Origin of the sequence: Rhodonellum psychrophilum GCM71 = DSM 17998, assembly GCF_000381545.1 — a bacterium.
In the GTDB taxonomy this organism is placed as follows: domain Bacteria; phylum Bacteroidota; class Bacteroidia; order Cytophagales; family Cyclobacteriaceae; genus Rhodonellum; species Rhodonellum psychrophilum.
This window is the reverse complement of sequence record NZ_KB906684.1, coordinates 1-115,343: the sequence shown is the minus strand read 5'-3', so window position 1 is coordinate 115,343 and position 115,343 is coordinate 1. Positions and strand designations below refer to the sequence as shown.

The 115,343-nt window shown below is 37.4% G+C and carries 97 protein-coding genes (1 of these 97 running past the window's edge); 43 read left to right on the top strand and 54 right to left on the bottom strand.

All coding sequences use genetic code 11. The features are described from left to right. From F824_RS0116980 to F824_RS0116960, 5 genes are all read right to left on the bottom strand, one after another. A protein-coding gene (locus F824_RS0116980; protein WP_139189884.1) for a hypothetical protein crosses the window boundary here: on the bottom strand, positions 1-319 show its 5' portion. The gene continues 512 nt to the left of window position 1, outside the view; 319 of the gene's 831 nt are visible here — the first part of the coding sequence; it begins with the start codon at positions 317-319; the stop codon falls past the left edge of the window. 136 nt (positions 320-455) lie between these two features. Beyond that, positions 456-1,529 carry a hypothetical protein gene (locus F824_RS0116975; RefSeq protein WP_139189885.1) on the bottom strand — a complete coding sequence of 358 codons (1,074 nt, stop codon included), beginning with the start codon at positions 1,527-1,529 and terminating at the stop codon, positions 456-458. Positions 1,530-1,709: 180 nt separating this feature from the next. Further along, the gene (locus F824_RS0116970; RefSeq protein ID WP_019599124.1) at positions 1,710-2,738 is read right to left on the bottom strand and encodes an ATP-grasp domain-containing protein; all 1,029 of its coding nucleotides are present in this window, start codon (positions 2,736-2,738) and stop codon (positions 1,710-1,712) included. A gap of 135 nt (positions 2,739-2,873) precedes the next feature. Next, on the bottom strand, positions 2,874-3,479 hold the full coding sequence (locus F824_RS0116965; RefSeq protein WP_026333771.1) for a sugar transferase: 606 nt from the start codon (positions 3,477-3,479) through the stop codon (positions 2,874-2,876). A gap of 300 nt (positions 3,480-3,779) precedes the next feature. After that, positions 3,780-4,454 carry a NeuD/PglB/VioB family sugar acetyltransferase gene (locus F824_RS0116960; protein WP_019599122.1) on the bottom strand — a complete coding sequence of 225 codons (675 nt, stop codon included), beginning with the start codon at positions 4,452-4,454 and terminating at the stop codon, positions 3,780-3,782. A 96-nt stretch (positions 4,455-4,550) separates the two neighbouring features. Here F824_RS0116960 and F824_RS28255 point away from each other — a divergent pair, with 96 nt between their 5' ends. Further along, positions 4,551-4,694, top strand: coding sequence for a hypothetical protein (locus F824_RS28255; RefSeq protein WP_019599121.1), 144 nt, complete (start codon positions 4,551-4,553; stop codon positions 4,692-4,694). Positions 4,695-4,834: 140 nt separating this feature from the next. Here the strand turns inward: F824_RS28255 and F824_RS0116950 are convergent, their stop codons facing one another. The 18 genes from F824_RS0116950 to F824_RS0116865 form a co-directional block, all read right to left on the bottom strand. After that, positions 4,835-5,605, bottom strand: a complete 771-nt coding sequence (locus F824_RS0116950; RefSeq protein ID WP_262500773.1) for a sugar-transfer associated ATP-grasp domain-containing protein — start codon at positions 5,603-5,605, stop codon at positions 4,835-4,837. Between the two features lie 220 nt (positions 5,606-5,825). Beyond that, on the bottom strand, positions 5,826-6,950 hold the full coding sequence (locus tag F824_RS0116945; RefSeq protein WP_019599119.1) for a hypothetical protein: 1,125 nt from the start codon (positions 6,948-6,950) through the stop codon (positions 5,826-5,828). A 10-nt stretch (positions 6,951-6,960) separates the two neighbouring features. After that, entirely contained in the window at positions 6,961-8,034 is a 1,074-nt protein-coding gene (locus F824_RS0116940; protein ID WP_019599118.1) for a glycosyltransferase, read from the bottom strand. Further along, on the bottom strand, positions 8,024-9,157 hold the full coding sequence (locus tag F824_RS0116935) for a glycosyltransferase family 4 protein (RefSeq protein WP_019599117.1): 1,134 nt from the start codon (positions 9,155-9,157) through the stop codon (positions 8,024-8,026). The genes F824_RS0116940 and F824_RS0116935 overlap by 11 nt, the downstream gene beginning before the upstream one ends. Further along, positions 9,150-10,526 carry an acyl-CoA synthetase family protein gene (locus F824_RS0116930; RefSeq protein WP_019599116.1) on the bottom strand — a complete coding sequence of 459 codons (1,377 nt, stop codon included), beginning with the start codon at positions 10,524-10,526 and terminating at the stop codon, positions 9,150-9,152. The genes F824_RS0116935 and F824_RS0116930 overlap by 8 nt, the downstream gene beginning before the upstream one ends. A gap of 11 nt (positions 10,527-10,537) precedes the next feature. After that, entirely contained in the window at positions 10,538-11,398 is an 861-nt protein-coding gene (locus F824_RS26915; protein WP_019599115.1) for a glycosyltransferase family 2 protein, read from the bottom strand. After that, entirely contained in the window at positions 11,388-12,446 is a 1,059-nt protein-coding gene (locus tag F824_RS0116920) for a hypothetical protein (protein ID WP_139189886.1), read from the bottom strand. Before F824_RS0116920 ends, F824_RS26915 begins: the two co-directional genes overlap by 11 nt. A gap of 65 nt (positions 12,447-12,511) precedes the next feature. Then, positions 12,512-13,747, bottom strand: coding sequence for an EpsG family protein (locus F824_RS0116915; protein WP_019599113.1), 1,236 nt, complete (start codon positions 13,745-13,747; stop codon positions 12,512-12,514). A 13-nt stretch (positions 13,748-13,760) separates the two neighbouring features. Beyond that, complete coding sequence (locus F824_RS0116910) at positions 13,761-14,813, bottom strand: hypothetical protein (protein ID WP_019599112.1); 1,053 nt, start codon at positions 14,811-14,813, stop codon at positions 13,761-13,763. Between the two features lie 3 nt (positions 14,814-14,816). Continuing rightward, positions 14,817-16,256 (bottom strand): lipopolysaccharide biosynthesis protein, encoded by a 1,440-nt coding sequence (locus F824_RS0116905; RefSeq protein WP_019599111.1) that lies wholly within the window; start codon positions 16,254-16,256, stop codon positions 14,817-14,819. A 10-nt stretch (positions 16,257-16,266) separates the two neighbouring features. After that, on the bottom strand, positions 16,267-16,950 hold the full coding sequence (locus F824_RS0116900) for an acylneuraminate cytidylyltransferase family protein (protein ID WP_019599110.1): 684 nt from the start codon (positions 16,948-16,950) through the stop codon (positions 16,267-16,269). Further along, positions 16,947-17,993 carry a nucleotidyltransferase family protein gene (locus tag F824_RS0116895; RefSeq protein ID WP_019599109.1) on the bottom strand — a complete coding sequence of 349 codons (1,047 nt, stop codon included), beginning with the start codon at positions 17,991-17,993 and terminating at the stop codon, positions 16,947-16,949. The genes F824_RS0116900 and F824_RS0116895 overlap by 4 nt, the downstream gene beginning before the upstream one ends. Next, a complete protein-coding gene (neuC, locus tag F824_RS0116890) occupies positions 17,990-19,102 on the bottom strand; it encodes a UDP-N-acetylglucosamine 2-epimerase (protein WP_019599108.1) in 1,113 nt (370 codons plus the stop codon). The genes F824_RS0116895 and neuC overlap by 4 nt, the downstream gene beginning before the upstream one ends. Next, positions 19,099-20,127, bottom strand: a complete 1,029-nt coding sequence (gene neuB / locus F824_RS0116885; protein WP_019599107.1) for an N-acetylneuraminate synthase — start codon at positions 20,125-20,127, stop codon at positions 19,099-19,101. The genes neuC and neuB overlap by 4 nt, the downstream gene beginning before the upstream one ends. Further along, positions 20,124-20,750: an acetyltransferase gene (locus F824_RS0116880; RefSeq protein WP_019599106.1), complete on the bottom strand. Its 627-nt coding sequence runs from the start codon at positions 20,748-20,750 to the stop codon at positions 20,124-20,126. Before F824_RS0116880 ends, neuB begins: the two co-directional genes overlap by 4 nt. Continuing rightward, on the bottom strand, positions 20,737-21,879 hold the full coding sequence (locus F824_RS0116875) for a LegC family aminotransferase (RefSeq protein WP_033405394.1): 1,143 nt from the start codon (positions 21,877-21,879) through the stop codon (positions 20,737-20,739). The genes F824_RS0116880 and F824_RS0116875 overlap by 14 nt, the downstream gene beginning before the upstream one ends. 1 nt (position 21,880) lies before the next feature. Then, positions 21,881-23,068 (bottom strand): UDP-N-acetylglucosamine 4,6-dehydratase, encoded by a 1,188-nt coding sequence (locus F824_RS0116870; RefSeq protein ID WP_019599104.1) that lies wholly within the window; start codon positions 23,066-23,068, stop codon positions 21,881-21,883. A gap of 59 nt (positions 23,069-23,127) precedes the next feature. Then, positions 23,128-24,132: an NAD-dependent epimerase/dehydratase family protein gene (locus F824_RS0116865; protein WP_031327217.1), complete on the bottom strand. Its 1,005-nt coding sequence runs from the start codon at positions 24,130-24,132 to the stop codon at positions 23,128-23,130. 1,068 nt (positions 24,133-25,200) lie between these two features. On the opposite strand from F824_RS0116865, the gene F824_RS0116860 reads away from it, so the two are divergent. The 3 genes from F824_RS0116860 (at position 25,201) to F824_RS0116850 (ending at position 28,389) form a co-directional block, all read left to right on the top strand. Then, positions 25,201-25,971: a DegT/DnrJ/EryC1/StrS family aminotransferase gene (locus tag F824_RS0116860; RefSeq protein ID WP_019599102.1), complete on the top strand. Its 771-nt coding sequence runs from the start codon at positions 25,201-25,203 to the stop codon at positions 25,969-25,971. A gap of 11 nt (positions 25,972-25,982) precedes the next feature. Further along, a complete protein-coding gene (locus tag F824_RS0116855) occupies positions 25,983-27,362 on the top strand; it encodes a hypothetical protein (protein WP_019599101.1) in 1,380 nt (459 codons plus the stop codon). 637 nt (positions 27,363-27,999) lie between these two features. Next, positions 28,000-28,389, top strand: a complete 390-nt coding sequence (locus F824_RS0116850; RefSeq protein ID WP_026333770.1) for a response regulator — start codon at positions 28,000-28,002, stop codon at positions 28,387-28,389. A 254-nt stretch (positions 28,390-28,643) separates the two neighbouring features. Here F824_RS0116850 and F824_RS27555 read toward each other — a convergent pair whose 3' ends face one another. From F824_RS27555 to F824_RS0116835, 3 genes are all read right to left on the bottom strand, one after another. Beyond that, positions 28,644-28,799: a hypothetical protein gene (locus F824_RS27555; protein ID WP_019599099.1), complete on the bottom strand. Its 156-nt coding sequence runs from the start codon at positions 28,797-28,799 to the stop codon at positions 28,644-28,646. A gap of 257 nt (positions 28,800-29,056) precedes the next feature. Further along, a complete protein-coding gene (locus F824_RS0116840) occupies positions 29,057-30,106 on the bottom strand; it encodes an ATP-binding response regulator (RefSeq protein ID WP_081625007.1) in 1,050 nt (349 codons plus the stop codon). A 94-nt stretch (positions 30,107-30,200) separates the two neighbouring features. Beyond that, positions 30,201-32,825: a PAS domain-containing sensor histidine kinase gene (locus F824_RS0116835; RefSeq protein ID WP_019599097.1), complete on the bottom strand. Its 2,625-nt coding sequence runs from the start codon at positions 32,823-32,825 to the stop codon at positions 30,201-30,203. A gap of 1,082 nt (positions 32,826-33,907) precedes the next feature. On the opposite strand from F824_RS0116835, the gene F824_RS0116820 reads away from it, so the two are divergent. After that, positions 33,908-34,672, top strand: coding sequence for a DeoR/GlpR family DNA-binding transcription regulator (locus tag F824_RS0116820; RefSeq protein ID WP_019599094.1), 765 nt, complete (start codon positions 33,908-33,910; stop codon positions 34,670-34,672). A gap of 383 nt (positions 34,673-35,055) precedes the next feature. On the opposite strand, the gene F824_RS0116810 is transcribed toward F824_RS0116820, so the two are convergent. Then, positions 35,056-35,265, bottom strand: a complete 210-nt coding sequence (locus F824_RS0116810; RefSeq protein ID WP_139189887.1) for a hypothetical protein — start codon at positions 35,263-35,265, stop codon at positions 35,056-35,058. Positions 35,266-35,424: 159 nt separating this feature from the next. Here F824_RS0116810 and F824_RS0116805 point away from each other — a divergent pair, with 159 nt between their 5' ends. From F824_RS0116805 to F824_RS0116785, 4 genes are all read left to right on the top strand, one after another. Next, the gene (locus tag F824_RS0116805) at positions 35,425-36,060 is read left to right on the top strand and encodes an HPP family protein (protein ID WP_019599091.1); all 636 of its coding nucleotides are present in this window, start codon (positions 35,425-35,427) and stop codon (positions 36,058-36,060) included. A 135-nt stretch (positions 36,061-36,195) separates the two neighbouring features. Continuing rightward, complete coding sequence (locus F824_RS0116795) at positions 36,196-36,663, top strand: GbsR/MarR family transcriptional regulator (RefSeq protein WP_019599089.1); 468 nt, start codon at positions 36,196-36,198, stop codon at positions 36,661-36,663. Positions 36,664-36,722: 59 nt separating this feature from the next. Beyond that, the gene (locus tag F824_RS27550; RefSeq protein ID WP_019599088.1) at positions 36,723-36,869 is read left to right on the top strand and encodes a hypothetical protein; all 147 of its coding nucleotides are present in this window, start codon (positions 36,723-36,725) and stop codon (positions 36,867-36,869) included. 279 nt (positions 36,870-37,148) lie between these two features. Further along, the gene (locus F824_RS0116785) at positions 37,149-37,394 is read left to right on the top strand and encodes a hypothetical protein (RefSeq protein ID WP_026333769.1); all 246 of its coding nucleotides are present in this window, start codon (positions 37,149-37,151) and stop codon (positions 37,392-37,394) included. A 152-nt stretch (positions 37,395-37,546) separates the two neighbouring features. Here the strand turns inward: F824_RS0116785 and F824_RS0116780 are convergent, their stop codons facing one another. Continuing rightward, a complete protein-coding gene (locus F824_RS0116780; protein WP_019599086.1) occupies positions 37,547-37,759 on the bottom strand; it encodes a hypothetical protein in 213 nt (70 codons plus the stop codon). Positions 37,760-38,062: 303 nt separating this feature from the next. Here F824_RS0116780 and F824_RS0116775 point away from each other — a divergent pair, with 303 nt between their 5' ends. From F824_RS0116775 to F824_RS0116765, 3 genes are all read left to right on the top strand, one after another. Beyond that, on the top strand, positions 38,063-38,554 hold the full coding sequence (locus tag F824_RS0116775) for a hypothetical protein (protein WP_019599085.1): 492 nt from the start codon (positions 38,063-38,065) through the stop codon (positions 38,552-38,554). 88 nt (positions 38,555-38,642) lie between these two features. Continuing rightward, on the top strand, positions 38,643-39,656 hold the full coding sequence (iolG, locus tag F824_RS0116770) for an inositol 2-dehydrogenase (RefSeq protein WP_019599084.1): 1,014 nt from the start codon (positions 38,643-38,645) through the stop codon (positions 39,654-39,656). Positions 39,657-39,934: 278 nt separating this feature from the next. Continuing rightward, on the top strand, positions 39,935-40,903 hold the full coding sequence (locus F824_RS0116765; RefSeq protein WP_139189888.1) for a 3-keto-disaccharide hydrolase: 969 nt from the start codon (positions 39,935-39,937) through the stop codon (positions 40,901-40,903). Positions 40,904-40,991: 88 nt separating this feature from the next. Here the strand turns inward: F824_RS0116765 and F824_RS26100 are convergent, their stop codons facing one another. The 3 genes from F824_RS26100 to F824_RS0116740 form a co-directional block, all read right to left on the bottom strand. Next, positions 40,992-41,264: a VF530 family protein gene (locus tag F824_RS26100; RefSeq protein ID WP_019599082.1), complete on the bottom strand. Its 273-nt coding sequence runs from the start codon at positions 41,262-41,264 to the stop codon at positions 40,992-40,994. Positions 41,265-41,580: 316 nt separating this feature from the next. Then, positions 41,581-42,255, bottom strand: a complete 675-nt coding sequence (locus tag F824_RS0116750; protein WP_019599080.1) for a hypothetical protein — start codon at positions 42,253-42,255, stop codon at positions 41,581-41,583. A gap of 201 nt (positions 42,256-42,456) precedes the next feature. After that, a complete protein-coding gene (locus F824_RS0116740) occupies positions 42,457-43,572 on the bottom strand; it encodes a DUF4236 domain-containing protein (RefSeq protein ID WP_139189889.1) in 1,116 nt (371 codons plus the stop codon). A 782-nt stretch (positions 43,573-44,354) separates the two neighbouring features. Between F824_RS0116740 and F824_RS26095 the strand changes: the two genes are divergently transcribed. Together F824_RS26095 and F824_RS0116715 are read left to right on the top strand one after the other, a co-directional pair. Next, positions 44,355-45,962: a L,D-transpeptidase family protein gene (locus F824_RS26095; protein WP_019599076.1), complete on the top strand. Its 1,608-nt coding sequence runs from the start codon at positions 44,355-44,357 to the stop codon at positions 45,960-45,962. Positions 45,963-46,411: 449 nt separating this feature from the next. Then, complete coding sequence (locus tag F824_RS0116715) at positions 46,412-47,170, top strand: 3-keto-disaccharide hydrolase (protein WP_019599073.1); 759 nt, start codon at positions 46,412-46,414, stop codon at positions 47,168-47,170. 209 nt (positions 47,171-47,379) lie between these two features. On the opposite strand, the gene F824_RS27985 is transcribed toward F824_RS0116715, so the two are convergent. Next, positions 47,380-47,772, bottom strand: coding sequence for a hypothetical protein (locus F824_RS27985; protein ID WP_019599072.1), 393 nt, complete (start codon positions 47,770-47,772; stop codon positions 47,380-47,382). A gap of 442 nt (positions 47,773-48,214) precedes the next feature. Between F824_RS27985 and F824_RS0116700 the strand changes: the two genes are divergently transcribed. From F824_RS0116700 to F824_RS0116675, 6 genes are all read left to right on the top strand, one after another. Continuing rightward, positions 48,215-48,676, top strand: coding sequence for an Hsp20/alpha crystallin family protein (locus F824_RS0116700; RefSeq protein ID WP_019599070.1), 462 nt, complete (start codon positions 48,215-48,217; stop codon positions 48,674-48,676). Positions 48,677-48,834: 158 nt separating this feature from the next. Beyond that, positions 48,835-49,491: an N-acetylmuramoyl-L-alanine amidase gene (locus F824_RS0116695; protein ID WP_019599069.1), complete on the top strand. Its 657-nt coding sequence runs from the start codon at positions 48,835-48,837 to the stop codon at positions 49,489-49,491. A 6-nt stretch (positions 49,492-49,497) separates the two neighbouring features. Next, the gene (locus tag F824_RS0116690; protein ID WP_019599068.1) at positions 49,498-51,180 is read left to right on the top strand and encodes a glycoside hydrolase family 10 protein; all 1,683 of its coding nucleotides are present in this window, start codon (positions 49,498-49,500) and stop codon (positions 51,178-51,180) included. Then, the gene (locus tag F824_RS0116685; protein WP_236613206.1) at positions 51,177-51,683 is read left to right on the top strand and encodes a GNAT family N-acetyltransferase; all 507 of its coding nucleotides are present in this window, start codon (positions 51,177-51,179) and stop codon (positions 51,681-51,683) included. Before F824_RS0116690 ends, F824_RS0116685 begins: the two co-directional genes overlap by 4 nt. Then, a complete protein-coding gene (locus F824_RS0116680) occupies positions 51,680-52,960 on the top strand; it encodes an MFS transporter (RefSeq protein WP_019599066.1) in 1,281 nt (426 codons plus the stop codon). Before F824_RS0116685 ends, F824_RS0116680 begins: the two co-directional genes overlap by 4 nt. 113 nt (positions 52,961-53,073) lie before the next feature. Continuing rightward, positions 53,074-54,657, top strand: coding sequence for a glycoside hydrolase family 3 protein (locus F824_RS0116675; RefSeq protein ID WP_019599065.1), 1,584 nt, complete (start codon positions 53,074-53,076; stop codon positions 54,655-54,657). A 222-nt stretch (positions 54,658-54,879) separates the two neighbouring features. Here the strand turns inward: F824_RS0116675 and F824_RS0116670 are convergent, their stop codons facing one another. The 3 genes from F824_RS0116670 to F824_RS0116660 form a co-directional block, all read right to left on the bottom strand. Continuing rightward, positions 54,880-55,482 (bottom strand): DUF4136 domain-containing protein, encoded by a 603-nt coding sequence (locus tag F824_RS0116670; RefSeq protein ID WP_019599064.1) that lies wholly within the window; start codon positions 55,480-55,482, stop codon positions 54,880-54,882. A gap of 358 nt (positions 55,483-55,840) precedes the next feature. After that, the gene (locus F824_RS0116665) at positions 55,841-56,914 is read right to left on the bottom strand and encodes a mannose-1-phosphate guanylyltransferase (protein WP_019599063.1); all 1,074 of its coding nucleotides are present in this window, start codon (positions 56,912-56,914) and stop codon (positions 55,841-55,843) included. 9 nt (positions 56,915-56,923) lie between these two features. Then, a complete protein-coding gene (locus F824_RS0116660) occupies positions 56,924-57,892 on the bottom strand; it encodes a KpsF/GutQ family sugar-phosphate isomerase (protein WP_019599062.1) in 969 nt (322 codons plus the stop codon). A 102-nt stretch (positions 57,893-57,994) separates the two neighbouring features. On the opposite strand from F824_RS0116660, the gene recQ reads away from it, so the two are divergent. The 4 genes from recQ (at position 57,995) to F824_RS0116635 (ending at position 63,395) form a co-directional block, all read left to right on the top strand. Then, positions 57,995-60,172, top strand: coding sequence for a DNA helicase RecQ (gene recQ / locus F824_RS0116655; RefSeq protein ID WP_019599061.1), 2,178 nt, complete (start codon positions 57,995-57,997; stop codon positions 60,170-60,172). Positions 60,173-60,186: 14 nt separating this feature from the next. After that, positions 60,187-61,485, top strand: coding sequence for a phosphoribosylamine--glycine ligase (gene purD / locus F824_RS0116650; RefSeq protein ID WP_019599060.1), 1,299 nt, complete (start codon positions 60,187-60,189; stop codon positions 61,483-61,485). 145 nt (positions 61,486-61,630) lie between these two features. After that, the gene (locus F824_RS0116640; RefSeq protein ID WP_033405393.1) at positions 61,631-62,944 is read left to right on the top strand and encodes a PSP1 domain-containing protein; all 1,314 of its coding nucleotides are present in this window, start codon (positions 61,631-61,633) and stop codon (positions 62,942-62,944) included. Beyond that, positions 62,937-63,395, top strand: a complete 459-nt coding sequence (locus F824_RS0116635) for a gliding motility lipoprotein GldH (protein WP_026333767.1) — start codon at positions 62,937-62,939, stop codon at positions 63,393-63,395. Before F824_RS0116640 ends, F824_RS0116635 begins: the two co-directional genes overlap by 8 nt. A 322-nt stretch (positions 63,396-63,717) precedes the next feature. Here F824_RS0116635 and F824_RS0116625 read toward each other — a convergent pair whose 3' ends face one another. Together F824_RS0116625 and F824_RS0116620 are read right to left on the bottom strand one after the other, a co-directional pair. Beyond that, the gene (locus tag F824_RS0116625; RefSeq protein WP_019599055.1) at positions 63,718-67,677 is read right to left on the bottom strand and encodes an AAA domain-containing protein; all 3,960 of its coding nucleotides are present in this window, start codon (positions 67,675-67,677) and stop codon (positions 63,718-63,720) included. Positions 67,678-67,683: 6 nt separating this feature from the next. Beyond that, the gene (locus tag F824_RS0116620; RefSeq protein ID WP_019599054.1) at positions 67,684-68,496 is read right to left on the bottom strand and encodes an SDR family oxidoreductase; all 813 of its coding nucleotides are present in this window, start codon (positions 68,494-68,496) and stop codon (positions 67,684-67,686) included. 176 nt (positions 68,497-68,672) lie between these two features. Between F824_RS0116620 and rlmD the strand changes: the two genes are divergently transcribed. Continuing rightward, positions 68,673-70,079, top strand: a complete 1,407-nt coding sequence (rlmD, locus tag F824_RS0116615; protein WP_026333766.1) for a 23S rRNA (uracil(1939)-C(5))-methyltransferase RlmD — start codon at positions 68,673-68,675, stop codon at positions 70,077-70,079. Further along, positions 70,076-70,453 (top strand): hypothetical protein, encoded by a 378-nt coding sequence (locus F824_RS0116610; protein ID WP_019599052.1) that lies wholly within the window; start codon positions 70,076-70,078, stop codon positions 70,451-70,453. Before rlmD ends, F824_RS0116610 begins: the two co-directional genes overlap by 4 nt. A gap of 423 nt (positions 70,454-70,876) precedes the next feature. Here the strand turns inward: F824_RS0116610 and thiL are convergent, their stop codons facing one another. Genes thiL through mce form a run of 3 tightly spaced genes read right to left on the bottom strand, consistent with a single transcriptional unit; the run spans position 70,877 to position 72,916 of the window. Then, positions 70,877-71,905 carry a thiamine-phosphate kinase gene (gene thiL / locus F824_RS0116595; protein WP_019599049.1) on the bottom strand — a complete coding sequence of 343 codons (1,029 nt, stop codon included), beginning with the start codon at positions 71,903-71,905 and terminating at the stop codon, positions 70,877-70,879. 11 nt (positions 71,906-71,916) lie between these two features. Beyond that, positions 71,917-72,501: a hypothetical protein gene (locus F824_RS0116590; RefSeq protein WP_019599048.1), complete on the bottom strand. Its 585-nt coding sequence runs from the start codon at positions 72,499-72,501 to the stop codon at positions 71,917-71,919. A 10-nt stretch (positions 72,502-72,511) separates the two neighbouring features. After that, on the bottom strand, positions 72,512-72,916 hold the full coding sequence (mce, locus tag F824_RS0116585; protein WP_019599047.1) for a methylmalonyl-CoA epimerase: 405 nt from the start codon (positions 72,914-72,916) through the stop codon (positions 72,512-72,514). Between the two features lie 90 nt (positions 72,917-73,006). On the opposite strand from mce, the gene F824_RS0116580 reads away from it, so the two are divergent. The 8 genes from F824_RS0116580 (at position 73,007) to F824_RS0116530 (ending at position 85,833) form a co-directional block, all read left to right on the top strand. Next, a complete protein-coding gene (locus F824_RS0116580) occupies positions 73,007-73,333 on the top strand; it encodes a HesB/IscA family protein (RefSeq protein WP_019599046.1) in 327 nt (108 codons plus the stop codon). Positions 73,334-73,798: 465 nt separating this feature from the next. Next, positions 73,799-76,852 carry a SusC/RagA family TonB-linked outer membrane protein gene (locus F824_RS0116565; RefSeq protein WP_019599043.1) on the top strand — a complete coding sequence of 1,018 codons (3,054 nt, stop codon included), beginning with the start codon at positions 73,799-73,801 and terminating at the stop codon, positions 76,850-76,852. Positions 76,853-76,863: 11 nt separating this feature from the next. Then, entirely contained in the window at positions 76,864-78,255 is a 1,392-nt protein-coding gene (locus tag F824_RS0116560; protein WP_019599042.1) for a RagB/SusD family nutrient uptake outer membrane protein, read from the top strand. Between the two features lie 117 nt (positions 78,256-78,372). Further along, complete coding sequence (gene gcvT, locus F824_RS0116555; RefSeq protein ID WP_019599041.1) at positions 78,373-79,470, top strand: glycine cleavage system aminomethyltransferase GcvT; 1,098 nt, start codon at positions 78,373-78,375, stop codon at positions 79,468-79,470. Positions 79,471-79,565: 95 nt separating this feature from the next. Continuing rightward, the gene (locus tag F824_RS0116550; protein ID WP_019599040.1) at positions 79,566-80,273 is read left to right on the top strand and encodes a 2-phosphosulfolactate phosphatase; all 708 of its coding nucleotides are present in this window, start codon (positions 79,566-79,568) and stop codon (positions 80,271-80,273) included. Between the two features lie 134 nt (positions 80,274-80,407). After that, positions 80,408-83,350 (top strand): SusC/RagA family TonB-linked outer membrane protein, encoded by a 2,943-nt coding sequence (locus F824_RS0116545; RefSeq protein ID WP_019599039.1) that lies wholly within the window; start codon positions 80,408-80,410, stop codon positions 83,348-83,350. 63 nt (positions 83,351-83,413) lie between these two features. Further along, positions 83,414-84,862, top strand: a complete 1,449-nt coding sequence (locus F824_RS0116540) for a RagB/SusD family nutrient uptake outer membrane protein (protein ID WP_031327166.1) — start codon at positions 83,414-83,416, stop codon at positions 84,860-84,862. Between the two features lie 701 nt (positions 84,863-85,563). Continuing rightward, on the top strand, positions 85,564-85,833 hold the full coding sequence (locus F824_RS0116530; protein WP_019599036.1) for a hypothetical protein: 270 nt from the start codon (positions 85,564-85,566) through the stop codon (positions 85,831-85,833). On the opposite strand, the gene F824_RS0116525 is transcribed toward F824_RS0116530, so the two are convergent. Together F824_RS0116525 and F824_RS0116515 are read right to left on the bottom strand one after the other, a co-directional pair. Continuing rightward, positions 85,804-86,493, bottom strand: coding sequence for a sugar transferase (locus F824_RS0116525; protein WP_019599035.1), 690 nt, complete (start codon positions 86,491-86,493; stop codon positions 85,804-85,806). The two genes, F824_RS0116530 and F824_RS0116525, sit on opposite strands and share 30 nt — an antisense overlap. A gap of 509 nt (positions 86,494-87,002) precedes the next feature. After that, positions 87,003-88,205 carry a hypothetical protein gene (locus F824_RS0116515; RefSeq protein ID WP_019599033.1) on the bottom strand — a complete coding sequence of 401 codons (1,203 nt, stop codon included), beginning with the start codon at positions 88,203-88,205 and terminating at the stop codon, positions 87,003-87,005. Between the two features lie 515 nt (positions 88,206-88,720). Here F824_RS0116515 and F824_RS26085 point away from each other — a divergent pair. Together F824_RS26085 and F824_RS0116505 are read left to right on the top strand one after the other, a co-directional pair. Beyond that, positions 88,721-89,158 carry a DUF4372 domain-containing protein gene (locus F824_RS26085; protein WP_081625006.1) on the top strand — a complete coding sequence of 146 codons (438 nt, stop codon included), beginning with the start codon at positions 88,721-88,723 and terminating at the stop codon, positions 89,156-89,158. 167 nt (positions 89,159-89,325) lie between these two features. Continuing rightward, positions 89,326-89,586 (top strand): transposase, encoded by a 261-nt coding sequence (locus F824_RS0116505; RefSeq protein WP_169368224.1) that lies wholly within the window; start codon positions 89,326-89,328, stop codon positions 89,584-89,586. 193 nt (positions 89,587-89,779) lie between these two features. Here the strand turns inward: F824_RS0116505 and F824_RS0116500 are convergent, their stop codons facing one another. Further along, complete coding sequence (locus F824_RS0116500; RefSeq protein ID WP_019599032.1) at positions 89,780-90,721, bottom strand: polysaccharide deacetylase family protein; 942 nt, start codon at positions 90,719-90,721, stop codon at positions 89,780-89,782. A 406-nt stretch (positions 90,722-91,127) separates the two neighbouring features. Between F824_RS0116500 and F824_RS28190 the strand changes: the two genes are divergently transcribed. Both F824_RS28190 and F824_RS0116495 read left to right on the top strand, forming a co-directional pair. Beyond that, positions 91,128-91,202 carry a hypothetical protein gene (locus F824_RS28190; protein WP_367889038.1) on the top strand — a complete coding sequence of 25 codons (75 nt, stop codon included), beginning with the start codon at positions 91,128-91,130 and terminating at the stop codon, positions 91,200-91,202. Between the two features lie 545 nt (positions 91,203-91,747). Beyond that, positions 91,748-91,987: a hypothetical protein gene (locus F824_RS0116495; RefSeq protein ID WP_019599031.1), complete on the top strand. Its 240-nt coding sequence runs from the start codon at positions 91,748-91,750 to the stop codon at positions 91,985-91,987. A gap of 534 nt (positions 91,988-92,521) precedes the next feature. Here the strand turns inward: F824_RS0116495 and F824_RS0116485 are convergent. After that, positions 92,522-93,211 (bottom strand): sugar transferase, encoded by a 690-nt coding sequence (locus F824_RS0116485; protein ID WP_019599029.1) that lies wholly within the window; start codon positions 93,209-93,211, stop codon positions 92,522-92,524. 559 nt (positions 93,212-93,770) lie between these two features. Between F824_RS0116485 and F824_RS0116475 the strand changes: the two genes are divergently transcribed. The 5 genes from F824_RS0116475 to F824_RS0116455 all read left to right on the top strand — a co-directional run bounded on the left by F824_RS0116475 (position 93,771) and on the right by F824_RS0116455 (position 100,227). Beyond that, the gene (locus F824_RS0116475; RefSeq protein WP_026333762.1) at positions 93,771-94,784 is read left to right on the top strand and encodes a Gfo/Idh/MocA family protein; all 1,014 of its coding nucleotides are present in this window, start codon (positions 93,771-93,773) and stop codon (positions 94,782-94,784) included. Between the two features lie 2 nt (positions 94,785-94,786). Then, a complete protein-coding gene (locus F824_RS0116470) occupies positions 94,787-95,680 on the top strand; it encodes an aldo-keto reductase family protein (RefSeq protein WP_019599026.1) in 894 nt (297 codons plus the stop codon). Between the two features lie 268 nt (positions 95,681-95,948). Then, entirely contained in the window at positions 95,949-96,731 is a 783-nt protein-coding gene (locus F824_RS0116465) for a polysaccharide biosynthesis/export family protein (protein WP_019599025.1), read from the top strand. Between the two features lie 47 nt (positions 96,732-96,778). Beyond that, positions 96,779-99,139, top strand: coding sequence for a GumC family protein (locus F824_RS0116460; RefSeq protein ID WP_139189890.1), 2,361 nt, complete (start codon positions 96,779-96,781; stop codon positions 99,137-99,139). 62 nt (positions 99,140-99,201) lie between these two features. Further along, positions 99,202-100,227 carry a DUF354 domain-containing protein gene (locus F824_RS0116455; protein WP_019599023.1) on the top strand — a complete coding sequence of 342 codons (1,026 nt, stop codon included), beginning with the start codon at positions 99,202-99,204 and terminating at the stop codon, positions 100,225-100,227. A gap of 26 nt (positions 100,228-100,253) precedes the next feature. Here F824_RS0116455 and asnB read toward each other — a convergent pair whose 3' ends face one another. The 10 genes from asnB to F824_RS0116390 form a co-directional block, all read right to left on the bottom strand. Next, entirely contained in the window at positions 100,254-102,098 is a 1,845-nt protein-coding gene (gene asnB, locus F824_RS0116450; protein WP_019599022.1) for an asparagine synthase (glutamine-hydrolyzing), read from the bottom strand. A 53-nt stretch (positions 102,099-102,151) separates the two neighbouring features. Next, on the bottom strand, positions 102,152-103,105 hold the full coding sequence (locus F824_RS0116445) for a glycosyltransferase family 4 protein (protein ID WP_019599021.1): 954 nt from the start codon (positions 103,103-103,105) through the stop codon (positions 102,152-102,154). Positions 103,106-103,144: 39 nt separating this feature from the next. Beyond that, entirely contained in the window at positions 103,145-104,221 is a 1,077-nt protein-coding gene (locus F824_RS0116440) for a glycosyltransferase (RefSeq protein WP_019599020.1), read from the bottom strand. 12 nt (positions 104,222-104,233) lie between these two features. Next, on the bottom strand, positions 104,234-105,259 hold the full coding sequence (locus F824_RS0116435; protein WP_019599019.1) for a glycosyltransferase family 2 protein: 1,026 nt from the start codon (positions 105,257-105,259) through the stop codon (positions 104,234-104,236). Next, positions 105,260-106,534 carry a hypothetical protein gene (locus F824_RS0116430; protein ID WP_019599018.1) on the bottom strand — a complete coding sequence of 425 codons (1,275 nt, stop codon included), beginning with the start codon at positions 106,532-106,534 and terminating at the stop codon, positions 105,260-105,262. It lies immediately after the preceding gene. A gap of 1 nt (position 106,535) precedes the next feature. Continuing rightward, entirely contained in the window at positions 106,536-107,933 is a 1,398-nt protein-coding gene (locus F824_RS0116425; protein WP_019599017.1) for an oligosaccharide flippase family protein, read from the bottom strand. Between the two features lie 1,455 nt (positions 107,934-109,388). Then, positions 109,389-109,832: an IS66 family insertion sequence element accessory protein TnpA gene (gene tnpA / locus F824_RS0116410; RefSeq protein ID WP_019599014.1), complete on the bottom strand. Its 444-nt coding sequence runs from the start codon at positions 109,830-109,832 to the stop codon at positions 109,389-109,391. Positions 109,833-110,601: 769 nt separating this feature from the next. Then, positions 110,602-111,483: a beta-1,6-N-acetylglucosaminyltransferase gene (locus F824_RS0116405; RefSeq protein ID WP_019599013.1), complete on the bottom strand. Its 882-nt coding sequence runs from the start codon at positions 111,481-111,483 to the stop codon at positions 110,602-110,604. A gap of 408 nt (positions 111,484-111,891) precedes the next feature. Beyond that, positions 111,892-113,172: an Ig-like domain-containing protein gene (locus tag F824_RS0116395; protein ID WP_139189891.1), complete on the bottom strand. Its 1,281-nt coding sequence runs from the start codon at positions 113,170-113,172 to the stop codon at positions 111,892-111,894. A gap of 378 nt (positions 113,173-113,550) precedes the next feature. Further along, positions 113,551-115,343: Ig-like domain-containing protein (locus F824_RS0116390; RefSeq protein WP_019599010.1), on the bottom strand; the 1,793-nt coding region annotated here is incomplete at its 5' end.

The following is a 115,343-nucleotide window of genomic DNA, read 5'->3' as shown; positions in this document are numbered from 1 at the left end:
TGTGTTTATTTGGAAATTCCTTCATAGAAAAAAAATATTTTTTATGGGATCCCAAATCTTCCACATATCGGATTTCAAATCTTTCATCTACCAAAACGGCTAATGTGACGGGTATATTCCCCACATTCCACTCCTCTTTTCCCAGCCATAATATGATTTTGACAGTTGACTTATGTTGGTTTTTTAAAGAAAGTATTGTTTTGGGGGTTTCATAGACTCTCTTACCATAGGAGGTCAGTGAAATGATATAGTCTTCCTGATCCTCTCCAAAATATTCCCTGTGCACGGGCATCAAAGCCGACATAACCAAACGTGTCATTACCCATCCAAAAACCTCTCGTACTTTAAACTTAATGTAAATAGAGTTAACAGGAAAAATTTTATACAGCTTGTGAATGAAATAGTAAATTTTTAAAAGCAAGGTTCGTGAATTTATTTAATCAAAAACATCTATTTCATCCCCTTTCAGAAGAGATCATCCATCCCAATTCATCGCTACTTAGAAACTCAATATCTGGATATAGACTGATCAATTTATCCAAAAATTCCCCTAGCACCTGCAAGTTTTTTTTTCTGTTCTCAGGTTCCAAAGACCCAATATAATTCAGCCGATGAGTGGATATAACAGCTGGTTTTCCCCAACGAAAAGCTGTGGAAACCTCAGCAAGGGCCGTATGAACCCAATCCCGATGAGGTGCAGTCACAGGCTCAAAACTAACATTTCTGATCATATAACTCATTCCATTTAAAGATTTTTCTCCTATGTAATGCCGCTTGATCTGAGTTTGCTTTTGCCCAATAATAGACCTCTTCTGGGCCCGTCCACCTTGGATAAATTTAACCTCATTTGCTGCCCATACTTTCTCTACAGCAGCACCCCAGGTATAACAAGGAGCAATTATCGAATCAGACTTAAACCCCCAGATTTGTTCAAAAAGCGACATTCCCTCTGCAATGCTATCTCTTACCATTGGGATGTCTGCTTTTTCATACATCGCCATTGCGTCCAAATACCCACTCTCCAAAGCATACATCCCTTCGTCAAAGGCGTCCAGATATATAGGATCAGCAGCTCTTAGCCGAGCCAGCCATCGGTTAATGTGCACATGTTCCCTTCCATGAAACTGCATCCTGAAACATCCTGCTGCCACCCCTTCTCCATATAGCGCTACCACTTGATTCTTGTTAGAAAATCTTTCTAAGGTCTGATAAAAAGGTTCAAAATAATATTTCTTATATCCTGCATCTTTTATTCTATCAAAGTCGGGATTGCCCATGATCATGTTCATGGTAAACTTAGCCGGCTTTCCTCTACTGTCTTTATAAACTGAAAGCAGTTCCAAAAGCATGCGCAAATCCTCATTGGACTCAAGCGAATCAAAGCGATCAAAGACAGAGTGATGGACATTATAACCCTTTTTTTCCAGGCGGTTAAAAGATGCCTTTGACGCCATTCGCTGCATCCCCCAATCATCGCTCTCAAAAACCACTACTTTTTTATGAGTCCTCCAGCCAGGAACATTAATCAAATTATTTTTTATTAGGCGAAATAGGCTACTCATCAAATAGTTTTATTAAATTTAGAAAGACCTCAGTGTAATCATTTTAATGGATATTAACCTTGTTTTCCTACTCCCTTAGGAAAAAAAACACCAAAATTTATCGGTTCTAAAATATATTTCTTGAAAATATTATTGTTTAACTTTGATTTAAAAAGGCTTGTCTACACCAACTTTTTTCAATAAAATCTCGATCATCCAGTGCTCGGGGATAAACCTACCGTCATGCCAAATTAAGTTTTTATCCCAATATCCCGGACAAAGCCTGAATACTTCCGGTGAAAATCCATAGCTAACTTCAATGATTCTCGGATTTTGTTGCTGATCAATTACAAAATCAAAGGCGAAACACTGACCTTTTAGCTTTTGATTGGCTTTAAAGGCTGATTCCACACACGATAAGGGAATCATATCAGGGTCATGAGAAAAATGACCCGAACCTGAAGCCCTAAAATCGTCTTTTCTTACCCATCGGGTAATGGCAAAGGCCTTGTTGCCGATCACAATCACCCGGATATCAGAAGGATTATTGGGGACAAATTCCTGAAATAAAACATAGCCCCTTTCCTTCCCTTGAACAGTGGCGTACTCAGGATAGTGGACAAACCGCAACAGCCCTTTCACGAGACTAATCCAATGAGCCTTGCCGTTTTTAAATTGATAAACTCTTTCCTTCAGGCTGTTATAGGGTGAATAATTTGAAAAGCCTTTTCCAAAAGCTTTGAGGATAATCTTTCTGGCTTCATTATAATTCACGACCAATTGTACATGCTTGGATCCTGAGCCTGTTTTTAGTTTATGTACCATTGGAAAATTTGTCCCCTTCGCCCAAGATAAAGCGTGCTCAGTGTCATAAAAAACAAAAGTTTTGACCAAAGGAAGTTCCAATGACTCCAATAAATATTTTTGGGCTAATTTATCATCAAAATGCCAGTTTGTCCTATAATCGGGGAAAACTGGAAAACCCAGATGTGAAAGAGCCGCTAAAATCGTCTTGGCAGCAATCAAATCTTTGGGGACCATATGGGAATGATGCCATAGCAGCGCCTCAAATCCCTTCAATTGTTCGATGATATCATCGTCCAAACAATTCACCAATTTAAATGGGATACCCTGCTCCTGACAGTAAACGATCCAGGCGGGATGAAAACCGCTTTTACTGTTATGAATGGCGATCAAGTAAAAAGAATTGAATCAATGACTTTCATTTATTTTTTGATGGAACGCAGATGACGCGGATTAAACAGATTAAAAAGGATTTTTTTTGTTTTTTATATCACCGACCATCCGCCCAATCTGCGTGCTCTCTTCAACCTAATTCACCCCATTAAAAGGCTCCATTGGCCGGGCATCAGATTGATTGACCCCTTCCCTCTGTATGATTTTCAAAATCGTCAACCAGAAAATCTTGAAATCCAGACTAAAACTCAGTTTATCTACATACACAATATCCAATTCAAATTTTTTGGTCCAGGAGATACTGTTTCGCCCATTTATTTGGGCCCAACCGGTAATTCCAGGCCTGACCTGATGCCTCCTATATTGCTTTTGATTGTATAAAGGAAGGTATTTAAAAAGTAAGGGACGAGGACCAATAAGGCTCATATCCCCCTTCAGGACATTGATCAATTGTGGCAGTTCGTCCAAAGAAAATTTCCTTACATACTTCCCAAAAAGAGTCGTTCGCTCTATATCGGGAAGCAAGTTACCATCATCGCCTTTTTTGTCATTCATGGACTTGAACTTGATGATGTGAAATGGTTGCTGGTCTTTTCCCGGTCGTTCCTGAAAGAAAAAAGCCTTCCCCCTATTCTGTATCAACAATACACCCCAAGTGAGTAAAAAAAAAGGGCAGGACAATATCAATACCAGCAAAGCCAATATTATATCTAAGGGTCTTTTTAAATAATTCTTATACATTATAAATATTCTATTTCTTTAGATTCTATATACCCTGAAATTTTGATAAATACCAAAACCTAAAAAAAATGATAAACATACTGATTCTGGCAATAACATTTATCTTACAAATTAAGACAATATGAACCGATTTATAAAAAGTAAATTATTTTTTCCACCTCTTTTTAAGTATTCTAAACTTTGTATCATCAATCTAAAAAAATAAATGTACTATCATACAACTAAGTAACATTATGATGATGATTACTGATACCAAAACATGGAAACCTATTTTCAATACCTACATGTAGGGAAAAAAAATTAAAAGGTATTGTATTTTAAATTTGGATATATTTTTTTTATTTCATGCCGCAGTAATAATTTTGCAGGAACACCAGCAGATTTTGAATAGGCGGGAATATCTTCAATCACCATTGCTTGACCACCCACAATTGCAAAATCCTCAATTCTAATGGTTTGTTTGGTTGAGGTACCGATTCCCATTTCTACTCCAATACCAATATTCGTGTGCCCTCCAAGATTTACTCCAGGTGCTAAACTGGTATAATCGCCAATGATAACATCATGACCCAGAGCACAATTCATATTGATTACAACAAAAGAACCGATCTCACATCCATAGTTAACAGCGGTCCCAGGATATATGATCGTACCCTCTGCAATGTTTACACCATTGGAAATCCAAGCATTTTTTGAAATAATGGCAGGAAAAATAAAATTGCCAATATTGTTTAATCTTGTGATAATTTTAGATTTTATTTGGGAAAAAGCAATTCCTATAATCAATTTTGATCCGGGATAATTTTTTAAGAAATCTAATCCACCAAGAACTGGATATCCGCAAAATTCCTTCCCATGCTTACTGGAGTCATCGTCTAAAAAACCCCACAATTTTTGACCTTTACTGTATCCTTCCCAATTGGAGGCAATATGCCCTCCAACACTACCTGCCCCGACAATAAATAATTTATCCATGATTAAATTAAGTAATAAATTATCTAACAAATTGAATAGTGTAAATGATATGCTTTATTAAATAAATGATGTGTAAAAAATAAGGTCGGTTTTTTTATGAAAAAGGAAATTATTCAAAAAAAACCAATCGCGATAGGACCGGTAATAATTGACTCATTAAATTATTTACATTCTTTTAAAAAAAAAATAAATATTGTTTCAAAAGAAACGAAAAATTTAATGCCTATTGAAATGGTTTAAAACCATGATGACAATCTCATTCTATCTGATTACTGTTGATTTAAACCGGATATTCAAAAACTTTATACTGGATTCAAGTCCCAAGTAAAACAATATCAGGATTAGGCCAAACGGAAATAATCTTTTTATCCATACCAAGCTCAATATTTTTCTAAAATAGATTTCAAGCCTTTCTTTACCGGCAGCTGCCACAATAACTTGCACCAGTCGTGGTTCCCTTCAATCAATCCTGGTCCTTTTGCCGTAATCACCACATCCCAGCCGATAGAACGATTCTGGGGATGCTTTAATGCCGCCCGCTTCACCATTTCAATACTCTCTTTCCAGAAAGGGACCTGAAAGCCCACTATGTTCACTCCCGTGACTGGGTGAAATTCTTCGTCAATCTTGGTGATGTCACTGTATACCCCAGGTCCTGTAACTAGACCTGTAAACTCTTCCACAGGTGCCGCAAGATTCCCCGCTGCCATATTGTCAACAGAAGAATTGACAGATATCCGCAATCTGCAACCAAGAATCTCTACCTCATCACTCTCATTCAACTGAGTAAAAATTCTAATCGTATTCACGGCTGAAGGACTTAAGGCATGTAGATCAGGATGCTGGATAATATATTCTTCCACCAAATCATATTCAGTAGATTGCAATCTCTTGTATACCAATTCCGGAGTAAAGTCCTTGCAGTTGACAATGTCCACTTGAGCGCCACATTTACCATCAGCAGATTTGAAAACCAACTTCCCAGAGGAATTAATCAACAGAAGGTGTATTCCTTTTTCATTTTTCTTCATACTGGCGAGATCCTCTACACCATGCACCAAAAACTCCTTGTATTCTAGTGCAAACTGCCTTTTATCGTCCAAGATTCCACGTGTTTTAGGCGGGTTATTTTTTCGCTGATACTCATACATCAAGCCTGTTCCAGCCCAACACAGCTTTTCTTTATGGGATTTCTCAAAAAAACGAAATTGGAAATATTCCAAAAGAGATATGTTGTATCGAAAAACTGAAATTAATACATCCCATTTAACCTTGAGCATTGATTTACCTGTTTGTTTATTTACATAATTTAAAAATTTGTAAAACTTTTCTCTGTCAAGTTGTTTGAGGTAATACCCCAAATATAAAATTCTATTTACCATTATTTATGATGTCTACAAGTTCATCCATTCCTACAAATTCTACATCTGGATAAGCTTTGACAACTTTTATGAGAAGCGCTTTTAAAGCTGACAATCCTTTTTGCCTATTGGAAGGATCAATAAGCCCACAAAAATTAACGCGGTGCGAACTCACAATAGCCGGTTTACCCCAGAAAAAAGCTGCTTTAATTTGCTCAAAAGTAAAATCAACCCAATCTATGTTTCTGCTATTCGGCTCAAACATACAATTTCGAACGACCGTAACATGATTTTGGTCTTTTTGAACACCCAACTTATTTTTTTCGATTAGGTAATTTCCCTCACCAAGATGCACCCAATGAGATCTTGGTCTATCAATCGCTTTTATTCCCAAAGACTCTAGATAGCTATATAGTTCTGGGTGCAGTAACATAGCAGGTGGAGTAAAGGTTGCTGACTTATAACCGTATACAGTTTCAAAACAATCCAATCCATCTTTGATGATTGCTTTATGATTATCAATATCGCTTTTGTTCCAAAATGAAAAAGCCTCATTAAACCTAACCTTTGGAAGTGCCTCATGATTGGGAATTCCCGCTAAAGATTTAAGCGCTAAATTGTCCATTAAGTCGGGATTTTTATCTTTCAAAAGACGATTGAAAGCCATAACATTCAAATGCTCTCGACCATGGAACTGCGGCTTGATTAATCGCAAAGAAATGCCCTCTTGAAGAAGCTTAAAAGTTCCTTTCCAAATTGTTGGATTAACCTCCTCCAACCTTGAGTAAGTGAGGTCTAAATTTTCATGGACAAATTTATCTTCACTGAGAGTTTTCGAAAAGTCAACATTAGCAGGCAAAGCATAAGTGGTGAAAACTGCTGATTTCCCATCTTTATCTTTTACTGATTGTAAAACAGCAAATAGCATTTCATAATCCTCCCTTGTATCCAATGAATCAAAATTATTAAAACGACCTTTTAAAGAAACCCCTTTAGCTTTGAGTTGATCTTTAGCCTCTACACTTGAAAGGCGAATATTCCCATAATCATCTACTGCAAAAGCAAGCAACTTACGATTAGACTTCCAACCTGGAATATTTTTGAAATAATTAGTAAGTGTGTTTTTTAATCCCATTTTCAAAATTTTATCTACTAATAAAAGCCAAAAAATCCTCAGAAATACGTTCCAGAGAAAGCCTATCCATAATTTTAAGAGCTCTTTTACCTAACTCATTACGTCGGGCTGTATCTTCCATTAGCAAATTCAATTGCAATGTTAGTTCTCCTATATTTCCATCTTCAACCAATATTCCGTTAACCTCATGTTTAATAATATCAGCAGGCCCTGCATTAATATCGAAAGCAATACAAGGTAAGCCATGAGCCATGGCTTCAATTAATGCATTAGGAAATCCTTCACTTCTGGAAGTGAGTGCAAAAATTCCAGAATAAGAATAAATGGCATCAATATCTTTTCTTGCCCCTAAAAATGTCACACGTTCCGAAATATTTAAATTTTCAGCTAATTCCTTTAAATATTTTGTTTCCGGTCCCTCAGAGCCAGCAATTTCCAGTTGCCAGCTTTTCTCGTGTGTATTCGCAAATGCTTCAAATAATCTATCAATACCTTTCACTTTGTAATGCCTTGCCACACATAGCACTATTTTTCTCTTTGGTTCTTTAAGAATTGATATTCTTCTCACTGGGTTAGGAATGACTTTAATTTTATCTTCTCTCACCCCCATTTTGACTTTTTGATCCTTAGCCCTTTGTGTTTGCGCAATTACTCCCTTAGCTTTTGGATAAGCTATATTACGTAGCAGATTGACGAAAAAGGGAAAGTTCTTACCTGGGCTTGATCTGTCAGAAATATAAACTGGTAATCCAAGACTTTTAGCAGTCAAAATACTAATGGCATTTATATAATCCCCAAAAGAAATGACTACATCTGGTTTAATATCCTTTAATGTATTTTTTATGAAAAAAAAGGACTTGAGGTAATATTGAACAGTAGAAAATCCTTTTCTGTGAAAATTAGGATGAATAATTTCAACAGACTTATCTACTTTATAAAAAACAGAATTTTTATAAAAACAAATAATCGATATCCGATGGTTATTATCCTTTGTTAATTGATTTACCAAAACACTAACTGAATTTTCCAATCCCCCCTGTTGAAGAGATGGAATGATAAAAACAATATGTCTATTAACCTTCATATAATACTTTCATTTCAGACCAAATTACTTTGGAATCAAAGAGTTTCGCCCATTCTTTGCCATTCTCCCCCAATCTTCTTCTTTCCTTTTCATTCAGCATAAGGCTTAGCATCATATCTTTTAACTCTAACAAATTCTTAGGCGGTATTAAAACTCCGTTATAATTATGTTTTACAGCATCTCTACAACCTGTTACATCACAACTTATAATGGGAAGCCCCATTGCAGCAGCTTGGATAAGCGTATTTCCAAATCCCTCCCACCATGCTGGCAATACAAAAACATCCATGATAGCCATATAATCGTTAACATTGGCTATATATCCTGTTAAACTAACATTGGGATCACTTTCCATGCGTAACATCAGCGTTTTATCAGCAACTTGTTCCAAATTCGCTTTCCCAACAATTAATAAATGTGTTAAAGGATATTCTCGATTGATAATCGAAAATGCTTGATACAATTCATTAACGCCTTTTCTATCCACAATTCTTCCAGCAAATCCAAAAATAAATATATTATTTGAACATATTTGTGACTTCAATTTATTAATAAAATCAATGCTATATTGAAAGGGGTCAAAAAAATCTAAATCCAATCCATTGCTACTTCCCTTACCAAAAACAACTGACTTATCCTTAGAAAACATACCTTCACTAACACCCAAATTTTCAACAGAAAAACTAATGTTAATAACAAAATGAGATAAATTGATAGCAAGTTTATCCAGACTTTTTAATAATTTTCTTCTAATTCCCGTTTCATGTTCAAACCTGAAACCTCTACATGTATAAATCCTTTTTGGTACTCTAGCAAACCATCCTGCGATACTACCCAATAAACCCATTTTAGGAGTTCCAACATTTATCACATCTGGCTTAATTTTTTTAAAATATTGATAAATTTTAAAGAGTGCTTTCATATCAGATAAAAAATTAATTTCCCTATCAATTTCTACGGGTAATAATACAGCATTTTCAACTCGGCAAAACTCAATAGTATCACTAGTTTGAGGGGCTAATAGATATACAGTATATCCTTGAAGAGAAAAATATTTGAGTTGGCCTTTAAGTAAAACCACACTTAAAGGCGCCGTAATGCCTATAATAATCCTTTTACACATGATTTTTTAATGTATTGACAAGAAACTTAAATTTACCATTAGACCCTCTAGGAATGTAATCAACAACTACTACTTTCACATTTACTAAATTAGATAGCTTTGTTTCTAAATTAAATTTCAAATGTTCAAGGTCAGAACTATCAAATCCACTATTGACTACAATATTAGCTAACATTTCATTCTGTTTAACAAGAATAAGTTGACCCTCAATTATTGAATTAATACCATAAAAACAAGTACTAAGCCTTTGAATATATCCTATTCCCTCAACAAAAATAGTGTCTTCAATTCTACCACTTAAATCATTAATTACTTTAAATTTGTTGTTTTGATCTGAAGAATTTATTTCATTATTATTGGATAAACATAAGTCACCAGTTCTATACCTTAGAAGTGGCATACAATTATTTTCAAATAATGGAGAGCTAATAATCTCTTTTTCTAATCCATTTTGATTAAATGAATCACTAAATTCTATCAAAGAAAACTCAGGATGAATTACAAAATCACCAAAAGAATTAGTGGAAAAAAAAGCTGTTGTTTCTCTTGAACCATATTGATTATAGACTTTTGTATTAAATGCTTTTTCAATTAATATTCTTTTTGATTCTTCAAGATTTTCTCCACTAACACGAATAGCTGTAGGGCAGGGAAGCTGAATATTTTTTAATAAACAAATAGAAGCTAAAACTTGTAAACAACTAGGATAGCTGTCTATGAATTCAGGATTAAAATCACAAAGTATCTCCGCATACTGTATAGCTGTTTCTTCTGAAATAAAGTCACTACTGAGATGAAGAGTATTTTGAGTAGTATTATACCTATAAAAATTCTTTTTATCGAAAATATTTTTTCCAGTAAAATGAGCCCTTTTTGGATGATAGATTTCCTTCAATCCTGCCCAATCTCTAAGTCTTAATTCAAAAGCCCACCTCTTTGAAAAAATTTCTGTGGTATTAAAATACATCATAGGTGACCCGGTAGACCCACTTGTAAACCCAACTCTTATTTTGTTTTTGAACCTCTCATCCAAAAAATCATAAGGTGATAACTTGACTTTAGACTTCTCTAATATTGGTAAATGGCATAAATCGTCAAGATTCTTTAAACATTCAATATAAATTCCATTAATTTTCAATTTTCTATAATACGGTACATATTTATACGCATCAGTCAAAACCTTGTTTAAACTATTAAGTTGGAAACTATAAATTTGGTCTAACGACCATTTTTCTGATATTTTAAGAAAATTATAATAATTTAATGTAGTTTTCTTATTAATCCGGAACAACTCAAACTCTAGCCCCTTTAATGAAATGGCACAATTTTGTGCAAATAGGGGCATATGTTTATAAAACCGTTCAATCATCTTGTGAACATTTATTTTTTAATTAATTTAACTGTAGAATTAAAATCTCTATAGACTTTATCAGAAGGTGGCAATCCTCTTTTATATAAAAAGACTTTACTTGAAACAAATGGTATAATTAAAATTTTAAAACCAATTTTAAATAGATTTATAACCATTCGTTTAAAAACAAAAAATGGGGACCTCGAAATAAATTGAGAATAAAGTAATAACCCATAGTAATTTGTTGCAAGTATTTTGAACTTTGTAACAGATTCAAATTCAGAATAATAATATAAAGTATTACTAATATTAACATATTCATAATCATCAAGATATCTCATAAAAAAATCAGTGTCCTGCGCATATTTTAAAGAAAAATTATAACCTATTGATTTGGCTCTATTTAAAAAAACCATTGATGCTGCTCTTGCAGGCTTAAACTTTTCCTTTCCAATTTCAAATTTTAACTCCATTGTATCATAATTTGATCTAACTGATTGAATAATAAAATGTTTGTCAAATGAGCCCATGCCACATCCTACAAGGAATATAGTTGGATGTTTGATAAAGGCTTGAATTTGAAGCCTTAATTTCTCAGGATGATAAAAATCATCCGCATCTAAAAAAGCCAAATAAACCCCTTCAGCAATATCTAAAGCAGCTTGCCTCGCATAGGGTCTTCCTTTATTTTCTTCAAAATGTTTTACAACAAAACGATTATCCTGTAATGAATTTAAGTAATCTTTTGTACCATCAGTAGATCCATCATTTATAATATAACACTTCCAAAATGGATATGTTTGGTGCAGCAAGGAAGAAATGGCAAGTGGTAAAGTTTTTTCACCATTATATACAGGCATCATAATGGCTACTTGAAATTTATTTTCCATATAATAAATGATATAATTCGTTAGAGGATAAAAATTCAATATTGGGATATTTTTTCTGAACAGAATTTATCAAACCTCCTAATCTTTCAAAACAATTTTTTCTATTTTGAACTGAGAGACCACCCATGAAATTTAAACGATGCATTGATATAACAGCTGGTTTACCCCAAAAAAAGGCAGTATCTATTCGGTTCATAGCATCCAATTCCCAAGAAAAACTAGGTTTTTGTGAAGGTTCAAAAAACACATTTCGAATGAGGTATTGTAGTTGAGAGGAATTAGATTTTCCCATCCAATTAATTTTATTTTTAAGTTTATTATTTGATAATCCGATTTCCGGCTTTAACTGCACTAATTTCCCCTGTAAAGCGCGTATACCAGATTGATAGAGAGTCCTTTCCATTTCTTTGGGCCAGATAAACCGTGGTGCTATAAATGTCTCAGATCTAAAACCAAAAGACTTATAAAACAGATCAGAAGCGTCTATAACGGATTGTTTACAAAAATTTAATTCGCTTTCAGAATTTATATGAAATGCGGATGAAAAATTGATGCCATAAACTTTTTCGTAATTAGAAGGGTGTCCCCACACATCCTGGTCAAATGCATTAATAGATTCTTTATCTCCATTCATTAAAGCTTTTAACCAGTGATTAACCTGCAAATGCTCCCTACCATGCAACTGCGGAAAAAATACATTTTCACCTATAGCATACGTTATCGCTTGAAATGTTCTATTTTCTCCTTGATAGTATTCATAAGTGTCTAATAGATCCTTAAAATAATAATTTTTGAATTTAGATTCCTTAATTTTATTAAAATCAGGATTTGCCATGATAAAATTAGTAGTGATTTTCAATGGATTACCTAAACTATCACAGAAACCTCTACAAAACTTTATAATTTCTTCAATATCCTCTGTAGTTTCAAGTGTGTCAAAAGTATTATAAGCACAGCTATCAACTGCTATTCCACTCTTAATTAAGGACTCATATGCATTTTTAGACGGCATACGGATAGAACCCCAGTCATCTGATTCTATAACCAAAATTTTCCTATTTATTGATTTGCCTATGAAACTGGTTAAATGTCTGCTGAATTGAGAAGTCATCACTAAAACATAAAGTCATAAATACTGATAGGATCTTGTATTACAAACGGTATATAAATAGGGCTACCTATTAAAGTAAATAAATTTGCAACTACAATCACCTCCCTTAATGCCATTGCAGTAAAAAGCAATAGAAAAGGGAATAAAGGAATAAAAAGCATTTTTTTCAATTTTTCGGTTAAGTAAGGATATAGCAAGTATAGAAAATAAATACCTGAGAAGATAAATATCTGCATGAACCTTTCACCTACAGAAGCAAAGGCATATCCGAATTGAGCCAAAGAAAAAATAAAAAGTGAAAAAGTAAAAATATAAATCAATTTTTTATTTAAATTAATTTTGTCAAATTTAAAAAGAACAAATATAAATATTAAGGCAATAGATAAAGCATTACCCATATAGATAGAATATTTAGTGAACCAATTTCTAGTTTCGAATCTATTTGATCTTTCTAAAATATAATCTTCATTACCGACATAACCTTTTGCTAAATTATTTACGCTAGACTCACTTGCAAAATCACTGGATAAAGTCAAGATATTATCGGAATAATGGGACATAAAACTTGATGAGAAATATGCAAGAATTGCAATAGAAAACCATAATGTGAGGTTATTTCTAAAACCTATAAAAACAAAAAATAATGATGCAGGTATTAATAAAGATATATGTACTAAAATTGCAAATATAAAATATAACCAAAAATATTTTCTATTCTCTAATAAAAATAAAAAACATCCGTATAAAAAAAACATTACAGCCAAATAAAATCTAACATATTGAATTTTTGCTATTGATAGAACAAGAAATAAAGTGAGAAAAATCAAACCTGAAATCAAGTCCCATTTATAATCTACATTTTTTAAAATTAATTTAAATAAATAGATAAATACAGTACCATAGACTAATGCTTGAAATCCGAAATAAAAAGAAGGTGAAGATGAGAACCTAGAGACAAAATAGTTAGAGGAAATTATATAAATATCAGTATGATTTCTTGACTTAAGAGAAATTACTTCAATAACTTCTTTAACAAATTGTCCCCATGACATATCAATATATAATTGAAAAGTAATAAAGTGTCTGGAGGCATCTCCTGTTTCTGGTACAACAAAAAATAGGCCAAAGAAAACAAAGAAAACTAAAAGAGGAAATGAAAAATGTTGATCTTTATTTTCTTTAAAATAACTCAAAACACCATAAAATGGATATATAATAGAGATTAATAAAATTTTCATCGATTTACTCAATTTATTTTATAGATTTTCTCAATTCTACTAATTGATTGAAACTATTTATTAATATAATATCTTCTGATGGCTTATTAATTTGCAACCAACTTAATGCTTTAATTGAGGTGCCGTATAGAGGATATAACCAATAATATATGGTACCGAGTTCTTTTCTTGGTTTAAACAAGGCTATACTAGAATACCCACTAAAAACTAAAGCTGTTGATTTTAAACTATTTATTAACAATTCACCTGGAAAATTATCTTTAATGATTATCCAACCCTCTATTTTTTGTAATTCATTATATACTTTGTTGCTTACACGAGGATGAACCTTAAGTATTTTTTGGTAACAATTAAATTGATTTGCGAGTTTTGTCAAAATTTTAATCTCAATTTCTATCTGCATCACGTTGAATTTAAGCAGGGAGCTAGCAAAAAAAATAGTCTCCTTATTGAAATCAATTTTGTTGTTGAAAAGTAAATCTGAAAACTTATCTAAAATAATTGAAGACAAATTAACTTCAATTTTTGATTTATTTGACTCGAGACAGGCATGAGGGTGTGATAAATATAAATTATCAATGAAGGAATAGGAAGCATATTTTAAGTTAACGAAAAATCTAGAGTACTCAAAACCATTGGATTTGATAAAATTATAATACATTATAGATCGCTCAAATTTATACTTTAAGGCATTTCTTTTTATTGGAGCATAAGCTTTTAAACCATCTTGAGCAAGAGAAACTTTACAGTTTTTCCTATGGAAAAACTTACCCAAATAAACAGCCATCATATTGTCTTGGTTGAAAATAATCAACTCATTTATAGTTTGCTTCTTAAACAAATCCAGGGTTTCTAAATCTACATCTGACAATTTTGAAGCCGTATCATTATGTTTAATATTCATGATTTTATAGGGATATTTGATCCTTATACTATCAAATATCTTTATAAATTTATCACCGTTACTTGTAGCACAAATAATAACAACATTGGTAAGATTGTTTCTTTCGGCAATTGATAAAGCATAAAAAATATGATATAGGGAATGAACCAAAAATAATGTCATAATTTATTTTTTAATTATTAGATTTTTAATGAGGTGAAAGCTCTCCAGTTTAAGCACATAAGACAAAGCTAAAAATAGAGTATAAAATAAAATAGATATTGAAATTATTGTTTGAAAAGAGGTCATTAAATCAAACAGACCCACATGTTTTGCAAAACTAACAATACAAAAAATAAACACCCCTATACTAAATCCTTCTTTTAAATCTAAGAGTTGTCTTTTCACTGTATAGTTTATAAGTCTTCCTGCAAAAAACATGGTTACCACAAGCTTAGCTAGTGTTGCTAAAACTAAACCCCAAAGTAATCCTATGATACCATAGGGTATGATAGCAAACAAGCTTAAAATAATAAATAAATACTCTACCATTGACAATTTCAAAACTAAATCACTTCTTCCTTTTACCTTACATATATTAAGTAAATAGGGTTGAACTGGAGCTATCATAGCAGCAATTAAAAGTATCTTAAAATACGGTACAGCAGGTAGCCATTTGTCAGTGATTAAAAAAACAAATAACGGCTCTGCGATAACATATAATAATAATAAAAAAGGGACAACAATAAAGCTTACGACTTTAATAATTTGAGAATAAATTTTCTTTAATTGAATATCGTCGTCTTGAACTTTTGACAGTAACGGAAACATGACTCTATTAACAGTGTTAAATACAACACTATTAGGTAATTCTTCCATTGTTTTAGCTCTAGTGAAAAAACCCAAATCCGCGGGTGAAAAAAATTTGCTAATAATAATTTTGTTCCCATCTTTAAAAAACTGTGAAATTAAATCTGTTAGGGTCAGTTTATATCCATATCTAAAGTGAATTTTAAACAAATTCTTATCAAAAATAAATAATGGCGTCCAGTTGCTGTAATACCACAACTGAATCGACGCAAACACTGCAAACGCTATTTCTTTAATGACTAAACTCCAAACCCCATATCCTAAGTAGGCCGCACCAACTCCAAAGAGACCACTTAAAATTATACTTGGTAAGAGTATTTTAAATTGAGTTTTAAAATCAAGATCTCTATTTAATTTTACAGATTGCGTAATAGTGAAGGTACTTATCACTATAACTAATCCATATAATTTCAATAAATTTTCAACGATTTTGACTTCAAAAAATATCGCTATAAAAGGGGCTAAAAAAAATAAAATTGAATAAAGGAATATACTGATTAACATATTAAAAAAGAAAACAGTCGAAAAATCCCGATCATTCACCTCTTTTGTTCTAATGAGACTTGATGCCATTCCACCATCAGTTATTTTTTTTGATAAATTGATAAAAATGGTTAAAATTCCAATAACTCCAAAATCAGCTGGTAATAATATCCGAGCAAGTAATATTGATATAGAAAAACCAATTATTTGAGATGAAAGTTGAATTAAAAATGACCATTTAAAGCTTTTTTTTGCTTTATTTTTTATTTCCAAAGTAATTTTATTAAAATAATTTCTCTTTAAAATTCTCCGCCATCACCCAATCAAACTCGCTATCAATATCATGTGAACTCATCTCATCCATTTCATATTTACGAACCTTGGTAAATTCATGAGGGGGTCTTAACTTTAATTCCTTTATGTTCATTATGTATACAGCACCGTTAAGCTCATATACTTTAGGACAATCTTGTCTTCTTATAAATTTACTTTCTTTTGACTTTATTAACCAACCTTCTTCATTCTCTTCTCTCAATACATAGTAGGGATTAGATTTAGTTTCTTTAACAGAAACAACCATTTCGCACCCTAAATCAAATAACTTTAAAGCTTCTTTAATATGTTGTGACTTTCTAAAAGGAGAAGTAGCTTGTAATAAAATTAAAGTGTCTGCACAATATCCTTGATTTTCATAAGACTCAATAGCATGTATAAGAACATCATAGGTACCTGCCGTATCCGATGCTAAATGCTTTGGTCGTAAAAAAGGAACAGCCAATCCTAAACTTTCAACCATTGATTTTATCTCCAAATCGTCTGTTGAGATACAGATTACCTCATCTTTAAAAACATTACGTGCCGCTTCAATAGTATATTGAATCAACGGCTTGCCACCAAGCATTTTTATGTTTTTTCTTAGAATTCCTTTAGATCCAGCCCTAGCCGGTATAACAACTAATGGTTTCAAAACTTTATATATTTAATATCCTCCTGTGCTTTACTATAATCTTCATGTTTGCCGATATCAAGCCAATATCCCATTAAAGGGAAAGCAACAATTTTTTTACCTTTTTGTATCAATTGCTCCATTAAGTCTGTAGCATTAAAAAACTCATTCCTTGGGATTTCATCGATTATTTCCTTTTTCATCAAATATATACCCGCATTAGAATAGTGCGTATAGGTAGGCTTTTCTTTAAATCCAGTTATTTGCTTGTCTTTAGTTTCCATAACAGCATAGGGCACATTTACTTGATATGGAATACAGGCCACGACAATATCCGCATCTTGTTCCTCAAAAAACAAAAATAATTCTTCAAAATCAATATTTGTAAGCAAGTCAGAGTTCATCAATAAAACATGGTCATGAATAAAATTTTCCACCAAACCCAAAGCACCTGCTGTACCTAAGGGATTATCCTCCCAAACATAGTTTATGCGTAGATCTTTTTCACTACCATCTTTAAAATAATCTACCAATTGATTGCCTAAATAATTTACTGAAATCCAAATATCATCTATACCATAGTCATTTAACCGATCCAAATTGTGTTCAATGATTGGCTTACCACCTACAGGCAGTAAGGGCTTTGGCGTATGATCTGTCAATGGTTTTAAACGCTCTCCCCTTCCACCTGCCATAATCAAGGCGTCTATTGGTAAATAAGACTTTTGATGTTTGAAGTTTATCACATTGATGATCTTCATTTCAGCATTTACAACTGGGAAGACAGTGAAAAATTTATCTCTCAGTTCTTTGATTTCTTTAAAAACATATTTTCCTTGCTGAATGAATTTTGGATTGGGCTGTAAAAATTTCGACAAGTGATCTTCTAAATCTAAGCCTTTGATAAATCCTCGTCTAAAATCACCATCCGTTAAAGAGCCCAGTAGCGTATTGCAGTCATCTGTTAAAAATAAAATAGCATCTGAAGCCAAAACATCTAACTTCTTTAATGCTTCTCTTACAGAGACATCTATACAAACTATATGACTATGATAAGATATCATTGATTGTCTTTTAAAATTTTAATAATTGTTTGAGAAGGTTTACTATGATAGAAAATGTTATTGCCATTATATTCAAGATCTATAAACTCAAAAACTTTTCTGTAAATAATATCTGAATCAAAAGGAAGGTGAACAACATTATCATTGGATAATCTTCCTTTTTGTCTATCTCCCAGATTTAAGACATACTTATTAAAACTTGCTGATTCAACAATTCCACTGGACGTATTCCCAACCAATATTTTGGAATATTTCATACAGGTAAAGTAGGATTGGGTACCAAAATTTTCAATTATCTTGATAGATTCACTGAGTTTAGAAAGATGTTCAAACCTCCTCCTGTATAACATTCCTGATGTGTCTGCATTAGGCATCGTAATGACGACCTGAAACTTTTTTGATAATTTCAATAAAGCCTCCGCTATCTCAGTACAAAAATTTTGATTTTTTTGAAAGGCCACCGTTTCTGGATGTACAGTGACAAGTATTGTTGGATGCTCCAAATCAATACCCCATTTATCATTAAATTCATCAATTGATAGTAAAGGTAATGTCAATAAATTTTCTAAACTTAAGGATCCAACATTGTATACCAAACTAGTCTCCTCACCCAACAAAGCATATACTCTTTTCGCAAAGGATTCAGTTGCAACAAAATGATAAGTACTCGATAGTGAAATAAAATGTCTATAAATATTATCGATTGCGCCTAAGGTTGTCTCACCCCCGTATAAATGAGCAAGTTTAACTTGAAAAGGGATACTGGCGGCAACAGCAGCAGCCATTTCAAACCTATCCCCAAGTGCAAAAACCACATCAAAATCAAAATGGTAGTTCCCCCAAAAATCAGCAAATTTCAAAGCTGTGAGCGCATAAGTCGATGATATTGCATTAGAAGTATCCCCTACAAGGATAGATTCAATTTTTGCAAAGGGCACAAAGCCATCCTCTTCTATTTGATTTACAGTATAACCATGAAACCTGGACAGATGCGTTCCAAAAACGATTATCTTTAACTCAAAATATTCATCTGCTTGCAAAGCTTTGAGTAGTGGTAAATAAATGCCATAGTCAGCTCTAGAGCTGGTGAGTATACCCACTTTAATCATTCGAAATCAGCATTTTGGAGTTTACTGCCCTTTATCAAATTGTGTTTTATTTCTTTACCAATGACCTGATCTATGTCCATCGGGCAAATACCATCACCAGGGCGTAAAGCCATCAAATCCTCATTGGTTAAAATATGTCCGGAAAATAAGTCTCTGGTTAGGTGCAAGCTTTTCCGTGCAATGGCAATATTTTTTTGCTCGCTTTTACTTGGTTCTTTTGTGCCGCTCCCTGAAATGGCTTTTTCAATGTTTCGGATACCTCTTACCATAGCTTTCAATTCTTCAGGCTCCAGAGAAGCAGCATGATCTGGACCTACCAAGCTTCTGTCCAAAGTAAAATGCTTTTCAATTACACAAGCTCCCAAGGCTACCGCTGCAATAGCAACTTCTAAGCCCAAGGTGTGGTCTGAATAGCCAACTTTCACACCTAACTCACGAGCCATTTGGTTCATGGCTAATAAATTAACATCCTCCATTGGAGTCGGATATTCTGTATTACAATGGAGTACAGTAATTCTATCTCTGGAAATACCCTCAGTTTCAATAACTTTTAAGGCTGCTTTTACTTCGGCAAGGTTAGCCATTCCAGTTGATAGAATAATATCCTTCCCTTTTTTAGCTATATGTTGTAAAAAAGGTTTGTTGGTAATCTCTCCAGAAGGTATTTTGTAAAAAGGAATATTCAATTCGTTCAAAAAATCAATACTTTCACTATCAAATCCAGTGGATAAAAAATGTATCTGCTTTTCAAGACATCTTTTGATTAAATTAGGATACCAATCTTCTCCCATTTCAAGTTTCTTGAGCATGTCAAATTGGGTATCAGAAGTATTTTCAAAATTGTCAATTTGATAGTCTGCTTTTTTGGCGTCTCGGCTAACTATGCTCTCAGCTTTAAAGGTTTGAAATTTTACATAATCAGCTCCCGAATCAGCGGCCACATCAATTAATTTTAATGCCTTATCCAAATCACCATTGTGATTCACACCAGCCTCTGCAATTATAAGTACGCTCTTATTTTTCATCTGTATTTTGCTGGATTTCCCACCCAAATCCCTTTTTCATGAATGTTTTTAACAACAACACTACCCGCTCCTACTATTACATTGTCTGCTATTTTTGTGTTTTGCTTCACGACCGAATTAGCTCCTATAAATGTACTTCTCCCAACTGCAACGTTTCCACACAATACACCTCCGGGAGCTAGGTGAACATAATCCTTAATGGTGCATTCGTGCTCAACAACACAATTCGTATTGATTATTACCCCTTTCCCTATTTTTGATTGGGCATTAACTGAGACATGCTTTCCGATATAGGTAGAAACATTGATTGAAGCAGTTTTAGAAATCAGTGCACTTGGATCGATAGCTACGAACTGATTAAGACTATATAATTCGAAAAATCCAATTAATTTTTCTCTGATGGTATTTTCCCCTACAGAAGGAAATACCAGATGGTCTTGAACAATATTTTGAATGTCTACATTATTTTCAAATCCAAAATATTTTAAGCTATAAGGGTTCTTTTCAGCTTTTTGAAAATCAAAATATCCTGCGATTTTATATCCTGCATCCATCAGTGTTTCAATTATCACATAGGCGTGTCCAGAGTACCCAAAAATAAAGACCGATTTAGATTCTGACACTGCTGGGAATATTCACAATACGTTCTTCCAAAATTACTGCATTCGTTTGCCCATCTCGGTAACAATGTTGATACATCGGTAAGCGATACATCAATTGCCAAATAGGTCGGGTTACTGTTTTTGCATCGTTAGTGGCTTTTAAAAAAGCATTGCGCGCTGAAAGATTTTCCAACTCAACACTCATCAGCCAATAATTGGCTTGGGTATTGTCTAATTCTTTTCGGAAAATGATTTCCTGACCTTCAAAAAAATCAATATACTCATGGGCTAATTGCCGTTTATTTTTTAGATAAAAATCTAATCGTTCCAATTGTGCACAAAGCAATGCTGCATTTAAATTTGGCATCCTAAAGTTATACCCCACATGATCATGCACATACTCATAAGGATGTGCTACTTTGGCGGTCGTCGTTAAATGCTTTCCTAATTTCCCCAAATCTTCCTCTTGTGTCACAATCATTCCGCCTCCGCCACAAGTCACTATTTTATTTCCATTAAAAGAAAATACACCCAATTTTCCAAATGATCCTGTATGCTGCATTTTGTAGAAACTGCCAAGTGATTCTGCAGCATCTTCCACTATCGGTATTTTCCATTTTTCACAAACTGATACCAATTCATCAAGATGTACAGGAAATCCAAAGGTGTGCATGGGAACACAAGAGGCTATCCTTTTACCCGTCTTTTTGTTGTAAGTTCCGCCTTCCCTAAGTTCTCCATACTCCTCTAAAAAGGATTCTACTGCTTTAGGGGATAGACCCATTGTATCATAATCCACATCCAAAAACACAGGCTCAGCTCCCGTATAATGAATAGCATTGGCAGTGGCTACAAAAGTTAAGGCCTGAGTGATCACTTCATCACCAGGCTGCACTCCTGCTAACTGCAGGGCAATCTGTAATCCTGAAGTTCCATTCACTACTGCGACAGCCTTATGGATTTGACTGATCTCAGCCACCATTTTCTCTGCCAAATCAACATAAGCACCAACTGAGGAGACGAAAGTCGAATCAATGGTATCCATCAAATATTTACGCTCATTGCCCATGAAGGAAGGTGCATGTAGCGGAATAAAGCCTTTACTCTGAAATTTTTCTTGAATGAATTGAATTACTTGCTTGAAAGCCATATTACATTTTGGCATCTAAATACCTTCCCTTTTCTTTATGGTCAAAACCTGGAATCAGGCCATGAAATAAATCCACCATCTCATTTTTATCCCACGCTTTAGCCTTACGCATTGCTCTAATCTCAGTTAGGAAAGTATCGAGAATGGGTCCATTGTATTGAAGACTACTTTTGACTATTCCCAAATTATGATACCTGTCCATATCCAAGACCTCACCATCCACAAAGAATTCTTCAAAGTCCTTCTCTCCAGTGGTGTCACTTTTTGTAAAATAACAAGGCCACATTCCTTTTGCAGGTAAAGTATGCACAAGTTCACGCGCTTCGTCTTCACTACTGCATTCATAGACCTCAAAACCCAAGTTTTCTAGGTATTTCACAGCTATTTCAGCGAAAGTAATCAGGTGAAGCTCTTCGCTTAATTTTGGGAAAAATATATCCCTGTTCTCGCCCAAAAGACAGGACATTAAACAAAGCTCGCCTGACTCTTGAGGAGTTACAAAATACCTTTTGATATCATTAGGGGCTACAATGGGTTGTCTTTTTTGAATTCGTTGATTAAAACCATATAGTAGAGACCCGTCAGAAAAAGCGACATTGGCGAAACGCGCAGTGGAAATCGATAAATCCTTACTCTCGCGCATTAAAAAGAGCTCCATGATGCGTTTAGAAGCGCCCATCATGTTGACCGGATTGGCTGCCTTATCTGTAGAAACGCAGAAATATTTCTTTACTCCTTTTTCTTTAGCTTGTTGTATTGTCTTAAGCGTGTTCAAAATATTCACTTCAATCATTCGCATCAAGGTAAAAGGGTCCTTTTCGCTGCGTACATGTTTTAATGCGGAGAGATTTAATACATAATCATATTCTCCGTCCGCCTCAATAAAAGCATCATAAATTACAGATCCTATGTCTAAAGCAAATGTCTTAAAGCTTCCCTCTATATACCCTAAAGAACTCCTGATGTCTCTTACCAATTCAACAAGGTTATTCTCACTGATATCTACTACGTGAAGTTTTTTTGGATTTCTTTTAAAAATTTCTTTGGTAACCGCTTGACCAATAGACCCTGCTCCACCAATCACTAAAAATGAAGAAGAATTGACCAAATGATTGATGATAAAATCATGTTTCTGAATATCACTATTAAATAATGGGCTTGTCCTTCCGATTATATTTAAAACATCCATTACTTTTTATAAAATAAAACTAGAAATAAAATAACCAGGATTCATTAATTTATTTAGCATCAAGCATTCACCCCGAAATTCCTCTCAATACTTGCATAAGTCATCTTCAGGCCCTCACTGAACTTGATCAGGGGATCATAATCCAGGGCTGCTGTTGCCATGGCGATGGAGGCGAAGCTGTGTTTGATGTCACCGGCACGTTCCGGTTGGTACAAAGCTTCTATGTCCCTTCCTGATATTTTTTGGAGGCTCTTGATGACTTGATTGAGGCTGATTTGCGCTCCGCAGGCGACATTGAATACGGCGTGCTGGCTCAAGGCTTTGGATGGCTCCTCGGTATCGAAGAGCAGGGCGCGGATATTGGCCTGTACAGCATTTTCCACATAGGTGAAATCCCGGGAAGTTTCCCCGTCCCCATTGATCGTGGGCGCGGTCCCCTCCAGGAAATGCTTGCAAAATACAGGAATCACCGCCGCATAGGCATTGGTGGGACTCTGTCTGGGTCCGAAGACGTTGAAGTAACGCAAGCCGATAGAATGGAACTGATAGGAGCTGCTGAATACCGCTGCATACAGCTCGTTGACCGCCTTGGTGACGGCATAGGGGGAAATGGGCTTTCCCTCCTGCCCTTCCACCTTGGGCAGGAAGGGACTGTCCCCATAAGTGCTGGAGGATGCGGCATAGACGAATCGCTTTAGTTCCGGGGAATCCTTCGCTGCTACCAGCATGTTCAAAAATCCGCCAATGTTTACCTCATTGCTTCCAATGGGATCCACTATGGACCGGGGAACTGAACCCAAAGCGGCCTGATGGGAAATAAAATCAATCTTGTCAACAGCCTTCCGACAGACGCCCAAATCGCGGATATCTGCCTGTATGAATTCCACGTTGGGAAGATCCATAAAGGGTTTGATGTTGGCGAGGGATCCAGTACTCAGGTTGTCCAAAATCCTGATATGGCCTGCATCGTGCTCCACAAGGTATTCGACCAAATTGGAACCGATAAAACCGGCACCCCCGGTAACCAAAAATGAGAACTTGGATAAATTTAACTTATGAAACATGGAGTCGATCACCGCAAACAATTTTTTTGATATAGAAACTTGAACAAATGAAATTCAACTAGCCAGATAATGCAATTCCAAGGGTCTGGAAATGCTACTCAATTGCCGAAATAAAGACCAAAGAAAAAAAATACCGAAGGGTCAACAAGGGATAGCACAGTTGACATAAAGCAATGTGCAGAAAATATAAGTGAATGCTCTTCAAATCAGGGATGATAACATTTTTGTTATATTCCCAATACTACAAAACACTTAATTTCCTCAAGTATATAAGCCTTAAGAATACCCCATTATTGATGTCGGTGATCTGGGGTGTGCATTTCATTTCCCGATAAGATTTGAACCGACATCCAACCAGCCTTTCTTAGGGAAAAGGCCTTGCTTCTAACGTGTTGAAAAGCAGAGAAAACCGAGGTAAACAGTCATTTTGATACAGCTTCGCCCTTTCAGTCCCATAGACGTATACACTTGACAATATATTTTATACAGCTTCTCTATTTCTTCACTCCGCCTTTATTGACATGTTATTGATGTCACTGGAGGCTTTTCTGAAGACTTGATTTTTGGGAGGTTATAGGCCTTGTTAGAGAATGCGAAGCAAGTGAAAAAATGACAAAAAGAGATATAAATGACTTCCTAAATAAAATAAATGCATATAACTGTAAATGAAATGCCGAGACAGGAAAAGCCGATCAATAAACCGATTCTATAAAAAGAAAAAAAGATTTACACTTCATTTACTTAAACCTACAATCCGTTTTATTATATTTTTATTTACTTCAATAAAACCGATACAAGGGGATTGAATAAAGTTTATAAAAAAATTATCGTCAAATTTCAAAAGCTACTAAAAATTACATATTTGATACCCAATTGCCCTAATTCAGTACTACAATGGCAGAGGTACTTTTTTTTATAACAATGACCCGTGATTTTATTTGGTAAACAAAACAAAATAAAGTTCAAGACAAGACAGTAGGAAAAGTCATTTAATTTACAAACCCTGACACAGCGTTGTACAATCAATTGGTATTGTAAACATTGCATGTAATAAGCCAAAAATCCCACATGCAAAAGGCAAAAAAAGAATTTAGGAAACCATTCCCCCCTCCTCCCCAGCAAAGTGGTAGAGAGCAGTGGTATGAGAAAAATACTTTCCGATCAACTTTTTTGGCTATTGAAGCTGAAAGCAGCGCGGTCTTCGAACAATCCCAAAAAAAATTTACGCGTAGCAGAAAGGTCCCTTTCACCCATACAGGTGACGCAAGTCTCCACCTGGCCTTGATGGCTGCTGGAGTTGACGGGGCAGATTTCGCCATTTCCCACACCTTTGCCGCAGGCCCAAATCCAATCCGATACCGAGGCGCCCTACCCCTATTCGTGGACAGCGAAGCCAACACCAGAACGGGTGAATTGGGGAATAGGGCAAAAGAATTGGCTCCAAAGGCAAAAGAGGATTTTGTCCATGCTGAACACAGCAGCATCGGGCACGACCGCCGTGTCTCCACTTTGCTGGCAGGTACCGGCATCACCTTCCTACCAGAACCTGAAAGCCCCTTCCACAATCACCGGTCAACAACCGTATGGTTTGACCACAGCAAAAACGCAAGTAATTGTACAGGTACATCAAGGCCACAGTGCTCTTGCCTGCGCATGGGCCCAATACCCCTTTGGAAACCCATGCCCTTCCCGACTGTCCAAAAGGGCTTTTCTTTTTTCGCAAACCAACTATCCATCCAACAAGAGATTTGTTTGTCTTTGGCAAGCGGACGGGATTCTGAGGATAGCCAATGGGTTTTAGGTAAAAGCAACACATTCGCCCTAGGCAACAAAATTTAACGCTCCACCCTATGAAATCTTTTTTCCTCAACTCCGTCCTTCCCGAATTATTTTTGAATCCTAACTTAACAAAAGAATTTTATCTGCCTTTCAATGTTTCGGGTATTTTGATTGCCGTAGAAAGGCAAATGTGCCGACCTGTTTGGATCACGACATCACTTCTACATCTTACGGGAAAAGAAGTCTACCTGCAAAAAAAAAGCATCCCCAGAGTAGATTTCCTGATCAACAATCAAATCATTCCGAATTTCACATTTGGGGATTTCACAAAACAGATTGACCTCACCAAAGCAAAGGGGAAAGAAGTAAGGGCTGAGTTTTCGGAACCTAAGGATTTGGACCATGAACCCCATGTTTCGATTCAGCTCGAATATGAGCCTAGATTCCTGCCCGTATTCAAGAAAAACAAAGTCGTATCACATGTTTTGTTTTACCTAGAGGCTAAAAAAGAAGATAGGAAATTCCTTTTCAATCAACAGGGATCAATGATTGAAGAAATCGATAAATTAAAAACGATAAACCACCAGCTTTTTTCATTCAACAAACTTCCGGTGGTTGAGGTGAATGGTTATTTGAAAATCGAAAAATTCAACAAAGGTTTGGAATTGCTTTTTCCCAATTTGAAGAACCATAGAAAAAGCAATTTCCTGGACCTTTGGAGCCAAACCAACCAAACAAAAATCGCCGAAAAACTTTATTTGGTAAGAATCAGTCAGGAGGAGGAGCTATTGATCTTTGAGGAAATGAATGAGCAAATAAAAAAATTAAAGTTAAAGTTCCACAATATCCAAAGACCGAACACCACCAATTCATCCATCTTGGTTTCGATCGAAAATCTTAACCAGGACAATGATCGAAACAAAGAATTGACAAAAAAGGCATTTTTGCTTCAATGTACACAAATGCTTTCTTTCGAGTTGGAGGAAAATGAAGCGAATTTTTTGAGAAAGTCAAGCCAGTATATTGTTCACCATTTTGATTTGAATGCCATGTACTTTCTTGAATTCAACCAAATATCCACGCAGAAAACGCTGATCTCTTTTCCAAAAACAAAGGAAGAAGGGATTGCCTACAAAACATACCAATCCCATCAAACACATTTTCTACCAGTTACAAAAAGAAATATAAAACACGTATTAAGCAATAAGGTATTTTCTGAGGAAACAAATTTGGCAATGGTCTTCGAGGAATCCCAGTATTTATTGGGGGTACCGATCTATGAACAAGACAGGCAAATTGGAGTAATGGTCTATCCATGTGCTTCCAAAAAAATAGAAATAGATGCTGCCTATCAATTATATAGTTTGACTACTATATTCTACAAAATATACAGCTATCAAAGCAGACTCAATGGGAGTGCTTTAGCAATCCCATCCAACCTGATTAATTAAAAAAATAACAAGGACATGATGAGAAACAAGCACTTGTCGATCAGATTGATAAAATTATGCAGCAAGGGTTTCCGTAGAAAATGATGACAAAGACTGCTGATCAGGGAAATTCGAGCATTTGGACAATAAGGAATAGTCCAATTGGGAGGAGTCAATATCATTAAACAAGTGACTGATTATTTAGCAATTTCAGGCCAGACTTGAATTAACAGAAAATCAATTTGTTTTGACTATCTATGACTCCATCTTATTGGTGTTATAAATTATTGTCTCAAGTACCTGGTTTTCTTTCACTTTCCACCCCATTTGGAAACCTATTGCATCTTACGGGTTGAACTGAAGCTCCACCAATCGCCACAATCGCGCAATTGGAGCATGAGCATAAACCCTTGGGCACCTATCATGTCCTCAATTCAGCCTCCGGAACGCTTTGATATCATCAGTTCTATCGCTATTATTAAATTCTAAGTTCCCCAATTTCAACGGCGGGTAGCGTGGGCACAAAAATCAAATATTGATTTGGCCTAGCTTTTGCTAATTGTTCTATACCATTGAAAAAGTAAAAAAAAAATTAAAATTATTTAAAATAAAGTTTAATTACTTGCTTATTTCCCAAAAAGTCTTCAAAAACGCAAACATGCCTGAATCACTTGCAAAAAAAATACTGATCGTAGAGGACGATTTATTTTTGGGTCTGATCACACAAAAATACCTGAGTAAATTGGGATTTGAGGTCGCAACAGAAGTAAATGGACAGTTAGGTTTGGATCACCTACACGCTACGGATAAATTGCCGGATTTGATCCTGACCGATATAATGATGCCCATCATGAATGGTCTTGAGTTTCTTGAAAACATCAAAAAAGATGAAAAATATAAAAACATACCGGTGTATGCCATCACCTCAATGGCTGAGGAATTGATGGAGGACAAAAAGAATATTGGTTTTGAAAAAATCATCATAAAACCATTCTCCTTGTTGGATTTGTCCATAGAGATCAAAACCAAGTTAAAGAAAGAGCAGTGACAAACTTTCACAACATCCACAAGGATGATTACACTCCCGACCAAAAGACTAAGTTTCTCCGTTAATTTATTTGTTCAGTACTGTTTTGCTTCACTGCCATTTCAATTGCTGTCAAATACATATCTCCCAGCGATAACCTTGTGGGAGGACGCACCTTTTGGTTATAAAAATGCCATCTGGTTTTGTAGACCATTTTCCAACTCTTAGCCATCAGCGCAAGAGTTTTGGTAGAGCTATACTTATTTTATGGACCTTTAGAACCTTTCCATATAGATCTTGTCCGAGTCCCGGCCCCTTCCATCCACGGAGACCCTTATCGCATGTTTTTCAAGGTTAGCAATCCACCAAATTGAAAATGTATAAGGACTGCCTTGGTCGGAGTTGCCGGTTTCCTCCATTGCGAACTCCATTTAATATTTTAATTCACTGATAATCCACTAGGTGTTGACTATTCATGACTTCACCCAATTGGTGTCAGGAATTGGTCTCCCAATAGTCTGATTTCCTTGCAGTTTCGGTCTCAATTGGAAACCTAGTGCATATTTCGGGTTCAGGGTTCTCGATCTTTTCCCTGGTTTGTTTGTAATGCAGGCTACTTCTTGGAATACACAATATCACACACTTCCTATTTACAGAAAGTCTATTAAAACCGGGCATACGTAGGTTTTTATGCCTTTCGAAAATCCACCGTAACTTTAAATCTAAGATCTTCCTCAATTTCACATGCGAAAAAAACGCCTTGAATGTGAGCAATTCTTTTACAAATATAAAGACCTAAGCCTAACCCTTGTTGTTCAATAAATGCTCTGCTAATTTGGCTGAAGGGCGCTGGATCATAAAATCCCTTTTCACAAAATACATCTTGCTGATTGGATACACTGAAAACCTCTCCTTCATAAAGGACTTCAATGGAACTGCCGAGGCGCGCAAATTTTAAAGCATTTTCAATGAACTCGAAAATGATATAATTGAAAAACTTCAAGTCAAAAGAAATGGGATTGACGAAATCCCAGCCAATCACAGTCAACTTATCATAATGATCCTTAGCGATTTTCTGGAAAAGTTCTAAATCGAAAACAAAATTTGACGGTGCGAGGGTCAAGGTATCCAGCCGATTGTAAACAGAAAGTTTATTTAAACTTTTATTGATTCTATTTGCAGACTGCCTCCCAACCTGGATCAATTCCAAAAGCTCAGCTTTATCAAGGTCCTCCAACATGGTTTCCATTAACTCAAAGATGGAAAGAACACCTGCCAAGGGAGTGCGAAATTCATGAAAAGTAATTTTCCGATCCTCTTTCAGCGCCAGGTCAAGTCTATACTTCGCCCAAACTTCACGCTTTTTCTTTTTTTCCAAACTGGAATATACTGCATTCCACAATGTATTGGCAGAAACTGGTTTGACCAAATAATCATCAGCACCTTGTTCTATGCCAAATCTTTGCTCTTCCTTGCTGATTTTGCCAGAAATTAGAATCAGTGGCGTGTTTTCCAATCCTACCCTGAGCTTGATTGTGGATAGGAAGCTAAGTCCATCCAATTGTGGCATTGAGATATCAGAGATGATCACATCAAAATCAATATCTTCCAGGATCTCAAGCGCTTCCCTCCCATTCAAAGCAGTCCAAACATTCATTTTATTGTACTCTAAAATTTCTTTAAAATTAGAAAGTAAATCTATGTCATCTTCTATAATTAAAACCTTACTATTCATCATGCTTTTTTAGAAATTAAAGATTACAAAAATATTTATAACAATAACTCCATTTATAAATTAAATGAGAAATACAATAAACTAATTTACTCCAAATTTAATTAACATGTAGAATAAAGGTTGTTTTTTGATTCACTACTGAATCAACTTTAATTGTATAGTTTAATTTTTTACATATTTCCATAACAATGGATAAACCAAGACCTGTTCCTTTAACAGAACCGCTATTGGAGGCCCTGAAAAAAGAATTAAAAACCAATGGAATTTCTTTTTCAGGTATTCCCAGCCCAAAATCCGTAACTTTAATTATTTTTTGATTTGCACCAAAATCAACTTCAACTAAGCAGTCCTTATCACCACCCGAAAATTTAATTGCGTTGGTCAGAAGATTATTGATAAGGTATTCAAACAAAACAACATCTGTTTGGAATTTAAACCCCGATCCTGCCCTAAGTAATTGAATTTTTCTGCCCGATAAAGTGGAATTGATTTCGTCTATAATATTTTCAAGAAACTCGTCCAAAGATACTTTCTCTAAATTAAGGTTTTTATCCGTAAAGGATGTCCTTTCCATTATAAGAATATCGTCCAACAGCAATACAATTTTATTGAGTTGTTTGGAGATTTTAGAAGAATGATTGAGAACCTTGTTCCGGAGATCTAGGTTTTCAATTGAATCTGAATGTATTTCAATCATATCTATTGAACTGGATGCCACTGCAATTGGCGTTCTAAATTCATGAGAAGTCATTGAAATAAACCTAGATTTAACGAGATTTAGCTCTTTTTCTCTTTGGAGGTTTTCAAGGGTAGAGACCATCCATCTTCTTTCCGAAGTAACGTCCTGAATAATTCCTTTCATATAAAAATTGGAGTCCGAAGATTCGAAAACTCTTCCAATTATCCTTGCCCACCTGTTGGGCGATGGATGCACCTTCAGCTTAACGACCCTGTCAAAATAGTTCTCCTCTTTAGATGCTTTTACTATCAGATTATGTAATTCGGTTAAATCTCCAAATTCGAACAAATCGGATAAGCTGTGTTTGTTATACCCCTGATAATCTGCCGGAAACCCTAAAATAGTAAGAGCGATACTAGAAATCACCTCAAGATCCATATTAAAATCTTGGTTGATTTTCAAAGAGAAACTCCCAATATTGGCCAGTTTGTAACTTTGATTCAAGAGTTCAATTAAATTTTCTTGTTCTCTAATTGATTTTTTCAAAACACTTAAATCTTCAAGGAGAATGGTATATTCTCTTTCATTACACTCAAAAATAAAATAAACCCTTATATGGAGATCGCCATTTTCAAACTCCAAAAAATCATTTCCATCCAAATAACTTTTATTTTTTACTGAATACCTATTCAGAACAGAATTTATAAGATTGACCAACATGTTCTCACCATATAAACCTATAAACTGTTTGACTCTATCATTAGACAGCAAAATATTTCCGGAATTGTTTACAATTAATATTGGAAGCGGAGAATTCTCAAACAAATTCACATATCTTCTTTTTTGACCATCTAAAAGAGAAGAAAATCGATCTCTTTTTCTTTTACCGATTATATAAACTGTGAAAGTTATAAAAATAATAAAAATTATAAATAAATATATACTACTGTATAATGAACTCAGATATTGCCGATTTCTTAGTTCTATATTTTCTTTGACTCTGTTCTTGTTGACAATTACGCTAAATTTGAATTCATTATTATCATAAAAATTTAACCCCTTGTTGATTGACTTGAGTTCTAAAAATTTTTTCATTTTACCTTTTACATTCGAAACATCATTCTTAGTGATATTTAAATTAATAAGGTCGATAAAAACTGAATCAGAATAATTTTCTGCATAAGAAATATAGGGGTCGTTTTTAGCATAGTTTAAATAATATTCTGAAGAATCAAAATCATCCAAGTGATAAAATACTTTACCCAAATAAAAAAGAGTTTCAATGAAGGCCGTTTTATTTCTATTTTCTTTTAATTCTAAAGATTTTCTCTTAGCTAAATTCAAATCATCAAGAGCAAGATGATATAATCCGGATTGAATTAATATTTTGGCGCGTAAATTTAAAAAAAAGATGTATAGGGATATGTTTTCTTTAACACTCTCCTGATGGATGGCTGAATCCACAATTTCTTGAGATTTTTCCCTTTTACCATTTTCAAATAAAATATTGGCATAATTGTACGCTGTCACACTTATTCGTTCAGGAATACCCTGTTTTGCAAAAAAATCAAATGCTTTTTTAAAATGAAACTCGCCTTTATCCCGCTGATTAAAATCCCTGTAAATATGACCATAAGAAATATTTGCATCTGCCAATCCAACCGAATCATTCATTTCCTCAAACAGTTCAATTGAAAGCTCCAGATATTCAATACTGGTCAAATAATCTTTTTCCAGAAATGTGACGATGGAGTTTAACCGATAGGAATCCGCTTGCCCTTTTTTATAATTAATCTCTAAGGACTCAATCAAAGCCTGCGTAGCCAAATCTCCTGAAGTAGACCTTTCAATATATGCCAAATCCCTGGCAACCAAAATAAGAGAATCAATTCTTGCTATTTTTTCAATCTCTTGATTTGACCTAATAGAAAAAATCATGACAAAAAAAACAGAAGCCAATATTAAAAAACCTGCGATGAAAAACCCTTTATGAAATTTTATTTTTTCTTTAATTCTTAGAAAGATGCTTGATTTTTCATTCATTAGGAATGCAATATTTTTTTTCAAACTGTTATTTATAAATTGAAAGCTATAAAAAAATAGTGCTGATACCTTTTTTTTGCTTTTAAAAGTAAATGAAGTGTGCTGTATTTAAATTCAAAACCTTAATCTATTTTATGAATTAAAATTAAACAAGGTTTATATATCAATAAACAACATTTTTTAATTTTAATTCAAAATAACAAAAGGTCGTTTTATGGACATGCACCATAAAATCCAAGTAAAAAAAGTTTTCACCTTCCAAAACAACTTCTCTTAAGTGAGTTCAATGGTCTAGCTTTATTACTTCCCCAAAATGAGGCCGGAATTTGATTGGGAAAACCTTTTAGTTTGATCTGAAAGGAAAAGTCTTGATCCGAATTTCAACCCGAATTTCAAGACATCGAAAAAGTAACGTAAACATCAAACTTAAAGCAAGTTAGATGGAATATGCATTGGATTTTCTAATGGGCTTAAAGATGCAAGAAAATGCGGCTATTTGGAGAAAAAGGAATCTTACGAAATTGCGAAAATTAAAAACAATGAAAAAGCCTGATTATAGAGCAATTTCAGGCAGTTATGGAGGGTTATGCCTAATGGGGGGTTTAACCCGTTCTATTGTTGCGAATGCCTCTCAACACTTTATATATTCGATAATTAATTAGTCCTTTGTTGACTTATATTGACTTCATCATATCAGTGTCAGGAATTGGTCTCCCAATTGTATGATTTTCTTTCAATTTCAATCCCAATTGGAAACCTATTGCATATTCCATCTAACTTAATCAAGTTAGATGCCCTACGTTACTTTTCCGCTGTCTTAGAATTCGGGTTGAATCCAGCCCAATAATGGGGAATATCGGTTTGGCAAAACCTTCTGCCTTCAAGAAAAGTCTCCAACAGACCCAACTTGATTTTCAATTGCTTTTATTTTTTACAACAAAGAAGCAAAAAGAAATGAAAAGAAATTAATTTCGTTTCAAAATGGTTTAAAATTATCTTTAAGTTTGCCCATCCTTTGGTTTACACTTGAATACGTCTGAAAAGAATATCAAGAAAAACCTTTTCCCTTTGAAAAACAAAACATGAATATCGCAGAAAGACATAAATTCATTTTGGATAAACTCAAGGAAGCCGGAATCGTGAGTGTGGCCGAATTGAGTAAAGCGCTTGACGTCACCATGGTAACCATCAGAAAGGATTTAAAGCTACTTGAAGACAGAAAGCTGCTTTTCCGATCTCATGGCAGCGCCACCCCCACCTCCCCTTATGTCAACGACAAACCGGTGGACGAAAAAAAGCTGGTCATGGTGAGTGAAAAAGACAAAATTGCTCGCCTGGCAGCCGAACTTATCGAAGACGATGATGCAATCATCATTGGTTCCGGCACGTCGGTGACTGCTTTGGCTAGGGCGATTCCAAACCAAAAGAAAGTCACTGTACTGACTGCTGCCTTGAATGTGACCATCGCCCTGATGGAACATCCAAATATTGAGATCGTCCAGCTCGGGGGGATCGTCAGAAAGAGCAGTTCCTCCGTTGTGGGCCATTATGCAGAAGAAATGCTTGCCAGCTTCTCCTGCAGCAAACTGTTTCTCGGTGCAGATGGCATCAGCCCAGATTTTGGCCTGACCACCTCCAACATGATGGAGGCCCACCTCAACACCAAAATGATCAAATCCGTCCAGAAAGTAATCGTACTGGCAGATTCCAGCAAATTTGGACGAAAGGGATTTGGTAAGGTCTGCGATGTCGATGACCTGGACATGGTGATCACAGATGCGGGAATTCCGGATATCTACAGGATCAAGTTGGAGGAAAGGGGAGTCGAAGTGTTGATTGCGGAGTGAAAAACAAATTGCTTTCCCCCTTGAATTCCCTTATACATCATTTCCTGTAAAGCAAAAAGGTAAATTCTCAATCAACCTTGGCTGCAGGACTTCTAAATGAACCCATTCAGAAACACCAAAGCTTTGCCCCAATAAAAATTGTATTTCCCCCCATCATTCATCCAACTGTCTTTGACACCCAATCAAAAAGAATGAATTGCCATTAAACCCGTTTTATGCATTACGAACTCAACACAAGAGTATAATTCACAGATAATCAATTAGGTATTGACTATTTTTGACTTCATCCTATTGTTGTCAGGAATTATTCTCCGAATAGTCTGATTTTCTTTCAGTTCAATTCCAATTTGGAAACCTTTTGCTTATTTCGGGTTAAATCCGTTTTATGCATTTCCAATCCCATTCCATCCTAAAAACACATCATAACCAGTCTTTTGTTTACTGTTTTTGACTTCACCATTTTGGCACCATGCCCTACTCCCTAAATGATCTGATTTTTTTGCCGCTTCAACACCTATTGGGAAACCCATTACATATTTAGGGTTAAAGAGGCCAATATTGCATATATTTTCAAATTGACCGGAATTGTTCACGGTATTTAAACGCATATTGATGAATCAGAAACATCCGCGTGAAATATCCATAAATCCTCAAATGAATAGGGATGATACGGTACCCACTATCTAAATGCGTGGGAAATTCTTTTTTCATCTCCTGCTTTTTTTAAGTTTGGATTCCAATCATCCAAACAGATGGCCTCCAAAAAACTAGAGAAAGGATTTAGAAAAGCACGCTTCATCGTATACAAAGACACGAGTCACAACCCAATAGACAACCTTTGGGCTTTTTTTGGTTCCCTTCTTGCCCTAAGTGGAATAGGGTTGCTGCAAATCGGATCCAACATGGATGGAACCCTGGATTATTTGTTTCTGATTGGCGCTTTTGGTGCCACTTCGGTTTTGCTCTTTGGCGCCCCCAACAGTCCACTGGCACAACCCAGGAATATGATTTTCGGAAGTCTTCTTTCAGCGATTATCGGCGTTACCGTATATGCCCTATTCCATAATATCGGGTATTTTTGGTTTTCCTCAGCATTGGCAGTATCCTTGTCCATATTGGCCATGCAATTCACCAAAACATTACATCCTCCAGGTGGTGCCATTGCTTTAATCGCAAATATTGGTTCAACGGAAATCAAGGAAATGGGCTATTGGTATGTGGTCAACCCGGTTTTGACCGGTGTACTCCTACTTTTTTCGATTGCATTGGTGTTTAACAATATCTCCAAAAACCGGATATACCCTTATCGGGAGGTAAACATCCGAAAACTCAGCTACATGCAAAAGGTGCTGTTTTGGCGACCGGTTGTTGAAAAAAATGAAAAATGATCGGTTTTTTCCAACCCGTTCAGCAAAGGCCAAATCAGTTTTCAGAAATAAAATTTAAAGCTGGTTCTTTTTTTTGTGAACAAACAAAACCTCCCTACCTTTGACCCCCTGAACCCACTCATATTCACTGAGAGAATGGCACAAATCCTAAACGAAAAGCAAAAAGAACTCATCGAAAAAATCGGAGTCATCCACGAACAACATGGCATGCAGCCATTGATGGGGAGAATTCTCGGACTTATTTTGGTGATCGAAGAGGCTGAAGTAACTTTTGACGATATCGTAGCGCATCTCAATGTCAGCAAAAGTGCAGTGAGCTACGCACTAAATTTTCTGCAACTCCAAAGGTTTGTCATTTACAGGACTAAACCTGGAGAAAGGAAGCGTTATTTTTATCTCGATATCGAAGACTGGGACCAAATCCTCAAGAAAGAACTTTGCAACGTGGCGGACATCAACTCTTTTTTCAAAGAGGTCATCGAATTAAGGGGAAATGCAAAACCCGAGTTTAACAACAAACTCAAAGATCTCTGCGAATTTCTTGAATATCTGAAGGAAGAAATCCCCCTGATGTTTGAAAGATTCAAAAAAAACAAATCCTAGAAAAATTTGATTTATTAGTTCTTTTTTTACTGAACTTTAAGAATAAACTACTCAAAACAATGTCTACTAATGTGTTGAAGAAATATTTGCTAAGCTTAGGGCTGTTTTTCAGCCTACCGCTGCAAACGCTCCTGGCCACTCCCCAGCGGGAAATTTTGCTGGAAGGCACCCCGATCAATCAATTCGAATCTGAAGGGTCTGCATAAGTTTGATTTAACCCGAAATATCAAATAGATTTTACAATAAGGGTTGTACAATAAGGGCTGAAACTAACAAAAAATCAGACGATTAGGAGAATGAGATAGCGTTTCGATTTGGTGAAGTCAAAAATAAAACAACTCACTGATTCTTAACCAATATCCGGTTGAATTGAAATTGGCAATGCACAACACGGTTTTAGCAACAAGCACATGGATATTTCAGGCAATCTTGTACGGGTTGTATGCTCCTTGGCTCCTACAATCAAATATTTGACAAAAATGAAAATGAATAACTATACACAACTCCGGAAAATCATTCAAGTATTCCACCAATATGGGATCCATTTGTTTGGGAAAAGAAAATTCGATAACCTATACCATGACTTGAAAATGGAACCCATATTTGTGATGGGACTTATTTTTGAGCTGGAACTGGCCTCCACCATGCAGCTAAATGATGAAGATGCTTACAGTGCCCAAGTACCTGCCCAAATCATCCAAAAATTGATCGGCGGTAAAGAGAGGCATTAACGTTTTCTGGGAACATCAAAAAAAACCTAACTGGCTTTAAGAAAGCAGTTAGGTTTTAATTGGGTGATGACTAAAAATTGGGTGATTATAAATTTCCTGAACGACACTCCTCAAGTTTATTTGAGGTGCTGGAGGGATTCAGGAGAAAGGGTTCAAGCAACTACTTTTCTGGTTTCTAATTTTTTTGAGGTAAAATAAAAATACATAAATCCAAATTGCGGAACCAGTATCAACAAGCTCGTGGTAAGAATGGATCCTGCCGAAAATCCAATTTCCAAACCAAATAATTTCATTCCTATGGCGATAATGGCTACAGAAAAGAGTGCAAAAACATTGGCGAAAATTAATTTTGTCTGATTTTTCATGGTGATCTATTGCTTTGGATATCAATATTTAATTCAAATATGCGTTAAAAAATGTAGTTTCCAAACGCTGTTATTTTTAGAAACAATCTATTCTATCCGTCTGAAATAGAACGAATTAATAATTTTTTTTTATGCATTTCATAAATTGCATCTCAATATTTAAAAATTGCATTTTACCATTTATTTTTGCACTTCTTGTTTTTTTAATCCAAAAAAAATAATTGAAAATAATTTCATGTTTTTATAACCGCTCCTCAATTTTTCATTTTTGTGAGACCATATATTGGCTAATATTGATTTGCCATGAACAATTTGACACGCCTTTACAATTCACTTCTTCTCCTTGGTTTACCAATGATCTTTGCTTGTTCTCCTTCCGAAAAAACAGCAATGGAGGAATACTTGGTAGAGGAAACAGAAGAACAAAACCCAAAACCTTCGACAAGTCCAAAAACGAGCTTCAACGAAGAAAATTGGTCAACCGATTATTCCAATATCCAAGTATCCATCGGTGAGATCCAATTGGTAAATGAGGCGTTTGTCGTCGAGGTGAAGGTCATGACGAAACGAGAAAATTACCATATCGAAATCCTTGGCAATCTTTCGGACGGAAAAGGAAATATTACAGGATCCCGAACGGATTCCTTTTATGGACCGGATAGTTTTGAACACACCTTTCGCTATGAAAAAGTAGAGGGGTTTCTTCCGCATTTGTTATTGCTTTCGATTTACAATCCCATTGATGGCAATTGGAACGACTTGACTTTTACCTATTTTGACATTAGAGAAGAGTAAGAGTCCGCTCGGGAGGAAAACACAGAAATCTTATTGACAAGAAGAAAACTTTGGGATTGAGGTATTTTTGACACAAATCAGTACAGCAATGAGCGAATCATTAAAAATAGGAATTATCGGCTTGGGCCGCATGGGCAAAATTCACCTTGGAAATCTTTGCACCAAAATTATGGGCGTGGAAGTCATTGCCGTGATGAATCCTTCCCAAAAGGGATTGGCGATCGCCAAAAGATACAACATCCCCCTTACGACCACCAATGTGGATGTCATCTTTAACCATCCCAATATCGATGCAGTGGTCATCTGTTCTCCAACCGACACGCATTCCGATTATGTAAATAGAGCCGCAATAGCAGGAAAAGCTATCTTTTGTGAAAAACCGCTCGATCTTTCGTTGGAGAAAGCTTTGCATACGCTCCGGATCGTCAAGGAGGCCAAGGCCCCATTGATGATGGCCTTCAATCAGCGCTTGGATCCTACTTTTGAAGAGGTGAAAAACAAGATTATGGAAGGGAAGGTTGGTCAGATCCATACGATACATATCATCAGCAGAGACCCTACCCCACCTCCCATTTCGTTTATCAAGCATTCTGGCGGTTTGTTTATGGACATGACCATCCATGATTTTGACATGGCCCGCCACTTGGTCGGCAAGGAAGTGTTGGAAGTTTTTGCGAAAGGCTACAATCTATTGGACCCGGAAATCGGAGAGGCAGGCGATATCGATACAGGAATCATCCTGCTTACCTTTGAAAACAACATCACTGTAACCATCGAAAACAGCCGAAAGGCAGTGTATGGCTATGATCAACGCATCGAAGTCTTTGGATCACTGGGCATGATACAGGCGAATAACCCCTTGAAAACAAACACCGAATTTTCGGATGAATCGGGAACGCATTTACCGCGAAACCTGGACTTTTTCATGGACCGGTATCTGGTTTCCTATCAGCGGGAAATGGAGGCTTTCATAGATGCCCTGAAAAACAAGACGCCAATGCCCATCACGGGAGAAGATGCTCTGCATGCCATGAAAGTAGCCATTGCCGCCAATATCTCTGTCCGTGAAAACCGTCCCGTGAAAATCAGCGAAGTGGAGTAGAAACCTGAAAACAAATAGTTCATTTTCCTTTTCAGGTATTTGTCATTTTCAAATTTCTCTTTGGTACAGGAAATATCTAACCACAGGTTTTGAATGCCAAAATTGCGCTCTCCATTCTTTTCAGAAAAAAACTGACCTTGCCTATTCTACCTTTGTCCTAAAAATCCGTTATTTTTGATTTATTCAGCTTCATAAAAATAAACCCCTAAACCCGAAATATGTATTGGGCTTCCTGATAGGTTTGAAAATGCATAAAACGGGATAAACGAAAAACACCTATGAAAAACCTTGATTTTTATTGCTCTTTACCACGCATCGCAACACTGATGTTGATGGGTATTTTCCTGTTTTTCAATCCCCAAAACCTGACCGCACAGTCAGAAAGCAAGGATTTCATTGGCCCATGGGACCTTACCTTGGAGATGAACGGAAAATCCGCGCCTTCCTGGCTGGAGGTGAAATCATCCGGAATCAAGACATTGGTTGGTCATTTCGTAGGAAATGATGGCAGTGCACGACCGATTTCCAAGGTGAATTTTGAAGGAGGCAAGATTTCCTTCAGCATTCCTCCACAGTGGGAAAATACAGACAAGGAGCTGTTTTTCGAAGGGAAATTGGAAAATGGAAAACTGATCGGGACCATCGATCACCCGACGGGAAACAAATATCCATTTGTGGGTGAAAAAGCTCCCTTATTGGAACGAAAAGCCAAGCCAACTTGGGGGGAACCCATCAATATATTCAACGGAAAGGATCTTTCCGGTTGGCATGCCGACAAAACAGTAAACCAATGGCTGGTGAAAGAGGGCATCCTCAGCAGCCCAAAAGCAGGCGCCAACCTGATCACAGATGAAAAATTTGAGGATTTTAAGTTGGTGGCTGAATTCAGGTATCCAAAAAACAGCAATAGTGGGATTTACCTCAGGGGAAGATATGAAGTACAGATCGAGGACAATCCTGGTACACCTCCCTCCTCGGTATATTTTGGCGGGGTTTATGGATTTGTGACACCAAATGAAATGGTCGCCAAATCAGCCGGCGAATGGCAAACCTTTGAAATCACCCTAATCGGCCGCAGGGTCACGATCATCGCCAATGGCAAAACCATCGTCTGTGACCAAATCATCCCGGGAATCACCGGTGGGGCCTTGGACAGCAAGGAAGGCGAAGCCGGTCCAATCATGCTTCAAGGCGACCATGGCGTGGTCGAGTTTAGAAAATTGGAATTGACAAAAGGAGAATATTGAATAGACATTTAAAAAAATGAATTCTAGAGGAGCAACCCAAGCGGTAAGCTCCTCTTTTTTGCTTTTCACCTAAATTGGAGAATTTGTTTTACAAATCCCTTTCCCTGCGGGCCTCTTCCCTCTCAAGGGTTCTGAGGTACAGGTCCTCTACTTTTTTTCTCGCCCAATCTGTTTTTCTTAAAAATTTCAGACTGGAATTGATGGAGGGATCATGGGTAAAGCAGCGGATGGTGATCCTTTCCCCCAGTTTTTTCCAACCATATATTTCCACCAAATAATCCAACATGTCCACCAATCTCACGCCATGCAGCGGATTGAAGGGTTGGTGTTTTGGGTCTAGGTTTTCCTTGTCTTTTTCCATGCCCCCAAAGTTAGGAATAATTCAACCCGAAATATGCATTGGGATTCCAAATGGGTTTAAAAGGGCAAGAAAATCAGACCATTTGGAGAATACCGTTCAGCACCGATCTGGCAGAGTCAAAAAATAAACAACCATTTGTTTATCAAGTATTTAATGACTAGGGCAGGATTGAAAATGCATCGCACGGAATCAAAAAATTGTGGTGGGAGAAATGCAAGAGGGAATTAAGTTTGCCTGAGCATTCTCTAAAATCGGCCATGCCCGAAGCCAAAAATAATCAGTTTTGAAAATCTTCCCCTAGAAAAATGTATTGCTCTTATTGCCCATTTTCGCTTTTCATCATGTCAAGGAATCGCTCCATCATCAGGTCATCTCCCTTTTTGAAAGCCGAACGGACGGCGATATTCCCATGAACCGTACGCACCTTTTCAAGCAAGACTGGAGCATCCAAATTATTCGACAATAGAAAATCACTTACCTCCTGCCCTCTCTTTCCCGCTTGACTTCCTTCAAAAGCAAATGGAGCAGTCACTAAACATCTCAAGCTGTCCTCATTTTTGCGGTGACACAGTTTCCCCGCCAGGGAACGGCAAAGGACAGAACCGCTGAATTTCCCAAGCCCTGCGATCAAAAGCACCATGCCTTTTTTTCCCTCCAAAAAATCAACAATCTCCGGATCCAATTCCCGATCCAACTGAAGTTCCGTTTTCAAAAACCTGTTTTCCTCAAAACAATCATAAACTTCCAAGGGAGGATAAAACGGAAAAAAACGTGCATTTTCCGGCATCTGATCAGGTTGTCGGTCAGAAATCAACGTTATCGAAGCAAGATTGTATCCTTGAAGGTGATCAGCCACCCAGCGGGAACCGACCGTCCCCAAACCCACGACATGGATTTCGCGGAGATTATGCTTGGATCTGCTCTTCCCAAATGCTGACGCAGGAAAAGACAAAGTGAGGGCAAGGGCTTTGAGCAGGTTGCGTCGTTTCATGGTTTTTTGGTGATTTTGTTATTCATTGACAGTTGATCTTTCGAAATAAAAGGGCTGAACTGAAGTCCAAATTATCCAAAAGGACGGGGAAACAGAAGGAATCGAAATATATTGACACCAATTGGCAGAGAATTGATGATTTTGAAAATATACCTTCCTGACCTATGAAAAAACCTGATGGTGAATGTCAAATTCGAGAGGTCAGGATTGGAGTAATTTTTGATAAATTTTAAGGGTTTTGGCAAAATCACGGGCTTTGGAAGCATTGCTAAAGCTGTACGCTTCCTTCAGGCCTGTTTTGCTTTTGATATTGATATTGCCGTAAAGACAAACCGGGATCTGGTAATTTTCTTTGAACCTTCGGTCGGGGCTGCCATCTTTGTTGGCCTTTGCCCATGATTTCCCAGTGATCTCCGCATCTTCAGGGATTTTTTCTTCTTCTAAAAATTTTTGGGAACTGTACTCAAAGTCAATTTCACGAAGATCCAACAAACCAAAATTCTTCTCTGAATCGACGATGGCCATAAAAAGCGGATAAACATACAGATCACCCCCATTGGCATTTTCAAAATGCAAGGCTTCATATTTCGACTTAATGATTTCAAGATTTCCAAAATCAAAATTCACCTCCACCCGAGTGACGGTTTGGGTTGCCGCAGAACGGCTGCCTGGAAAATTATTGGGAGAAAACGAGGTGATGTCCCAGATTTTAGCACAGGTCAAAAGAGAAGTATATCTGGAAAGCAGTGATGTATACGCCGATTCGATTTCTATGTCCGTTTGCATGTCAATGTTGACAAAGCAGCCAGCAAGTTGCTTTTCCAGGTCGGCTAAATATTCCATCTTTTCATCCCGATTATTTCTGAACCATTTGATAAAAAACCCGATAATCAAAAAGTAAGAAATGACCAAGAGTATTTTGCTCCACTTCAAGCTTGATCCCGCAATTTTGATTTCTTGAATCAATTCGTTTTTTTCTTCGTAACAGTTGATCAAAGTCTCCTGAAGCCTTTTTAACCCTTCCGTGGTGGTGGTGGATAGATTCTCGGCTAAGGGTTGTTGCTCCCCGCGCATTCCATTCCCATCCTCCAAAAAATTGTTTGAAAGATTTCGGCTTGCGGGCGAATGTGGAGTTGTTTTCTCACCGACTCTCTTTCGGTCATAGATCCCGGTACCGGGAATCCCCGTGTTCAAAAATGTTCCCTGCTTGTTAAAATTTAAGCTAGCACCCGGCACTCCGACCGTGGTACTGATTCCTGTCTTGCTAAAATTCAAGGTAACCCCCGGAAACAAGCGTACTCTTCTTTTAAACCTCATGGTCTTCAAGTTTAATGGTTGAAACAATTCCTCCCCAAACCGCCCCTCTCCCAAAATTGCTCAGGAAAAGCCTATCGTGGTAAGACCTCCGAGATCAAGGAGTATCAAACCAGAGACCGATTCTGAAATGCCCGCTCTACACCACAAGATAGACCGGGCAGGAGTATTTACCAGAGACAAAAGGTAGATGTTTTTTCTAAAACCAACCTTAAAAATCCTGAGGAACAAGTAAACGTGTTTGGCACGAGAAGCTAAAGCCTGTAGTTTTTTTCAGATGAAACTGAATCTTTCCAGAAAAAGGGAAAGAGTAAAATCGTTGGGAATAAGTGTTTTTGGCAGGGGATAAGTTTTGTGGGGACAATGTTAAAGCCAAATAAACATGATTGATCAAAAATGATGTATGGTGACGAATAAAAAACCCCACCTAAATTCTTAATGAGGGAGGAGTGGAAAACTACTTCTCGGGAAATTCCTGATCCGGACTGGGTTCTTTCACCCTATTGTGTGCATAGTCTTATTCAGCATCTTTGTCTTAAGCTTTTGTTCTCCTTTTCAAAATCTTCCCAAGTTTAGGGGAATAAGGGGATGACGGAGGCAATTGCTGTTATTGCGGTCACTATTAATTTTGAGCTCATCATTTTTTTAATTGAAACAAATAAAAAAAATAAGATTGGATGAGACGCCTATACTCACTAAAGAATTAAAAATACACTATCCATCCCCTACCTTAAATTCTAGGCACCACTTTTGCAAGCGCAATAAAAAAATTATTCAACAGATTTATGAAGTTTAGAATTGTCTCTGTATTTGCCTTGGTCGCACTTATTTTTTCCTGCGAACAAAAACCCTCCCAAACAGAAATTGCCGAAGTCCTGGAATCCTTGATCGATGTTTCGAAAAATGATTCCAGCTTGGTTGATGCCTATCGTGAAAATGAGTTCCAACCTGTTTGGACCCAAAGCGGCGGGCTAAAGAAAGTAGCTGAAAATTACTTGGAGGCCTTGGATGAAGTGGTTTTTGATGGTTTGGAGAAAACCGACTACCTCACCGAAGAATTGGCTCAGCTTATTGAAGCTTCCAAGAAATCAAAGGATCCTATGGTTTTGGCCACTTTAGATCTTGCGATGAGCAAATCCTTCCTGACACTTGCCTCCGACCTGAACATCGGTAAAATAGATCCGGGAAAGCTCAACATCGAATGGAAAATGGATCGCAAAATCCCCACGGAAAAATACAGCGAGGTATTACTTGCCATCGCTGGTGGTGAATCGCCGGAAAAAAGCTTGGCCAATCTTAGACCCGACAATTCCGAGTACAACAAATTGCGTGAGCAATTGAGGAAATTAATCGCTGAGCCTTTGGTCGACTCCTTGCAAGTGAAAAACTTTGAAGGCAAAATCGAACAAGGCGATCAACATGAGGCCATACCTTCCATCCGGAAAAAACTGGCTTTTTGGCAGGAACTGAAATCCGAAGGGACCGGAAATGTCTATTCGGAAGATATGTTCAAAGCGGTAACCCATTTTCAGAAGCGCCACGGCTTGATCGATGATGGTGTCATCGGTGGGGATTTTATCGAAGCGATCAACTATGGCCAAGCGGATTTGATCACCAAAATCAAAGTGAATTTGGAACGTTGGAGATGGTTGCCTGATTTTACCGAAAACGACAAAGACAAGGTGATTGTCAATATCCCGGATTTTCGTCTTTTCTACATCCAAAAATCTGACACCATCTTGACCTCAAAAGTTATCGTTGGAAAAGATTACAGGCAAACCCCTGTGTTTAAATCAGACATGACCTACTTGGTACTTAGCCCAACATGGACACTTCCGGAAACCATCCTTTGGGAAGATGCAATTCCTTCCATCCAGAAGGACATCAGTTACTTGGACAAACACCAAATGAAAGTATTGGATTTTGACGGAAACGAAGTCAATGCAAAGAAAATCAATTGGAAAAGCCTGAAAAGCAAAGGAGATTTCCCTTATATGATCAGGCAGTCACCCGGAAAACTGAACCCATTGGGTCAAGTGAAGTTCATGTTCCCAAATGATTACAGCATTTATATCCACGATTCCCCTGCTCAAAGCCTGTTTTCCCAAGACGAAAGGACTTTCAGTTCTGGCTGTATCCGAATGGAAAAACCCAAGGAATTTGCAGAGCTTTTGTTGGCGGAAACCGATGATTGGGATGCGTCAACGATTTCCGATTCCATGAATTTGGAGCAAGAGAAAAATGTTAGCTTAAAGAAGAGCCAAGAAGTCTGGATCCTTTATGTTTCTGTTTGGGACATCGCTGGAAATGTAGCCGTCAGAAAAGATGTCTATGAAATGGATAAAAAACTGGCCGCTGCCATGTCACTTCCTGTATCAACGTTCTTCTTATAAAATTCACTTCTCTAGTTCTCCCTTTTGGAAACAGAGAATTACTGAATGCAAAATTTGATTGGCTTCTGGATATCACTTTTAAGTGGTATCCAGAAGCCTTTTTTTGAATCAAATGGTACTCCTAGTGCTTTTAGTATGCTTACTTTCCCCCTCCTTTTTAAGCGCTCCTTTTTTGGAAAATCCCCGGAAAGCAATTCAATTTTCAATATTTCTTATCCTCCAAATAACCCCGAACCCGACAAATAATTGTTTCCTTCATGGATGAACTTGCTTTCTCATGCAGGGCATTTGCTTTGTGAATTCTCCTTTTTGCTTCAAAATCGGGATTCATTTTTTGATTCCAGACATTTTTCAGCTTTCTTTCCAGAACAACCACGCACTTGAAAAAAGTTAATCCATTATCTCACATGCCAAACTCAAAATCAAACCACCTTTTGTTTGCACTATTAATGTCCATCACCTTACTGGCAAACCCATCGTGCTCATCCACTGCTGAAGAAAACGATTGGATTTCCCTTTTCAATGGCAAAGACTTTGACGATTGGACAGTGAAATTTCACCACCATGACGTGGGGGACAATTATGCCGAGACTTTCAGGGTTGTGGACGGTAACCTTCAAGTGAACTATGACGGTTATCAAAAATTTGAGAACAGATATGGCCATTTATTTTACAATCAACCTTATGGTTCTTATCATTTCAGCCTTGAATACCGTTTTACCGACCAATGGATGGAGGATGCACCTGATTATACTTATAGAAACAGCGGGATCATGTTTCATTCCCAAGATCCAAAAACAATCCTGAAAGAGCAGGATTGGCCTATTTCTGTAGAATTTCAACTGTTGGCGGGTTTGGGTGACGGGAAACCCCGACCGACAGGCAATATGTGTTCTCCGGGTACTGAAGTGATTTTTGAGGGAAAGATGGATCCCCGACATTGCATTGACTCCTCCTCGGACACCTTTGAATGGGACCAATGGGTCAAGGCCGACCTGATTGTTTTTGGGGATTCCCTCGTAATTCATCTGATCAATGGAGATACGGTCTTAAGATACACACATCCTCAAATCGGTGGTGGTGTGGCCAACAACTATGATACGGCAATCAAGGAGGACGGAAAAATGTTACAGGAAGGATTTATAGCAATTCAGGCGGAAGGACAAGGAATCGAATTTCGGGAAATAAAAATAAAAATATTAGAGTAATGTTTAACCCTTGTAACACTATCCCGAAAAGTTTGCAAATAGATTTTTGATTATCCAATATTTGCACTTTACCTTATTCTCCGAATAGTCTGATTTTCTTGCAGTTTCAACACCTATTCGGGAACCTAATGTGTATTTGGGTTAAATCATGAACACCCTTTCTATTTTAAGAATGCCACAGGCCAGATTTCTGTAGTTTCATTCGAGGTCTACCCAAATCTGTCCAGAGGTCTTTTTGATTTGAGATCCCTTACGACCAAGACCCAGTCCTCCTCCAACTCCAGATACCCATAATCGAAACAGTAGATGTATTTTTTGCTTTGTGAATTCGTGAATTCATGTGTCCTGAATTTAAAATCATACCCTTGTCGAAGCAATCGGTCTTTCGGAATACGAACCGTCTCGACTCCATCCTCCAAGATGTTGTCTAAAATCTTCCAGTTGATATTCAATTGTCTGAGGTAAACTCCCTTTGATGAGTTTTCATCAAATTTTTTCAGGTTGTTGAAAGTATTCCTGCAATAATCATCACAATATTTTTTATCAGACCTTCCCCGGATGATTTTATTACAATTCAGGCAATTTTTATCTTCTATATACATAAAAATGTATTTTAAATAAATAAATTTAAAATGATCAAGTAAATAATGGATTAAATTTAATTGTTACATAAGTCAAAAAAAATACCCAATAGAGGGTATTTTTTAGTGTTTTTGCTGCTATTAAAGGAGATTTTTCTGGATAACTGCCAAAACACAAAAAATTCTCCCTCTTTCAATGAGGAAAATTGAAAAAATTCAAGCGTTAAGATTTTTGATCAATCTACGGCTTTTACTGGTTGATGGATTTTCGAGACTTTCCCCTTTTCCAATGATTGGAGAATTGCACTGTTTTCAATAGTGGATCATTGACAGAATCTTTCATTTTTTAATGAAATTGAGTTGAAAAAATAAATTCATTGATATAAATCATTCTTTATATTATTATATTTTATTATTTTTATATCAATTTAAAATCAATTAATAAACCTAAAACCAATTTATTATGACCACTTTAATAAAAAGAAGAAATGGGCCGTTTTCCAGCATTCTTCCTGAAGTATTCAATACCGAAAGATTGTTTGGGCCAAGTCTTATGGATTTGGAAAGGACCTTCTGGGATACCGAGAAAAATTTTGATGTCCCTTCTGCAAATGTCAGGGAAACTCCAAAAGAATTCATGGTTGACGTCTCCGCACCAGGATTCGACAAGAAGGATTTCAAAATAGAGTTTTCCGAAGGCATGCTGACCATCCATGCCGAAAAGGAGGAAAAAACTGAAGAAACCAAAAAGGATTACATGCACAAGGAATTTTCCTATTCCTCCATTCGGCGCACCTTCAGCCTTCCCGAAAACATCAAAGAGGATAAAATAGAAGCCAAATACACGAATGGAATTCTACATCTTGTCCTTCCCAAAAAGGAAGAAGGTAGAAATAAAATAACCAAGGAAATCAAGATAGGTTAGCATCCAAAGTTTTCCCAAACGCCGACTTGGAACTGTATTCCAAGTCGGTTTTTTTTTCTTCGCCAAACAATAGCGTTCATCCTAAAAAAATGAACTCGGTAAAGTTACAATGGCCGTGATTTGCTGAGTATATTTGGTAAATATTTAAACAGCCGCAAATGAAATTTTTAAAGGGTTTTCTTTACCTATTCTTCCCATTTTTTCTACTGAGCTGCAGTGCGCAGACCTTTAGGATTCTTGAAAAACCCATTCAATTCGATGAAGAAAGGGAACGATTGTCCCTAGAATACCTCAAAAACCGACATGGTATTGACAAAACACAAGCCACCATCGCTCCCACAATGGTCGTGGTCCATTGGACCGCGGTGAATACATTGGAAGCTACTTTTGACATCTTTAATCCCGTGAATTTGGGAGGGCGGCCAGAATTGACCACGGCGAGCAACCTGAATGTGTCTGCCCATTTTTTGGTGGACAGAGATGGTGCGATTTTCAGATTGTTGCCGGACACCACCTTTGCTAGACATACAATTGGCTTGAATTATACTGCCATCGGCATTGAAAATATTGGGGGGCCGGATGCTCCACTGACCAAGGCACAGCTCGAGGCCAATGCAGCATTGATAAGATACCTGAGCAAAAAACACGCGTTGACTTATTTGATCGGACACCATGAATACCAAGGTTTTCAGGGATCTGCTATCTGGAAGGAAACCGATCCCAATTACCTTACCCAGAAAGTGGATCCCGGACCAAAGTTCATGAAAAGACTGAGAAGAAAATTGGAAGACCTCAACTTGAAAAGCAATCCCTGAAACTGAATGACGCCATTATTTTTGTCCAAATCGATCGTGAACAACAACTTACTAAAAGCCCTTATTCTGGGATTTATTTTCCTTGTATTGGGCGCCTGTGCCTCAAAGCAACCCATTGTTAAGACCGGTGGAGCAACAGCCACCAAACCGATTCCTGTTCCTGCAAAAGAGCCTGCCCCCATTCCTTTGCCTTCTCTTCCTGAAATCCCAAAGAATAAGGGGATTTTCAAGGTTTGGGAAGTCGATATGGTTCCTAGCAAACGGGAATTTCGCGGGATATGGATCGCTACGGTCGGCAACATCGATTGGCCAAGCTCCTCAAGGGATCCTTTTTCGAAACAAAAAACCGATTTTATTAACTTGTTGGATTATTACCAAAAAATGAATTTCAATGCCGTAATCGTCCAAATAAGGACTTCCGGTGATGCTTTTTACCCTTCCCGTTTGGCGCCTTGGTCAAAATACCTGACTGGAAAAGAGGGCCAAAAGCCGCTTACCGATGAGGATCCGCTGGCCTGGATGATCTTGGAAGCACACAAAAGAGGAATGGAATTTCATGCCTGGTTCAATCCCTATCGCGCAACAGTGGACTTGGACCTCAAAAAACTCAGTCCAGAACACGATTATTTCAAGCACCCCGAGTGGATGATCAAATATTCGAACAAGTATTATTACAACCCAGGACTTCCCGCCGTACAGCAGCACCTGACAGAGGTGATACGAGAAGTGGTCCAAAATTACGATGTGGATGCCGTCCATTTCGATGATTATTTTTACCCTTACAAAGTGGACAAACTTGTGTTTGACGATTTGGTCTCCTATAAAAAACATGCCACAACCGGACAGAAACTGGAAGATTGGAGAAGGGAAAATGTGAATAAACTGATCAGCGCTGTTCACCAGGCCATCAAGTATGAAAAACCATGGGTCCAGTTTGGCGTAAGTCCATTTGGCGTTTGGAGAAACAATGACAAAGATCCCAATGGCTCCAAAACCAGGGCCACGTCCAATTTTGACGACCTCTATGCTGATCCAATCACTTGGATGAAAAATGGTTGGATTGATTATTTGATCCCACAGCTTTATTGGAGCATGGATTACAATCTGGCTTCCTACCGGGAGCTTGTCCAATGGTGGTCAAAAAATAATCACGCCACCAAAATCTATATCGGCAACAGCCCCTATAAAATTCGGGACAATGCAGACCAAGCCTGGAACGATCCCTTGGAAATCCCAAAACAAATTGACTTGACCAGAACCACCTCCAACATCTCTGGAAATGCTTATTTCAGTGCCAGATCGCTCTTTGTCATCAATAAAGATGTGGCCGAACACATCCGCATAAACCATTACAACAAACCCGCTTCACCTCCCCAATTCACGCCTAGAAACCGAATGCAACTAGAGGATCCCGAAACGCCCACCATCGTCCCGCACAAGGGTGGTTTTGCCCTGCAATACAACGCACGCATCAATGTTTCCTTCAGATATGCCCTCATTCATTCCGCCGCAAACCTCAAAACACTTTCTGAGAGATCGGCACTTATGGAAACAAAAAAAGTCTACCTTGGGTCGGACAACAGGACCTTGATCCCGCTGGAATCTGGGACAAACAAAAAATTTATTGCCATTAGCCTTGTCGATCATTTTGGCAGGGAAAGCACCCCTGCAGTATTTGAAATTTATTGAGTCTTCAAAACTCCCTGCCCAATATGCAAGACATGATCGTCCGATTGGTGGACCTTCCGGAAATCAGCAAAAATGAAAGTGCATTTGCACAGAAAAACATCCTTTTCAGAAGACCGATAGCTCCGGAAAAGTCCATGGTTCAGGACTGGGTTTTTGCAAATTTTGGTCAGTATTGGTCGAATGAGGTGGAAGTTGCTTTTTCCAACATGCCACCTACCTGTTTTATTGCTCAAAAAGAGGGTGAAATCTTGGGTTTCGCTTGCTATGAAACCAGCTCCAGGAATTTTTTTGGCCCCATGGGGACATCGGAATTCTTTAGAGGCCAAGGCATTGGGGAAGTGCTTTTGGTAAAAAGCCTTCTATCCATGAAAGAAATGGGCTATGCCTACGCCATCATCGGTGGAGTCGGACCAGCTGATTTTTATAAAAAGGCAGTTGGAGCGACTATAATAAAGGGTTCGGAAATCAGTATTTACCAACACCTCCTTCCCAAAAAATCATGAGTAAACCCATCAAAAACAATCCCTGGTATTGGGTTCCTCCACTTTACCTGACCGAAGGCATCCCCTATGTCCTGATCATCACGGTTTCTGTGATTATGTTCAAAAACTTGGGCGTGGACAATTCCGATATAGGCTTGTACACCAGTTTCCTATATCTCCCCTGGGTGATCAAACCCTTTTGGAGCCCCTTGGTAGACCTTTATGGCACCAAAAGGAAATGGTTTCTGGTCATGCAATTGATCCTTTCCATTACTTTTTTGGGTATTGGTTTGTCCTTGCCCACCAATTCTTTCTTTCTGCTCAGTTTGGCCTGTTTTTGGGTTGCCGCATTTGCTTCAGCGACCAATGACATTGCCTCGGATGGTTTTTATCTTTTGGCACTCAAAGAAGACCAGCAATCCTTTTTCATCGGCGTCCGCAGCACCTTTTACCGGGTTGCAATGGTCACTGGGCAGGGTTTGTTCGTGATTGTGGCAGGTTATCTCGAACAAAGCCTTGGCGACAATACGCAAGCTTGGTCCATTACAATGGTGATGGTGGCAATTTTGATGCTGGTATTGACAGTAGTTAATCTATTGACGACCCCTAAAGTTGAATCACAGAAAGAATATGTGAAAGAGGAGGCGCTCACCTTTGGCAAGGTGTTCCTGAGCTTCTTTCAAAAAAAACAAATCGGAATTGCCTTGGCCTTCATTTTAATGTACCGATTGGGAGAATCCCAGCTGGTTAAGATGGCGGCTCCATTTTTATTGGATGCCAGAGCGGAAGGAGGGCTCGCACTGACCACAAGTGAGGTGGGTTTGATTTACGGCACATTTGGCATCATCGCCCTTTCCGTTGGCGGCATCATCGGTGGCATCGTCATTTCCAGAGATGGATTGGGAAAATGGTTGCTCCCCATGATTTTAGCTCTAAACATCCCAAATTTCTTCTATTTTTTATTGGCCTATTGGCAACCCGAATCTGCCATCTTCCCGGCATTGATCGTGATTGTTGAGCAATTGGGGTACGGGTTTGGATTTGCTGCCTTTATGATGTACCTGATTTATATCGCAGAAGGAGTTTCCAAAACAGCCCATTACGCCATTGCCACAGGTTTTATGGCCCTTGGCATGATGCTTCCGGGAATGATCAGTGGTTTTGTCCAAGAATGGCTGGGCTATTCAGGCTTCTTTCTTTGGGTGGTCATCGCTGCTTTTCCGGGAATATTGCTGGTCAAGTTTGTCAAATTCCCCCAGGAATTTGGAAAGAAAAAACCAAGTCAGGCATCTTTGTAAAAAGATGCCTCCATGAATAAATCTGGATGCAGCGGTTAGAGAGACACTGTTTATCCTCTTATTTATTGAGGCTTTGCCATTTTAATTTTACCAACAACCCAACATATTGAGTGATGCCTTACACAAAACTGGAAAAAATCGGACAGCTTTTTTCACCCGCTGCATTTGTCCACGACAGCGAGGAGCATATTCAGGAAATGGAAAAACTGATTAGGGATTTTCATATTGGCGGCATCACATTTTTTCACAGCCGACAAAGTGCCGCAGCCAATTTCGAAAAAAGACAAGAGGTTCTCGATGTGGAAAACACCTACGAAAGAATGCTTGCATTGATTCACCGCTTTCAGAAAATTTCCAAAACCCCACTGTTGATCAGCATTGATGCGGAGTTTGGCTTGGCGATGCGCATCGAAAAAACGCCTCAATATCCTTATGCGATCTCTATGGGTGCCATTCCACAAACCGAAAAAAAGCTGGTATTCGAAACTGGCTTTAGGATTGGACAAGACCTCAAAAAATCAGGCATCCACATCAATTTCGCTCCTGTTGCAGACATCAATACCAATCCCGAAAACCCAGTGATCGGTTATCGGTCGTTTGGCCCTGACAAAGAAAAAGTGAGCGCATTTGCCTTGGCGATGTACCAAGGAATGGTTGCAGCTGGGATCTCGGCTTGCTACAAGCATTTTCCAGGTCATGGGGATACACATGTGGACTCGCATTTGGGTCTGCCAATTATCCCAAAATCGAAGAAACAGCTTTTGGAGGAAGAATTGTACCCTTTTGTAAAAGGCATTGAAGCCGGAGTAGAAATGATCATGGTGGGACATTTGGCTGCCCCAGCACTTACGGGTGGAGAAAACATCCCTGCTTCCATCAGCCATTACATCATCACCGGTTTGCTGAAGAATGAAATGGGATTTGAAGGAATCATCGTTTCCGATGCATTGAACATGAAAAGTGTTTCGGCTCTTTTCCCGATTCCCGGTCAGTTGGAGTGGGAAGCCTTCCATGCCGGAAATGATCTGCTTTGTTTCTCGGAAAACGTTCCGGAAGGTATACAATGGATTTCAGAGCGCAGCTCCCCAGAAAGATTGGAGGAAAGTTTTGGGAAGATCATAAAGCTCAAAAATAAATTGGGGATTGCAGAAAATACTCCCGTCCCCAAGCCTGAATTTGAATATGAAGAAATCAATTCCTTCAATATGACTCTGGCTCAAAACTACTTGACTGTACTGAAAAATCCAGAACCTTTGTCCGCATTGGAAAATGCCCAGAGGTCAAGCCAATTGGCAAAAGTAAGTCTGTTTTCCTCCAAGGAAAACGTTTTTTTCAATTCCATAGACCAAACCCTTTCGGGTGATTCCTTCAATGCAAATCAATTGGGATCGGATTGGACTTCCTCGCTGGAATCTTACAGCGAGATTTTGATTGCCATCTTTGTCCCTTCTGCCAAACCACTTAACCATTTCGGAATGGATACTGCCCAATTGGAGAAGTTGTCTGCATTGGCTGTTCAAAAAAACTGTCACCTCTATTTTTTCGGAAACCCTTTGGCAATCCGTAAAATAGAAAAACTGGAACATTTCAAAACAATCGTCTGTGCATTCCAAGGATTTGATGTTAGCCAAAAGGTAGCCGCAAAACAACTACTTGGAAAAATGAAAGCGATAGGGAAATTGCAGGGATCCTTTTAACCCGAATTCCAAGACTTGGAAAAAGTAACGTCATTTAGCTTACTTGAGATGGGTTTGATGGAACTATGCATTAGGGTTCCCAATTAAATTGGAACTAGTTGAAAATCAAATAGTTGGAAGAATGAATCGTCTAACCGATATTATGAACTCATAAACAGAGAACAAGATGCTGATTAAGTGATATTTATGGAACTGAATGGGATTGTTGTTGCATAACATGGGTTAAAATGACCTAGTCAAGACCCTAAATTGATCCATCACTCTGTATGTGGCACGCGTCAAGTCGGATTGAATGTCTGGAGATGTATAATCGAAAGGTGCAGCGGTGTATCCCTGCCAAACAGTATTTCCTTTTTTATTGTCGATCACAAAAATCACGAGCATACCAGCATTTTGGGTGTATTTGACGTTGTTGTAGTTTTCTTCTTTGGTCCTTTTGTCTGGATCCTTCTCCTCCTCTTCTTCTTCTCCCTCGGTTTTCTTTACGGTCTCAAAACCTTGTCGCTGCAGCCAGTTGTCAAAATTGGGTTGCTCATACCCCCTGTACTTCACCTCTTCGTAAAAAATCTTATAATTGACCAAAAGGTCTGGCTTTTCATCCTGAAACCTAAATCCCTGAGACCCCAATCTAGAACTGATGGTTCTTTCGATGGTTTTCAAAAATTGCGTGGAATCGGTGCTTGGATTTTCCACAAACCCGTAGGTTTTGTACCTTTTAAAACCAGCATTGTAGTTAAAATCATATTCAGCGACAAAATCCTTTTGGGTAAAGCAACCAGTAACTGAAACAACAAAGACAATTAAGATTATCGGGGAAATTTTCATATCCTGTCTCGATTAATTTGAAATGAAAGGCTTAAAACATTTTAAAATCATTTGTTGACTTTTGAAAAGCAGAAGGTGCAGTCAGCAAAATAAACAAGTAAGGGTGTATTTTGTTTTGACTATATGAATATACTAAACTGATCATCAAATAATTACAAAATATTAAAAAAAACCTTGAAAAATTTTAACCCTTAATTCTGCTTCTTATCGTGAGAATTTTGCTGTTTTTTGTTTTTTGCTCTTGACTAAATCCCAAGCCATTTATGGCTATAAAAAATCAAAGGACAAATGAAACTGGATTGCTAACTAAAGAAAAAAATCCACTTCAATTATAACACCCTTTTCATCACTTCATTCTTTAAACAAAGTCCTCCCCTTTTTCCTTCGCATCGCTGACAAATTCCCTGAATTTTTTTTCGGCATCCAGTTTACAGATGAGGATTACATTCTCGGTCTCATTGATCAAGTAATTGGACAAGCCTTGAACCACTACCAGTTTTTGGGGAGAGACCTTGATGTAACAATCCTTGGTATCGTAAAGCAGGGCATTTGCCTCCACCACATTGTTGTCGCTGTCTTTGTTTTGATTTTCATACAGACTCCTCCATGAGCCCAAATCCGACCAGCCAAAATCCCCTAAAATCACATAAACTTCATTCGATTTTTCCATGATTCCATAATCAATGGAAATGCTTTTGACTTGGGAATAGGCCTTTTTTAAAAATTCCTCTTCTTTTGGAGTATTGAAAAAAACTTCTCTTTCCTCAAATACCTCTGCCAATTCTGGCATGTATTGCTCAAATGCCTTGAGAATACTTTTGACTTTCCAAACAAACATGCCTGAATTCCAGACAAAATCCCCACTCTCCACAAAAGCTTTGGCAAGCTTAACATTGGGTTTTTCGGTAAAGGTCTTCACCTTTTTTTCCAAGCCATTGGGATTGTCGAGGTATTGAATGTATCCAAATCCAGTTTCGGGACGATTGGGTTGTATGCCTATGGTGATCAAATGGTCTTCAGTATCTGCTGCCTGAACCGCGGAATTGATTTTTTCCCTAAAGTTTTCTTCCTGAAGAATCAGCTGGTCCGAAGGCGTAACGATTATTTTGGCATCCGGGGATTTGAGGGCTATTTTGTAACTCGCATAGGCGACACATGTGGCTGTATTCCGCCGGAGGGGTTCCTTGAGGATTTGGTGTTCCGGCACATCCGGCAATTGTTCCCTGACCAGGTCATAGTATTTTTTATAAGTCACTACATAAAACTGGCTTTTATCCGAAATCTTCAAAAACCTGTCATAGGTCATCTGCAAGAGGGTTCGGCCTGTACCCAGGATGTCTAAAAATTGCTTTGGCCTTTTGTTTCTGCTATAAGGCCAAAAGCGAGAGCCTATACCTCCCGCCATGATTACAACATAGGGTTTATTGTTCATGTGCGTATTTTATACGATTCCTTCTCTCATCAAATCATGAATATGGACAAATCCGGCGATATTTTCACCATCTAAAGCCACCAATTGCGTAATATTAAACTCTTTCATCCTATTGAGTGCCCTTATTGCAAACTCATCTTTGGAAATTGTCTTGGGTTGTCGCGTCATGATGTCACTCGCTTTTACATTTTGGATGTCCGTACGCACTTGGAGCATTCTCCTCAAATCCCCATCGGTAATGACCCCCAAAAGTTGGTTTTCTTCGTTTACCACCGCAGTGGCACCCATCCTTTTTCCGCTAATTTCCACAATCACTTCGGAAAGCGAAGCATTTTCCTTGACGAGGGGAATCATGTTTTTTGGAATCACGTCTTCCACCGTCAGATAAAGTTGTTTTCCCAATGATCCTCCCGGATGGTATTTTGCAAAGTCTTCACTGGTAAAACCCCTCGCTTCCAACAGGCAAACCGCAAGTGCATCTCCAAGGGCCATGTGCGCCGTGGTGCTCGTGGTAGGCGCCAGGTTATTGGGGCAGGCCTCTGCTGCAATGGTCGCATTGAGAACAAAATCGGCATGCTCTGCAAGAAAACTCTCCATATTGCTAACAAGGGCGATCAATTTGGATCCGGATCTTTTCAGCAAGGGAACGAGGACTTTGATCTCAGGAGTATTCCCGCTTTTGGAGATACAAATGACAAAATCATCTTTTTGGATCATGCCCAGATCACCATGAATGGCATCGGCTGCATGCATGAAAATCGCCGGCGTTCCAGTCGAATTCATCGTGGCCACAATTTTATTGGCAATAATTGCACTCTTCCCGATTCCGGTGACCACCACCCTACCTGTGGATGCCAAAATGGCTTCCACACAGGCTTCAAATTCATCGTTTATAAAAAAAATAAGATTTTGGATGGCATCTGCCTCCGTTTGGAGAACTTTTATAGCACTTAATTTAATATTTTTCGTTACCTTCAAAATTACCGCGGTTAATCGTTAAATTTGTGTCAAAGGTAAATAAAGAATTCCTTTAATGTTAAGTGTTAACCCAAATGCGGAACATTAAACCGTCAATGTAAAGTGGATCAAACCGTAAAAGAGAATCTCAAGCAAATATTTGGTTTCAGTCAATTCAGAGGGAACCAAGAGCTTATTGTAGACAACATATTAAGTGGCAGGAATACTTTCGTCATCATGCCTACAGGTGCCGGAAAATCGCTTTGTTACCAGCTTCCGGCTGTAATCAAAGAAGGAACTGCAATCGTCATATCCCCCTTGATTGCTTTGATGAAAAACCAGGTGGACCAGATGAATGCCTTCAACATTGAAGCCCATTTTCTGAATTCAACCTTGAATAAATCAGAGACAACAAAGGTCAAAAAAGGCGTTTTGTCAGGAAAAACCAAGTTGCTTTATGTAGCTCCGGAGTCCCTCACCAAAGATGAAAATGTGAAATTCCTCAAAGAGGCCAACATCAGTTTTGTGGCCATCGATGAAGCACATTGTATTTCGGAGTGGGGTCATGACTTCAGGCCCGAATACCGCAGGATCAAATCGATCATTGCCCAAATCGGGGAAAACCTTCCTATCATCGCACTGACAGCCACTGCCACCCCAAAAGTGCAGCAGGATATTCAGCGAAACTTGCAAATGGAAGAGGCGGACCTCTTCAAATCGTCCTTTAATCGAACCAACCTTTACTACGAAGTGCGGCCAAAGATTAAAAACGAAACCAAAAAGCAAATCATCAAATACATCAAATCCCAAAAAGGGAAATCAGGCATTATTTATTGTCTGAGCAGAAAGAAAGTTGAGGAAATCGCTGAATTGCTGAAAGTAAACGGCATCAATGCCGCTCCCTACCATGCAGGTTTGGACGGTCACGTGCGTGTGAAAAACCAAGATGATTTTCTCAATGAAGAAGTGGATGTCATCGTGGCAACCATCGCCTTTGGAATGGGAATCGACAAGCCGGACGTAAGGTATGTGATCCATTATGATGTACCCAAATCCTTGGAGGGCTATTATCAGGAAACCGGAAGGGCTGGAAGAGATGGCCTTGAAGGACATTGTCTGATGTTCTATAAGTATGATGACATCGTCAAGTTGGAGAAATTCAACAAGGACAAGCCGGTCACCGAAAGGGAAAATGCAAGGGTTTTGCTTCAAGAGATGGCTGCTTACGCAGAAAGCTCGGTTTGCAGAAGAAAAGTATTGTTGCATTACTTCGGTGAGTTTTTGGCAGAGGATTGCGGCCAGTGTGACAACTGCAAAAAGCCCAAGGAAAAATTCGAGGGCATGGACTATTTGCTTCTCGCAATAGAAGCCGTCAAAGTCACCAATCAAAGGTTCAATCTTGAGCACCTTGTCAAAGTATTGCGTGGGGAAGGTAACGAGTACATGGCAAGCTATGAACACGATCAACTCCCAGTATTTGGAAAGGGCAAGGATCTGGATGAGAAAACCTGGAGAACCATCATTCGCCAAGGCATGATCATGGGCTTCCTTGAAAAGGACATAGAAAATTATGGAGTTGTGAAAATGGCTGCTTTGGGAGAATCTTTCTTGACCGATCCTTTCTCTGTACAGATCAGCAAAGACCACAATTTCGAGGAAATTGCCGAAAATGAAACTTTGGAAAATCTCTCCAACAGTGCGAAAGCCTATGACGAGAGACTATTTGAACTGCTGAAAGCAGAGCGAAAAAAGATGGCAAAGTCAAAAGGCTTGCCCCCATATATCATTTTTCAAGATCCTTCACTGGAAGAAATGGCGACAGTATATCCCACCACAAGGGAAGAACTGGCCCAGATCAATGGTGTGGGAATGGGGAAAGTGGTGAAGTTCGGACTTCCTTTTATCAAACTGATTGAAAATTATGTAGAGGAAAATGATATCCTAACCGCATCTGATGTCGTGGTAAAAACCTCCGGCACCAGGTCAAAAGTGAAGATCTCTATCATTCAGCAGGTGGACCGAAAGGTGAATTTGGACGAAATCGCCGAAAACCTCAACATCTCCATGTCTGAATTGCTCCACGAAATTGAACAAATCATTTACAGCGGCACCAAACTCAACATCAATTATTACATAGAAAACATCATGGATGAGGACAGAGAAGATATTCTCCAAGACTACTTCATGACTTCGCATACCGACAACATCAAAGCAGCACTTCTGGAGCTGGAAAGTCAGGACTTTGCCGAAGAGGAAATCCGTGTGTATCGTGTGAAATTTATTTCTGAGAACGCCAACTAAAAAGAAATTCTTAGATGAATATATTATTGTTAGGTAGTGGAGGAAGGGAACATGCCTTCGCTTGGAAAATAGTACAAAGTAAAAATTGTTCTCGTCTTTTTGTGGCTCCGGGAAATGCCGGAACAGCCGCCATAGCCACGAACGTTATCATTTCAGTCATTGATTTCGAAGCCATTTCCAATTTTGTATTGGATAATGACATCGCTTTGGTGGTGGTTGGTCCGGAAGAGCCTTTGGTAAGGGGTATTGTGGATTATTTTATTTCCAATCCCAAAATCTCCCATATACCAGTGATCGGACCCAGCCAGAAAGGCGCTTTGTTGGAAGGATCCAAGGATTATTCCAAAATGTTTATGCAGCGGCATGGGGTGCCGACTGCGGCGTATGGTACTTTTACCACCGAAAACATTGAAGAAGGTTTTGAATTTATCCAAAGCCAAGCCCTCCCGATTGTCCTGAAAGCCGACGGGTTGGCCGCCGGAAAAGGTGTTTTGATTTGCCTTTCCCACGAAGAAGCCATTCAATCTTTGAAGGAAATGTTGTTAGAAAGAAAGTTTGGAGAGGCATCCTCGAAGGTGGTCATCGAAGAATTCCTCGATGGAATCGAATTGTCGATTTTTGTGGCAACAGATGGTAAAAATTACAGGATTCTACCCGAAGCCAAGGATTATAAAAGAATAGGAGACGGAGACCTAGGCTTGAATACCGGTGGAATGGGAGCCGTCAGCCCAGTTCCTTTTGCAGATTCGGAATTTCTCCGAAAAGTAGAGGAAAGAATCGTTATCCCAACAGTCAAAGGCTTGGAAAAAGAACAAATCCCGTATGTGGGATTTTTGTTTATCGGATTGATGAATATAGACGGTGAACCCTTTGTCATCGAATACAATGTGAGGATGGGAGATCCCGAAACCCAAGCGGTCCTTCCCCGGATCAAAAGTGATTTTCTTGACTTATTGATTGCGATGGGCAATCAAAAACTCGATGAATACACCCTGGAAATCGAACCCTTCACCAGCACTACGGTGGTCATGGTCGCAGGAGGGTATCCAGGAGATTACGAAAAAGGAAACAAAATTGAGGGTTTGGACGGACATTTGACCGACAACAAATCCTTCATTTTTCATGCTGGAACTTCCTTGGAGGCCAATTCTGAAGTCCGCACCAACGGTGGTCGTGTTTTGTCCGTTACAGGCATAGGAGAAGATGTGGAAGAAGCACTCCAAAATGCCTACAAGGGCGCGAGAAAAATATCCTGGAAGGATGTTTTTTACCGAAAAGATATCGGACAGGATATCTTGAAATTAGTGAAATAAAGTTTCATCAATCAAATTAACAAGGAGATTTTGCTCCTTTTGGATATATATAAATATGGCAGGATGTACTAGCTGCTCTACCGACACGGGCTCCAGCGGGGGTTGCCAAAATAACGGCACGTGCGGGACAAGCGATTGTAATAAAATGAATGCTTTCGATTGGTTGTCCCACATGGGGATACCTGAAGTTGACAAATTTGATATCGTAGAGGTTAAATTCAAGGGTGGAAGAAAAGAATATTACAGAAATGTAGACCATATCCAACTGACCACCGGAGACCCAATTGTGGTGGATGTTCCCAGCGGCCATCACATTGGTTATGTCTCCCTTCAGGGAGAACTGGTAAGGCTTCAAATGCAAAAGAGAAAGATCAAAAACGACGACGATATCCTGAAAATCTATCGGGTCGCCAATCAAAAGGATCTTGAAAAATGGGAAGAGGCCAAAAACCGTGAGATCCCAACATTATACAGAACCAAGCAGATCATAGACGAATTCAAGCTTGAAATGAAACTCTCAGATGTAGAGTATCAGGCGGACAATTCGAAAGCTACTTTTTTTTACTCTGCCGAAAACCGTGTGGATTTCAGGGAATTGATCAAAACCCTTGCCGGAGATTTTAAAATCCGGGTTGAAATGAGACAAATCAGTCTACGCCAAGAAGCGGGTAGATTGGGTGGAATCGGAGTTTGTGGAAGAGAACTCTGTTGCTCCACATGGATCCATGATTTCAAAAGCGTGAGTACTTCAGCTGCACGGTATCAAAACCTTTCCCTGAATCCAAGCAAACTTTCCGGACAATGCGGCCGGCTTAAGTGCTGCCTCAATTATGAGCTGGACACCTACATGAATGCCTTGGAAGATATCCCAGCAGTGGAGAAACCTTTGCAAACAGAGACCGGAAATGCAAAACTGCAAAAAACAGACATTTTCAGGAAACTGATGTGGTTTAGCTATAACAATGACAACAACTGGCATTCGATCAGCTGTGAACGTGTCAAGGAAATCCAGGAACTCAATGCAAAAGGAATCATCCCGAGTGATTTGACGAATAACCTTGGCAATGAATCAGAGGAGAGGATTTCAAAATCCAATTTGGAGTTGGAAATGCTGGACAAAAAATTCAGCACGGTCAAGAAGAAGAAAAAGAAGAACAAACCAAGACCTGCCGGAGAAAACCTTTCCAATACAGGAGCTGTAAAATCTGAAAAGAACATCACAGCCGCTCCGGGAAGGGAAAAATCTCAGGACAACACCGGAAGAAACAGGAATCCACGCAGAAATCCTGAGCAAAAAAACAAGCCTCTCCCAAAAGAGGATCAGACAAAAAAGCCACTTCCAAGGGCCTCTGATGACAAACCAGCGAATGACAAGCCTAGGGAAAACAAACCCAGAAGGAAAAAATTCCCCCCAAGATCCAAAGGAAACGACCAGAATAAAGGAGAGAAAAATGACTAAGCTTTTTTTCAACTCCTGTTTATTGTTTCTTTTGTTCGGGCTGTTTTCCTGCGATCGAAGCCGGATTTTCGAGGAATATCGTGCCTTGGATTCGAAGACCTGGAATGTCCAAGACACAATCTCATTTGAGTTTCCCTATCCCATTGAGGATGGGGAAACCATTTTGGGGATCAGATACAACCAAGATTATGAATACCGAAATCTGTATGTGCGGTATTTCCTAAAAGACAGCTTGGGCAACAACATTGAAAATCAATTGCTGGAAATCCCTCTATTTGAAAGTACTTCCGGAAAACCGATCGGCAAAGGATATGGCAGTACTTTTACCAAATATGATACTATTCCTTTGGTCACTCAGGAAAAATTCCATTCCATCCAATTTCTACAATACATGCGGATCGATGATTTGGTCGGAATAGAGGCCGTTGGTGTCAAAAAGGTGAAGCGCTAATTGGAAATTGGATTCAACCCGTTTTATCCAGTATCAATTCAATCCCACCTCAAAATTGCCTTAAAATCAGTCAATTGTTTACTGTTTTGGACTTCAAAGTCTTGGCAACACACCTTATTCTCCAACTAGCCTGATTTTCTTGCAGTTTCAACACCCATTGGGAATCCTACTACATATTTCGGGCTCAATGAAAGGGATAAAAAAAATTACCCAAAACGACAACAGGATCGCTACCATTTCCCCTCCGAATCATCCATTTTATTATTGCAAAACCCAAGATCAATTGGATTTCTTTTCTTGAAAAAATACCGAGGAGGGACTTCTATTTTTCTTTCGTAGCCTTTGCAATCAGCTTGTTTCCCATCCAATATTGGCGGCTGAAATAAAACCGATAAGGCCATCCTTTTTCTTTGAGTTGGAGAGGGTGGAAAACAAAAGCCTCCTTTGACCCAGTCGCATTATAAAGTCTATAATCATCGGTGAGGATTGCCTCTTTGTAGTCCTCTTTTTTCTTGACTGTCAGGTCCATCCAAGTGGATTGCGGATATTTTTCGACGGTTTTTTTCCCATGAGCCCCTTCCAAAACATTTCTTAGGTACCAAGAGACTTCAAAACCTTGGCTTGTTTTTTCTTCAATCACCACAGGAATGCCTTTGGTGACTTCTTCGACAAAATGCAGATAATCGCGTAGCATTTTGATTCCCTCATTCAGGAGCTGTTTTGGCTTAAAATCACGTGAAGTAAGACTTGTAACCAAGGTGATTTTTTTTCTTGACCTGGTGATCGCTACGTTGAGCCGGTTTATCCCACTTTTTTTGGACAGCATGCCAAAATTCGCGATTAATTTCCCGGCTTTATTGCTGGCATAACCGACAGAAAAAATCACCCAATCGTATTCATCACCCTGTACATTTTCGATACTCTTCACTTCCAAATTCCGAAGGATAACATGCGGATCCTCTCCCACCATTTGGCGGATAAGTTCCATCTGAAAAAAATTGAACGTGATCACACCAATGGTATAATCCGGATATTCCGTTTGTATTCTTTTGATCAAAATAAGGACCTCGTCTGCTTCTGATGCATTGGTTTGGTTTTCCCAAATCCCCTCCACCTTTACCAATTCAAAAGGGATTTCTTTGCTATTGGCCAAGGCCAATTCAGGAAGCATCTGGAGCCGATTTTCATAGAAATGTTGGTTGGAAAAATGGATCAAAGGGAGTTGTGCACTCCGATAATGCCCTTGCAACCAAAATTTCTGAAAATAATTCGAGGCCAAATCCAGCAAGGATTCCGTTTCTACGGCTATACCCTCCTCATCGGATGCCAACCTCACTTGGTAAAGATCAAAGGGTTGTAATTGCTGAGAATCTCCGGCAATGACCACTTGCTTTCCCCTGAGCATGGCAGGAATACCTCTTTCGACAAAGCATTGTGAGGATTCATCAAAAATGATCAAGTCGAAAGATTGTTTCAGAGGAAACAATGCGGAAACAGTTTCAGGGGAGGCCAGCCAACAGGGCACCAACCTAAAAATCTCCTCCTCGAATTCCTCAACCAGCTTTTTGATTGTCCAGAGTTTTTTCTTTTTGCTCACCTGATGGAGCAAATCCCGATAGGTCACTAGATTATTCAGTCTGTTGTATTCTAGATTTTGAAAGGTTTTCTCCCTGAGCCTTAGCTCTGCGATAAATCGCGACAGTCTCCACTTTTCCTTTACGGCAGCCATCAATTCTTGCTGGATATTGACAGACTTGGCGGTGCTTACCTCCTTTAAAACTGGGTATTTGGATTCGATGTGCTCTATCCAACTCAATTGTAATCCAGTGGTAAAAGCTGATTTTAAACCATCAAAATCCCTGTCTGGATAACTGTCCAACAGTCTATTCATCACCGTCAAATCCACTGGCCTCAATCGATGAATCAGGCTGTCGAAAGCGACCAATTCGTCGAAGACAAAGGGCACCTGCTCCTTGAGTGAAACTATTCCATTCTGAATGTTTTGCGTGACAAGGTGCTGGATCTGGATCTTGCTGAGATAAAGACTCCAGTAATTCATTTGTTCCTCCAATTGGGTCACGTGGGAAAGAATTTCATTTATTGAATCCAAAGTCCTCTCACCATTATGGAAAAGCTTCAATAGGAATTTTCCGGAGGCCCCCATTTCACCTAAGGCCAAACATGCCTTTACCGCATCCAAAAGAGACGAGACAGAATGGTTAAAACCAATGAAATCGAAGGGCTTTGCAGGTAAATCAATCCAGGATTTTCCAGTCAACAGCGTATATTGATGGTTGAGATTCAATCGGTTTTCCAATTTCTCCACCAGTTTTTGCACACCTTGATCGCTTTTTTTCAAACCGTTTTTTTCCAAAAGTGCGAGGATGGGATCAAATCGATTTTTTTTCCATGGAAGATGAATGGAATGCCACCAGCCTTTTCCCTGATTGGAATATTGAATGGCCAATTGGGCAAAATGTTCTACCTCTTCATCTGGAGCATGCCATTCGACACCTTCTCCCGAAAGCAGTGATTTTACGGTTTCTATCTTTTGCTCCAGCCAGAGCAAATCGAATTCGGCGGAATCTAGGTCTTTGATAGAATCAAAGCTGGCCTTGGAATCGGACAAATGCAGCAAATGCTTCAATTCAAGCAGTTTACTTTTTTGCTCCAAAAAAGAAAAAAGGAAGGAAATATCAAAATCAGCCGCTTGTCCAAACGAGGAGTGGAATTGGTTTTTGCGTTCCTCCACCTCCATCAGCACTTCCTGAAGCCGCTTCGATGCGCTGCTGCCAAGACCACTGAAATCCACACGGTGCAGCCAAAAGGATTCAGGTTTTTGATACTCCCGATAGTATTCGGAATATTCCTTCAAATCCCTGAAAAAACCCTCAAGCTTATCCCATAAGAACTCACGGTAATATTGATTCATATCCAAACCTTCCTCCGAAAGCTTGGAAACCATGTACAATTCCTTGACGGGGATCCCACATTCTTCGGTATTGAAAAGCCCTTTTTTCAATTCATCGAAATAATCCACGTGGGAATCGATCAGTCTCGACAGTTTGATGAATTGACGCTCCAGTTGTATGGCATCAATTGTCCTGTTCAGATCCTGATACTTTTCCAAGGAATTGATCTGTTCTTGGATGTTTTTGAAAAGTTCTTTTTTGTCCGACCTAAAATCATGGACCAAGGAGAGAAAATCACCAAACCCCGCTTTTTCCAATCTTTTGTAAACCACATCCAATGCTGCCCTTTTTTGGGAAACCACGAGGACTTTTTTGCCCCTGGCAATATAATCAATGGCAAGATTGCTGATCAATTGGGACTTTCCCGTCCCTGGAGGTCCTTCCACGACGCAGGACTTCCCCATGCGTACCGCCTTCAAAACCTCCTCCTGACTTGCATCCAAGGGGAAAACCGGATACATCTGATCTTCCCTTGGCGAATTCATTTCTACTTCTTCTGGCGCAAACCATTTGAAAAACAAGTGCTCCAGATCCGGAAACTCCTCCCCTTGAAGCAGCTGTTCATAATCTTGGATCAAAAAGCTGGTTTTTTGTGAGTACTGACCCAAAACTGCAAAGGGCTTAAGCTTCAATTTACCAGTATCAAAATCGCTTTCATCTTGGCCTTTGGAAGAATCCGGAAAACTCAGGATTTTATCTTCAAAAAGTTCATGGGTAAAGTTGAGGGAAAGCTCATTTTCCAAATAGCGGTAAAGCTCGGTCCTGAAAGCAACCGAATCCTTGGAAAAATCCTCCAATGCATTTTCGGCCCCGTTTTTTTCAAAGGGTTTTCCATACGCTTGGGTGTATGCCAAAAGAAAAGCCTTGTTGAGAAAAGGAGGATTGCCCTCCTGCTTTTTAAGTTGCCACGAATTATTTTCCTTTACCAAATCCACCGGAAAGAGAATGAGAGGGCACCGGATGACTTGATCATTGATCAGCTTTCCTTCTACATAAGGCCAACCAACAAACAGGCTTTTTTCACCCGTTTCATTTTCTGCAAGCTGCACAAGATGTTGGATTCTATTGAGTCTTTGGGAAAGGAGATTGATATTTTTGTCCCGGGGATCGGATACCGGAATGAGGGGGATTAGGTTTTTTCGCTTGAGGAGCAATTCAATGTACTCAAAACTAGGGTGCTGATTAAGGAAATGAAATTCATTCAGGTCTATCATTTGGGAAGGAACCAACTTGGATAGGTAAACTGACCTGTTCCTACTGGAAAGGTCCACCAACCTATTGAGATATACCTGAAAGATGTCTTTGAGCATGCTGGATTATTTGAACGGGGAATCTTTCTCTTTGGCCATGTGCTTGTACACAATCCCGTCCATGATACCGGGTATCCATTTGTTCAGGAAAACAGCCATTCTCCCTTGTTGGGTCAACACCAAATCCCGCTTTCTTTTCAGGGTTGCCTTCAAAATCTCATGTGCCACTTCATCCGCAGTCATCAACTCCCCCTCTTCCCTTGGGGATTCTCCTTGTAAAGTCCCATCGGCTCTGAGTGCATTTTTACGGATATTCGAGGCCGTGAATCCAGGGCAGGCTACCAATACATGAACTCCTCTTTTCATTACCTCAGTTCTTAAGGATTCAAAAAATCCATTCATGGCAAATTTACTCGCCGTATAGGCTGTTCTTGCAGGTGTGCCGCGATAGCCATTGATGGAAGAGATCCCGATGATGGACCCTTTGTTTTTGAGGATTTCGGGCAAGCAAAATTTAGTGGCGTACACGGTACCCCAAAAATTGGTATCCATGACTTTCCTAAAAACCTCCAAGTCCAAGTCCTCAAAAAGAGAGCGCATCGAAATCCCAGCGTTATTGATCAAGATATCGATTTTTCCAAAACGCTGAATGGAGGCAAAAGCGATACTTTTATTGTCTTCTTCCGAGGCTGCGTCCGCTAGTATACCGAAAGCCTCAATCCCAGCTTGCTGCAATCTGACCAAGCTATTGTCCAGATTGATTTGACTGCGTCCGGTGATGACCACTTTTGCGCCTTCCTTACCAAAAGCCAAAGCGCAAGCCTCCCCTATGCCTGAGGTGGCGCCGGTCACGATTACAACTTTGTCCTTTAATTTCATTGGTATTTAATTTGGGTTTAAAGATAAAAATTTCAGATGGTCAATGGATGATTTTTCGGATTTCATTTCATCCTCCCAAAAACAATGGTCAGCAAAAAAAGAATGAAAATCCTTCACTGTCCTCGATAAACCAAAAAAAACTAAATCATCTTCATTTTTTCCTTAATTTTGCGCCCATGTCGAGAAAGATGAAGAATAAGGTCATACAAAACCTTAGGATAGAAAGAATAGCCTCTGAAGGCAAATGCGTTGGCCATTATGAGGAAAAAGTGGTTTTTGTCCAAAATGTAGCACCCGGAGACCTGGTTGACGTGAGAATTACCCGAGGCAAAAGCTCTTTTATGGAAGGTGAAGCCATTTTTTTCCATGAATATTCCAAAGACCGTGTCGAACCTTTTTGCCAACATTTTGGCACCTGTGGCGGATGCAAATGGCAGCATATCAATTACGATTTACAGAAAACGTATAAACGGCAGCAGGTAGTGGATCAATTCCAACGTATCGGAAAATTACCTATTCCGGAAGTCATGCCCATCATTGGATCTGCCAATACCCAATATTACCGCAACAAATTGGACTTCACTTTTTCCAACAACCGCTGGCTGACAAAAGAAGAAATCGCATCGGAGGCAACCTTCGAAAGAAGTGCTTTGGGATTTCATATCCCAAAAATGTTTGATAAAATCGTCGATATCGAACATTGCTATCTACAGGGAAATATCTCAAATGAAGTAAGAAATTCTCTTCGAAACTTTGCTCTTGAAAACCATCTTTCCTTTTACGATATCAGAAATCAGGTTGGTCTGCTCCGAAACCTGATCATCCGGAGCACCTCGACAGGCGAAAGTATGGTCATCGTGCAGTTTGGAGCCGATGATGCAGAAGGCATTGAAAAGGTAATGCAGCATTTGAACGGTGCTTTTCCACAAATCACCGCCTTGCTTTACATCATCAACCTGAAAAAAAACGAAACATTCAATGATCTTGATGTGGTTACTTTTTCGGGAAAAGATTATATTGAGGAAGAAATGGAGGGCTTGAAGTTTAGAATCGGTCCAAAATCTTTTTATCAAACCAATTCTGACCAAGCTTACGAACTTTATAAGGTCACAAGGGATTTTGCAGACCTTCAAGGAGATGAGGTCGTTTACGATCTTTATACCGGTACGGGAACCATCGCCAATTTTGTCGCGAAAAAAGCCAAGCAAGTCATCGGTATCGAATATGTGGAAGATGCCATTGCGGATGCCAAATTAAATGCAAAGGTAAACGGCTTGGACAATACGCTTTTTTATGCCGGAGACATGAAGGACATGCTCAATGAAGAATTCATTGCCAAACATGCTGCCCCTGATGTCATCATCACAGATCCTCCGAGAGTGGGAATGCATGAAGACGTAGTCAAAATGCTGCTTCAATTGGCCGCACCGAAAATCGTCTATGTAAGCTGTAACCCAGCTACTCAGGCGCGAGATGTAGCCTTGTTGGGCGAAAAATACCAAGTGGACAAAATTCAGCCTGTGGACATGTTTCCCCAGACTTATCATGTGGAAAATGTTGTACTTTTAACGCTAAAGCCATGATTTCAGACGCCAACGATCCCGAATTGAACGGGAAATACATCGGGACCATCACCAAGGATTTCATCAAGGTTTCGGACATCCTGAAAGAAGCCGCTTACCAGGTCCGCTCCAGAAAATTTTCGGAATTTCCTATTTTCCCCATGTCCAAGGAAGCCCAGCCGATTGGCCAGATGCTTTTGGGTAAGGAGGAAAAAAACCTGGATTGGAATTATTACATCACCTATCTGGATGAATTTATCCAAAGGAAACTGATCGCAGAAGACTTGATGGAAGAATTCCAAAAGGCCTATAAAGATCCCGATGAATTTTGCTGTCTTTTTGTGATGGACAATGATTTCACGAAATTTGTCTATATCCCTTATCCTGAAGATTGATTTGACACATTGATTGAAAACTGCTGGTTTTTGAGGACAATGGCTACTGCTGTTGCTAAAAAAAACAGCAGTTTTTTATTTGGCCAACCAAGAAAAAATCAACAGGATTATAATAGATGCAATGAAACACTTTTTGATATTGGGATCCTCCCAAAAGCCAATTTTCTCAGGTTCAACCCGTGTTATGCATTACCAATTCAACTTAACCCACTAATTGATCAATAATCAATTAGTGGGTTGCTTTTTTAACTTCACCATAAGGGGATTATACCATAATCTCCGAAAAGGCTGATTTTCTTGCAGTTTCAATCCCAATATGAAATCCAATGGATATTTCGGGTTGAACAATCAATTCAAAAAAATTTGATTGAGAGTCACCGTTAAAATCATTCATTTTTTAACGGTGACCTCTGAAAACACCAATCAAAAATGTTTCCAACCTTGAGCCTTTAACTGTGCGGTTGTCCCACTTTTGGTGACCAGATATTTCCCTTCCTCCGCATTGGTCACATGACCGATAAAATGGATGTCGGGATGTTTTTCAAGTTTTTCGTAGTCTTTTTGATCAATGGTAAACAGCAATTCGTAATCCTCTCCTCCATTCAATACACAGGTGATGGGATCAAGTCCCAATTCGACAGCGGTATCAAATGTCTGTTTGTCGATGGGAAGTTTGTCCTCATAAATGGTAACACCGACGCCAGAAGATTTGCAAATGTGAAAGAGTTCGGAGGCCAAGCCATCAGAAATATCAATCATACTGGAAGGGACGATTTCCAAATCCCGCATTTCATGGATGATGTCCATTCTTGCATCAGGTTTAAGCTGGCGACCTGTTACATAAGTAAAGTTCTCCAATTGGGGTTTCATGTCCGGATTGGCGATAAAAACCTGTTTCTCCCGCTCCAAAATCTGCAAGCCCACCAATGCTGCCCCGAGGTCACCCGTCACACAGACAATGTCATTGACTTTGGCACCTGAGCGGTAACTGATTTGTTCTTTTTTTGCTTCGCCAATGGCGGTGATGGAAATCACCAAACCAGAATGGGAAGCCGTGGTATCCCCACCGATTACATCCACTCCATAATGTTCGGCCGCGGCGTTAATTCCTGCATACAAAGCGTCCACTGCCTCCACCGAAAACCTGTTGGACAATGCAATACTGACCGTAATCTGCTTTGGGATGGCATTCATGGCTGCGACATCCGATACATTCACAGCAACGGCCTTGAATCCGACATGGTGCAATGGGGCGTAAGAAAGGTCAAAATGAACACCTTCCAGTAACAAATCCGTCGTCACTACCTTTACCGTTTCTCCGGAATCAATCACGGCAGCATCATCGCCAATTCCCTTGAGGGTAGATGCATTTTTGATTTTTATGCTTTCATTCAGATGATCGATAAGGGCAAACTCACCCAATTCACTGATTTCAGTTCTTTTTTCGGACATTTTTCTACTTTTTATTTCTTGCTTGGAAATGCAAAGATACTTCTAATTCCCAATTGCGTCATACCCTCCGAGTTTGTTGGGAAAAATGGATTGGCATTGAAGGTAGGGACGATCAATAAAGCATTCTTATCTCCCAACTTGAACTCCTTGCCAAAACCCAATGAGAATCCAAGACGAAAAAGTCCGAAAGATTCTCTACTTGCTTGGGATAAATTGGGTCCAAATTGCAATAAGAACCTATTGGGGAGATAAAGCCTGAAATTGGCAGGGATTATCCATTGATTCATGGAAGAGATATATGAAGGATTGGGTGTCCCAGGGGGAAAGTTTGGGGTTACTTTAAATTGATTGTTGGAATATACCAAGCCCGTCTCAAATTCCCATTTATTCGAAATGGGTTTTAGGAAAAGGAATCCGATGTCAAAAAAAAATTTTCCATCATAGCTCGGAGCCCCATCAGCGTAGCTTGGTATATAATAGGGGCTACCATAAGAAAACTGCAATCCAAACCTGCTTCCCCTATCCCCCTGAGCGTAGGAATGGTGGCAGGAAAAAAACAAAAAAATAAATACAGAAAAGATGTAAAGAATCTTCATAAGTTAAAAGCTAATTGTTCTTGTTTTGACACAACTCCACGAGCATGCCATTTGTGGACCGGGGATGCAAAAAAACGACTAATTTATTGTCAGCACCGTCTTTTGGGGTTTCATTCAGGATCTCGAAACCGGCGGCTTTCAGCCTCAAGACTTCAGCATGGATATCTTCCACATCAAAGGCTATGTGATGGATTCCTTCAGATTTTTTCTCAATGAATTTAGAGATTGGACTATCCTCTCGAGAAGCCTCCAAGAGTTCTATTTTGGTTTCCCCAACCTGAAAGAAGGAAGTATTGACTCCTTCGCCGGCAACTTCCTCTTCCTTATAATGTTCCGATCCCAATAATCTTTTGAATAGTGCATTGGAAGTTTTGAGATCTTTTACAGCTATTCCAATATGCTCGATTTTTCTCATTTTATTATTTTGTATATTTGTTACTGAATCTTTTCAAAAGTAAGGTTGTTTAATAAATCACTTGAGACGAGTCCATTAAATAATAAAGATATGATAATAGTTTCCGAAAAAGCAAAAGAAAGAATAATTGCATTGAGGCAAGAAGAGGGGCATAAGGAAAATGAAAATATACGGGTTTCTGTTAAAGGAGGTGGATGTTCGGGTCTTATGTATGATTTGGGCTTTGATTCCTCTTTGGTAGAAACGGATCATGTGTTTGAAGACAAAGGCGTGAAAATCATCGTAGACAGAAAAAGTCTGCTTTATCTGGCAGGAACTGTTTTGGAATTTTCTGATGGGCTGAACGGAAAAGGTTTTCAATTTGTGAATCCAAATGCCTCCAGAACATGTGGATGCGGAGAGAGTTTCTCTGTCTAGTCCAAAATAAATCGATCAAATGAAAACGGCAGAATCCTTAAAGGATTCTGCCGTTTTTTTTTCCTCCAGCGGATCAGAAAAGGGAGCCAAAGATCAACCCCATTTTTAAACCCGAATGCTAAGACACCAAAAAAGTAACGTAAAGCATCTCACTTGATTAAGTTAGATGGAATATGGAATAGGTTTCCAAATGGGATTGAAACCGAAAGAAAATCAGGCTATTCGGAGAATAAGGCAAAGAATCAATTTGGTGAAGTCAAAAACTGGAACGAATACTGAATATCATTCAATTTCAGGCTGGAATACAATTGGGAATGCCTTACACGGGTTAATTCAATTTTCTCCATCTCTTTTATTTTTTAAATCAATCATAAAATCTTAAATTGTATACTCTTACTTTTTATAATATTCACTTATTTTTTAATTATTTTAAATTATTTATTCATTTAAATTATTGAAATAATTATGAAAAAAATTTTACTAAGTGTATTGGCGATATTGGTTCTTTTTTGCACCACGTCCTTTTCACAAACCCGTCAAGTGACCGGGGTGGTACTTTCAGGAGAAGATAACTTACCCCTTCCGGGAGTAAATATCCTGATCAAAGGAACCACCCGAGGCGTCATTTCCGATTTGGATGGCTTCTATACCATTCAGGCAAATTCGACTGAAACCCTTGTGTTTTCATTTGTGGGCTTTGTTGCCCAAGAGGTTCTGGTGGGTTCCAAATCTTCCATTGACATCCTGCTAATTCCAGATGCAAAAGTTTTGGGAGAAGTAGTCGTCGTCGGTTATGGAAGCACCACCAGAGGAGATCTAACTGGGAATATTGCTTCCTTAAAAGGAACGGATCTGGCATCCATTCCGGTACCCAATTTTCAGGAGGCCCTTCAGGGGAGAATGGCTGGTGTATTCGTGGAATCTTCCAGTGGAAAACTTGGTGGGGGAGTGAAAATCCGTGTCAGGGGTACGACTTCCATTTCGGGAGGAAATGAACCCTTGTATGTGATCGACGGCATTCCCATGACTTCCTCGGGTGCAATAGGTTTATACAATCCAATGTCGGATATCAATTTCAATGACATTGAATCATTTGATGTGTTGAAAGATGCTTCTGCAGCAGCCATTTACGGCGCCAGAGCAGCCAACGGTGTGGTCCTGATCACCACTAAATCAGGAGCGAAAGGAAAAACAAAATTCAATGTAGGCATCCAAAGAGGGATATCCGAACCAACACGAAAAAGGGAATTTCTCGACGCCGCCGAATTTGTGGAATTGATGCGAGAATCGGGCTACAACAATGACCTCAGGGCTGGAACCGATCCGATCAACAATCCTTCAGATTATGCTGGATCGGATTTGGAATTTGTGGAAGGCCGACTGGACAGGTACTCCGGATGGTCCGACTGGAGAAATCTTGAAACCAATACCAATTGGCAAGAGGAGGCATTCAATGGAAGTGCCGGCACGACCAATGTCAACTTTTCGGCTGCCGGTGGGGATGAGAAAACAAGGTTTTATTTCAGTGGTGCTTATGATAAGCAAACTGGAATCATGATCAGAAATGATTTTGAAAGGGTTTCAGCGAGATTAAACCTTGACCATTCCGTTTCTGACAAATTCACCATAGGGGCCAATTTTGGCTTGAGCAGGACTGAAAATAACCGCTTGTCAGATGACAATCAATTCAACAATCCGATCCAATTGGTCGCTCTGGCGCCCATCACCCCGATCAGGGACCTCAATGGCCAACTTTATGACAGGCCCACCACCACCTACTATAACAATTTGATCGATTCGGAAAACGCTTCTTGGTTGAATACTTCTTTCAGAAATATCACCAATGTCTTTGGGGAATATAAATTCAACGCGAATTTGAAATTCAGGACAGAATTCGGCGTGGATATCCTCAACCAAAACGAGGAACAATATTTCGGTTCTCGTACCAATACAGGACTTTCCACCAATGGATATGGCCGTTCGAGATGGCTGAGAATCTTCAATTACAATACCAACAATTATTTCACTTATACAAAAATCTTTGCCGAAAAGCACAATTTGGAGGCCATCGCAGGAATGTCATTCCAAAGGTCAGATGAAAACTTTACTTCCGTGGAAGGGCAAGAATTTCCTCTTGATGACTTGAAAACCCTGGCATCCGCTGCTGAAATTGTTGGGGGAACCTCCACGCTGACCAACTTTTCCTTTCTTTCTTATTTCACGAGGGTCAATTACAAGTATGCCAACAAATATTTGGCTACCCTAAGTGCGAGGATCGATGGTTCGTCGAGATTTGGAGAAAACAACAAATATGGATTTTTCCCAGCTGCCTCTTTGGGATGGGTTTTGACAGAGGAGAGTTTTTTGAAGGGCAATGAAAATTTAAGTCTCCTGAAGCTTCGGGCTTCCTTTGGTTTGACCGGAAATGCCGAAATCGGGAATTTTGACCATTTGGGATTGTTTGGTCCGGCGGCCTATGCTTTAATCCCGGGACTGATTCCTTCCCAGATACCCAATCCAGATTTAACTTGGGAAAAAACAGCCCAGATTGATATCGGTGTAGAATTTGCCTTTCTAAGAGATCGAATCACAGGTGAAATTGATTATTACAACAAAAACACCACTGATCTTTTGCTGAACGTCCCAATCCCTGCCACTTCAGGTTTCCTGATACAGCGGCAAAATATCGGAAGGATGCAGAATAGCGGCGTCGAGATTGTTTTGAACTCGGCTAATGTGAGCAGGCAGAAATTTTCTTGGAATACGTCGATCAACTTTGCCAGAAACATCAACAAAGTCAAGGAACTTGCCCCTGGACAGGAATCCATCCCACCCTCCTCTTCCCGATTTCTCAACAGTATATTTATAGGAGAGCCCATCGGCGTGTTCTATGGGCCAAAATTCGCTGGTGTAGATCCTGATAATGGGGATGCGCTTTATTATGCAAATGAGGAATTGAGTGAAACCACTAACGACTATAATGCTGCCACGAGAATGGTCGTCGGTGATCCTAATCCCAAATTTATAGGTGGAATTACCAATAGCCTCACCTTTGGTGCTTTCGACTTGAACATCCTCTTTCAAGGGGTATTTGGAAATGACATCTACGATGGAGGTGGCGGTTTTTTTGCAGCCAACGGAGACTGGTTTGACAATTCTACCCGCGACCAGATGGCAAGGTGGCAAAATCCGGGTGACATCACGGACATCCCGCAAGCCAGACTCGGGGAATGTAATGGGTGTAATGCGTCAAGCAGGTACCTCTCAGATGGCAGTTATGTACGTTTGAAAACCTTAACCTTTGGATATTCCCCTCCCTCCAGCTTATTGGAAAGAATGAAGGTGACCAGTTTCAGGATATTCTTTACAGGACAAAACCTTTTGACTTTTACCAACTACAATGGTTGGGATCCTGAGGTTAGCGCCGATTCCTTGACTGGGAATATCCTCCAAGGCAATGACTTTTATTCTGCGCCTCAGGCAAGAACGTATTCAATCGGTATCAATGTTGGATTTTAATTTATCAGAAGATGAAAAAACATATCGCATCAGGATTGATGGTTTTAGCTGTCCTATTCAGCAGTTGCGACAATGAATTGTCGTTAACGCCACAACAAAGTATCGATCAGGAGCTCGCACTGAATACGGATGCCAATGTAAAAAGTGTCTTACTGGGTGCATATTCCGAAATAAGAAACGTGAATTTATACGGTGGTAGGCTTCATCTTTATTCCGAGATGCTTGGGGCAAACCGCGAAGTAAGATGGGAAGGGACCTTTAACCAACCCAGGGAAATGTTCAACAAAACCATTTTTGTCAACAATTCCTTTGTAGAAGGAACCTGGGCAGCCGCCTATCGCGCCATCAATGTCAGCAACAACGTATTGTCAGCCTTGAACATCGTCAATGAGGAAGATAGACCAAGAGTAGAAGGAGAAGCCCTTTTTATCAGAGGCTCCATGTATTTTGAGCTGATCAAGCTGTATGCCCTTCCCTACGCTGCTGGCAATACCGGAACCAATCTGGGTGTGCCTCTGGTATTGGAACCAACAAGAGCCATCGTAGAAACGAGTTTTGTTAGTCGAAATACAGTGGAAGAGGTATACCAACAAATCCTCACTGACCTGAGAAGAGCCGAATCCATCCTTCCACCAGTCAATGGATTTTTGGCCAGGTCATATGTTGCCTCCGCCCAATTGTCACGGGTATATTTACAAATGGAGCGATATGCAGAAGCCAGAGATGCGGCCAACAGGGCAATTGAAGTGGCTCTTGCGAATGGGAAATCGTTGATTGGCACCGCCTATATGGATGCGTTCAACAATGACGCGGACACCAATGAAGACCTTTTCACGATCCAGGTAAATCCACAAGATGCAGACAATGACATGTTCCTGTTCTATTCCCTTCCGGAATTTGGAGCCAGGGGAGGTGATGTTGCCATTTTGCAAGCCCACTTAAACCTATATGAATCCGGAGATGAGAGGTTGACTCAATTCTTTACAGCTGCCGGAGAATTAAGGACCGCAAAATGGAGGGATCAATTCAAAAACGTCAAGGTTTTCAGATTGTCCGAAATGTACCTCACGCGGGCAGAGACAAACTTCAGAGAAGGAACAGCAGTGGGATCCACGCCGATTGGGGATTTGAACAGAATCAGAAGGAGGGTGAAATTACCGGAATTCAATCCACTTTCCACTCCCACATTGCCGACTTTGGCCGATATACTTAAAGAAAGGAAACTGGAATTGGCCCATGAAGGACAGGCCATCCATGACATCAAAAGAACCAAAGGTTCGGTTCTGGACAATATCTCTATTACTGTCTTTGCATTTGATGATCCAAGACTCGTCTTCCCAATCCCACAAAGGGAAATCGATGCCAATCCCAACTTGGTGCAGAATCCCGGCTATGGCGGTTGATTGACAAATGAATTAAGAAATAAAAGGCCTCTTCAATAAAGTGGCCTTTTTTTGTTCAATGGCATAAATAGTTCCTGTCATTTCTTAACTTTGCGGTCAGAAAAATAAACCCTTAGAATGGAAAATATCATCAAAAAAGTTACTTTAAACGACCTTCACGAAGCTCTTGGTGGAAAAATGGTTCCCTTTGCTGGATATTTCATGCCAGTAAGATATTCATCAGATCTTGATGAGCACAACACTGTTCGGGAAAGTGTCGGAGTTTTTGATGTTTCCCACATGGGGGAATTCATGGTGAAAGGCCCAAACGCCTTGGCGCTGATCCAGAAAGTCACCTCAAACGATGCCTCAAAGTTGGTTGTTGGTCAAGCACAATATTCTTGTTTTCCCAACGAAAAAGGGGGAATTGTAGATGACTTAATCGTCTATAAAATGGCCGAAGAAGAATACATGTTGGTCGTAAATGCCTCCAATATCGAAAAGGATTGGAACTGGATCAACCAGCACAATGTATTTGGTGCTGAATTGACAAACCTATCGGATGGGATGTCACTTTTTGCTGTACAGGGGCCAAAAGCAACAGAAGCACTGCAGCCGCTGACTCCTGTGGATTTGTCCGCAATCAAGTTCTATCATTTCACAGTCGGTGATTTTGCAGGAGTCCAAGATGTGATCATTTCAGGTACTGGCTATACAGGAGCAGGTGGATTTGAGATCTATGTGAAAAATGAAGATGCACAAAAAGTATGGGATGCCATTTTTGAATCGGGAAAAGACCTTGGCATCAAACCTATTGGATTGGGCGCAAGGGATACATTAAGGTTGGAAATGGGATATTGTCTCTACGGAAATGATCTGAATGACGAAACTTCACCGATCGAAGCAGGGTTGGGTTGGATCACAAAATTCACCAAGGACTTTATCAATTCTGAAAATTTGAAGAAGCAAAAAGAAGAAGGTGTCTCAAAAAAACTGGTTGGATTCATCTTGAAGGAAAAAGGAATTCCAAGAGCACACTACCCTATCGTCAACCTTCATGGTGAAGTAATTGGAGAGGTGACTTCTGGCAGTATTTCTCCTACTATGGGTCTGGGAATAGGCTTGGGTTATGTCCAAACCGAATACGCCATTCCTGGAACGGGGATTGCCATTACCGTCAGAAATAAAAACCTTGAGGCAGTGATCGAAAAACTGCCTTTGTTGCAGAAAAAATAATTTTATAACCAAAAAGTAAAATATCGGTTTCCTTTTTTTTGAAGGTCTCAAAAAAAGGGAAACTGTATTTTTTTAGCATTCACGTTTACCCATTAATGAAAAAATTAGAAATTTGCTTTAGTCCCGAATTGATTCATCTTCACGATTTGAGTCAAAAAAACATTGTGGTGGTGGATATTTTTAGGGCAACTTCTACTATGGTCACAGCCTTGGCAAATGGAGTGAAATCCATTACACCCGTTGCTGATTTGGAGACTTGCAGAGAAATGTCCAAAGAAGGATTTGTCATTGCAGGAGAAAGGAATGGATTTTTGGCAGATGGATTTGAATTGGGCAATTCGCCACTGGCCTATCTTCATGGGAAATATGCTGGAAAAAAAATAGCGATGACCACAACCAATGGTACCCTCGCCATTGAAAAATCAAAATTGGGCTCAAATGAAATCCTGATTGGCGCATTTCTGAATCTTGACACTACGGCGAAATATCTGGCTGCCCAAGATCAAGATATTTTGATCCATTGTGCTGGCTGGAAGGGTAAATTCAATCTGGAAGACTCCCTTTACGCAGGTGCTCTGGTGAGTTTTTTAGCCGATCAATTTGAATGGGAATGCGATGGCGCAATCGCAATGAAAAACCTTTACGAACAAAATGCGGGTCAGTTGAAATCCTTTCTCAACCAAGCTGCTCACGCAAAAAGGCTCCAAAACCAAAACATCGAAGCTGACATTGACTTCTGCCTGGCCATGAACCAATATGAAATTGTTGGGAAGCTGGTTGGTCAAGAACTATTGGCATTCTAGAAATAGCCAAAAATCCAAAAACTGGATTTAACTCCCCTAAAATTTCATATTTATCTTGTAAAATCCCCAAACAAAAACAAGCTGTTTGGGTTAATCCAACGCCGTATTTTAAACTAAACCAAATATAATAAACGATGAAAAAAATTTTACTATTGGCTATGGCTTTGTTATTCAACATAAGCTATTCGGCTATCGCGCAGACCAATCAGGTCTCGGGCACCGTCATCTCCGGGGAGGATAAGCTTCCCTTACCAGGTGTGAGTGTCCTGATAAAAGGTACTTTCGGTGGGGTTGCGACTGACCTTGATGGGAAATTCAATTTAGACAATGTTGGCCCAAATACAGTTTTGGTATTTTCCTTTATCGGATTTGAAACCCAAGAACAGACTGTAGGAAACAGATCTGTAATCGACGTGACCCTAAAAACAGATTCAAAATTATTGGGTGAGGTAATCGTAACTGGATACAAAACCCAAAATAGCAGAGAAGTAGCGGGGTCTATCAACACCGTTTCAGCGGAACAAATCAGGGAAGTCCCCATTGCATCTTTTGACCAGGCATTGCAGGGAAGAGCGCCGGGGGTCTTGATCCAAGCCAACTCAGGCCAACCAGGAGCAGCTGCAGCAGTGACCATCAGAGGAAAAGGATCCATCAACGGGTCAAATGCTCCTTTGTTTGTGTTGGACGGAATCCAAATTTCGGCAGCTGATTTTGCAACTTTAAATCCGAATGATTTTGAATCGTTCACCATTCTGAAAGATGCTGCTTCCACCTCTATCTATGGTTCAAGAGGAGCAAACGGTGTTATCGTCATTACATCCAAAAGAGGAAAGTCAGGTGTCACCAGAGTAAACTATGACTTTCAATACGGAGTATCTGAAGCTCCAAGCCACCCACAGTTGGTCATGAATGGAAATCAGAAATTAGATTATGAATTGGCCAACGGAAACCTTTACGGCTGGACAGATGCTGAACTTGCTGGATTGAGACAAATAAACACCAATTGGGAGGATGTACTCTTCAGGACTGGAAATACACAAAGTCATCAGCTTTCTGCCTCAGGCGGAAGCGACAAAACCACTTTCTTCCTTTCAGGATCTGTTTTCGATCAAACAGGTACTGTTCCCAATACTGATTTGAGACGATATACTGGTCGAGCCAATGTGGAAACCCATGCCGGGAATTTCAGATTCGGATTGAATACCTCCATTGGTTTTTCCAAATTCAACAATACGCTGGAAGGTGATTCATTCATCGGAAGCCCTTTGAATGCAGTAAGATGGTTGAATCCTTACGAAAGACCTTATGATGAAAATGGTGATTATACCCAGATCGTATCAGGTCAGCCCAATGCACTTCAAGAGCTCCTGGAGAATCAGACTTCCAGGGACCAAATCAAAGGAGTGGGAATCGCATTTGTGGAATACAAAGCACCATTCTTAGAAGGCTTAACAATGAGAACCAATTGGGGCATCGACTACACCCAAAATGAATTTCAAACCTATTTGGACAGAACCACATATAGAGGATCTATCGCACAAGGCGGCAATGGTAGTTTGGGGAGAGCGTTGGAAAGGAATTTCAGATACACAGGTACCACCTCCATTAGTTATACCAAAAGATTCAATGTAGACAACGAACTTACGGTTGCAGTTTTCAATGAAGTTGTGAAAAATGATGAGAGAGGATTTGGATTTACTGGATTTGGTCTTGTAGGCCCATTCCAAAATGAAGCCGGAATCACGCCAGGTACTCCTTTGAATGGATACATCCCTGGAGTTAGGGGTTTTGGAGGACAAAACTCTCTTGTTTCCTACTTTATTGATGCTACTTATGGATTCAAGGATAGGTATTTTATCAATGCGGGTCTTAGAAGAGATGGCTCATCAAGATTTGGTGAGGACAACAGGTATGCAAACTTCGGATCAATTGGATTGAGCTGGATTGTGAGTGACGAAGCATTTATGCAAAATCTCAAAGGTAACTTCTTCAATGAATTGAAATTCAAAGGAAGCTATGGAGCTGTAGGTAACCAAGAAGGAATTGGCAATTTTGATTCCAGAGAACTTTTTGGCAGATCCATCTATAACGGAATTGGAGGGATTGCTTTGACCAATCTTCCAAATCAATTTTTAAGATGGGAAAGAAAAGAAATGTTGAACGCAGGAGTTGAGTTTGTTCTCCTTCAAGGAAGATTGAATGGTATTTTTGAATACTACAACAACGTTACTGACGATCTTTTCCTAAACCGTCAATTGACCAGAACTTCAGGTTTCACTTCTCAAAACACCAATATTGGAAGCCTGAGGAACCGCGGTTATGAAATCTCATTTATCGGAAAAGTAATAGACAATGCCAATTTTAAATGGGAGTTGAATGCAAACTTCACCTATAACAAAAATGAGGTGTTAAGTTTGGTTGGCGATCAAACTGAAATCATCGAAGGTGACTATATCACCAAAATTGGAGAGCCAATCAACAGCTTGTATTTGGTAAGATATGCAGGTGTCAATCCTGAAAACGGAAATGCCCAATATTTAACAAATGAGAATGAACTGACCGAAAGTTATGACCCCAATGACAGGGCAATCTTAGGCACCTCGGACGCACCTTATTTCGGTGGTTTTGGAACTTCATTTTCATACAAAAGTCTCAGTTTGGATGTATTGTTTACCTATGTATTCGGAAACAACCTTTACAACAATGACAGAAACAATATTGAAAATCCGGCTTATTTATTTGACAACCTATCTGTAGACCTTCTTAACGAATGGAGAACTCCTGGTCAAATTACCAATATCCCAAGAGCTGATAATGCATTCTTTTCGGGTACAAGCAGATTTGTGGAGTCAGGGGATTACTTGAGATTGAGAAATATCAATCTTTCTTACAACTTGCCCGCAAAAACAATCGCAAACCTAAAGATTGCTTCCGCCAGAGTGTTTGTCCAAGGTCAAAACCTGTTGACATTCACGCAATTCCGAGGATTCGACCCAGAATTGTCTGACAGATTATTGGTTGGCTCTCAATACCCAGCATTGAGAACTGTCACGATGGGTGTTAGCGTTGGATTTTAATCAAATTTTAAGGGGAGTGTTGGTGTGAAACCACAAGTAAGGACCATTAAATATAAAACTGAAATGAATTTAAAACATATAATATTAGGATTCGCCATCGCAGGATCTGCCATGGTAGCAGGTTGCAATAGCGTCATTGACATTGAGCCAGAATTTGTTCTCGATGGTAGCCAAAGGTTCAAAAGTCTGGCAGATTACGAGTTTTCTCTCACTGGAACGTATGCACTCTTCAGGTCTACTTCCTACTTCGGCAATGCATCAGGGCCAGCCGCGGCATTCTCTACCATGCCGGATATGATGTCAGACAACTTAACAGAAACCCAAGAATCCTTAGCGAATTACAGACAGTTGGTCAATTGGGATTATGCAGCTGACAACGGGGCAATCGAAGGATTGTGGACTGCAGCCTATAGAATTATTGCACAAGCCAATATCACTTTGAGAGATATTGATACATTTGCTGATGAGGATCGAGGAAGATATAATCGGATAAAAGGCCAAGCTTTGGCCATTAGGGCTTATGTTCATTTTGATTTGCTCAGGTATTTTGCTACTGATCTAACCAGAAGTTCAACCGCTCTAGGGATACCCTATAAGTTATCCTTCAACACTGACAATATTGCAAGATCAACCGTAGCACAAAGTTGGGATGGGATATTTACAGATTTGGCAGAGGCCAAAATGCTATTGGAAGATACCGACAAAACCATCAATGCTTCTGCGAATTACACAAACAGATCAAACATCGATGCCATCACAATCGACGCGATCCTAGCGAGGGCTTATCTGTATTCAGGTCAATATACCGAAGCAGCAACAGCAGCTACCAGTGTCATCGAGGAAATCCCTCTGGCATCAAGGACAGCTTTTCAGGGAATTTGGAGAGATGAAAATATCGGTCGTTCGGAAGTAATCTGGTCTATTCCTTTCAATGCAGGCGAAGGAACTCCAGGAACAAACGTATATTTTCCTAATGGAAACAGATCCTCCTTCAGACCTTCTATGGAGGTTTTGGGACAGTTTGATCCAGTGGAGGATGTTCGGTATACTTCCTATTTCCAAACTGTAGGCAATCGCTTGGTGGTCTCTAAATACTTGGGAAAAGGAAATTTGAGAGATGGAATCGTCAATTTCAAGGTGATTAGGGTGGCTGAAATGTACCTGATCAGAGCCGAAGCCAATGCAAATCAATCCGGAGGAGATATTAATGCTTTGACTGATCTCAACGGATTGCGCTTGGCCAGAATCAACGGTTATCTACCTGTTATATTGGCAGGTGATAATCTAAAAGCAGCAATTGCTGAAGAAAGAAGGAAGGAGCTTTTCGTGGAAGGACACAGATTCTTTGACTTAAAGAGAACCGACAGGGCGTTGGAAAGATCGGATTGTGGAACAGCTTTCACAAGTTGTGCATTGGCTCCAGATAATAGGGCTTGGGCATGGCCCATTCCTATTAACGAAATCAGCGCAAATGACCTAATCAATCAAGAAAATCAAAACCCTGGTTATTGATCTACCCCATGGTGATATAAATTAAACTGAATAGGCTGTCCCAAAAGGGATGGCCTATTTTTTTTGAGTTTCTCAAACCTTTTCTAGTGGAGAATCAGTAAGGGGCGACGTGCAGATTTTTTTTGCGAATATGGTTAAAGAACCAAAAGAAATAATGAATTGGATGACAACAACTTTAGTTAAATTGATTCGCAGGAAATGTGTGAAATCCTCTATTGCTCGCAGAAATTTGGGTGCAGACTCCTACCCTATTGAAAATCTAACTCCAAGACAGCCTTTTGAACTAGAAATATGCACTGGTTTCGGAATAGGAATTGAAACTACAAGAAAATCAGACTATTTGGATAAATAGGTAGGCGATCGATAGGGTGAAGTCAAAGGCAGCAAACAACTGAACGATTGTTAGATAATTATAGGCTGAAATTGAATTGTTTATGCATGAATCGGCTTGAATACTGCAATTACTGAATTAGAAACTGGCATAGAGTGTGTTTTTTAAATCCGGAAGGCCTGAAGTGCTTAAACCCGAAATATGCATTAAGTTTCCAAATGAGATCGAAGCTGTGGGAAAATCAGACTATTGGGAGACTAATTGCCGACACCAATAGAGTGAAGTCAAAACCAATCAACATCTAATTGAATATCAGTTAATTATAATATTGAATTGAGTTCGTAATGCATAAAACGGGTTACAACTAAGATTGGGTACCAGACAGCCTTCAAACTATAATTCAAGAAAAATCAATCAAAACAGCGGCTTTGAAAAAGGATTAAAAAAAGACGATTGGGCATTCGATCCAATAAATTTGAAAGAGGGTTTGAACGCCCAATTATTAGCTCAGAATTTTGTTAAGAAAAATCAGGCTTTCCCCAACTTTTATACTTCAAACCCTAAAGCGAAAAAAAAACAGAAATTGATGAATTTAGGAATTGATATGGGATTAGTATGCATTGTCATTATTGGCCAATAAACATTTGACAGTCAAAAACATGACTTTAAAATCAAGAAACACACTCCAATTTTTGATATAGAACAAATCATATTTCAACCTCGTGTTGATGTCAAATTCATCCATTATTTCTCCCCTAAATCCTTTTGCTTGGGCAAGGCCGGTAATCCCAGGCTTTACCATGTGCCTACACATAAAATATTGGATTTTATCTGCAAATTCCTTGTTCATGGTGATGGCGTGTGGTCTTGGTCCGACGATGGACATTTGACCCATCAAGACATTAATGATTTGTGGCAATTCATCTATACTGGTTTTCCTCAAGAATAAACCGACCCTCGTAATTCTCGGATCATTTTTACTGGCTTGTTTGAAATGTCCATTTGGGCTGAATTTCATGCTGCGAAACTTGTAGCAAAAAAAAGGGACATTGTTTTTACCATGTCGCATTTGCTTAAAAATCACTGGACCTTTTGATTCCATCCTGATGGCAAGGGCAATCAGGGGAAATAACCAAACAGCAATGAATAATATGAAAAAAATTGAAAACACAACATCGAATATTCTTTTGGTACCTATCTGCGAAGAATCCAGTAGATTAGTGGAGTACCTATTGATGATGAATTCAGCCTCTGCGGAAAAACCAGGTATGTTTTTGTATTTTGAAATTATAGTGGACATTGTGAAAATATTTTTTAAAAAAATCTCAAACTTATTTTAATTAAAAATTCGATTATGGGAAAAACTTAAAACACCAACATCTACTCGACAGGCCTATGTGTTTGTATTTGAAACAAAGGTACTGAAACAATTCTTTTTTGTTTATTAATTCGTTTTAATTTATTCAAACACCAGTTTAATGCTTACGAGACAATTTAATAATTTCACTTGAAAAATTAATCATTGCCTCTTCTTCATTTTTCTAGGTTGAAAATAAAGATAATTCTGACCAGATCCCCACTCCTTATTTTAAGGAAATCTATTTCATAATTCATCCTTTTGCATTTCCACTGAGCTCCTGTATTTAAAAATTCAATCCAGCAATGGACAGTAATCACATACATCAAAATTGAAAATAACCTTCCCTTTTACTTTTGCTCAGGCGAGGTTGTTACAATATTTTCGGCTTAAAAAATTCACAAATTGCAATATTCTTAAACCGAGTTCAGAAGATTCTATTCAAAAAGAATTTAGCGTTGGTAACGAAAAGGAGTTGATATCTTTCTCTTGGGAGGTGTTACATTGTTTTTAATTGTCTCAAACCAAGCATTTAACGCAAGTGAGTCTGGAATCTCAACATCGCTGAATGAAATAATTTGACCTGGTTCAATATTATTTTTCAATCGTGCTTGACTCATTAATCCAATTGGAACATGGTCAACCATTTCAGAAAATTTAATACACTCACCGCGCACTTCGAAACTTCCAATGCCTTTTTCAATGAAATCTCCGGCCTTAAGTGGCTTTTTTGCTATAGTCGCAACACTTACAGTGGGAAATCTACCATTGTCCAAAAGGACTGATTTATTATAGAAAAGATTTTTTACATCTTTAAAAATCTCAAACATGCATAAATGAACAGGCTTGTACAAAAGGTAAAATGGCCCTTTACCCATTTTATAGGTTGCAAGTTCTTCAATAAGATCTTCATGGTGAGTAGCAACAATAAATACTCCAGGAGGAGATTCTTTTGACACCAAGTAATCGCTTAAAACTGCATCCATTTTTTTTGCTTGAGAAGCCAAGTCAAAAGCACCTTCTTGAAAATTTTCGGTTTGAACTCCTATCAAACCCCTCTGGGCAATATTAGCGTCCAATCCATTGGCGACAAGGCACTGTTCGATTTGAAGCTTGGTACCGTCCGTAAATGAGGTGACAGAATTCAAACTAAATCCCTGCTTTTTCGCCCAAAACATCATGTCTTCCTTGGACGGATTAAGGTTTTGGTAACCTTTAATATTCCCATAGACCAAAGGTTGAAAACCCATTTCCACTATCTCATTTTTCAGGACCGCCAAACAGCCGGGCTGATCTCCATTACCCTCTGACAAGAGTCCTCTTTCTGAAAGCCAGCTGCCTGTTAAAACCTGGGTATCTGCATCCATGGTCAATACAGGAATATTGTATTTAAAAGCCTGGAAAATAACTTCCGTACTGTAGATAGGATCACCCGTACTCACGATTATCAAATCCGAATTGTCAAAAAGTTCCAAAGGATTTGTGGTAAGGTAAGATTGATCAACTCCCAGTCCTTCTACAAAACCTTGCCTTCTCGTCAAAATTTTAGAGATGGCCATATCTTTTCTTTTGGGAATCAGCTTTGTCAAACCTCGAGCAATCATCCCTGTTCCAACCAAACCTATTTTAATAGTATAATCTTCAATATTTTCCATCTGAATAAAAAGTAATTAAATAACACAATTAAAAATACGTATAAAAATCAATCAAACCCAATTTTCTGTATTTAAATAACATTTATTTTTATTTAAAATTTTCCAAAACATTTAAGACTGATATTAAAATTACTTTTATTATTTATATTTTATTATTATTAATTTTACAAATCATTATTTCATTGTTTTATCATTTTTTATTTACATTTATATCAAAATATTTTAGGATTAGGAAATAGAGGCGAAAAATTGATTTTGTATTCTACTTTCTAAGAGATATTTTTTTGGCAATTATGGGGGGTAAATTCAAAATATAGTTCTGATAAACACATGAGAAATTCTTTTCCTACCTGATCCAATTTTCCCTAATCCAACAAAAATACTGGGAGGTTTTTTTAAGATTCTTGAAAAATACAATAGTGAGGTTTTTACACCTCGCTAAAATTTATGATGGTTGAAATTACAACACTAAAAAACATCACGAAAAAAACACGAATTTTGCCGGTCAACCGGTAATTTGTCAGCTACTTTCTTTTCCTCCTCGACAAATTGTTGACTCCTGTGTTTCAGAACACCAGAGCGACAGATATTACAAAACCATGACCACCTGGAAGCAACTGGTATTTATGCTCTACGGAGTTGTCACCAAGTGCTATTCGCTCAACAGCCTTTGTAAAAATTTGCTTTTCCTCGAAGACCACCTCACATATCTGGGCATGGACAAACTTCCTAAGGTCAGCGCACTAAGCGATGCCAATATTAACAGACACAGCGAGGTATTTGAATCGATTTATCATCAACTTCCGGATTATTATAAGGATATGTTGAGACCTGTACAATGTAGCTTTCTGGTCGGTCAATTAGATACAGGAAAAATCGTGATCGTTGATTCGTCAACAATTTCGTTGTTTGTAGATGTATTCAAAGGTGCCGGACACAACCCGGCTCAATAGCAATGCTGATTATCATGATCTGGAAGGACAGCCAAACCACATCAGTGATTGTGCTGATGGAGGGGTCGCTGCTGATCAGATAATTATACTAAACCCATCAAAGGGTCCTTTAAAGGCAAGATTGATCATTTACAAATGATCCGGTCAGCGCTAGAATATTGGAGTTTGTGTCCAATAGGTTCGACTACAGTGACAGTACAATCATTCTGCTTTACAAATACAGATGGAACATTGAAATCCTGTTCATGCAGTTGAAACAAAACGTTGAATTGGGGTATTTTTATTCGGACAGCTTAGAGGGAATCAAAACGCAGGAGTGGGTAGTTTTGATAGCCAATTTATCGTTTTCGGTAATTCACGGGCAGTGCAAAGAAGCTGAGCAGTTTGTGACCATTGTAAACATGGCGGCGATAAACATCTGCACCTAGATTTCCCTTATAAAGCTGATCAGATCAGGCAGATTATCAGGTTTATCAGGGATCTGAAAATAGTACAATTTGAATTGTTCAGTTTAAAACAGGGGCGGCAAAACCAAAAAAATCGCCCTTAATTTGAACATCAAAAGGCTTTTCCCAAGTTTTAGAATTTACTCGGATGGTAGTATTTCTTAATTGTAAACATTTATTTATTTATTTTATTTACATATTCTAATCCAACTTCTCTCCAAGTTACAGTCCTGATATTGTTGTCTTTTAAGACCTGCCTTGCTAGGTCACTGGTGAAATAATCGTAATCTGCTTGACGCCATTCTGCATTCCAATAATCATGGTTTTTTGTCATGATTTGCATTTCAGGATCATCATATGCGGTATGTATTAACAGTACATTTAATCCAGGCTTTAATTTCTGTAAAATATCGGTGTAATGTGCCTCCATACCAATTTTATCATATTGAGCTTCATCCGCAATCAGAATTTGGCTAACAACAGGTATTTTCTTTAAATCTATTCCTATAAGTAGTTCGGGATATGATTTTTTCAATTTATCCAAATTTGCCTTAGAAATCATAGGGGGAATTGAATATTCTTCTCCTAAGCGTAGGTATGATGCAATCACTTCTGGATGGGTTCTGAAGACACAGCTCATATGTGCGTCCAAATGAGTTGGAGCAAGGCCCGATTGTAAAGCAGCTTCTATTTGCGCCCTCATTTCAGTTTCAATTTCTTTAGGTGTTGCCAACTCTGTTAAAGTCTGGCAATTTGAAAGCATAAAACCATTTTCATTCATCAAACCACTTACACTTTCTTTGTCCGCCATCGGTGCCCATTTGTATGTAAACCACTCATTGGTCAAGGTGATGTGCAATCCCAAATCCATATCCTTATTTTTTTTCCAATATTCCACACCATCATTTGCCCATGGACAAGGCATCATAATGCTTGCAGAATTTACTATTCCATAAGAAAATGCTTTTAAGGTGGCTTGATTATGCGAACTAGAAAGGCCATAGTCATCGGTATGTATGATTAAAAGTATTTCCTGGGAATTATTGGTTTGGGTACAGCCCATAAAAACCCCTAGTAACAAAAAATAAAACAAGAACCTTTTTTCAATTTTTTTCATTTGATAATGTTTTTAACCCAAAAATATTGGTTTTTTTTTATTTATTGAACTGGATTAGATCTTCAACTAATTGAAAATGGAATTTGATTGTAAAAATCCTCACTGTTTTTTTGATTGTAAACTCTGAAACTAATCAATAATTTAACAATTATAAATACCTTTCAAAGTAAAAAAAAAATCATGATTTTAAAACACTGTCATCCGACAAAAATACTGGGGGGGGGGTAAGATTCTTGAAAAATACAATAGTGAGGTTTTTACACCTCGCTAAATTTATGATGGTTGAAATCACAACACTAAAAAACATCACGAAAAAAACACGAATCTTGCCGGTCAACCAGTAATTTGTCAGCTACTTTCTTTTCTTCCTCGACAAATTGTTGACTCCTGTGTGTCATAACACCAGATTGACAGATATTCCAAGACCATGACCACATGGAAGCAACTGGTGTTTATGCTCTACGGAGTTGTCACCAAGTGACATTCGCTCAACAGCCTTTGTAAAAATCTGCTTTTCCTCAAAGACCGCCTCACATATCCGGGCATTGACAAACTTCCTGCGGTCAGCACACTAAGCAATTCCAATATTAACAGACACAGCGGGGTATTTGAATCGATTTATCATCAACTTCTGGATTATTATAAGGATGAATTGAGACCTGTACAATGTAGCTTTCTGATCGGTCAAGTAGATCCAGGAAAAGTCATGATCGTTGATTCGTCAACAATTTCATTGTTTGTAGATGTATTCAAAGGTGCCGGACACAACCCGGCTCGATAACAATGCTGATTATCATGTTCTGGAAGGATAGCCAAACCACATCAGTGATTGTGCTGATGGAGGGATCGCTGCTGATCAGATAATTATACTAAACCCATCAAAAGGTCCTTTAAAGGCAAGATTGATCATTTACAAATGATCCGGTCAGCGCTAGAATATTGGAGTTTGTATCCAATAGGTTCGACTACAGTGACGGTACAATCCTTCTGCTTTACAAATACAGATGAAACATTGAAATCCTGTTCATGCAGTTGAAACAAAACGTTGAATTGGGGTATTTTTATTCGGACAGCTTGGAGGGAATCAAAACGCAGGTGTGGGTAGTTTTGATAGCCAATTTATCGTTTTCGGTAATTCACAGGCAGTGCAAAGAAGCTGAGCAGTTTATGACCATTTTAAATATGGCGGAGATGAACATCTTCACCTACATTTCCATGATAAAGCTGGCCAGATCAGGCAGATTATCAGGTTTATCAGGAATCTGAAAATAGTACAATTTGAATTGTTCAGTTTAAAACAGGGGGGCAAAACCAAAAAAAATCGCTTTTAATTTGAACGCCAGAAGGCATTTTTTCAAATTTTAGAATTTACTCGGATAGCAGTAATAATCTTTAGGCCTACTTGTTACCAAACTTTCTAGAACTTCCCATTAATTCTATTGACTAAAATTAAAAAGCGAACTAAGCTTAATCATTGATTCCCATGCCTCATAAAAAAACTAATTCGGGAAACTGTGGGAATCTTATAAAACCCTTGTTGTGCATTGCCTATCCAGTTCCAGCCTGATATCGCTTAATAATCAGTCCTTTGTTTGCTTTTTTCGACTTCCCCTAATCGGTTTTATGTCTAGTATTCAAAATAAAATGTTTCCTAACAGTATCATCGCCTATTGAGAAACCTTATGGGGATTTGGGTTTAAACACCTAAATGAAAAGAATGATGGATGAATTAAAAATTGAAAAAATAAAAAAAAGCTTTAAGGGACCCTCAAAGCTTTTCTTTACAAAAACTAAATCATTTTAATAGGCATTTTCATTTTTGAAAATCAAACTATAAAAAGTCAAAAAGATGATTTTAATATCAAATAGAAGACTCCAATTTTTTATGTAAAACAAGTCATATCTAAGACGGGCATTCATATCAAAAGCATCGTTGATCTCACCTCTAAATCCTTTTGATTGTGCAAGACCTGTAATTCCAGGCTTAACCATATGTCTAAACATAAAATTCTCAATTTTATCGGCAAATTCTTTATTCATTGGGATCGCATGTGGCCTAGGTCCGACAAGGGACATTTCTCCAATCAAGACATTTAATAATTGAGGCAATTCATCCAAACTGGTTTTTCTCAAAAAAGACCCAACCTTGGTTACCCTTGAATCATCTTTAGATGCTTGCTTAAAATGACCAGAAGGTTCAAATTTCATACTTCTAAATTTCATACAATAAAATGGAACATTGTTTTGACCGTGTCTGAGTTGCTTGTAAAACACAGGCCCTTTAGATTCCAACTTGATAAAAATAGCGATTATTGGAAACAACCAGCTTGCCACTAGAATGAGGAAAATAGAAACTAAAAATAATTCAAAAATTCTTTTCGCAAAAGTCTGTGAACTGTCCAATAAATTAATGGAATACCGATTAAGTATAAAATCAGCATTGATGGCAAATTCGTTGATCCGGTTTAATTTTGAAATTGTAGTAGCCATATCGATTCTGTTTAATTTAAAAGTGAACAAAGAATAAGCTTTTCATCACCCCTTATTTATTGTTGTAAATTTAGAGAAAAAAACAGCTTTATTCCAAATGAATTACATTTTTTTTTATTTGAAATACATTTTAATGACCTTTCGATCATTCAATCGTGCTCAAAACAAAATTCAATTCGCTTAAGATCAATACTATATGCTCTGAATATTTCGCTTGAAACCATGAATGGAAAACAGAGGAAAAAAACAAAAAAACTTTCCAATCCACAAAAAATAACGGGTTACCCTTCATTAATTTGAAATTCCAGGTTGTCTCTGACCTAAAATCGTCAATCTTTTCAACCAAAAAAAAGTACGTTTAAAATGCTAACCAATTTTGTATATTTGAACAATACAAAAGTTTAAGAAAAATCAAATGTTTACCCTAGTTTTATTTTACATACATTTAGTTGCTTTTTAAATATTAAATAAAGTACTTTGGAATTAATTAGTGGGTTTTATTTTAGAAATTCATTTTTGGTTGCAGTTAAAAAAATTATCAGAAATAAGGTTGAACAAAATGGTAAAAGTTGCTTTAATAGGAGCAGGAAAAATGGGGATATCCCATCTCTCAATTTTGGGAGCACATCCAAATGTAGAAATTGTCGGAGTCTGTGACACATCAAAGATGGTCGTTGATGTCCTTGAAAGATACAGTGGTTACAAATGCTTTTCTGATTACCTTAAAATGGTGGATGAATCCCAACCAGACGCAGTGTTTGTTGCTGTACCAACCAAACACCATTACCCCATGGTGAAACAACTTTTGAAAAGAGGAATTCATGTATTCACTGAAAAACCCTTTTGCCTTAATCCTGAAGAAAGTTTTGAATTGAGTCAACTCGCAAAACAGACTGGACTTGTAAATCAAGTTGGATATCACAATAAGTTTGTTGGCACTTTCAAAGAAGTTAAAAAACTTGTGAAAGAGGGATTTATTGGTGAAATCACGCATTTTCAAGGAGAGGCTTACGGCCCGGTTGCGGTCAAGAAAAAAAGTGAAACTTGGCGTTCAGATCCCAATGAGGGAGGAGGTTGTCTAATGGATTATGCATCACATGTAATTGATTTGATCAATGACATCATTGCACCAATTGAATCCTGCAAAGGGTCGATTCTAAAGTCGATCTATTCAAAGAATGTTGATGATTCAGTATACGCATTGGTGAGCATTAAATCGGGTGTATCAGGAGTTATTTCCGTTAACTGGAGTGATGAAACCTATAGGAAAATGTCAACATCCATCACAATTATAGGAACCGAAGGAAAAATTGTCTCCGATGCAAATGAATTAAAAATTTATTTCAAGGGTGACAAATTCCCAAAAGGATATTCAAAAGGATGGAATGTAAAGTATGTCACGGATCTAACAGATGAGGTGAACTTCTATTTGAGAGGGGAAGAATATTCGGCTCAAATCGATTATTTCATAAAATCTGTGAAAGGTGAAACAAAAAAGGATATCAACACCTTTGACAGCGCATGGAAAACAGATAAAACCATTTCATTGATCAAAAACCAATCAACCTTATAATTATGGATAGAATAATATTCGGAGATAACCAGTTTTTTGCTGTAAACCATATTTCTGACGAAAAGTCACGTGCGCAATCAATAAAATTCAAAGATGATTCGGCAATTATTAAAACACTTGATATTGCAAGGGAATCAGGAATAAACACCTTCATGTGCACCACCCATGATAGAATTGCAAACATCTGCGACATTATTAGAAACAACCCCACTAAATACCAGGATTTTAAAATTTATCCCTGCATGCCTTATGCACACAAATATGCAAATGCGGTAACTGAACTGGGTATCCCTGGAACGCTGAAACAATATGTGCCTGGCAACTTCCTAGGATCTCTCTTTAAAGGAGGCGTAGCGTATTTATCAAAAGATTATATTTCAATAATGGAGTTATTGATAGATTCCGAAATGAAGATGTTCAAGGGGATCAATACACCGGTAATTTTCCTGCAAAATGTAATCACCGATCTTCTTTTGGGACTTGGCATGAATGAATTCCTTGTTGCATACGCAAAATATGTCAAACAAAAATACAACGCTGAGCCTGGATTCATCACAATGAATTTACCTAAACTCTTGAATGTATTGGAAAATGGTGGAATTGAGAACCCAATTATCTGTGCTTCAATAAACAAGGTTAACTTTAGGATGTCAGGTGGCAAAGAACTATACGAGAAGGTTTTAAGTGAAGGAAGATGTAGGGTTATCGCTATGCAGGTCCTAGGTGGAGGAGCGATTCCGGCAGGAGAAGCTTTGGAGTATGTCAGTAATTTACCAAACGTTGAATCAATCCTTTTCGGTGCCTCTTCAAGGCAGAATATCGAAAACACAGTGGAAACTATAAATCATCACGATAGTAAGAAAATGGATCTTAAGTTGAATTTGTCAAATTTCTAAATTGATTTTTAGGGAAATACATTTGACATCAACTAAAAAAAGACCGGTATTGCCTTCCTATAGTCTGTTACCACATTATTCGTTAGAACAAAACCCTAACCTGATGAACCTGGGTGTTTTACAATATTCTTAATAGGTTTTAAGAGTTTAAATCATTTTATTAATTAAATTTAATAAAATGATTTAAACCTCAATACTCAATGAATAACCTGTTTCTCACAATTTACCTAATTAAAAAATCGTCTTAGTCATTTGTATTCAATCCAGTATGAAAAAAAAAATCCCGTTTCTAGTCATTGCCTCTCTCATCCTATTTTCATGCTCTAAAAGAAACCTTGTATATTTTAATGACCTCGATGCAACCAATGGGTATTCCTCACCGATTACAACGCTCTCAGAACCAAGGATTCAGGAAGATGATTTGCTCAGTATCACCGTAACCAGCCTCAATCCTGAATCAAATTTACTATTCAATGCTGGAGTGATAATGCCATCGCAGGGCAATTTCAATACCAATGTATCCTCCCCCATTAATGAGAATTATCTCGTAGACAAGGATGGATTCATCAATTATCCAGTTATCGGTAAGATTAATCTCCGGGGATTAACCAAGCAAGAAGGAATTGTCAAAATAACTCAACTCTTGGATGAATATGTGAAGAATCCCATCATTAACATAAGGTTTATGAATTTCAAGGTAACAGTAATTGGTGAAGTACAGCAACCCTCTTCCTTTATCATTCCTACAGAAAAGATTACAATTCTTGAGGCCCTAGGTCTAGCAGGTGACATGACGGCTTACGGAAAAAGAGAAAATGTACTTGTCATCCGAGAAAAAGACGGCATAAGGAGTGCAAATAGATTAAACCTAAACGATAAGGCCGTATTGGATTCTCCATTTTATTACCTTCAGCAGAATGATGTTGTTTATGTCGAGCCATACAAAACCAAAGCACTGCAGGCAGACAATAATCCTAGGACATTCGCTTTGCTCAGTACTGGACTAACTTTAGCAGTAGTATTGGTCCTTAATTTCAATAATATATTTTAGTTGCTTTGTACAAAATGCTGGATATTAACTGACGGCCAAAAATGACTATGAAAATTACGGATATACTTAAAGAGCTGGAAGAAGAAGAATCAAAGGACAAGGAAAGCCAACAGCTTAGTTATAAAATGATTTTCTTCAAATATTCGCAAAAATGGTATTGGTTCGCCATTGGGTTATTTGTATGCCTATCTATTGCATTCGCCTATACTTATTTTACTACTTCACAATACGAAATCAAAAGCACGCTTCTCCTTAGGGATGAAAACAAGGGCTCTGACTTTAACTCCAATGCTGCCCTCTCCAATATAAAAGGATTCGGGTCCTCATCATCGGTTGAAAACGAGGCTGAAGTTCTTCGGGCAGAACATTTAATGCTAAAGGCATCTGATGAACTCGGGTTTTCGGTTTCCTTTTCCATTCCAAATGGTCCATTCAGATGGAAAGAAATTTATGGGGACGAAGTGCCTTTTCAAATCGTCACACATGAAAGAAATGAAAGCTTCAATGTGGGCAACAATACCATCAATATTTTGATCAAAGATGATGAAGAGTATCAGCTAATCAAACCCTCGGGGGATACGCAAGTCTTCAAGTTTGGACAAAAATTATCGAATTTTTATGGATCCTTTACTATTGTTAAAAATCCAAAATTTAATCACCTAATGGATGGTATTTTTGACAAACCCATTAAAATTGAATTTTTGGATTCTACTGCTGGAAGGCATTTGTCTAAAAGCCTTAGTGTGGAAATCGTAAACAAGCTTGCCAGTGTGATTCAGCTTTCCATCCTTTCGGAACATCCAATAAAAGGCAGAGACCTCTTGGCTAAACTGATTGAAGTTTACAATAGAGAAGCAGATGACGAAAAAAACATCACTGCCAAAAACACTATTACCTTTATCGATGAACAACTTGTTGGGTTAATTCAAGAACTCGGTAATATCGAAAACAAGGCAGAGCAGTATAAACTGTCCAATTCAATAACTGATGTAGGGGCCGAAGCACAGCTGTATCTCAATAGCACCACGGTAAACAGACAACAACTTGCTGAACTTTCTATTCAAATTGATGTACTCGAATCCATAGAGACCTATATGAGTAGAAATGGAAACGAATATGAAACAGTACCAGGGACTCTAACAGTTTCCGATCCAACACTTAACTCACTGATTTCTGATTTTAATAGAATTCAGCAAGAAAGGGAGAGAATGCTCAGGACAACTCAGCCAAACAATCCAATTGTCATCAATATAAGCCAACAACTATCAAGTCTAAGAAATAGTATAATCGAAAATTTGAGACATATCAAAAATGGCTTAATCATCTCAAAAAATAGTTTACAATCAACATCGAACCAGTTTCAAAGCAGGGCATCAAAAGTACCTACAATGGAAAAGGAACTCTTGGATATAAATAGAGAACAAGGTATAAAACAACAACATTACCTCCTATTGGTTCAGAAAAGAGAAGAGGCGGTACTTACACTAGCTGCAGCTTCTGTGGGAAATTCAAAGACAATAGAAGAACCAATTCCATCCGAATATCCGGTTAAACCCAATAAGAAAATAATTATGGCGTTTGGCCTTATCATGGGGATGGCTATTCCTTTTGGAATGTTATTCATAAAAGATCAATGGCAAGAAAGGATACAATTCAAATCTGAAGTCGAAAAAATAACTAAAACACCAATACTTGGGGAGATTTCCAGAAACAAACCCTCAGATGGAATAATAGCAATCTCTAAAAGTAAAAGAAACCTTATTGCAGAACAATTCAGATTTATAAGAAGTAATTTGGCTTTTTCCAGTTACAAAAAACCAAACCAAACCATTCTTGTTACTTCAGGATTAAGTGGAGAAGGTAAAACATTCTTTAGTGTTAATCTAGCTATCACCATGGGATTGTCAGGCAAATCGGTTGTCATCCTTGAATTCGACCTAAGAAGACCAGCAATGATTTCAGCTTTAGGGATGAAAGCGGAAAAAGGAATCTCAGAATATCTCAATTCAGCTGATATGAAAATTGAAGAAATCATTCAGCCTATGGTAAATGCTGAAATGGTAGACATTATCGGTTCAGGAAGTATCCCGGAAAATCCCGCCGAATTGATGATAAACGAAAAACTTTATCAATTAATCGAGATTCTTTCTAAATCATATGACCATATCATAATAGATTCGGCACCAATAGGATTGGTATCAGATTCATTTATGTTGGCAAACGTTGCAGACATTACAATAATGTTATTAAGATACAACTACTCCACAAAAAGTCAAATAAAAATTATTGAGGAATTACGAAAACAAAAGAAATTCAAACAGCAATTACTTGTCCTTAATGATGCAAAACCAGAAATGATATATGGCTATGGGGCCAAAAATGCAGCAAAATATTATCAACAATCCTAAACAAAATACCATCAGTTATTGGAGTACTAACAGCAATATTTTGCAAAAAGCATTAAAAACATATGAAAATTTGGATAGACTTTATAAACACGCCTCAAGTAAGTTTCTTTGAACTCCTTATTGAAAGCCTCACATCAAAAGGCCACACTTTTATTCTTACCTGTAGAGATTCCTCAAATACTGTTCAGATACTAAAACAAAAAAACTGGGATTTTACAATCATTGGAACTAAAGCTGAAAAAGGAATATTAAACAAACTTATTGCTTACCCTTACAGAATAAATAAACTAGTCCGCTTTCTAAAAGACAAAAATATTGACTTTGCTGCTGGACAAAGTAGCTTTTATCTTCCATTAACTGCAAAAATTCTAGGGATCCCTTCGATCTATACAAACGATAATGAACATGCTTTAGGTAATATTCCTGCTTTCCTTTTTGCTGATAAGATTATTCTCCCAGAAAATTACCCAATTAAGAACGCAAGAAGACAGGGGGCTTCACCTAGGAAAACAAGCTTTTATCCTGGAATCAAAGAAGGTATTTATCTTTGGCAAAAAGGTAAAATAATCAGTAGTCTTCGACTCAAATCCATACCAAAAACCATTTTCATAAGACCTGAACCACAAACAGCTCAATATTATCATGGAAAAACAAATTTCCTTGATAGTCTACTTTTAGAATTAAAAAATCACTATGAAATTACTTTACTCGTTAGAGAGAAAAGTCAGTATGACCATTATACACAACCACAATTTGAAGGCATTTCAGTACCTGATAAAACTCAAGACTTTGATATTATAGCAAAAGATTGCTTGCTATTTGTCGGCGCAGGAGGCTCAATGACTCGAGAAATGGCACTGATGGGAATACCCACAATTTCAGTATACCAAGGCGCACTTTTAGGTGTAGATAAATACTTGATTGCCAATGGTTATATGACGCATTTACCCGAATTAAATTCATTAGATATTAAATTTAAAATCAATGAAAACAAAGATCTGACATCCAGTGATTTACTCATTGAAAAAGGAGAAATGGCATATTATCTCTTTGAAAAGAGCTTAATAGGACTAAATGAAAACGATTAAACAACAGTATAAAACACAAAATTATTTTAAGAATTAAAGTTTTCTAGAAAGTAATAAACTCCCAATAATAAAAAGATCTGTTTCTCTCTTGGAAATCCAATTTCATGTTGGATTATAATTTCAGCGACTTTCTTTTGATTGAAAACTTCTGCAAATAAAGTATTTTTGTTGAGCAATATTTCCTTAATCCTTGTTGATTCATACTTAAACCAATGATTAGTCGGGGATGCAAAACCTTTTTTCTTACGGTTTATTATTTCATCGGGCAATAATACTTCAGCATATTTCTTGTGAATTATTTTACCTTGAGTCAAGCTCAATTTTGATTGATAAGGAAGTGATTCGATAAAATTTACCAAATCTAAATCAAGAATTGGAACCCTACATTCAAGAGCAAAGTTCATTGTGATTTTATCAGTATAATTTAAAAGATCATCAGCTAAATTCATTCTAGTATCTAATGCCATCATTTTTTCAACACTATGAGATTTAGTTTCACAATTCAATAATTTATAAAAATATTGAATTCTTTTTAAACTCGTAGAATCCTGATGTCCAATTAACTCACCAATTTCAGAATTAGAAAAAATTTCGTAAGTTGATAAAAACCGCAACAATTCATCTGACAAACCTAAAGCACTAACCCCCCTATTCAATTTTTCATTTTTAAAAGAAAAACCTGAAAGAATCAACTTTAAGGCCTTTTGAAAGCTTAAAGGAATCCTATCGAGAATTAATTCAGATTTATATTTGGGATACCCCCCTAAAGGTTCATCGGCACCTTGTCCAGTTAATACAACTTTAACATGTTTAGAGGCCAACTCCGATAAATAATACATCGGGATTATTGAAGTGGTGGCGAGAGGCTCTTCAACAATTTCTGCACATTTTTTAAAAATAGAAAGAAAATCATCAAAGGTTATCTTTTTAAAGTGATGTTCTAAACCCAGATAATCTGCGGTAACCCCAGCATCTAAAATTTCATCTTCATAATGATCTCCTTCAAATCCAATTGTAAAAGCTTTCAATGGACTGTTTGAATATTTTTGTGCAATAGCAGCAACCATAGCAGAGTCTACACCACCACTCAATAATATCCCAATAGGGACATCCGAAAGTAATTGTCGTTGTATGGCCTTCTCAAAGTATTGTCCATACAAAGTTACCTCATCCTCTTTATTAGGTATAATAATCTGAGGTAATTTGAGATTAAAATAAGGCTTTTCAAAAAAGGAAAATTTTTCACTATTTAAATCAACCTCCAAAATATGACCCGGATGAACTTTTTTTATGCCCAAATAAAGTGTGTCAGGAGCTGGATTATATCTTAATCTCAACAAACAAGATAGAGCATCTTTATCTAGGATTTTAGCTTTAACGATGGATTTGATAGGCCTAATTTCAGATGAAAACATTAAAGTATTTGAACCATGAAAATAATATAAAGGTTTTACACCAAATGGATCTCTGGATAAATACAGTTTCATGAATTTGATATCAAGAAATGCAAAGGAAAAAATACCATTAAAATCCTTAACCCCATCAATACCATTGTCAATCAAATAATAGAGAATACTTTCAGTATCAGAATGCCCTTTAAAAGAGATATTGTTCCCTAATGTATTCCTGAGCTCTTCATGATTATATATTTCACCATTAAAAATTATGGCAAACCCCCCACAACTTGACACCATAGGCTGATGTCCCGCAGGAGATAAATCCAAAATAGATAATCTTCTTTGAGCAAGAGTTACTGCATGATCAGTCAAAATAAATTTATTAATACCAGAATCATCTGGTCCTCTGTGTTTTATTTGATTTAATAATTGATGATCAAAATCTAAATTTATCGAACCTAATATTCCACACATTTGAATTAGTATTAAGTAAAATTAAAATAAACGATTACTATCGGAACATGAAATTATATTTTTTCAGGGATTTGATAAAAGCCTGCTAAACGAGCGGAAATGTTACTATTATCATATATCATCTTATTTAAAAATGTTTTTCTAATTCCATTTTTAGAGCCATTTAATGATTTAGAAACCAAACTATACAATTCATCAACCTCAAAACCAGATGAAACAAAACAATTGGGAACACCCTCTATCATCTCATCGACATTTCCAACTGGAACAGAAACCACGGGCAAACCACAAGATAATGCTTCCTTTATAACTTGAGGGGAGCCTTCTGAGATTGATGTCATCAAAAGGCAATCTGCTGAAGAAAGTAAATTCCGAATTTCATGTCGATTCATTTTATCAATACACAAAATGATTACCTTTTCAATATTATCTAACTTTTCAATGACCTTTTGAAACAATGGAAAGTTTTTCTCACTTCTAGTCGGATCACTCGGGAAAATTATAACTTTAGAATCAAACTTTATCAATTCACAAATCTCGGGATTAAAAAAGTCAGTATCAACCCCGCAAGTCAAGATTTCCACGTTTGGATTGATTGTCAAACCCAACCTTTTCATTTCGGAGTTTTGGACAAAAATTTGATTAGCTTTTTTTGCAACCATTTTACTAATCCAAACCTGCCATCTATTATTACCATGTTCAAGGAAATCACATCCATGCAAGGTTAAATAAACAGGAACATTGGTTTTGAAAAAAAGCAAGAATAAGCCGGATATGCCATAATGAATATGGATAATATCGGGCTTAGATTTCATTATAATATATGGTACATAAAAAACACTCTTAAGATATTCAAATTTTGATTTATGTAACCCATTTATAAAATATGTTTGTTCACTGAACAAAAAATATTTCTTTAATGAATCAATTTGTTCTTTTATAAATATCCCAAAAAATGGATGGCCAATAGTTGGAAACATGTTAGTCACATAAAGAATTTTTTTCATTATTTCATTAAATTGGAATGATTACAATCAGAATAAAATCTAAGCTTTTAAAATTTGATCAAAATATGGAACAACCTTATTCTCTACCACATTCTTCCAAGAAAAGGATTTACTTTTATTTTTAATTTCCAAAGGATTGAAAATAGAGATTTTATCGTACATCAGATGTAAAGCATTCTTAACATCCTCAGGATTATCCTTTATCAAAATACCATTATCAGTATTAATTATTTTTGAATTGGCATTTGTTGATGTTGCAATTACTGGAAAACCAGACAAAAGATATTCATAGGTTTTTGTAGGAGGCTGATTTTGGTAATATGGGGTTAGTGGAATATATGATATTCCAACATTTGAATTTTCAAAATACTCAAAAAGTTTATCATTTTGAACGTAACCAGGGATATCAACAATAAGAGTAAGATTATTTAAAGAAATATATTCCCGTAATTCTGCCAATTCATTTAAATATCCAGACCCAATAATAGTTAATTTAATTGGCTTTATATGATCCAAACCTTGAATTTCTTTGAAGAAATTATGAAATCCTATTAAAAATTCAATGATATTCCGCCCAGAAAGAGTCCCAACATAAATCAATTTTAAAGCATTTTCAAATTGATCTTTTTTGGAAAAACACTCACCTCCTAAAGGAATAACGTGAAAATCACTATTCATCAATTCTATGCCTGTTTCATAACTGACAACAGATCTGTATTTAAAAAAAAACACTTCAGTTTTCAATAAAAAATCATAAAAGGTATTGAGCATAAGTTTTTTCGAAACAGCTACTGTTCTAATATCTAAATTAATACGCTGTTTAGGGTTAAGAAACCTAATACAGGAACAACCAAAAAAATAAACGATAAAAATCAGATTGTAATTTCCTTTCCTAATTTCCCTTGTGATAGCTGATATTAAGTAGAAGAAGCGAAAAACTTTTATTCCTTTTTTTTGAAGATATATAACTTTAACGTTGTCTAAAATTATTTTATTCAACCCTTCATCCCAGCATATGTAAGTGCATTTATAGTTACAGTTTAAGTATTGTATGTATTTATATGTATCGATATGATACCCAAATTGTTCTTTATTAACAAATAATAATTTTTTCATAGTAAAATAAGATTAGAACTTATTATATCGAATCAAGCACCTGATAAAAAGTTTAAAAATTGAATCACCATGCATGGTTCCAAATTCTTTTCTGTTTAATAAATAAAAAAAGAAAATACGTAACCCCAATTTGGAGGACTTTTTACATATAAAGTAAAACATATTACCTAATACTTTATCAAAGGAAAAAATATCATAAAACCCAATACTACTGTTTTGTTTTTTAAGAAATGATAGCCATTTAAATGAATCAGTAACTTCATCAATGGAATCATAAAGCATTGTAGATCCTATTTTCCTATGAAGAATGAGATTTTTACTAGTGGGATTTATGTATAATTTTTCAAACCCTTTCTTATAAATAACACTATAAAACTCCATCATTTTATCATCCTTATTTTCAAACTTCTTCATTATACTTGATTCAGAAGCTCTATAATAATATAATTTTTTAGGGAGATTTTGAATTTTAAGATAAAAACTAGCCTGCAAAAAAAAATCATAATCTTCAGCAACCTTTAATCTGCTATCAAAGAATAAATTGGCTTCCCTAATCATAGACATTCGTAACATAGCTGTAGCATTAAGAACGGCAGGTTTAAAAAACAAAGAAGCCTTAATAATGTCCGGTTCTAGAAAGGTGGTGGACAATGTGGGCGGACCTTCATTAAACCTTTCAAGCCAAGTACCACAAATTCCTATTTCTTTATTATAATTCATAAATTTCAACTGCATTTGAAATTTATCAGAATCAATTAAATCATCACAATCCATCCAAACCAAAAACTCACCTTTTGCTTCATTCAGACCGATATTTCGGGTAAAAGCAACCCCTTGATTTGTATCATTCAGGATAAGTCTAATTCTAGAATCAACAAATAAACTTATGACCTCAACAGAATTATCAGAGGAACCATCATCAATGATTAAAAATTCAAAATTTTTAAATGTTTGATTTAAAACACTATCTATTGCCTCTTTAAGATACTTTTCACCATTAAAGACTGGCATAACAACTGTTAAGGTAATATCATTCATCTATAATTGATCAATTGCATTTAAATTATTCAATGTTTTATTATTATCTTCCGATAATATTTTCTTTATAACCCTTTTTAACAAACGTTTTCTCTTAGAAGCTTCAATTCCTTTATGAAAAATATAAAGAGCGAATACTGTCGATATTAAATAATGGTAGTGATAGACGGAATACCATGTAAAACTTGTAAATAAAATATACCATAAATAATATTTGGAATATTGATATTCAGGAGGGATTCTAATAAAAAAAGAATTAACCCAAATAAGAACAAAACCAATAATTGCAAATATACCAAACATTGCATAAACTGCAATAATTCCGACGTCTGAAAGATAAAACCCTTTGTTATCTGCAAGATACTCATGGAATTTTCCATAATCAGATAAGCCCCAATATGGAGCTCCATTACCAAAAACCGCACTTACAGTATTTGGTGAATAGTCGAATAGAAAATATTCGCCGGCCAAGATTCGAATATATTTCTTGCCAAGACTAGAATCTCTTTCTTGAGCTTCAATTACACCTTGAACCATTGGTATATCAGAATTAATTACTATTCCTACGGCCAGAATAAAGAAAAATATAATAACAATCTTCTTAGTTAGATTAACATTAATAATCAAGTGAAACAAATATATTAATAATATACCAGCTATAAATTGCCTAGTTACTTGCATTACTGGAATAATAACGCCTAAGAGGATGAACAGAATCCAAAACCAACGATGGTTTTTTGTAGTTGTTAGTTTGGTAATGGCTATAAAAAGTGACAAAATAAAAATACCAGCACCTGGGAAAATAATTCTAATCACCCCCCTATCTTCGGTCCATTCATCACCATAGAGTGGCTTTCCGAAAAAAACAGTTCCTTGATTTAAATACTGAAAGAAAAACAAAAGAGCATAGAGAAGGCCATAAGCCAGAATAATTTTTTCTAAATGACTGATGGAAAAATCTTGGTAGACCAATAAAAAAAATAAGGGCCAAATCATGTATTGTGAAGTTTCAATAAAACTGTAAAAAAAGTTCTGATTCCAAGAATAGTAGGCCATTACCATTGAAAGTAAAACTGAAAAAAAAATTAGTAAAATCGGTATAGAAAATTGGCTCTTTTGCTTAAAAACATGAGGAATAGATAGAAAAATAGTAATCCAAATAAATAAAATAAATGAATAATTTAAGATTACAGGATTTATAAAGGAAGCGTCAAAGAATTTAAGGTTAAATGGAATTAGAATAATTACAAATAACAAATATATTTTATTTCTCATTTCAAATGGTTATTGAAAATTTCCTGACAACAATTCTAAGACTTACAAGCACAACAACAAATGAAATTACAATTTTTATTAATAATCCCACATTTTCAACAAGAAAATAAGAAATTATGAATAAAATTAATGCAAGGCCCCACATCAAAACTTTATCCTTAATTTTTATTCCAACTGATTTTTGAAAAACAAACCAAATATAAAATTGAAAGATTGAAAAGGTCGAAAGATAAGCAATGGATAGACCTAAGGCTCCAAATTTACTGGCATAAAAGATTATTGGTGTAGAAATAACAGAATTGACTATTCCAAGCTGAAGTATTTTTTTCTCATTGTTAGTGGCTCCTAAAATGGTTCCAATCATACTGTCGACGGAAGAGAGCAACAAAAACCAAACCTGTAATTGACAGATGACTACTGCAGGCAGATAACTTGGGGGAAAAAGAAATCCTAAAATTTCATAAGCAAACATTGTAAACAAAAATGACATTAATATTCCAAGAAGCATGTAATATTTAAATCCTTCGCTAATTACATTTTTAAATTTGGCAATATTCGATATCCATAGAGCAGAAAGGTTGGGGAATATAGCGATCAAAGCTATATCTAAAATCATGGATACAGGTCCTATAAATTTCTCCGATAAGTTATAAAAAGCTACTTCTTCAATAGTCGAGTTAATATCAAGAAAATTGTTTGAAAATTTCCTGTAAGGAAGCATTACAAGGGTCAAAGCGAAATAAGGCCAGCTTTCTTGAATTAAATTTTTTGAGGAAATCCAAAAATTCTGAACTTTCCCTATTAAAAGATTATGATACTTTAAACTGAAATAAAAGGTGAAATTCTTCAGGACACTTGTACCCAAAAAAACAATTATGAGAGTATTAATACTAACCCATGCTACAGGCAATAAAAAAACTAAAAGGAACCAAAGAAAACCATAAATTAAATTAATAATAGAGGGTGGCAACATCTTTTGATTACCTATATAAACTATTTCAAATAGTTTTCCAAAACAAGAAATTAAAGAAAACAAAAAAACCAACGATAACTCTAAAACAGTAAGATTACCTAAAAAATAATTGTAACCAATATAAATAACACTTACAAGAATTAAAGCAAGAGTTCGTAAGAGAATTCCATTAATCACCAAATCCTTCGTTTTTTCGGGCTCTCTCGCAATAGCTCTAACAATTATCGTTTGCACACCAAGGTCAGCAATTGTTAAAAGCAGAGCACCTTGTGCAATAATAAATGTATAAAGACCATAGTCATCTGGCAGAAGAATCTTGGTAATTTTTAATACCGTCAATAAACTGAGAATTTGAGAAATTGCAGTTCCAATTGTTAAAAAAGAAAAATTCTGAAAAACTTTATGTTTAATTATTTTTTTAATCATGTTATAAAATAAATTAATTATATAATTAAATCAAATATAATGGTAAACCTTAACAATATAAATAAAACAATGAGTGACTCAACCATTAATCAGATTTATAATAAATATTATTGACTCAAAAACTTAATTAAACAGCAATTAAATCAAAATTTGAATATATTAATTGTTTAAGATAATTTAAGCAAATAAATATAAATTAAAACAACAATAGTAATCTTCAAAATAATTTAATACTAAGAAAATCGGAAATATTTAATCATATTAAATTATTTAAACCTAAGCAATATAACATTAAAATTTTAAATTATTAATAGTTTTTTTTTCTCTGAACATCGCATAGATAATGCTACAATATTGATCAAATTACTTATGATGTCAATACGTTTATTAAAACTATCATGTCATTGAATTAATGATTATAATTATCTTTTTAATTCAAAATCCAATCGATTTTTTTTCTATTTATCAAATTAATATGCACCTAAAATTTTATAAATTATACCTATAAATAAATTTCATATATTATAATTTAAGCCAAATTCATATCGATATTATTTAAATGCATTCATAATTAAAGCAATCCACTTTGACATAATCGCTCAAAATATGATTATCTATTAAAATCCCAATATGATTTTCAACAAACTGGCCCAATCACAATCTGGAGTAAACTAACATACCTGGGCTTTTTGATTTAAATCTGGACTAATTAAGCTGTTGTTATAAAGCTATAAAATTCATTTGGTGTTTTCATTTCTAATGCTGGATGAGGGTCGAAAGTGTTGTATTCTACTACTCAACATTAGATTTGGGCTAGTACGATTTGAGCTAAATCCAAGCAGCTCTCATCCCATAATCTCATTTAATTGTCCCATTCAAAGCTTCCCACATTCCATTGGACTGTTGAGTATAGGACGCTGTACTGCAATTGTCGATATTCAATGATTTGAGGCTCTTCTTTAGGTTCTTTTCAATGAACTCTGGTCCATTTTCATATAAAACTGAAGTTGCCCAACGGAAGGCATATTTTTGCCAAAACGATTGTATAAGGCTGCCTGGATCATTAATTCAATGTCAACTGCCTGCATATATTTTCCTGCTCTCCATACTATGATTGATCAGTTGCAACAGTCCAACAGAAAGCCTAACAGGAGCTATTCCACATTGCAGCATTTTATGGAAGTGATATCACTGACCCATCTAGTGTTTGGCTTCTCTACTCCTATTTGGAGAGTATATGGCCTGCTTTTCCCTTTGGTTCGGTTACGGAAAATCATAGTCTCTCCTCCTTCATATAACGATGGATTATGTATTAGGTCACATTTAACCCCAAATTCTGCTTTAACAAGGCCTTTGCTCTTTTAACACCATAAAGGGATTTTTTTGCTGTGATCTCCAGTTTAGCCATCTTTAAATACTCACAGAGTTTTTTTTAGGCATTCTTCTACCTTCAAGCTAGATCTTTACTTCATAATAATCGGTGTATTTTACTACCCCAAAGGTCTTGATGGCCTTATTCAGATTCATTCCGAATTCCTTGGATAACGATTCAATTTTTTGTTTTGTAGTTGATCCATTCCCAACTTTTTTTAGGATTTTAATGTCAAGTGTAGATTCCCCAAGGCCTTTCATCAACTCCTCATTTTCCTTTCTATGCATTTCCAATTCGGCTTTGGAATGTAAATCTCCTTGATTTTTGATACTCATAATGGCTCCTGTTTTAGCATCTGAGCGCCAGTTGTAGACTTGACTGTTGATCAGTCCATGTCGGCGACAATATTCAGAGCAAGATAAGCCGGATGATCCCCAATCTTCTACAATAAAAGCTTTTTGTTGTGAAGTAAGTAATTTTCGGCCACTTGAGGAGAGCCGACCATTTTTGATTAATTCTTCGATCATTTTGTTCCAAGTTTAGGCAACAAAACCAGTCCGATTATTTAAGCAGTTAGAAACAATACGTTAATCAGGGATAAATTAAAATCGAAAATTTAATTCTCAAGAATCAAAATTAGCATTTTTTTCACAAGAAGGTAAAAAACTTTCTGATATGTAAATCCACTATCTTGTTCAATGATAAATGCGTTGAAATTTTTTTATAGCATTTTACATAAATATTTTTAAAAATATATTATTAATTATATTTAATTAGATTATTCCAATAAATAATATTGATCAGCATGGATAAATTATTAAAATATTCAAAGACTTATTAAATATTTAATAAATTGGTTTCAAAAAGCCAAGGTAAGTATTACACCTAAATAAATTTCTTAATTGTATTACTTATCTAATTCAATTAATTTTTTATAGAGAAATATTTCTTTTCCAAAAATTAACTGTCAAATCGGTAAAGGACATTTAATAAGTTTCATTGTAGATCAACAATGATGAAATCAACAATTCATTAATTTTCATCTGTTTTCCTTGACTAACTGTAAGTTTGTTAAAGACAAGCCTAATAAATATAGATCTAATCCAATGGAGATTAAAAAAAAATTTAATAAATAATAAACTAGACTAGGCCTAGAAAATATTATAATAGAAATTATAGCCCTAATTTCCAAAAAAAAACAAAACAATGAAATTTAAATTAATTTCTGGAAATCTTAGGACAGCAAAAATGAATCCAATCAAAAATTTATCATCCCTAAGTTCTATAAAAATAAAATCAGGTTTTCAAATATTTCAACAATTCAATTTTTAAATCCTCAGAAATTGGAGGTTGAATTTTCCTAGCAAAGAGTTTATCCGATTTTTTCAACTTTTCTAGATCAGACATATCTAAAGGTGCTGGACTATTGCCATTCCGAAATACCCAATCGATATAAACCAAGTTATCATTCACAATATCATTTTTAAAAGGCGAATCCATCAAAATGGTTTGAAAGAAAATTTCTTCAGGAGCAAACGTGTTTGTGAGCGATTTCAGAAAATTAGGATTTTTTTCTGTGTACTCTAAAGAATATTCAATACATGATCTTGACAATGAACACCAAGTACTTCCACCATACAATGGCGGAAAATTTTTAGAAATGTTACGATTAACACCGATTAATTTTTGTATTTTTAGAAGATAAATAATAATTTTAAACCCAATCTTAGTTTTAAAATTAAATTTATCATAAAAATTATATTTATTAAACCTGTCAAGACCTCCATCTACCCACCTATCTGTAGGTATACTGAAAAATTCAACATACTGCTTCCCATCATTCTTTATAAAAAATTCTTTAATGTAAGCAGGGGATTTGATTGGCAAATCTGCTTCACTTGTTGTATGAATGTATTTAGTGGATTTTTCTTTTAAAGCCTCTTTAGCCAGGTAAAGAAACGCCTCAAGAAATTTTTTTCCACCCCAATTCACTTTATAGACTTGTCCAATAAACTTTACATTTTTAAATGATCTGATTTTTAGAATTCTTTCCTGTGATATCTTGCTTTTCTTATCCAAATGAATGTAAAAGTCAAAATCTTCATCAAGCAAATTAATATAATCACAAATTTGTTCAATATTTTTATATCCAAGTAAAAGAATTGCATGTTTACTCATTTATTTTTTGCTTTTATTTATTTGATTAAAATGTTGAAAAAAATTATAATCGTAACAATACGAAGGATATTACTGGACCTATGGCCTTTAACAAATTACTTTAAACACCTAGAGTTTTTTTTTAAAAATTAAAATTCTATTCGTAAATAAAAAGATAATTAAGGTTTAAAGCAATTATCCTGACATTATTTTGGTCAAATCCCCATCATTTACAAATGGATTCTTAGGAGTAAGTAAAAATAAAAATTATGATTTGTCCTGATTAACTGGGATTCATCGTGTTTTGTTCTGAAAATAATACACCCGAATTTTAAAAATTTTAAACATTTTGCCAATAATTACATTCTAAATCATATTACCTAATTTTAAAAATCGCATAATCAAAAATCCATCTGATTATTTCAATATTTATTTGACTGTAACTCTATTTATATAAGAAAATTTTGTGTCTCCATTATTAAAATATGCCTTGATCTTTAATTGATAAACCCCTTCAGACACATTTGACCAATTGAATTCATGTGGCTGTTTAACAGAGATCCCAAGTAATACTTCGCCCTGATAATATTCAATTTTCTGAACCTCACTTATGGTACTTGATGCAATTGCTTTAATTATCAAATTTGAATTTTTAGTTATTGAGCTATTATCTAAAGGTGATGTAATTTCGACATTTGTGTCTTTTGCGAATTGAGCGATTAAAATTTTTCCTCCAGTAGAAGGTAATTCTGCAGTAGTTACTTTAAATTTCTGACTTGTGGTCTCTTCAGGCAAATTAATGGTTAAGTCATCAAGATAAAATGTGGTTACATTGGGGAATGTCTTATCTGCATAAGCATTTATACTGAAATGGCTAGCATCCACCTCTGGTCTAAGTGTATTTCTGAGACCCGTATCAACTACTAAAACATCGTCTTGCCATAACAAGATTCTTCCGTTATTACCTGTATCCTGAATTATCCGCATCTGGATTTTAACCCATTTATTAGTAGGAAGATTTAATCCTTGTGGGGCCCTCCATACTACATTTGAATTTCCACTCCAAAATTTCTGAAGATCCGCAAGCGTAAGGTAATTGGCACCACCAGAACCGGCTCCTCCCCTGACATCTATACCTACCACAAAATGTGGATTATTTATTTGATCTGGCCCAGTGCCAGGACCTCCTGCTGCATACTTTACACCCTTAGTTTGAATTAAATTGAACCAATCATTCATTGGATCCAAATCTATTCTGTGAGGAAAATAAAAATATTGGGTAAAAATGAGATCTGCGTTATTTCCAATCTCTTTCCACCTATAATTTCTTGTGCCATGAGAATCCCCACTAGTTGTGTTTAATGATAGTTTTAAAGAATATTTACCGGTTCTTGCAACTGTTGTTGATACCGCGCTATTGCCAGTCCCACTATTGTACTCACCACCACCTCCATCACCATTCCACTCATTTTGGTTGCCAATTTCATGAGTCGCAGACCACAATAATTTTCCCAGTTTATTTGATGGAACATTGTTCGTGGTATTTTCAATTAAAACAATCCCATTTGTTTCATTTTTTTTATCAAAATTATCCCACATGAAAAATTTTGAGTCATGAATTTCTCCTTTCCCCAAAATATACATGTCATTTTTTGGCGAAAATGTAAACACAAGTATAAAAATTAATTTTATAAATAAATAAGTTTTCATATTGATTTTCGTTTTAATACTTAATTACCAACCTATACAAGGTTAAAATAATTAACGGTAATTATTTTATTCAACAAAGCAACTATTGTATGGTTATCCAAAAAACATGTAGTCCTAATATGTTTTTTGTAAAATTTTAAATTATATAAATTCATTTAAAGGCATGTCAATTGCATTTGACTGAAAATAGCCCAATCAAAGCAATATTTTTCTTTAAGTTATGTTTTTGAATTAATTAGCTCTTTCTAGACCAAGTTCAAATATAATATGAAAATATTTTCTGCAATCAAAATCATAAGCTTACTGTTTTTTTTAATTCAACTTTTTAGTTTTTTTTGAAAATGATTTTAAACCTTCTTAAAATAAGAGAGCCAAGAATCATTTCTTAACAAACCTCCTGCTTAAAACTAAATTTCGGTTAGCTGTTATTTGCAAAATGTAAACTCCATTTTTTAAGTCTGCAACATCCAAGTTAACAGTATTTTCTTCAGGATTGGCACTGAATGTTTTTAGTACTATTCCATTCATGGATATCACTTCAAATTCGAAATCATAATTTCCATCCAAATTCGTAAAAATCACATTTAGATAATCTGTAGTCGGGTTTGGTCCGAGTACATATTCTAATTGAATGTTGTTTACATCTCTTAAAACTCTGAAATTGATAGGCTCAGAATAGTAAGAAGCTCCACTCGCATCGATCGCCCGTGCCACCACTTGATGATCTCCTTCAGGAATATTTTGCCACTGGAATCCGTAGGGATTTTCGGTTGAGATTCCCAATATTTTACCATCCAAAAGATATTGCACGGATTCTACGTAATTTACAAATTCAACCAATTCAACGTTGAGGTCTAGATTCTCCCCGAGGAGAATTTCTCTTTTGTTATTTTGAGATCCCAGCTTTACGATCGATTGATTCCTCTTAAGAACCTTAATAGGAACAGGAATTGAAATTATTCGGGTTCCATCCAGATAAATCAGCTGAGCAATTAAATTATAGTTTCCATCTTTTACATTATTCCATGTGAAATTATATGGGAATGAAGTTGAGCTTCCTATTCTCGTATTCCCCCTAAAATAGTCAACCCGTTCTATAGGATTGTTTCCTTCGGGTAAATCTACACTTATTGAAATATTTTGTCCTGCAGTGAATACTGCATCTTTAATTGGATCTGTGATTTGGAAAATTGTTTGGTTTTTTTCTTTTACACGAATACTTACAGATTCTGATATTTTAAATTTGGTCGGGTCTTCCCCTATTGCCTTCGCTGTTATGCTATATTGGTTTGAACTAGGGCTTTGCCAGATAAAATCAAATGGACTTGTGGTTGAAAATCCAATCAATTGGCTACCACTATAGTATTCCACTCTTTTAACTGTTTCAGCGGAACCTTGGAACATAACCATTACTTCAACATTCGCCCCCGCATCAAACTCTTGGTTATTGACTGGGGTTATAATAATTATTTCTGGTAGAATAATCTCTACTGGAATAATTGCCGATTCTTCCTTAAAGACCTCAATTGACACGGTTGAAGACATTGTAGTAGCACCTCTGTCATCAGTCGCTTTGGCTTTGAATACATATTTGCCTGCTGCCAAATCACTTAATTCAAGATTAAAAGGTTCTTGTGTGGCCTCACCTATGAATTGCTCTTCGTTGAAGAATTCAACTTTCTTCACTGAACCATCTGAATCCGAAGCTTTCACTTCAATATTTATGTTGTTTCCCAAGTTGAATTTGGAATTATTGACTGGAGAAATTATGCTTATTGTTGGGGGAGTATTGTTTTTGACCCGAACAGTTAACGTTTCCGAGGTGGCGGTTGAACCATCTTCGTCTGTTGCAATTGCACGGATGTTTAGGTTTCCAACTGTGGAAGCTCTCCATTTCAAATTAAAGGGTGCTTCTGAATTGCTTCCAATCAATATGTTGTTTCTAAAATATTCAACCTTTACAATTTCGGCATCTGGTGCATCAACGGCCACTTCAAAACTGATATCTTCAAATCTAAAATACTCGGAGTTTGCAGAGGGTGTTTTAAAGCTGATTTTAGGTTCAATTTTTCTAGCGACCACATTGATATTGACCACTGAAGAAACCGTGGCAGTACCCTTGTTGTCGGTTGCCTTGGCGGTCAGGGCAAATGATCCGACGGGAAGGTTTG

Bases quoted from the DNA above. Each gene is read 5' to 3' on its own strand.
- F824_RS0116965 (WP_026333771.1), bottom strand. From the start codon at position 3,479: ATGTATAAGAATTATTTAAAAAGACCCTTAGATATAATATTGGCTTTG.
- F824_RS0116960 (WP_019599122.1), bottom strand. From the start codon at position 4,454: ATGGATAAATTATTTATTGTCGGGGCAGGTAGTGTTGGAGGGCATATT.
- F824_RS28255 (WP_019599121.1), top strand. From the start codon at position 4,551: ATGAAAAAGGAAATTATTCAAAAAAAACCAATCGCGATAGGACCGGTA.
- F824_RS0116950 (WP_262500773.1), bottom strand. From the start codon at position 5,605: ATGTATGAGTATCAGCGAAAAAATAACCCGCCTAAAACACGTGGAATC.
- F824_RS0116945 (WP_019599119.1), bottom strand. From the start codon at position 6,950: ATGGGATTAAAAAACACACTTACTAATTATTTCAAAAATATTCCAGGT.
- F824_RS0116940 (WP_019599118.1), bottom strand. From the start codon at position 8,034: ATGAAGGTTAATAGACATATTGTTTTTATCATTCCATCTCTTCAACAG.
- F824_RS0116935 (WP_019599117.1), bottom strand. From the start codon at position 9,157: ATGTGTAAAAGGATTATTATAGGCATTACGGCGCCTTTAAGTGTGGTT.
- F824_RS0116930 (WP_019599116.1), bottom strand. From the start codon at position 10,526: ATGATTGAACGGTTTTATAAACATATGCCCCTATTTGCACAAAATTGT.
- F824_RS26915 (WP_019599115.1), bottom strand. From the start codon at position 11,398: ATGGAAAATAAATTTCAAGTAGCCATTATGATGCCTGTATATAATGGT.
- F824_RS0116915 (WP_019599113.1), bottom strand. From the start codon at position 13,747: ATGAAAATTTTATTAATCTCTATTATATATCCATTTTATGGTGTTTTG.
- F824_RS0116910 (WP_019599112.1), bottom strand. From the start codon at position 14,813: ATGACATTATTTTTGGTTCATTCCCTATATCATATTTTTTATGCTTTA.
- F824_RS0116895 (WP_019599109.1), bottom strand. From the start codon at position 17,993: ATGATATCTTATCATAGTCATATAGTTTGTATAGATGTCTCTGTAAGA.
- neuC (WP_019599108.1), bottom strand. From the start codon at position 19,102: ATGATTAAAGTGGGTATACTCACCAGCTCTAGAGCTGACTATGGCATT.
- neuB (WP_019599107.1), bottom strand. From the start codon at position 20,127: ATGAAAAATAAGAGCGTACTTATAATTGCAGAGGCTGGTGTGAATCAC.
- F824_RS0116875 (WP_033405394.1), bottom strand. From the start codon at position 21,879: ATGGCTTTCAAGCAAGTAATTCAATTCATTCAAGAAAAATTTCAGAGT.
- F824_RS0116870 (WP_019599104.1), bottom strand. From the start codon at position 23,068: ATGGATGTTTTAAATATAATCGGAAGGACAAGCCCATTATTTAATAGT.
- F824_RS0116865 (WP_031327217.1), bottom strand. From the start codon at position 24,132: ATGTTTCATAAGTTAAATTTATCCAAGTTCTCATTTTTGGTTACCGGG.
- F824_RS0116860 (WP_019599102.1), top strand. From the start codon at position 25,201: ATGCAAAAGGCAAAAAAAGAATTTAGGAAACCATTCCCCCCTCCTCCC.
- F824_RS0116855 (WP_019599101.1), top strand. From the start codon at position 25,983: ATGAAATCTTTTTTCCTCAACTCCGTCCTTCCCGAATTATTTTTGAAT.
- F824_RS0116850 (WP_026333770.1), top strand. From the start codon at position 28,000: ATGCCTGAATCACTTGCAAAAAAAATACTGATCGTAGAGGACGATTTA.
- F824_RS27555 (WP_019599099.1), bottom strand. From the start codon at position 28,799: ATGGAGTTCGCAATGGAGGAAACCGGCAACTCCGACCAAGGCAGTCCT.
- F824_RS0116840 (WP_081625007.1), bottom strand. From the start codon at position 30,106: ATGATGAATAGTAAGGTTTTAATTATAGAAGATGACATAGATTTACTT.
- F824_RS0116835 (WP_019599097.1), bottom strand. From the start codon at position 32,825: ATGAATGAAAAATCAAGCATCTTTCTAAGAATTAAAGAAAAAATAAAA.
- F824_RS0116820 (WP_019599094.1), top strand. From the start codon at position 33,908: ATGAATATCGCAGAAAGACATAAATTCATTTTGGATAAACTCAAGGAA.
- F824_RS0116805 (WP_019599091.1), top strand. From the start codon at position 35,425: ATGGCCTCCAAAAAACTAGAGAAAGGATTTAGAAAAGCACGCTTCATC.
- F824_RS0116795 (WP_019599089.1), top strand. From the start codon at position 36,196: ATGGCACAAATCCTAAACGAAAAGCAAAAAGAACTCATCGAAAAAATC.
- F824_RS27550 (WP_019599088.1), top strand. From the start codon at position 36,723: ATGTCTACTAATGTGTTGAAGAAATATTTGCTAAGCTTAGGGCTGTTT.
- F824_RS0116785 (WP_026333769.1), top strand. From the start codon at position 37,149: ATGAATAACTATACACAACTCCGGAAAATCATTCAAGTATTCCACCAA.
- F824_RS0116780 (WP_019599086.1), bottom strand. From the start codon at position 37,759: ATGAAAAATCAGACAAAATTAATTTTCGCCAATGTTTTTGCACTCTTT.
- F824_RS0116775 (WP_019599085.1), top strand. From the start codon at position 38,063: ATGAACAATTTGACACGCCTTTACAATTCACTTCTTCTCCTTGGTTTA.
- iolG (WP_019599084.1), top strand. From the start codon at position 38,643: ATGAGCGAATCATTAAAAATAGGAATTATCGGCTTGGGCCGCATGGGC.
- F824_RS0116765 (WP_139189888.1), top strand. From the start codon at position 39,935: ATGAAAAACCTTGATTTTTATTGCTCTTTACCACGCATCGCAACACTG.
- F824_RS26100 (WP_019599082.1), bottom strand. From the start codon at position 41,264: ATGGAAAAAGACAAGGAAAACCTAGACCCAAAACACCAACCCTTCAAT.
- F824_RS0116750 (WP_019599080.1), bottom strand. From the start codon at position 42,255: ATGAAACGACGCAACCTGCTCAAAGCCCTTGCCCTCACTTTGTCTTTT.
- F824_RS0116740 (WP_139189889.1), bottom strand. From the start codon at position 43,572: ATGAGGTTTAAAAGAAGAGTACGCTTGTTTCCGGGGGTTACCTTGAAT.
- F824_RS26095 (WP_019599076.1), top strand. From the start codon at position 44,355: ATGAAGTTTAGAATTGTCTCTGTATTTGCCTTGGTCGCACTTATTTTT.
- F824_RS0116715 (WP_019599073.1), top strand. From the start codon at position 46,412: ATGTCCATCACCTTACTGGCAAACCCATCGTGCTCATCCACTGCTGAA.
- F824_RS27985 (WP_019599072.1), bottom strand. From the start codon at position 47,772: ATGTATATAGAAGATAAAAATTGCCTGAATTGTAATAAAATCATCCGG.
- F824_RS0116700 (WP_019599070.1), top strand. From the start codon at position 48,215: ATGACCACTTTAATAAAAAGAAGAAATGGGCCGTTTTCCAGCATTCTT.
- F824_RS0116695 (WP_019599069.1), top strand. From the start codon at position 48,835: ATGAAATTTTTAAAGGGTTTTCTTTACCTATTCTTCCCATTTTTTCTA.
- F824_RS0116690 (WP_019599068.1), top strand. From the start codon at position 49,498: ATGACGCCATTATTTTTGTCCAAATCGATCGTGAACAACAACTTACTA.
- F824_RS0116680 (WP_019599066.1), top strand. From the start codon at position 51,680: ATGAGTAAACCCATCAAAAACAATCCCTGGTATTGGGTTCCTCCACTT.
- F824_RS0116675 (WP_019599065.1), top strand. From the start codon at position 53,074: ATGCCTTACACAAAACTGGAAAAAATCGGACAGCTTTTTTCACCCGCT.
- F824_RS0116670 (WP_019599064.1), bottom strand. From the start codon at position 55,482: ATGAAAATTTCCCCGATAATCTTAATTGTCTTTGTTGTTTCAGTTACT.
- F824_RS0116665 (WP_019599063.1), bottom strand. From the start codon at position 56,914: ATGAACAATAAACCCTATGTTGTAATCATGGCGGGAGGTATAGGCTCT.
- purD (WP_019599060.1), top strand. From the start codon at position 60,187: ATGAATATATTATTGTTAGGTAGTGGAGGAAGGGAACATGCCTTCGCT.
- F824_RS0116640 (WP_033405393.1), top strand. From the start codon at position 61,631: ATGAATGCTTTCGATTGGTTGTCCCACATGGGGATACCTGAAGTTGAC.
- F824_RS0116635 (WP_026333767.1), top strand. From the start codon at position 62,937: ATGACTAAGCTTTTTTTCAACTCCTGTTTATTGTTTCTTTTGTTCGGG.
- F824_RS0116625 (WP_019599055.1), bottom strand. From the start codon at position 67,677: ATGCTCAAAGACATCTTTCAGGTATATCTCAATAGGTTGGTGGACCTT.
- F824_RS0116620 (WP_019599054.1), bottom strand. From the start codon at position 68,496: ATGAAATTAAAGGACAAAGTTGTAATCGTGACCGGCGCCACCTCAGGC.
- rlmD (WP_026333766.1), top strand. From the start codon at position 68,673: ATGTCGAGAAAGATGAAGAATAAGGTCATACAAAACCTTAGGATAGAA.
- F824_RS0116610 (WP_019599052.1), top strand. From the start codon at position 70,076: ATGATTTCAGACGCCAACGATCCCGAATTGAACGGGAAATACATCGGG.
- thiL (WP_019599049.1), bottom strand. From the start codon at position 71,905: ATGTCCGAAAAAAGAACTGAAATCAGTGAATTGGGTGAGTTTGCCCTT.
- F824_RS0116590 (WP_019599048.1), bottom strand. From the start codon at position 72,501: ATGAAGATTCTTTACATCTTTTCTGTATTTATTTTTTTGTTTTTTTCC.
- mce (WP_019599047.1), bottom strand. From the start codon at position 72,916: ATGAGAAAAATCGAGCATATTGGAATAGCTGTAAAAGATCTCAAAACT.
- F824_RS0116580 (WP_019599046.1), top strand. From the start codon at position 73,007: ATGATAATAGTTTCCGAAAAAGCAAAAGAAAGAATAATTGCATTGAGG.
- F824_RS0116565 (WP_019599043.1), top strand. From the start codon at position 73,799: ATGAAAAAAATTTTACTAAGTGTATTGGCGATATTGGTTCTTTTTTGC.
- F824_RS0116560 (WP_019599042.1), top strand. From the start codon at position 76,864: ATGAAAAAACATATCGCATCAGGATTGATGGTTTTAGCTGTCCTATTC.
- gcvT (WP_019599041.1), top strand. From the start codon at position 78,373: ATGGAAAATATCATCAAAAAAGTTACTTTAAACGACCTTCACGAAGCT.
- F824_RS0116550 (WP_019599040.1), top strand. From the start codon at position 79,566: ATGAAAAAATTAGAAATTTGCTTTAGTCCCGAATTGATTCATCTTCAC.
- F824_RS0116545 (WP_019599039.1), top strand. From the start codon at position 80,408: ATGAAAAAAATTTTACTATTGGCTATGGCTTTGTTATTCAACATAAGC.
- F824_RS0116540 (WP_031327166.1), top strand. From the start codon at position 83,414: ATGAATTTAAAACATATAATATTAGGATTCGCCATCGCAGGATCTGCC.
- F824_RS0116525 (WP_019599035.1), bottom strand. From the start codon at position 86,493: ATGTCCACTATAATTTCAAAATACAAAAACATACCTGGTTTTTCCGCA.
- F824_RS0116515 (WP_019599033.1), bottom strand. From the start codon at position 88,205: ATGGAAAATATTGAAGATTATACTATTAAAATAGGTTTGGTTGGAACA.
- F824_RS0116500 (WP_019599032.1), bottom strand. From the start codon at position 90,721: ATGAAAAAAATTGAAAAAAGGTTCTTGTTTTATTTTTTGTTACTAGGG.
- F824_RS0116495 (WP_019599031.1), top strand. From the start codon at position 91,748: ATGCAGTTGAAACAAAACGTTGAATTGGGGTATTTTTATTCGGACAGC.
- F824_RS0116485 (WP_019599029.1), bottom strand. From the start codon at position 93,211: ATGGCTACTACAATTTCAAAATTAAACCGGATCAACGAATTTGCCATC.
- F824_RS0116475 (WP_026333762.1), top strand. From the start codon at position 93,771: ATGGTAAAAGTTGCTTTAATAGGAGCAGGAAAAATGGGGATATCCCAT.
- F824_RS0116470 (WP_019599026.1), top strand. From the start codon at position 94,787: ATGGATAGAATAATATTCGGAGATAACCAGTTTTTTGCTGTAAACCAT.
- F824_RS0116465 (WP_019599025.1), top strand. From the start codon at position 95,949: ATGAAAAAAAAAATCCCGTTTCTAGTCATTGCCTCTCTCATCCTATTT.
- F824_RS0116460 (WP_139189890.1), top strand. From the start codon at position 96,779: ATGAAAATTACGGATATACTTAAAGAGCTGGAAGAAGAAGAATCAAAG.
- F824_RS0116455 (WP_019599023.1), top strand. From the start codon at position 99,202: ATGAAAATTTGGATAGACTTTATAAACACGCCTCAAGTAAGTTTCTTT.
- asnB (WP_019599022.1), bottom strand. From the start codon at position 102,098: ATGTGTGGAATATTAGGTTCGATAAATTTAGATTTTGATCATCAATTA.
- F824_RS0116445 (WP_019599021.1), bottom strand. From the start codon at position 103,105: ATGAAAAAAATTCTTTATGTGACTAACATGTTTCCAACTATTGGCCAT.
- F824_RS0116440 (WP_019599020.1), bottom strand. From the start codon at position 104,221: ATGAAAAAATTATTATTTGTTAATAAAGAACAATTTGGGTATCATATC.
- F824_RS0116435 (WP_019599019.1), bottom strand. From the start codon at position 105,259: ATGAATGATATTACCTTAACAGTTGTTATGCCAGTCTTTAATGGTGAA.
- F824_RS0116430 (WP_019599018.1), bottom strand. From the start codon at position 106,534: ATGAGAAATAAAATATATTTGTTATTTGTAATTATTCTAATTCCATTT.
- F824_RS0116425 (WP_019599017.1), bottom strand. From the start codon at position 107,933: ATGATTAAAAAAATAATTAAACATAAAGTTTTTCAGAATTTTTCTTTT.
- tnpA (WP_019599014.1), bottom strand. From the start codon at position 109,832: ATGATCGAAGAATTAATCAAAAATGGTCGGCTCTCCTCAAGTGGCCGA.
- F824_RS0116405 (WP_019599013.1), bottom strand. From the start codon at position 111,483: ATGAGTAAACATGCAATTCTTTTACTTGGATATAAAAATATTGAACAA.
- F824_RS0116395 (WP_139189891.1), bottom strand. From the start codon at position 113,172: ATGAAAACTTATTTATTTATAAAATTAATTTTTATACTTGTGTTTACA.